Source organism: Propionicimonas sp. (assembly GCF_034927565.1).
Lineage (GTDB): Bacteria > Actinomycetota > Actinomycetes > Propionibacteriales > Propionibacteriaceae > Propionicimonas.
The window spans coordinates 1-97,191 of the sequence record NZ_JAYFPT010000015.1 but is presented as its reverse complement, the minus strand read 5'-3'; the positions used below and the strand labels follow the sequence as shown (position 1 = coordinate 97,191).

General features: G+C 69.5%; 85 protein-coding genes. 64 read left to right on the top strand and 21 right to left on the bottom strand.

Annotated features, from left to right (window positions below; all coding sequences use genetic code 11):
- The first annotated feature begins 96 nt into the window (after positions 1-96).
- The 8 genes from VB080_RS04700 (at position 97) to hemH (ending at position 10,336) form a co-directional block, all read left to right on the top strand.
- Entirely contained in the window at positions 97-1,296 is a 1,200-nt protein-coding gene (locus VB080_RS04700) for an ROK family protein (RefSeq protein WP_323417272.1), read from the top strand.
- 116 nt (positions 1,297-1,412) lie between these two features.
- Positions 1,413-2,747: an extracellular solute-binding protein gene (locus VB080_RS04695; RefSeq protein ID WP_323417271.1), complete on the top strand. Its 1,335-nt coding sequence runs from the start codon at positions 1,413-1,415 to the stop codon at positions 2,745-2,747.
- Positions 2,744-3,718: a sugar ABC transporter permease gene (locus tag VB080_RS04690; protein WP_323417270.1), complete on the top strand. Its 975-nt coding sequence runs from the start codon at positions 2,744-2,746 to the stop codon at positions 3,716-3,718. Before VB080_RS04695 ends, VB080_RS04690 begins: the two co-directional genes overlap by 4 nt.
- On the top strand, positions 3,715-4,551 hold the full coding sequence (locus VB080_RS04685) for a carbohydrate ABC transporter permease (RefSeq protein WP_323417269.1): 837 nt from the start codon (positions 3,715-3,717) through the stop codon (positions 4,549-4,551). The genes VB080_RS04690 and VB080_RS04685 overlap by 4 nt, the downstream gene beginning before the upstream one ends.
- 34 nt (positions 4,552-4,585) lie before the next feature.
- Positions 4,586-5,989, top strand: coding sequence for a glycoside hydrolase family 1 protein (locus VB080_RS04680; protein WP_323417268.1), 1,404 nt, complete (start codon positions 4,586-4,588; stop codon positions 5,987-5,989).
- 228 nt (positions 5,990-6,217) lie between these two features.
- Positions 6,218-6,877, top strand: coding sequence for an META domain-containing protein (locus VB080_RS04675; protein ID WP_323417267.1), 660 nt, complete (start codon positions 6,218-6,220; stop codon positions 6,875-6,877).
- 40 nt (positions 6,878-6,917) lie between these two features.
- Positions 6,918-9,212 carry an accessory Sec system translocase SecA2 gene (secA2, locus tag VB080_RS04670; RefSeq protein WP_323417266.1) on the top strand — a complete coding sequence of 765 codons (2,295 nt, stop codon included), beginning with the start codon at positions 6,918-6,920 and terminating at the stop codon, positions 9,210-9,212.
- A gap of 86 nt (positions 9,213-9,298) precedes the next feature.
- Positions 9,299-10,336 (top strand): ferrochelatase, encoded by a 1,038-nt coding sequence (gene hemH / locus VB080_RS04665; RefSeq protein WP_323417265.1) that lies wholly within the window; start codon positions 9,299-9,301, stop codon positions 10,334-10,336.
- Between the two features lie 14 nt (positions 10,337-10,350).
- Here the strand turns inward: hemH and VB080_RS04660 are convergent, their stop codons facing one another.
- A complete protein-coding gene (locus VB080_RS04660; RefSeq protein WP_323417264.1) occupies positions 10,351-11,076 on the bottom strand; it encodes an IclR family transcriptional regulator in 726 nt (241 codons plus the stop codon).
- A 98-nt stretch (positions 11,077-11,174) separates the two neighbouring features.
- Between VB080_RS04660 and leuC the strand changes: the two genes are divergently transcribed.
- From leuC to miaB, 15 genes are all read left to right on the top strand, one after another.
- Complete coding sequence (gene leuC, locus VB080_RS04655; RefSeq protein WP_323417263.1) at positions 11,175-12,572, top strand: 3-isopropylmalate dehydratase large subunit; 1,398 nt, start codon at positions 11,175-11,177, stop codon at positions 12,570-12,572.
- A gap of 10 nt (positions 12,573-12,582) precedes the next feature.
- The gene (leuD, locus tag VB080_RS04650; RefSeq protein ID WP_323417262.1) at positions 12,583-13,188 is read left to right on the top strand and encodes a 3-isopropylmalate dehydratase small subunit; all 606 of its coding nucleotides are present in this window, start codon (positions 12,583-12,585) and stop codon (positions 13,186-13,188) included.
- A 66-nt stretch (positions 13,189-13,254) separates the two neighbouring features.
- Positions 13,255-14,034, top strand: coding sequence for a lysophospholipid acyltransferase family protein (locus tag VB080_RS04645; protein ID WP_323417261.1), 780 nt, complete (start codon positions 13,255-13,257; stop codon positions 14,032-14,034).
- Between the two features lie 131 nt (positions 14,035-14,165).
- Positions 14,166-15,287, top strand: a complete 1,122-nt coding sequence (locus tag VB080_RS04640) for a D-alanine--D-alanine ligase family protein (protein ID WP_323417260.1) — start codon at positions 14,166-14,168, stop codon at positions 15,285-15,287.
- The gene (locus VB080_RS04635; protein WP_323417259.1) at positions 15,287-16,234 is read left to right on the top strand and encodes a thiamine-phosphate kinase; all 948 of its coding nucleotides are present in this window, start codon (positions 15,287-15,289) and stop codon (positions 16,232-16,234) included. The genes VB080_RS04640 and VB080_RS04635 overlap by 1 nt, the downstream gene beginning before the upstream one ends.
- Before the next feature lie 96 nt (positions 16,235-16,330).
- The gene (locus VB080_RS04630) at positions 16,331-18,766 is read left to right on the top strand and encodes an FtsK/SpoIIIE family DNA translocase (protein ID WP_323417258.1); all 2,436 of its coding nucleotides are present in this window, start codon (positions 16,331-16,333) and stop codon (positions 18,764-18,766) included.
- A gap of 162 nt (positions 18,767-18,928) precedes the next feature.
- Positions 18,929-20,368, top strand: coding sequence for a 30S ribosomal protein S12 methylthiotransferase RimO (rimO, locus tag VB080_RS04625; protein WP_416339602.1), 1,440 nt, complete (start codon positions 18,929-18,931; stop codon positions 20,366-20,368).
- A complete protein-coding gene (pgsA, locus tag VB080_RS04620; RefSeq protein ID WP_323417256.1) occupies positions 20,368-20,991 on the top strand; it encodes a CDP-diacylglycerol--glycerol-3-phosphate 3-phosphatidyltransferase in 624 nt (207 codons plus the stop codon). The genes rimO and pgsA overlap by 1 nt, the downstream gene beginning before the upstream one ends.
- Positions 20,975-21,469 carry a CinA family protein gene (locus VB080_RS04615; protein WP_323417255.1) on the top strand — a complete coding sequence of 165 codons (495 nt, stop codon included), beginning with the start codon at positions 20,975-20,977 and terminating at the stop codon, positions 21,467-21,469. The genes pgsA and VB080_RS04615 overlap by 17 nt, the downstream gene beginning before the upstream one ends.
- An 81-nt stretch (positions 21,470-21,550) precedes the next feature.
- The gene (locus VB080_RS04610; RefSeq protein WP_323417254.1) at positions 21,551-21,850 is read left to right on the top strand and encodes a helix-turn-helix transcriptional regulator; all 300 of its coding nucleotides are present in this window, start codon (positions 21,551-21,553) and stop codon (positions 21,848-21,850) included.
- On the top strand, positions 21,850-22,044 hold the full coding sequence (locus VB080_RS04605; protein ID WP_323417253.1) for a DUF3046 domain-containing protein: 195 nt from the start codon (positions 21,850-21,852) through the stop codon (positions 22,042-22,044). The genes VB080_RS04610 and VB080_RS04605 overlap by 1 nt, the downstream gene beginning before the upstream one ends.
- Positions 22,045-22,242: 198 nt before the next feature.
- Positions 22,243-23,286 (top strand): recombinase RecA, encoded by a 1,044-nt coding sequence (gene recA, locus VB080_RS04600; RefSeq protein WP_323417252.1) that lies wholly within the window; start codon positions 22,243-22,245, stop codon positions 23,284-23,286.
- A gap of 4 nt (positions 23,287-23,290) precedes the next feature.
- On the top strand, positions 23,291-23,806 hold the full coding sequence (locus VB080_RS04595) for a regulatory protein RecX (RefSeq protein ID WP_323417251.1): 516 nt from the start codon (positions 23,291-23,293) through the stop codon (positions 23,804-23,806).
- Between the two features lie 206 nt (positions 23,807-24,012).
- A complete protein-coding gene (rny, locus tag VB080_RS04590) occupies positions 24,013-25,590 on the top strand; it encodes a ribonuclease Y (RefSeq protein ID WP_323417250.1) in 1,578 nt (525 codons plus the stop codon).
- A gap of 11 nt (positions 25,591-25,601) precedes the next feature.
- Positions 25,602-27,077 (top strand): tRNA (N6-isopentenyl adenosine(37)-C2)-methylthiotransferase MiaB, encoded by a 1,476-nt coding sequence (miaB, locus tag VB080_RS04585; RefSeq protein WP_323417249.1) that lies wholly within the window; start codon positions 25,602-25,604, stop codon positions 27,075-27,077.
- Positions 27,078-27,217: 140 nt separating this feature from the next.
- On the opposite strand, the gene VB080_RS04580 is transcribed toward miaB, so the two are convergent.
- Entirely contained in the window at positions 27,218-27,400 is a 183-nt protein-coding gene (locus tag VB080_RS04580) for an antitoxin (RefSeq protein ID WP_323417248.1), read from the bottom strand.
- A 192-nt stretch (positions 27,401-27,592) separates the two neighbouring features.
- On the opposite strand from VB080_RS04580, the gene miaA reads away from it, so the two are divergent.
- The 9 genes from miaA (at position 27,593) to aldA (ending at position 38,567) form a co-directional block, all read left to right on the top strand.
- Positions 27,593-28,516 (top strand): tRNA (adenosine(37)-N6)-dimethylallyltransferase MiaA, encoded by a 924-nt coding sequence (miaA, locus tag VB080_RS04575; protein WP_323417247.1) that lies wholly within the window; start codon positions 27,593-27,595, stop codon positions 28,514-28,516.
- 198 nt (positions 28,517-28,714) lie between these two features.
- Positions 28,715-29,521 (top strand): diaminopimelate epimerase, encoded by an 807-nt coding sequence (gene dapF / locus VB080_RS04570; protein WP_323417246.1) that lies wholly within the window; start codon positions 28,715-28,717, stop codon positions 29,519-29,521.
- Positions 29,521-30,930, top strand: a complete 1,410-nt coding sequence (gene hflX / locus VB080_RS04565) for a GTPase HflX (protein ID WP_323417245.1) — start codon at positions 29,521-29,523, stop codon at positions 30,928-30,930. Before dapF ends, hflX begins: the two co-directional genes overlap by 1 nt.
- A gap of 20 nt (positions 30,931-30,950) precedes the next feature.
- Positions 30,951-32,927 (top strand): ATP-dependent DNA helicase, encoded by a 1,977-nt coding sequence (locus VB080_RS04560; RefSeq protein WP_416339601.1) that lies wholly within the window; start codon positions 30,951-30,953, stop codon positions 32,925-32,927.
- A gap of 134 nt (positions 32,928-33,061) precedes the next feature.
- Positions 33,062-34,102 (top strand): iron chelate uptake ABC transporter family permease subunit, encoded by a 1,041-nt coding sequence (locus VB080_RS04555; protein WP_323417244.1) that lies wholly within the window; start codon positions 33,062-33,064, stop codon positions 34,100-34,102.
- On the top strand, positions 34,099-35,169 hold the full coding sequence (locus VB080_RS04550) for a FecCD family ABC transporter permease (protein ID WP_323417243.1): 1,071 nt from the start codon (positions 34,099-34,101) through the stop codon (positions 35,167-35,169). The genes VB080_RS04555 and VB080_RS04550 overlap by 4 nt, the downstream gene beginning before the upstream one ends.
- On the top strand, positions 35,166-36,002 hold the full coding sequence (locus tag VB080_RS04545; RefSeq protein ID WP_323417242.1) for an ABC transporter ATP-binding protein: 837 nt from the start codon (positions 35,166-35,168) through the stop codon (positions 36,000-36,002). The genes VB080_RS04550 and VB080_RS04545 overlap by 4 nt, the downstream gene beginning before the upstream one ends.
- Positions 35,999-37,033, top strand: coding sequence for an ABC transporter substrate-binding protein (locus VB080_RS04540; RefSeq protein WP_323417241.1), 1,035 nt, complete (start codon positions 35,999-36,001; stop codon positions 37,031-37,033). The genes VB080_RS04545 and VB080_RS04540 overlap by 4 nt, the downstream gene beginning before the upstream one ends.
- Positions 37,034-37,133: 100 nt before the next feature.
- Positions 37,134-38,567 carry an aldehyde dehydrogenase gene (aldA, locus tag VB080_RS04535; RefSeq protein ID WP_323417240.1) on the top strand — a complete coding sequence of 478 codons (1,434 nt, stop codon included), beginning with the start codon at positions 37,134-37,136 and terminating at the stop codon, positions 38,565-38,567.
- A 7-nt stretch (positions 38,568-38,574) separates the two neighbouring features.
- Here aldA and lexA read toward each other — a convergent pair whose 3' ends face one another.
- On the bottom strand, positions 38,575-39,354 hold the full coding sequence (gene lexA / locus VB080_RS04530; protein ID WP_323417239.1) for a transcriptional repressor LexA: 780 nt from the start codon (positions 39,352-39,354) through the stop codon (positions 38,575-38,577).
- Between the two features lie 165 nt (positions 39,355-39,519).
- Between lexA and VB080_RS04525 the strand changes: the two genes are divergently transcribed.
- The 4 genes from VB080_RS04525 to VB080_RS04510 all read left to right on the top strand — a co-directional run bounded on the left by VB080_RS04525 (position 39,520) and on the right by VB080_RS04510 (position 46,307).
- The gene (locus tag VB080_RS04525; RefSeq protein ID WP_323417238.1) at positions 39,520-42,225 is read left to right on the top strand and encodes a hypothetical protein; all 2,706 of its coding nucleotides are present in this window, start codon (positions 39,520-39,522) and stop codon (positions 42,223-42,225) included.
- Between the two features lie 156 nt (positions 42,226-42,381).
- Entirely contained in the window at positions 42,382-42,765 is a 384-nt protein-coding gene (locus VB080_RS04520) for a hypothetical protein (protein ID WP_323417237.1), read from the top strand.
- Between the two features lie 203 nt (positions 42,766-42,968).
- The gene (gene nrdR / locus VB080_RS04515; RefSeq protein ID WP_323417236.1) at positions 42,969-43,427 is read left to right on the top strand and encodes a transcriptional regulator NrdR; all 459 of its coding nucleotides are present in this window, start codon (positions 42,969-42,971) and stop codon (positions 43,425-43,427) included.
- A gap of 39 nt (positions 43,428-43,466) precedes the next feature.
- A complete protein-coding gene (locus tag VB080_RS04510; RefSeq protein ID WP_323417235.1) occupies positions 43,467-46,307 on the top strand; it encodes a vitamin B12-dependent ribonucleotide reductase in 2,841 nt (946 codons plus the stop codon).
- Positions 46,308-46,560: 253 nt separating this feature from the next.
- On the opposite strand, the gene VB080_RS04505 is transcribed toward VB080_RS04510, so the two are convergent.
- A complete protein-coding gene (locus VB080_RS04505; RefSeq protein ID WP_323417234.1) occupies positions 46,561-46,986 on the bottom strand; it encodes a DedA family protein in 426 nt (141 codons plus the stop codon).
- 245 nt (positions 46,987-47,231) lie between these two features.
- Here VB080_RS04505 and VB080_RS04500 point away from each other — a divergent pair, with 245 nt between their 5' ends.
- The 6 genes from VB080_RS04500 to VB080_RS04475 all read left to right on the top strand — a co-directional run bounded on the left by VB080_RS04500 (position 47,232) and on the right by VB080_RS04475 (position 55,257).
- A complete protein-coding gene (locus VB080_RS04500) occupies positions 47,232-48,158 on the top strand; it encodes a T3SS (YopN, CesT) and YbjN peptide-binding chaperone 1 (RefSeq protein ID WP_323417233.1) in 927 nt (308 codons plus the stop codon).
- A gap of 53 nt (positions 48,159-48,211) precedes the next feature.
- A complete protein-coding gene (locus tag VB080_RS04495; RefSeq protein ID WP_323417232.1) occupies positions 48,212-48,598 on the top strand; it encodes a pyridoxamine 5'-phosphate oxidase family protein in 387 nt (128 codons plus the stop codon).
- A 12-nt stretch (positions 48,599-48,610) separates the two neighbouring features.
- On the top strand, positions 48,611-49,510 hold the full coding sequence (locus tag VB080_RS04490) for a universal stress protein (RefSeq protein WP_323417231.1): 900 nt from the start codon (positions 48,611-48,613) through the stop codon (positions 49,508-49,510).
- Positions 49,511-49,583: 73 nt separating this feature from the next.
- Positions 49,584-53,393, top strand: coding sequence for an ATP-dependent RNA helicase HrpA (gene hrpA / locus VB080_RS04485; RefSeq protein ID WP_323417230.1), 3,810 nt, complete (start codon positions 49,584-49,586; stop codon positions 53,391-53,393).
- A gap of 54 nt (positions 53,394-53,447) precedes the next feature.
- A complete protein-coding gene (locus VB080_RS04480) occupies positions 53,448-54,344 on the top strand; it encodes a PAC2 family protein (RefSeq protein ID WP_323417229.1) in 897 nt (298 codons plus the stop codon).
- Between the two features lie 31 nt (positions 54,345-54,375).
- On the top strand, positions 54,376-55,257 hold the full coding sequence (locus tag VB080_RS04475) for an acyl-CoA thioesterase II (RefSeq protein ID WP_323417228.1): 882 nt from the start codon (positions 54,376-54,378) through the stop codon (positions 55,255-55,257).
- 87 nt (positions 55,258-55,344) lie between these two features.
- Here VB080_RS04475 and VB080_RS04470 read toward each other — a convergent pair whose 3' ends face one another.
- Both VB080_RS04470 and VB080_RS04465 read right to left on the bottom strand, forming a co-directional pair.
- On the bottom strand, positions 55,345-56,292 hold the full coding sequence (locus tag VB080_RS04470; RefSeq protein ID WP_323417276.1) for a sigma-70 family RNA polymerase sigma factor: 948 nt from the start codon (positions 56,290-56,292) through the stop codon (positions 55,345-55,347).
- A gap of 160 nt (positions 56,293-56,452) precedes the next feature.
- Positions 56,453-58,612: a S9 family peptidase gene (locus VB080_RS04465; RefSeq protein ID WP_323417227.1), complete on the bottom strand. Its 2,160-nt coding sequence runs from the start codon at positions 58,610-58,612 to the stop codon at positions 56,453-56,455.
- Between the two features lie 130 nt (positions 58,613-58,742).
- On the opposite strand from VB080_RS04465, the gene VB080_RS04460 reads away from it, so the two are divergent.
- From VB080_RS04460 to VB080_RS04440, 5 genes are all read left to right on the top strand, one after another.
- Positions 58,743-60,146 (top strand): RNA polymerase sigma factor, encoded by a 1,404-nt coding sequence (locus VB080_RS04460; protein WP_416339600.1) that lies wholly within the window; start codon positions 58,743-58,745, stop codon positions 60,144-60,146.
- 240 nt (positions 60,147-60,386) lie between these two features.
- On the top strand, positions 60,387-61,160 hold the full coding sequence (locus tag VB080_RS04455) for an amino acid ABC transporter ATP-binding protein (protein WP_416339599.1): 774 nt from the start codon (positions 60,387-60,389) through the stop codon (positions 61,158-61,160).
- A gap of 33 nt (positions 61,161-61,193) precedes the next feature.
- Complete coding sequence (locus VB080_RS04450; protein WP_323417225.1) at positions 61,194-62,030, top strand: glutamate ABC transporter substrate-binding protein; 837 nt, start codon at positions 61,194-61,196, stop codon at positions 62,028-62,030.
- A 60-nt stretch (positions 62,031-62,090) separates the two neighbouring features.
- Positions 62,091-62,768 carry an amino acid ABC transporter permease gene (locus VB080_RS04445; protein WP_323417224.1) on the top strand — a complete coding sequence of 226 codons (678 nt, stop codon included), beginning with the start codon at positions 62,091-62,093 and terminating at the stop codon, positions 62,766-62,768.
- A complete protein-coding gene (locus VB080_RS04440; RefSeq protein ID WP_323417223.1) occupies positions 62,765-63,775 on the top strand; it encodes an amino acid ABC transporter permease in 1,011 nt (336 codons plus the stop codon). The genes VB080_RS04445 and VB080_RS04440 overlap by 4 nt, the downstream gene beginning before the upstream one ends.
- Positions 63,776-63,790: 15 nt before the next feature.
- On the opposite strand, the gene VB080_RS04435 is transcribed toward VB080_RS04440, so the two are convergent.
- A complete protein-coding gene (locus VB080_RS04435) occupies positions 63,791-65,698 on the bottom strand; it encodes a prolyl oligopeptidase family serine peptidase (protein WP_323417222.1) in 1,908 nt (635 codons plus the stop codon).
- A gap of 96 nt (positions 65,699-65,794) precedes the next feature.
- Positions 65,795-65,986 (bottom strand): hypothetical protein, encoded by a 192-nt coding sequence (locus tag VB080_RS04430; RefSeq protein ID WP_323417221.1) that lies wholly within the window; start codon positions 65,984-65,986, stop codon positions 65,795-65,797.
- 78 nt (positions 65,987-66,064) lie between these two features.
- Between VB080_RS04430 and VB080_RS04425 the strand changes: the two genes are divergently transcribed.
- Positions 66,065-68,257, top strand: a complete 2,193-nt coding sequence (locus tag VB080_RS04425; protein WP_416339598.1) for a DNA gyrase/topoisomerase IV subunit B — start codon at positions 66,065-66,067, stop codon at positions 68,255-68,257.
- 7 nt (positions 68,258-68,264) lie between these two features.
- On the opposite strand, the gene VB080_RS04420 is transcribed toward VB080_RS04425, so the two are convergent.
- The 3 genes from VB080_RS04420 to VB080_RS04410 all read right to left on the bottom strand — a co-directional run bounded on the left by VB080_RS04420 (position 68,265) and on the right by VB080_RS04410 (position 72,346).
- On the bottom strand, positions 68,265-68,756 hold the full coding sequence (locus tag VB080_RS04420; RefSeq protein WP_323417219.1) for a carbonic anhydrase: 492 nt from the start codon (positions 68,754-68,756) through the stop codon (positions 68,265-68,267).
- Between the two features lie 9 nt (positions 68,757-68,765).
- Positions 68,766-71,213, bottom strand: a complete 2,448-nt coding sequence (locus tag VB080_RS04415; RefSeq protein WP_323417218.1) for a DNA topoisomerase IV subunit A — start codon at positions 71,211-71,213, stop codon at positions 68,766-68,768.
- Between the two features lie 95 nt (positions 71,214-71,308).
- On the bottom strand, positions 71,309-72,346 hold the full coding sequence (locus VB080_RS04410; protein ID WP_323417217.1) for an App1 family protein: 1,038 nt from the start codon (positions 72,344-72,346) through the stop codon (positions 71,309-71,311).
- A gap of 56 nt (positions 72,347-72,402) precedes the next feature.
- On the opposite strand from VB080_RS04410, the gene VB080_RS04405 reads away from it, so the two are divergent.
- Genes VB080_RS04405 through VB080_RS04395 form a run of 3 tightly spaced genes read left to right on the top strand, consistent with a single transcriptional unit; the run spans position 72,403 to position 74,772 of the window.
- The gene (locus VB080_RS04405; RefSeq protein WP_323417216.1) at positions 72,403-72,990 is read left to right on the top strand and encodes a DUF5998 family protein; all 588 of its coding nucleotides are present in this window, start codon (positions 72,403-72,405) and stop codon (positions 72,988-72,990) included.
- A complete protein-coding gene (locus VB080_RS04400) occupies positions 72,987-74,108 on the top strand; it encodes a nucleotide pyrophosphatase/phosphodiesterase family protein (RefSeq protein ID WP_323417215.1) in 1,122 nt (373 codons plus the stop codon). The genes VB080_RS04405 and VB080_RS04400 overlap by 4 nt, the downstream gene beginning before the upstream one ends.
- A 22-nt stretch (positions 74,109-74,130) precedes the next feature.
- Positions 74,131-74,772, top strand: a complete 642-nt coding sequence (locus tag VB080_RS04395) for a thymidine kinase (RefSeq protein WP_323417214.1) — start codon at positions 74,131-74,133, stop codon at positions 74,770-74,772.
- 34 nt (positions 74,773-74,806) lie between these two features.
- Here VB080_RS04395 and sepH read toward each other — a convergent pair whose 3' ends face one another.
- The gene (gene sepH, locus VB080_RS04390; RefSeq protein WP_323417274.1) at positions 74,807-75,823 is read right to left on the bottom strand and encodes a septation protein SepH; all 1,017 of its coding nucleotides are present in this window, start codon (positions 75,821-75,823) and stop codon (positions 74,807-74,809) included.
- Between the two features lie 167 nt (positions 75,824-75,990).
- Between sepH and VB080_RS04385 the strand changes: the two genes are divergently transcribed.
- Positions 75,991-76,287 (top strand): DUF4193 domain-containing protein, encoded by a 297-nt coding sequence (locus tag VB080_RS04385; protein WP_323417213.1) that lies wholly within the window; start codon positions 75,991-75,993, stop codon positions 76,285-76,287.
- Here the strand turns inward: VB080_RS04385 and VB080_RS04380 are convergent.
- On the bottom strand, positions 76,247-76,546 hold the full coding sequence (locus VB080_RS04380) for a DUF4235 domain-containing protein (RefSeq protein ID WP_323417212.1): 300 nt from the start codon (positions 76,544-76,546) through the stop codon (positions 76,247-76,249). The two genes, VB080_RS04385 and VB080_RS04380, sit on opposite strands and share 41 nt — an antisense overlap.
- Before the next feature lie 78 nt (positions 76,547-76,624).
- Here VB080_RS04380 and VB080_RS04375 point away from each other — a divergent pair, with 78 nt between their 5' ends.
- Genes VB080_RS04375 through VB080_RS04360 form a run of 4 tightly spaced genes read left to right on the top strand, consistent with a single transcriptional unit; the run spans position 76,625 to position 78,709 of the window.
- On the top strand, positions 76,625-77,071 hold the full coding sequence (locus tag VB080_RS04375) for a DUF3093 domain-containing protein (protein ID WP_323417211.1): 447 nt from the start codon (positions 76,625-76,627) through the stop codon (positions 77,069-77,071).
- On the top strand, positions 77,068-77,553 hold the full coding sequence (gene dut, locus VB080_RS04370) for a dUTP diphosphatase (RefSeq protein ID WP_323417210.1): 486 nt from the start codon (positions 77,068-77,070) through the stop codon (positions 77,551-77,553). The genes VB080_RS04375 and dut overlap by 4 nt, the downstream gene beginning before the upstream one ends.
- 16 nt (positions 77,554-77,569) lie before the next feature.
- Positions 77,570-78,340, top strand: coding sequence for a DUF3710 domain-containing protein (locus tag VB080_RS04365; RefSeq protein ID WP_323417209.1), 771 nt, complete (start codon positions 77,570-77,572; stop codon positions 78,338-78,340).
- Positions 78,341-78,709 carry an OB-fold nucleic acid binding domain-containing protein gene (locus tag VB080_RS04360; protein ID WP_323417208.1) on the top strand — a complete coding sequence of 123 codons (369 nt, stop codon included), beginning with the start codon at positions 78,341-78,343 and terminating at the stop codon, positions 78,707-78,709.
- A gap of 44 nt (positions 78,710-78,753) precedes the next feature.
- On the opposite strand, the gene VB080_RS04355 is transcribed toward VB080_RS04360, so the two are convergent.
- Together VB080_RS04355 and VB080_RS04350 are read right to left on the bottom strand one after the other, a co-directional pair.
- Complete coding sequence (locus tag VB080_RS04355; protein WP_323417207.1) at positions 78,754-79,434, bottom strand: TrkA family potassium uptake protein; 681 nt, start codon at positions 79,432-79,434, stop codon at positions 78,754-78,756.
- A 12-nt stretch (positions 79,435-79,446) separates the two neighbouring features.
- Positions 79,447-80,094 carry a TrkA family potassium uptake protein gene (locus tag VB080_RS04350; RefSeq protein ID WP_323417273.1) on the bottom strand — a complete coding sequence of 216 codons (648 nt, stop codon included), beginning with the start codon at positions 80,092-80,094 and terminating at the stop codon, positions 79,447-79,449.
- A gap of 116 nt (positions 80,095-80,210) precedes the next feature.
- On the opposite strand from VB080_RS04350, the gene VB080_RS04345 reads away from it, so the two are divergent.
- The 6 genes from VB080_RS04345 to dxs all read left to right on the top strand — a co-directional run bounded on the left by VB080_RS04345 (position 80,211) and on the right by dxs (position 89,071).
- Positions 80,211-82,253 carry an APC family permease gene (locus VB080_RS04345; RefSeq protein ID WP_323417206.1) on the top strand — a complete coding sequence of 681 codons (2,043 nt, stop codon included), beginning with the start codon at positions 80,211-80,213 and terminating at the stop codon, positions 82,251-82,253.
- Positions 82,246-83,400, top strand: coding sequence for a class I SAM-dependent RNA methyltransferase (locus VB080_RS04340; RefSeq protein ID WP_323417205.1), 1,155 nt, complete (start codon positions 82,246-82,248; stop codon positions 83,398-83,400). The genes VB080_RS04345 and VB080_RS04340 overlap by 8 nt, the downstream gene beginning before the upstream one ends.
- Positions 83,401-83,461: 61 nt before the next feature.
- Positions 83,462-83,659 carry a DUF6767 domain-containing protein gene (locus tag VB080_RS04335; protein WP_323417204.1) on the top strand — a complete coding sequence of 66 codons (198 nt, stop codon included), beginning with the start codon at positions 83,462-83,464 and terminating at the stop codon, positions 83,657-83,659.
- A gap of 141 nt (positions 83,660-83,800) precedes the next feature.
- The gene (acnA, locus tag VB080_RS04330) at positions 83,801-86,473 is read left to right on the top strand and encodes an aconitate hydratase AcnA (RefSeq protein WP_323417203.1); all 2,673 of its coding nucleotides are present in this window, start codon (positions 83,801-83,803) and stop codon (positions 86,471-86,473) included.
- Positions 86,474-86,590: 117 nt separating this feature from the next.
- Positions 86,591-87,112: a hypothetical protein gene (locus VB080_RS04325; RefSeq protein ID WP_323417202.1), complete on the top strand. Its 522-nt coding sequence runs from the start codon at positions 86,591-86,593 to the stop codon at positions 87,110-87,112.
- A gap of 36 nt (positions 87,113-87,148) precedes the next feature.
- Positions 87,149-89,071, top strand: a complete 1,923-nt coding sequence (dxs, locus tag VB080_RS04320; protein WP_323417201.1) for a 1-deoxy-D-xylulose-5-phosphate synthase — start codon at positions 87,149-87,151, stop codon at positions 89,069-89,071.
- Positions 89,072-89,089: 18 nt separating this feature from the next.
- On the opposite strand, the gene VB080_RS04315 is transcribed toward dxs, so the two are convergent.
- The 3 genes from VB080_RS04315 to msrB form a co-directional block, all read right to left on the bottom strand.
- Positions 89,090-90,319 (bottom strand): HRDC domain-containing protein, encoded by a 1,230-nt coding sequence (locus tag VB080_RS04315; RefSeq protein ID WP_323417200.1) that lies wholly within the window; start codon positions 90,317-90,319, stop codon positions 89,090-89,092.
- Positions 90,316-90,912 carry a DUF3000 domain-containing protein gene (locus tag VB080_RS04310; RefSeq protein ID WP_323417199.1) on the bottom strand — a complete coding sequence of 199 codons (597 nt, stop codon included), beginning with the start codon at positions 90,910-90,912 and terminating at the stop codon, positions 90,316-90,318. The genes VB080_RS04315 and VB080_RS04310 overlap by 4 nt, the downstream gene beginning before the upstream one ends.
- A 64-nt stretch (positions 90,913-90,976) precedes the next feature.
- Complete coding sequence (msrB, locus tag VB080_RS04305; protein ID WP_323417198.1) at positions 90,977-91,387, bottom strand: peptide-methionine (R)-S-oxide reductase MsrB; 411 nt, start codon at positions 91,385-91,387, stop codon at positions 90,977-90,979.
- Between the two features lie 100 nt (positions 91,388-91,487).
- Between msrB and VB080_RS04300 the strand changes: the two genes are divergently transcribed.
- Entirely contained in the window at positions 91,488-92,543 is a 1,056-nt protein-coding gene (locus VB080_RS04300) for an ATP-dependent DNA ligase (protein WP_323417197.1), read from the top strand.
- 26 nt (positions 92,544-92,569) lie between these two features.
- On the opposite strand, the gene VB080_RS04295 is transcribed toward VB080_RS04300, so the two are convergent.
- Both VB080_RS04295 and VB080_RS04290 read right to left on the bottom strand, forming a co-directional pair.
- Entirely contained in the window at positions 92,570-94,051 is a 1,482-nt protein-coding gene (locus VB080_RS04295; protein WP_323417196.1) for a sulfatase-like hydrolase/transferase, read from the bottom strand.
- A 65-nt stretch (positions 94,052-94,116) separates the two neighbouring features.
- Positions 94,117-95,175 (bottom strand): ATP-dependent DNA ligase, encoded by a 1,059-nt coding sequence (locus VB080_RS04290; RefSeq protein ID WP_323417195.1) that lies wholly within the window; start codon positions 95,173-95,175, stop codon positions 94,117-94,119.
- A gap of 77 nt (positions 95,176-95,252) precedes the next feature.
- On the opposite strand from VB080_RS04290, the gene VB080_RS04285 reads away from it, so the two are divergent.
- Positions 95,253-96,149, top strand: coding sequence for a polyphosphate kinase 2 family protein (locus tag VB080_RS04285; RefSeq protein WP_323417194.1), 897 nt, complete (start codon positions 95,253-95,255; stop codon positions 96,147-96,149).
- A 73-nt stretch (positions 96,150-96,222) separates the two neighbouring features.
- Here the strand turns inward: VB080_RS04285 and VB080_RS04280 are convergent, their stop codons facing one another.
- A complete protein-coding gene (locus VB080_RS04280) occupies positions 96,223-97,026 on the bottom strand; it encodes a sirohydrochlorin chelatase (protein WP_323417193.1) in 804 nt (267 codons plus the stop codon).
- Positions 97,027-97,191: the final 165 nt, after the last annotated feature.

Genomic DNA, 97,191 nt, shown 5'->3' with positions numbered 1-97,191 from the left:
CGAGGCCGACCTGCAGGTGATGCCCGGCAAGGGTGGGCGACATCCTTGACATTGATATTTTGGACTATAAACTAATATCCGAACGAAGGAGCACCAGTGGCGAAGAAGGCATCCGTGCGCGATGTCAGGCGCAGCAACCGCGCGTTGCTGCTGCGGCGGCTGGTGCTGGCAGGTGAGACCTCCCGGAGCGACCTCGGCGCCGACACCGGATTGTCGCCGGCAACGGTGACGAGCGTGGTCAGCGAGCTGATCGACGAGGGGACCGTCCAGGAGACGGGCTTCTTGGATTCCGCCGGTGGCCGTCGCCGCGTGCTCCTGCATGTCGATCCTCGTGCCGGCTTCGTGTTCGGTGCGGATGTCAGCGAGGCCCAGGTGTCCACGGCGGTGTACGGCCTCACCCTCGACCGGCTGGCCGCCCGCTCGACCTCCTTTCCGGGTCGCCGGATCGACCCGGCGCGAGTCGGCGAGATCGTCGCCAGCCATGTCACCGACCTGCTCTCCGAGACCGGGCTGGAGCAGCAGAAGGTCATCGGCCTGGGCCTCGGAGTGCCGGGCGTGGTCGAACATCCGGCGACCCCGGCCGCGGTCGTCCACGCCGACGTCATCGGCTGGAGCAGCGCCGCCTTCGGCTGGCTGGAATCGGCGCTGAGCATCCCCGTCCTGGTGGACAACGGCGCGAAGACCACCACCCAGGCAGAGCACTGGTACGGCTCTGCGCGGGGTGCCGAGCATGCCATCGTCGCGCTGGTCGGCGACGGCGTCGGCGCGGGCATCATCACCAACGGTCGGCTCTACCGCGGCGCCAGCAGCGGTGCGGGAGAGTGGGGCCACACCAAGATCAGCCTGGATGGGCCGCCCTGCCGCTGCGGATCCCGCGGCTGTGTCGAGTCGATCGTCGGCGCCTCGGCGGTGCTGCGCGACTGGCGTGGCTCCGACGACTTCACCGGACGCGAACCCGAGGGCATCCGGGAGCTGCTTGCCGCGCACGCTCGCGGGGAGACCGAAGCGGTCCGCGCTGTTGCTGCGGTCATCGACCACCTCGGTCTCGCCCTGGCGAACCTCGTCAACCTCTACAACCCGGAGAAGATCATCGTCGGCGGCTGGTTCGGCGACCTGATCGCCCGGGACCATCCCGAGGAGCTGGGCGCCGCCGTGCGCCGCTTCTCCCTCAAGCAACCCGGAGAACAGGCCGTGGTGGAGAGATCGCAGCTCGGCACGGAGGCCGTCACGCTCGGCGCGGCGACCCTGCCGGTTGATCTCTTCATCGAGACCGGGTTGGTCCCATCCGCCGCTTGACCACAAGCCCGCCCACGAGAGGAACACCACACCGCGACGCGCGTCATTGGACGCACTCGCAGCGGGGCCCCGGCAGTCGCCCGGTTCCCGACCACCAACTCAATGAGGAGAAACTCATGACACGACACCCGGTCGTTCGGCCTGCCATCACCGGGGTAGCAGCCGTCGCACTGTCGGCCGGCCTGTTCGCCGGCTGCACCGCCGGCGCCCCCGTATCTACTACGCAACCGACCACCAGCACCACGACCAGCACCACTCCCGGCACCACTGCGCCGTCGGGGGAGATCCGGGTGCTGGCCGTCGAAGGTCCCGAGACCGACGCGCTCGCCGCCGAGGCGGCGGGCTTCACGTCCAGTTCCGGGATCACCGTCAAGGTCGACAAGGTCGCCCGCGACGTCTGGGGACAGCGCAAGGTCGCCGAACTGTCCCAGGACGCCGGCACCTACGACATTGTCTTCCTGGGCGGCGGTGATGACGCCGTCTGGATGCTCAAACACGCCCACGCCAAAGATCTCACTCCCTACCTGGGCGCTGACGTGGTCAAGGACGTGGTCAACCACGACCTGTTCACCACCGAGGCGGGCGCCTTCGTCGGCGCGCCCCAGTACTACAACTTCCCGGTCACCTACTACCGCGCCGACCTGTTCAGCAATCCCGACGAGCAGGCTGCCTTCAAGGCCACGTACGGACGAGAGCTCGCGCCACCGACGACCTTCGATGAACTGGTTGACATCGCCACCTTCTTCAACCGCCCCGACAAAGGGCTGTACGGAACCTGCCTGGGCGGAGTCGACTGGTCGGTGTTCCTGGACGACACCTACTTCACCTACGGTCAGGACTCCAACTTCGGTGACCTCACCACCGGCGGCCTCACCCTCAACACCCCCGAACAGGTGAAGTCGCTGGAGTACATCAAGCAGCTCACTGCGCTCAGCGCGCCGGGCTGGGAGTCGTTGAGCTTCTTCGACTGCGACAACCAGATGAAGGCCGGGACGATCGCGATCTACCAGAACTGGCTGTATGCCTGGCGCACCCTCGGCGCCGACATGGGCGACACCCTGGCGATGGCGCCGCCGGCGGGAGTGAAGACCCACCTCGGCGCGATGCTGGCGACCATCCCCGAGAAGGCACCCAACCCGGACGCCGCCGGCGCCTTCATCGCCTGGATGCTGGGCGACGCCTACCAGCTGGCTCAGACCACACAGACCGGCAACCTGCCGGTGCTGGAGTCGCAGCAGGCCTCGGCCGACTTCGCCGCCGCGCTGCCCGAACTGGAGATGCTGAAGACGGTTGCCGCGCGGCTCACCTACCTGCACACCACCTGGTCGGGCGAACTCTCGTCCGGGGTCTCCGAGGCGATCGCCAAGGTCACCTCCGGCAAGGCGAGCGCCCAGGAAGCCGCACGCTGGCTGCAGGAGGAGAAGTTCGCCGGACGGAAGGCGATCGAGTGACGGACTCGGTCACCGCCGGCCGCGGGGAGGCGGCTGACGCCACCCCGCGACCCGGCGGCCCCGCCTCTCGTTCGCCGCGGACCCCGGCGACCTCCCGGCGACGTCACCGGACCGGGCTGGCTTTCACCCTGCCGGCGATGGTCTTCGTCGGTGTCGTGATGGCCTATCCGCTGGGCTACCTCGGCTACCTGTCCTTCCACAACTACCGTCCGCTGACCTCGCCGGAGGCAACCTGGGCCGGGCTGGCGAACTACGCCAGACTCCTCACCGACTCCACGGTCGCGAACTCACTGTCGGTCACCCTCCGGTTCACCGTCGCCTCGGTGGCCCTCGAGGTGGTCCTCGGCACCGCGTGCGCCATCCTGCTCGCGCATGTGATGCTCGGCGCCCGCGGACGGGGCTCGCGGTTGGCTGCGAAGCTGCTCGGTTCGGCCTACATCATCCCGTTCGCCGTGCCCGCGATCGCCGGCGCGTACGCCTGGCGGATGCTGCTCGACGCCCAGTTCGGACCCGTCAACGCACTGCTGGGCAGTCGGACACCGTGGCTGGTCGACTACCCGATGGCCTCGATCGTGGCGATCGACGCCTGGAAGATGATGCCCTTCGTCCTGTTCGTGATGCTCGCTGCGGTGATGTCGATCGAGCCCTCGCAGTACGAGGCGGCCGCGCTCGACGGAGCCGGCGCGCTGCGGCAGCTGTTCTCGATCACCCTTCCCTCCATCCTGCCGGTGATGGTGATCACGGCCGCCTTCCGGGCCGTGGACGCCTTCACCAAGGTGTTCGACACGGTCTTCGCCACCACCGGCGGTGGGCCCGGCGACGACACCCGGGTGTTCCCGCTGTTGATCTGGCGGACTGCCTTCACCCACCTCGATTTCGGAGCCGCCGCCACCCAGGCGGTCGCCGCGCTCGCCATCTCGCTGGTGTTCGGCACCGCGCTGCTGCTCTCCCAGCGGAGGAACGACCGATGACGCTGACCTATCACGATCGCAAGCGTCTGGGCGTGGCCGCCTCCGGGATCGTCCTGACGGTGATCGCCGGGCTGATGCTGCTCCCGATGCTGTGGATGGCGTTCACCTCGGTCAAGCCCGACTCTGCGATCTTCAGCCGGACCCCGCTGCGCTGGCCGGACGCGTTCACCGGCGAGCACTACGCAAACCTGTTCACGCAGTTCCACTTCGGCCCGTCCTCCCTCAACTCCACGCTTATCGCCGTGGTGACGGTGGTGACCAGCGTGATCCTCGGCGGTCTGGGCGCCTACGGGTTCGCCCGGTATCCGTGGCGGGGCAGCGGGGTCGCGCTCGGCTTCCTGATGGTGGCGCGGATGGTCACCCCATCCGCCCTCGTGGTGCCGTTGTACGTGATCATGCAGGCCCTCGGACTGCTCAACTCGGTCACCGGGGTGATCGTTGGCGTCACCGTGCTGAACCTGCCGTTCGTGATCTGGATCCTGAGGCCCTTCTTCGCCACCGTCCCGCGGGAGGTCGAGGAGGCTGCTGAACTCGACGGGCTGTCGCCCTTCGCGGTGTTCTTCCGGATCGTGATCCCGCTGGCCAGGCCAGGCATCATGACGGCGGTGCTGTACAGCTTCCTCGCTGGCTGGACGGACCTGTTGTTCCCGATGACCTTCATCACCGACGCGGAGGTCATGCCCCTGACCTCCGGCCTGCTGCAGATGCAGACCGGCTACAAGATCTACTGGGGTGAACTGATGGCCGGCGGTATCGCCCTGACCCTGCCGCCGGTCGTCCTCTGTTTCGCGCTGCAGCGCAATCTGCTGAGTGGGCTCCGTGCGGGCTACTGACTGCGGCGGGGTCCGCGTACCAAGGAGAGAACCCATGAGTGCATTGGCAGGAGTCCGCTGGGGGAGTGCGACCGCCGCCTACCAGGTCGAAGGCGCAGTCGACGAGGGCGGACGCACCCCCAGCATCTGGGACACCTTCACCGCCCGCCCAGGTGCCATCCCGCGAGGCGACAGCGGGGAGATCGCCGCCCGGATCTACCACCACCCGGCGGTCCTGCTGGACGCTGTCGCGTGGTTGGGACTGGACACCTACCGGTTGTCGGTGGCGTGGACCCGGATGGTCACCGGCCCGGACGGCAGGCCCAACCCCGAGGGGATCGCCTACTACCGCCGGGTGCTCCAGGGGCTGCGCGACCGTGGCGTGACGCCGGTCGTCACGCTCTACCACTGGGACCTGCCGCAGTGGTTGCAGGACGCCGGTGGCTGGGCCAACCTGGCGACCGCGGATGCCTTCGCCGAGTTCGCAGCCCTGGCTGTCGGCGAACTCGGCGATCTCGTCTCGGAATGGATCACCGTCAACGAGCCGTTCTGCGCTGCCTTCCACGGCCACCTCAGCGGCCTGCATGCTCCCGGTCTCCATGACGAGGCCACGGCCCTGCGGGCAGCCCTGGTCCAGTTGCATGCCCACGGCGAGGCAGTGCGGGCCGTCCGCCGGCTCGCACCAACCGCCCGGGTGGGCGTGTCACTCAACCTGTCCGACCTGGAAGCGGCCACCGACAACCCCGCCGACCTGGCAGCCACCCGGGTTGCCGACCTGGTGGAGAACCGGCTCTTCCTCGATCCGGCGCTGCGCGGCCGGCTGCCCGACGACACCGTCGGCTACTTCGGCGCCGACGTGGTCGAGGCAGCGCTGCGCGGGGTCGACGTGACGCGGATTGCCGAGCCGCTGGACTTCCTGGGCGTCAACTACTACGAGCACAACCTGGTGCGGGCGTCCCGGGTTGGCAATGACCTGGTCGTCCGGGGGATCGAGAAGCTCCCGGTGCCCGAACCGCGCAGTGGGAACGGCGTCGCCGTGAATCCGGCGGGCTTCACCCGAGTGCTGCTCCGGGTCGCCGCGCTGGAGCCCGAGTTACCGATCTGGGTGACCGAGAACGGTATCGGGTTGTGGGACTACCTCGGGCCCGACGCACGCTGCAATGATGTCGAGCGGATTGCCTATCTCGACCAGTACCTGGCAGCCCTGGCGACCGCGAGGGACCAGGGTGCCCGGGTCGAGGCCTACTTCCACTGGTCGCTGATGGATACCTTCGAGTGGTCCTACGGCTACCAGTTGCGGTACGGGCTGTTCTATGTCGACTTCCCGACCGGTCGGCTGCTGCCCAAGCAGAGCGCGCATCACTATCGCAGGCTGATCGCGGGACAGCGGGCGGGCGGCCCTCCGGCTGACGGTTCCACGATGGACATCTCCTCCGCGGGGCTGTCCGCCGGCGCCTGACGGGCACGGTCACCCGGGTCGGCCTGATCGACCAGCCTGCACCCAGATCGCAGGGGGCGCGTCGTACGGCCTCGGCGCGTCCCCTGTCTGGCTGCCTTGCCGGGCCGCTGTCCGGCGGCAGCCGGCAGCTGACCGCTCGGTGACTGACCGAGCCCGGGGCATCGCGGAAATCTCCTGCGGAAAGCACTGCAACGAACCGCCCCGCCGGCCACTCTTTATGGTGTGTCGGTGGCGAGACAGGGCTCTGAGGTGGCGGTGGACGGTGCCGGGCGACCCCCGTTCGCCGACTACGTGACGGCCCAGGGGATGCGGCTGACCCGGCTGGCCTTTCTGGTCGCGGTGTCGATTGTCCTGGTGGTCGCCGTGGGCGTGGTGGGGTGGTGGCTGAGGCCGCTGGACAGCCTGCCGGCGGCTCCGGCGCCGATTCCGGTCAGTCCGGCTGCATCGGCGTCGACCAACCCGCCCGTGCCCGTGTCGACGGCACCGACGACCGGACCGGCGACCTCCGCGCCCACCAGAACTACGGCCGACCTCGGGAGTGCTCTGGTCGGGCCAACCTGGGAGGTGCAGACGGTTCGCGGCGCTGACTACGTTCCCGGTCGCTATGAGCGGCCCGGTCTGGTGTTCGAACCGGACGGCTACGTTCGGCAGGCAGTCGGTGGCTGCAACAGCACTGACGGGCTGTACACGGTGGACGGCTCCTCGCTGACCTTCTCAAGGCTGGGGACCAGCCTCGTCGGGTGCCCGGCGGAGACCAGCAACCAGGAGGGCGCCCTGACCCAGGCCCTCGAACAGACCCGAACCGCGAAAATCGACGGCTCGACGCTGACCTTGTTCGACGGTGGCGGCACTGCCCTGGCCACCTTCACGGCCACATCCCCACGCTGACCGCAGACCGCCCGCTTGAACGGTGTGGTGAGGTGGGGCCATGACTTCGGCGTGGCAGCGGGCCCGGAACTGGGTGCTGGACAAGCCAGGCGCGGTCGACCTGGCCGGGCTGGCCACAGTGGTTGCGCGGGCGTCGGTGCTGGCCGCGCAGCTGGGCGAGCTGCCGGACGAGGACCTCGGCTCCCGGCTGGCGGGGTTGCCGACCGGCTTCGTGGACGACGACGACACGCTGGCCGAGTTCCTCGCTGTGGCCCGCGAACTGGCCGAGCGGCAGCTGGGGCTGCGTCCGTTCGACGTGCAACTGCAGGCGGCTACCGCCATGCTGCGCGGCATCTCGGTCGAGCTGGCCACCGGTGAAGGCAAGACCCTGGTCGGGGCGATCGTGGCTGCCGGGCTGGTGCGGGCCGGACGGCGGGTACACGTCCTGTCGGCCAACGACTACCTGGCCGAGCGCGACGCGGGCTGGATGGGACCGCTGCTCAGGGCGGCCGGTGCCAGCGTCGGGTTCGTCACCTCCCACACCGTCCACGAGCAGCGTCAGCAGGCCTACCGGGCCGAGGTGGTCTACGTCCCGGTGACCGAGGCCGGGTTCGACGTGCTGCGCGACCGGGTACGGCTGGACGTCGCCGAGCGGGTCGGAATCGGCCGGGACGCCGCCGTCCTCGACGAGGCCGATGCGGTGCTGCTGGACGAGGCCAGGGTGCCACTGGTACTGGCCGGCGAGGCCGCCGCGGCCGGGAACGGGGACCGGGAGATCGCCGCCTTCGTCCGCACCCTCGTCGAGAGCGCGGACTACCTGGTGGACGCTGACCGGCGCACCCTGCACCTCACCGAGCAGGGGCTGCAGGCGGTCGAGCGGCACTACCCGGGGGTGGACCTGTTCGGCGCTGACCAGGAGCTCCTGACCCGGGTGAACATAGCGCTGCACGCCGAGGTGTTGCTGGTCCGTGACGTCGAGTACGTGGTCGAGAACGGCCGGGTGCGGCTGGTCAGCCAGTCCCGCGGTCGGGTGGAGGCACTGCAGCGCTGGCCCGAGGGCCTGCAGGAGGCGGTGGAGGCCAAGGAGGGCCTGGCCGCCAGCGCCGGCGTCGAGGTGCTCGACCAGCTGCTGGTGCGCGACCTGGTCGGCCGCTACCGCTCGGTGGTCGGGATGAGCGCCACCCTGGCCAGTGCCGCCGACGAACTGCAGGAGCTCTACGGTCTGCGCTGCGGGCCGCTGCCGCCCAACAGTCCTTGCATCCGGGTGGACGAACCTGACCGGCTCTACGAGACCATCGACGAGCGGGATGCCGCCGCCGTCGCCTTCGTTCAGGAGTCGCACGCCACCGGCCAGCCCGTGCTGGTCGCCACCGGCTCGGTGGCCGACTCCGAACGGTTCGCGGGTCTGCTGGCCGCCCACGGACTGGTCTCGGTGGTGCTCAACGCCCGCAACGACGCCGAGGAAGCCGGCATCATCGCCCTGGCCGGCAGCGTCGGACGGCTCACCGTCTCCACCCAGATGGCCGGCCGCGGGGTGGACATCCGGCTGGCCGAAGGTGCTGCGGGTCTGGGCGGGCTGTGCATCGTCGGGATCGCGCGATTCGCCAGTGCCCGGCTGGACGCCCAGCTCCGCGGCCGGGCCGGACGCCAGGGCGACCCCGGACGCTCGATCTTCTTCACCAGCCTGGCCGACCCGCTGGTCACCGAGAACGACCCCGACCACAGTCCGGCCCGTCACGTCCTGCTCGACGGCACGGTGCTGGACAAGAAGCTGCGCACCAACCTGGTCGACCACGCCCAGCGGATCTCCGACGGCCAGCAGCGCGCCCTGCGCGACCTCGCCCGGCGCTACGGCAGCCTGATCGCGCTGCAGCGCGACGAACTGCTCACGCTGCGCGAGGAGCTGCTGACCACCGACCGGCCGGTCACCGAGCTCACCGCCCGGCTGCCGAAACGGATGGCCGCGTTGGCCGGGCAGCTGCCAGCCGAGGCCCTGCTGCGGGACATCCGGACCGCCTGCCTGAGCAGCCTCGACCGGCGCTGGAGCGAACACCTGGCCTACGCCCTCGAACTCCGCGAGGGCATCCACCTGCGCGCCCTGGCCCGACTGGAGCCGCTGGCGGAGTACAACCGGCTGCTGGTCGACTCCTGGCACCAGCTCATCGAACGGGCCTTCGCCGACGCCGCCGGCCTGGTCAGGCGGGCGCCCGTGGCCGACGATCACCTCGACCTCGACCAGGCGGGGGTGTACCGGCCGGGCGCCACCTGGACCTACCTGGTCACCGACGATCAGTTCGGCTCGGAGTGGGCGCGGATCGGGCGCTTCATCGCCCGGGAGTTCCTTGGCCGGCGCTGATCGGAGGCAGTCAGAGACGGCCGCCGTCCCGCGAGGTGGCAACGATGCCCAGCTCCCGACGCGGCGGACGCTAGACTCACCACCAATTGAGTGAGCTGAATGTGGGGTATTTCATGGCGCACGTCGGAGTGGTGCTGGTCAACCTGGGGACACCCGAGGCTCCCACCCTTCCCGCTGTGCAGCGCTACCTGCGCGAGTTCCTCACCGATCGCCGGATCATTCCACTGCACCCGCTGCTGTGGCGGCCGATCCTGGAACTGCGGGTGCTGCAGACCCACGCCCGGGCCTCCACCGAGAAGTACGCCTCGGTGTGGACCCCGGACGGTTCGCCGCTGCTGGTGCACGCCAAGGCCCAGGCCGGCGCCCTGGCAGACAAACTCGGCGACACCGCCCGGGTGGCCGTGGCGATGCGCTACGGCGAGCCCAGCCTGGCCGGCGTGCTGGACGAGCTGAAGGCCGAGGGGATCGACAAGGTGCTCGTCGTGCCGATGTATCCGCAGTTCTCCACCACCACCGTGGCCACCGTCCTCGACGTGCTGGGGAAGTACTTCCAGACCCGGGCCGACCAGTTCGAGTACCGCACCGTGCGCGACTTCCACGTCGACACCGGCTACATCGAAGCCTCCGCGGCCCGGATCGAGGAGACCTGGGCGCGCGAGGGACGGCCGGACTTCGCGGCCGGTGACAAGCTGCTGCTCAGCTACCACGGCATCCCGGTCTCGATGGTGGCCGGCGGCGACCCCTACCCGCGGGAGTGCGAGGCGACCACCGCCCGGCTACGGGAGCGGCTCGGGCTGGGCGAGGACGAGTGCCTGATGGCCTACCAGTCGAAGTTCGGACGTGGGGAGTGGCTCACACCCGCGACCATCGAGAAGGTGGCCGAACTGGGGCAGACCGGGGTGAAACGACTGGACGTGTTCTGCCCGGGCTTCGCCGCCGACTGCCTGGAAACCGAGGAGGAGATCGGCATCCTCAACCGTGAGGAGTTCCACGCCCACGGCGGGGAGCGTTTCGTCCGGGTGCCGTGCCTGAACGACGCCGAGCCCTGGATCGACGCCCTGGCCGGTATCGTCACCCGGCAGCTCGCCGGTTGGGTGAGCGAGCAGTCCGTCCGCTCGGCCTGAGGGAGGTCGCCCCCTTAGCCCTCGCCGCCATTGCGGCGCAGCACCTCGGACAGCCGCTCGGCGGCGGCGATCACCGCCGGGGCGTGCAGCCGTCCGGGCTGGCGGGAGAGACGTTCGATCGGGCCGGAGACGCTCACCGCGGCGATCACCTTGCCGCTGGGGGAGCGCACCGGGGCAGACACCGAGGCCACGCCCGCCTCGCGCTCGGCGACCGACTGCGCCCAGCCGCGGCGCCGGACGGTGGCCAGCGCCACCGCAGAGAAGGAGGCGTTCTGCAGCCCGCGCTGGATCCGCTCGGGATCCTCCCAGGCCAGCAGCACCTGGGCTGCGGAGCCGGCGGCCATGGTCAGCTGGGAGCCGACCGGGATGGTGTCGCGCAACCCGGACGGACGCTCGGCGGCTGCCGCGCAGACCCGGAAGTCGCCCTGGCGGCGGAAGAGCTGGGCGGACTCGCCGGTGATGTCACGCAGTCGCGACAGCACCGGGCCGGCGGTGGCCAGCAGCCGGTCCTCACCGGCAGCAGAGGCGAGCTCGGTGAGCCGTGGGCCAAGCACGAAACGGCCCTGCAGATCGCGGCTGACCAGACGATGATGTTCGAGGGCAACCGCCAGCCGATGGGCGGTCGGCCGGGCGAGCCCGGTCGCGGTCACCAGACCGGCGAGGGTGGTCGGGCCCTGTTCGAGTGCGGTGAGCACCAGAGCCGCTTTGTCGAGAACGCCGACTCCACTTGAGTTGTCCATGTGATGATACTGCCGTCTCGCATCATGATATGCAAGCTGGTAGCATCCCCGTGTGTTACGAGTGCCGTGAGATCCACGGCCGAACCACAGGAGTGCTGATGGGCAAGACGTTGAGTGACAAGGTGTGGGAGAACCACGTGGTGCGTTCGGCACCGGGGGAGCCTGACCTGCTCTACATCGATCTTCACCTGGTTCACGAGGTCACCAGCCCACAGGCCTTCGACGGCTTGCGGCTGGCCGGACGGAAGGTCCGCCGCACCGACCTGACGATCGCCACCGAGGACCACAACACCCCCACCCTCAACATCCTGGCCCCGATCGCCGACCCGGTCAGCAAGCTGCAGGTCGACACCCTGCGCCGCAATGCCGACGAGTTCGGCGTCCGCCGGCACTCCCTGGGCGACAAGGACCAGGGCGTCGTCCACATCATCGGCCCACAGCTGGGCCTGACCCAGCCCGGCCTGACCGTGGTCTGCGGCGACTCGCACACCTCCACCCACGGCGCCTTCGGCGCGCTGGCCTTCGGCATCGGCACCTCCGAGGTCGAACACGTGCTGGCCACCCAGACCCTGCCGCAGGCCCGTCCCAGGACGATGGCGGTCAACGTCAACGGCGACCTGCCCGAAGGCGTCACCGCCAAGGACATCGTCCTCACCCTGATCGCCAAGGTGGGCACCGGCGGCGGCCAGGGCTATGTCGTCGAGTACCGCGGCACGACCATCGAGAGCCTCTCGATGGAAGGCCGGATGACGATCTGCAATATGAGCATCGAGTGGGGCGCCAAGGCCGGCATGATGGCCCCGGACGAGACCACCTTCGCCTACTTAAAGGGACGTCCGCACGCCCCGCAGGGCGCCGACTGGGACGCCGCGGTGACGTCCTGGAAGACGCTCTACTCCGATCCGGACGCCGTCTTCGATCGCGAGGTGAACATCGACGCGGCCACGCTGACCCCGTTCGTCACCTGGGGCACCAACCCCGGCCAGGGAGTCCCGCTGGGCGGTGCCGTCCCCGCCCCGGAGGACTTCTCCGACCCGGTCGACCGTTCGGCCGCCGAACGCGCGCTGACCTACATGGATCTGCGCGCCGGCACCCCGATGCGCGACATCAAGGTCGACACCGTCTTCCTGGGTTCCTGCACCAACGGCCGGATCGAGGATCTGCGGCTGGCGGCGTCGGTGCTGCAGGGCAAGCGGATCGCCGACGGGGTGCGGATGCTGGTCGTCCCCGGCTCGGCCCGGGTCCGGCTGCAGGCCGAATCCGAGGGCCTGGACCAGGTCTTCCTCGACTTCGGCGCCGAATGGCGGGCTGCCGGCTGCTCGATGTGCCTGGGCATGAACCCCGACCAGTTGGCACCGGGGGAGCGCGCCGCGTCCACCTCCAACCGCAACTTCGAGGGCCGCCAGGGCAAGGGCGGCCGCACCCACCTGGTGTCGCCCCCGGTCGCCGCGGCGACCGCCATCCGCGGCACCCTCAGTTCCCCGGCCGACCTGTAAGGAAGCAGCAATGGACAAGTTCAGCACCCACACCGGGATCGCGGTCCCGCTGCGCAACAGCAATGTCGACACCGACCAGATCATTCCGGCGGTCTACCTCAAGCGGGTGACCCGCACCGGCTTCGAGGACGGCCTGTTCGCCGCCTGGCGGGGCGATCCGGCGTTCGTGCTCAACCAGGACGCCTACGCGGCCGGGTCGATCCTGGTCGCCGGCCCCGACTTCGGCACCGGCTCGTCGCGCGAGCACGCGGTCTGGGCACTGCAGAACTACGGTTTCAAGGTCGTCATCGGTTCCCGGTTCGGCGACATCTTCCGCTCCAACTCCGGCAAGGCCGGGCTGGTGATCGCCACCGTCGGGCAGGACGTGGTGGAGAAGCTCTGGGAGATCGCCGAGAGCGAGCCGGGCATCGAGTTCACCGTCGACCTGCACCACCGCACCGTGGAGGCAGCCGACAACGTCTTCGAGTTCATGATCGACGACTACACCCGCCACCGCCTGCTGGAGGGGCTGGACGACATCGGCCTCACCCTGAAGCATGTCGACGACATCGAGGCCTACGAGGCCCGCCGTCCGGCCTGGCTGCCGAGGACGCTGCCGGCCCGCACTGCCGGCTGAACTGCGGATCGGGCGTTCCTGCCGGGACGCCAGCGCGGCGACCCGCAGCAGGCCAGAATGGCGGTCGTGCCCGAGCTGACCGGAACCCCGCGTGCCGGCCTTCCCTTGCGGGTGGCCAACCCGCACCCGGTTGAGCCGGGCTACCGCAGGCTCGCCCGGGTCGCTGGCGTGCTGGTCCGGTTGGTCGCCCGGCTGGACTGGGGGCCGGCCGGCACCCTGCCGGCGTCCGGTGGCGTGATCCTGGTCGCCAACCACATCAGCCAGGCTGATCCGGTGGTGGTCGCCCACTACCTGATCTGGAACGGGCGCTGGCCGCGCTTTCTGGCCAAGCAGGAACTGTGGCGGATGCCGCTGGTCGGCCGGGTGATGGCAGGCACCGGTCAGCTTCCCGTCCAGCGTGGCGGCGAGCGTGCCGCAGACTCCCTCGATGCCGCCGAGGCGGCTCTGCGTCGCGGTGAGTGCGTGGTGGTGTACCCGGAGGGGACGATCACCGCCGACCCGGACGGCTGGCCGATGACCGCCCATCCGGGCGCCGCCCGGCTCGCCCTGGCCACCGGCTGTCCGGTGGTGCCGCTGGGGCAGTGGGGCGCCCAGCGACTGCTGGGTGGCCGTCGGATCTCCTGGCCACGGCTGGTGCCCCGGCCGGTGTTGTCGCTGCGGCTGGGCGTGCCCGTTGTGGTCTCCGACCTCGACTCCGGCGACCCAGGGACGGTCGCCGAACTGGGGGAGCGGATCATGGCAGCCCTCACCGGGCTGGTCGCCGGAATCCGGGGCGAGCCGCCGCCGGCAGGCCGGTTCGACCTGCGGCTGGGACGGCGGGTACCCGGGGCGCGCCCGGGAGCGTGATGCGCCAGCGGTTCGACAGCGCGGTTGCGTCGAAGCTGCGTCGCCGTCCTGGCCCACGTCGCCCGAGGAGAAGGCCCGCCGCGTCGGTCCGGACCGGTAGTCTGGCGACCGATCGCCCGAGAAGAGGACAGATGAGCCAGACATCCCACCGTCCCAGAGTTGCGCTGGTCTTCGGCGGTGCGAGCTCCGAGCACGAGATCTCCTGCCTGACCGCCGGTGGCGTGGCCCGCGTCCTGGATTCCGCCCGGTTCGAGGTGGTGGGCATCGGGATCACCCGGACGGGGGAGTGGGTCCGGGTGCCGCTGGAGGTGGTGGCCGGCTACCGGATCGAGGACGGCCGGTTGCCGCAGGTCGGTGAGGACTTGCCTCCCGCGGTACTGCTGCGGGGCGGGCACGGCGGCCAGGTCGCCGTCCGCGACGGCGACCGGTTGCGCGAGATCATCGACATCGACATCGCCTTCGCCCTGCTGCACGGCCCGTTCGGCGAGGACGGCACGATCCAGGGCCTGTTCGAGATGCTGGGCGTGACCTACGTCGGGGCAGGGGTCGCGGCCAGTGCCATCGGCATGGACAAGGACCTGATGAAGCGGGCGATGTGGGCGGCCGGCCTGCCGGTCGGCCGGTGGATCGCGTTCGGTTCGCGCGACTGGGAGCGGGATCCCGACCGCTGGACCGCAGCGGTCGCCGGCCTGGGCTACCCGGCCTTCGTCAAGCCCGCCCGCGGCGGCTCGAGCATCGGCATCTCCCGGGTCGAGCGCCCCGAAGACCTGGCCGCGGCCATCGACCTGGCACGCAGCCACGACCCGAAGGTGGTGGTCGAGGCGGGCTTCGTCGGGTGCCGCGAGATCGAGGTGGCGGTGCTGCAGGGCCACGGTGGCGGTGCCCCGCGGGTGTCCCTGCCGGGCGAGATCGTGCTGCACGCCGAGGGCAGGTTCTACGACTTCGAGTCCAAATACCTCGACACCGACGAGATCAGCCTCGACGCCCCGGCCCGGCTCACCCCTGCCGAACTCGCCGACGCCCGCGACCTCGCCGGGCGCACCTTCGAGGCGATGGGTGTCGAGGGCCTGGCCAGGATCGACCTGTTCCTCAACCCGGCCGGAAAGTTCTTCGTCAACGAGCTCAACACCATGCCGGGTTTCACCGCCACCTCGATGTTCCCGCTGTTGTGGCAGGCCAGCGGGCTGGAGTACCCCGATCTGGTCGCCGACCTGATCGACCTCGGCCTGGCCAAGGGCCTAGGGCTGCGGTGATGCCCGGCACGGTCGGCGACCTGGGCGAGTTCGGCCTGATCGCCGAGATCACGGCCGGGTTGCCCAGCTCGCAGCAGGTGGTGGTCGGTCCCGGTGACGACTGTGCGGTGTTCACCCCGTCCGGTGCGGTGGCGGTCTCCACCGACACGATGGTGCAGGGCCGGCACTGGCGCGACAGCTGGTCGTCCGGCCACGATGTCGGACGCAAGGCGGTGGCTTCCTCGGTGGCCGATCTGGAGGCCGAGGGCGCCCGTCCGCTGGCGCTGGTGATGAGCCTGGCGCTGCCGGCCGAGACCGAGATGGCCTGGGTGCGCGAGTTCAGTGCCGGGGTGCGCGAGGAGTGCGTCCATGCCGGGGTGCTGCTGGTGGGCGGCGACACCACGTCCGCACCGGCGATCGTGGTGACCTCGACGGTGTTCGGCGAACTGGCAGGACGAGCCCCGGTCACCCGGGCCGGTGCCCGTCCCGGTGACGTGGTGGCGGTCCGGGGCAGGCTGGGCTGGGCCGAGGCCGGCCTGGCGGTGCTGAACCGCGGCTTCCGCTCACCGGCCGCCGTGGTGCTGGCTCACCGGGTGCCGTCCCCGCCCTACGGTCAGGGCATCGTCGCAGCCGAGGCCGGTGCCACCGCGATGGTGGACGTCTCGGACGGCCTGCTGGCCGACCTGGGCCATATCGCCGCAGCGTCGGGGGTGGCGATCGACCTGGACAAGGGCGCCTTCGCCATCGCCGAGCCGCAGACCGCCGTCGCGGCCGCGCTGGGCGGGAGGGATCCGCTGGCGTTCGTCCTGACCGGCGGCGATGACCACGCGCTGGCGGCCTGCTTCCCGCGCGGCCCGGTGCCCGACGGCTGGCAGGTGATCGGTGCGGTCCGGGCGGGCGAGCCGACGGTCCTGGTGGACGGCGAGACCTGGGACGGCGATCCCGGCTGGCAGCACTTCGTGAGTTGAACCGGCCTGAGCACCAGACAGCGTCCCCACAGGCAACTTGCGGTGTTGCGGCGTGGCCGGTTCCGCTACGGGCCGGGGATCGCTTAACCTTCGTCCATGGCGACCCGCGCGTCTTCCCCCTCGCGGAGCCGCAGCAGCGCGTCCTCGCGTCCCGCGGCCTCCCGAGCGTCCGGAAGTAAGAAGAGCACGACCCGTAGCACCAGTTCGGCGCGCGGGCGCACCCCGCAACCCTCCGGGCTGAGCCGGTTCCTGTCCGGGATCGGACGCGGCCTGGCCGCGGCCTGGCGCGGGCTGGCGTCGGTGGCGGGTGGCTCGGCGCGGGCGATCGGCAGCGGCGCGAAGGACCTCGACCCGCAGTTGCGGCGCGACGGTGCTGGGCTGGTGCTGCTGATCCTCGGCTTGGTCACCGCCGGCGAGTTCTGGTTCGGCCTGCCGGGCTCCCTGGGCCACTGGGTGCGGATCGGGGTCACGACCCTGGTCGGCTCGTTCTGCTACGCCGTGCCGGTGCTGGCCTTCTTCATGGCCTGGCGCACGCTGCGCCACCCGGACCGCAACGGCCCCGGTGGACGGCAGGCGATCGGCTGGACGCTGAGCCTGCTCGGCGTTCTCGGCCTGATCCACATCGCTGACGGGCTGCCGCGCGGACACGAGACGGAGGCGGTCCGCGCCGCCGGCGGCTTCCTGGGGTTCTTCTCCTCCTCCTTCCTGGTGGACCTGGTCAGCGTGTGGATCGCCGTGCCGATCCTGGTGCTGGTGGCGGCCTTCGGTGTGCTGGTGATCGTCGGCATCCCGGTGCACGAGATCCCGACCCGGCTCGCCGAGCTGAAGAAGAAGTTCACGCCGCCGCCGAAGGAACTCACCGACTTCACCCGTGACGAGGCCTATACCACGCCGCTGGTGCGTGAGCCGGAAACCCGGGTCGACATCGACCCGGCCGACCTCGAGCTCACCCAGCCCATGGAACGTCCCGCCAAGGTGACCGCCGGGCTGCCGAAGAAGGCCGAACTCGAGGTGCCGACGATCTCCCCCGAGCCGCTGCGGGCCGAGCAGTTCCAACTCTCCGGTGACGTGGTCTACACCCTGCCTGACCAGACCCTGCTGAAGCCCGGTAGCGTGCCCAAGGCGCGCAGCCAGGCCAGTGACGCGGTGGTGGCCAGCCTCACCGGTGTGCTGCGGCAATTCGAGATCGATGCCGAGGTCACCGGCTACACCCGCGGGCCGACGGTGACCCGCTACGAGGTCGAGCTGGGCAATGCGGTCAAGGTCGAGAAGGTGACGGCGCTCGGCAAGAACATCGCCTACGCTGTGGCCTCGGCCGACGTCCGGATCCTGTCGCCGATCCCCGGCAAGTCGGCGATCGGCATCGAGATCCCGAACGCCGACAAGGAGATCGTCTCGCTGGGCGACGTGCTGCGCTCCAACCGGGCGCGGGGCGACCATCACCCGATGACGGTCGCGCTGGGCAAGGATGTCGAGGGCGGGTACGTGGTTGCGAACATGACCAAGATGCCGCACCTGCTGGTGGCCGGCGCCACCGGTTCGGGCAAGTCCAGCTTCGTGAACTCGATGATCACCTCGATCCTGATGCGCGCCACACCCGACGAGGTGCGGATGATGCTGGTCGATCCCAAGCGGGTCGAGCTCACCCACTACGAGGGCATCCCGCACCTGGTCACGCCGATCATCACCAGCCCGAAGAAGGCCGCCGAGGCGCTGCAGTGGGTGGTGCGGGAGATGGACACCCGGTACGACGATCTGGCTGCCTTCGGCTTCCGGCACGTCGACGACTTCAACAAGGCGGTTCGCTCGGGCCAACTGCAGCCGCTGCCGGGGTCGGAGCGGGTGCTGGCCCCCTACCCCTATCTGCTGGTGATCGTGGATGAGCTGGCCGACCTGATGATGGTCGCGCCCCGCGACGTGGAGGACTCCATCGTCCGGATCACCCAGCTGGCCCGGGCCGCCGGCATTCACCTGGTGCTGGCCACCCAGCGTCCGTCCACCGACGTGGTGACCGGCCTGATCAAGGCCAACGTGCCCAGCCGGCTGGCCTTCGCCACCAGTTCCATGACCGACTCTCGGGTGATCCTCGACACTCCGGGCGCGGAGAAGCTGGTCGGCCAGGGCGACGCGCTCTTCCTGCCGATGGGCCAGTCCAAGCCGCTGCGCGTCCAGGGCTCCTGGGTGACCGAGGCCGAGATCCGCTCGGTGGTCAGCTACGTCAGCGAACAGCTGGCGCCGCAGTACCGCGACGATGTCGCGGCGCCGGCGGACTCCGGCAAGACCGTCGCCGAGGACATCGGGGACGACCTGGAACTCGTCCTGGAGGCCGCTCAGCTGGTGGTGAACCTGCAGCTGGGGTCGACCTCGATGCTGCAGCGCAAGCTGCGGGTCGGGTTCGCCAAGGCCGGCCGGCTGATGGACATCCTGGAGACCCGGGGGATCGTGGGCCCCTCGGAGGGCTCCAAGCCGCGTGAGGTGCTGGTCAAGCCCGACGACCTCGATGAGGTGCTGGCCAACCTGCGGGAGGGCTGAGACCTCGACCGGCACCGGCAGCTGCAGAAACCGGGCAGAAGAGGCGAGCCGCGTGGATAGTGCACGCGAGTGGGCTGGAACACCCGGTTTCTGCGCGCGACGCGCGGTGACGGTCCGGGCGCGCCGCCGCGCAGCGGCTCACAGCCTGTTTCGGTAGGCTCCATGCCCATGACTTCGCAGCTCCCGGCCGTGCACATCGTGTCGCTGGGCTGCGCCCGCAATGAGGTCGACTCCGAGGAGCTGGCCGGCCGACTCGCCGTCGGCGGATTCTCGTTGGTGGACGACCCGTCCGATGCCGAGGTGGTGGTGGTCAACACCTGCGGGTTCATCGACGCGGCGAAGAAGGACTCCATCGACACCCTGCTGGCCGCAGCAGACCTGAAGGACGAGGGGACAGTGCGGTCGGTGGTGGCGGTGGGCTGCCTTGCCGAGCGTTACGGCGCCGAACTGGCCCGTGAACTACCCGAGGCCGACGCCGTCCTCGGTTTCGACGACTACGCCGACATCTCCGTGCGGCTGCGTGGCATCCTGGCCGGCGAGACCCGGCCTGCGCACGCCCCGCGCGACCGGCGGACCCTGCTGCCGCTGACCCCGGTTGCCCGGCCCGCGGCCGCCCGCGGACTGTCGGTGCCCGGCCACGCCGACCTGCCCGCCGGGCTCGCGCCGGCCAGCGGCCCGCCGGTGCTGCGCCGCCGATTGGACGGCAGCCCCACCGCGCCGCTGAAGATCGCCTCGGGCTGCGACCGGCGGTGCGCCTTCTGCGCCATCCCGAGCTTCCGGGGCTCCTATCTCTCCCGTCCGGTCGACGAGGTCGTCGCCGAGGCCGGCTGGCTGGTCGGCCAGGGCGTCCGCGAGGTCATGCTGGTCTCGGAGAACTCCTCCTCCTACGGCAAGGATCTGGTCGGTGCTGGCGGGCTGGAGTCCCTGCTCGAAGCGCTCAACGCCGTCGACGGGCTGGACTGGGTGCGGGTCAGCTACCTGCAGCCGGCCGAGCTGCGGCCGTCGCTGATCGAGGCGATCTGCGGCCTGGACAAGGTAGTGCCCTACTTCGACCTGCCCTTCCAGCACGCCTCTGCCACAGTGCTGCGCCGGATGCGCCGGTTCGGCGATGCGGCATCCTTCCTCGGACTACTGGGCAGCATCCGGACGCGGGAGCCGCTGGCCGGTGTCCGCTCGAATGTCATCGTCGGCTTCCCCGGCGAGACCGAGGAGGACATCGAGATCCTCACCGATTTCCTGGTGCAGGCCCGGCTGGACGCCGTCGGGGTCTTCGGCTACTCCGACGAGGAGGGCACCGAGGGCGCCAGGTTGGACGGCAAGCTGCCAGCTGCCGAGATCGCCGATCGGGTCGAGCACCTCGCCGCGCTGGTCGACGAGATCACCCGGCAGCGGGCGGAGGATCGGCTGGGTGAACGGGTCAGGGTGTTGCTGGAGGAGCCGGGCGAACGCCGGGAGTGGACCGGGCGGGCTGCCCACCAGGGCCCGGAAGCCGACACCACCACCACGGTCTCGGGGCTGGTCGATGGCCGACCCGGGCAGCTGGTCTGGGGTAGGGTCGTCGCTGTGGACGGGATGGACCTCATCGCGGAGGCGGAGTTGTGATGGCCGCCACTTCGCCGACCCCGACTGCCGGAATCCCGGCCTGGCTGCCCAACTCCTTGACCATCCTGCGACTGATTCTGGTCCCAGTCTTCGTCGTGGTGCTGTTCGTCGCGCCAACCAGCCTGCCCTGGCGGCTGGCCGCCTCGGCGACCTTCCTGGTGGCGATCCTGACCGATTTGTTCGACGGCCGGCTGGCCCGCAAGTACAACCTGGTCAGTGATTTCGGCAAGATCTGGGACCCGATCGCCGATAAGGCGCTGACCGGTGCGGCCTTCATCGGCCTGAGCGTCCTTGGCGAGCTGCCCTGGTGGATCACGATCCTGATCCTGGCCCGGGAGTGGGGGATCACCTGGATGCGGGTGCGGATGCTGAAGTACGAGGTGATGGCGGCAGCCCCCGGCGGCAAACTGAAGACCGTGCTGCAGTCGATCGCGCTGGTGATGTTCCTGGCCTACCCGATCCAGCTCACCCAACAGCCGGCCCCGTGGTGGTTCTGGCCGGCCTGGGTGGTGATGGCTGCGGCATTCGTGATGACCCTGGTGACCGGTGTGCAGTACGTGGTGGATGCGTGGCGGCTGCGGGCCAAGGCCCTGGCGGCGACGGGCGATGACTCGCAGTCTTGAACCCGATCCGCTGGCGGTGCGGGTGGTGGCCGCCTTCAGTGCCCGCGGGCTGACGCTGGCGACCTCCGAATCGCTCACCGGCGGTCTGATCGGGGCGTCCCTGACCGGCGTGCCGGGCGCGTCGGACGTCTATCTGGGCGGTGTGATCGGCTACGCGACCGGGATGAAGGCGGTGCTGTCCGACGTCCCGGAGCCGGTGCTGGCAGCCCACGGCGCGGTGGCGGAGGAGACCGCCCGGGCGATGGCGGACGGCGTCCGGCGTCGCACCGGGGCCGACTGGGCGGTGGCGGTGACCGGGGTGGCAGGACCTGCCCGCCAGGAGGGCAACCCGCCCGGCACGGTCTGGCTGGCGGTGAGCGGACCGGGACGGACCAGTACCCGGCGGGGTGGCTTCCAGGGCGACCGTGCCGCCGTCCGGGAGGCGACGGTGGACGCGGCGCTCAGCCTGTTGCTCGGCGAACTCGGCGCCGAGGGCTGACCCGGGAACAGGATCCTCCGGCGTGGTGTTGTGTCACTCAGCGGAGTCTCCCCGAGCGACAGGTAGAGTTCATCCATGGTCATGTCGATCCCAGGGCGCCCGGCGCTGATGCGCGAGGCGCTTGGTGAAGTCCTGCGCGAACTGCGGACCTCGGAGAAACTGACCCTCCGCGAGGTGTCCTCCCAGGCGCGGGTGAGCCTCGGCTACCTCTCCGAGATCGAACGTGGCCAGAAAGAGGCCTCCAGCGAGTTGCTGAACTCGATCTGCGGTGCCCTTGACGTGCCGCTGTCCGTGCTGCTGCGGCGGGTGAGCGACCGGATCGACGCCCAGGCCGTGGTCACCCAACTGCCGGTGCGCACCGAGCGGGTCGCTGCGGCCTGATGCGTGAGACCGAACTCTGGTCCAGGTTGCGGCAGTTGCTCGGACCGGCCTACACCCCGGTCTGGGCCGATTCCGTGGTACACGCCTCGCTGGGTGGACGGACGGTGACCGAGGCGCTGGCGGCAGCCCTGCCGGTGAAGCAGATCTGGCTGGCCGCCTGCCTGAGCCTTGAGGTGCCCGAGCACGAACGCTGAGGAGCGCGCTTCCGTATCCTCGTCCCCGCGTGTCGCGTGATTTCGAACAGGTGTTCGCCTAGGCTGTGGACATCGTCGGCAGGACACGTGGTTTTCCACAGTCCTGCGCGTCGCCTGAACCACTGTCAGTGGTGGTGCCTAGGGTGGCAGACGTCGAAAAGCAGAGGTCGGCGCGGCCGACGAGGAAAGGACAGTGCGATGGCGGTTGCAGATCGCGAGAAAGCCCTTGAGGCAGCGCTTGCCCAGATCGAGAAACAACATGGCCGCGGCTCGGTGATGCGCCTGGGCGAGGACAGCAGGCAGCCGATCGAGGTGATTCCCACCGGGTCGATCGCGCTCGATGTCGCGCTCGGCATCGGTGGCCTGCCGCGCGGCCGGGTGGTGGAGGTCTACGGCCCGGAGTCCAGCGGCAAGACCACCGTCGCCCTGCACGTGATCGCCAACGCCCAGGCGGCCGGCGGCATCTGCGCGTTCATTGACGCCGAGCATGCGCTCGACCCGGAGTATGCCGGCAAGCTCGGCGTCGACACCGATCAACTGCTGGTGAGCCAGCCCGACAACGGCGAGCAGGCGCTGGAGATCGCCGACACTCTGGTCCGCTCAGGGGCGCTCGCGCTGATCGTGATCGACTCGGTGGCCGCGCTCACCCCGCGCGCCGAGATCGAGGGTGAGATGGGCGACAATCATGTCGGTCTGCAGGCCCGCCTGATGAGCCAGGCACTGCGGAAGATGACCGGTGCGCTGTCGGGTGCCAACACCACCGCGATCTTCATCAACCAGCTCCGCGAGAAGATCGGTGTGATGTTCGGTTCCCCGGAGACCACCACCGGCGGCCGGGCGCTGAAGTTCTATTCCTCGGTGCGGCTCGACGTCCGCCGGATCGAGACTCTGAAAGACGGCTCGGAGATGGTCGGCAACCGCACCCGGGTCAAGGTGGTGAAGAACAAGGTCGCGCCACCCTTCAAGCAGGCCGAGTTCGACATCCTGTACGGCCAGGGGATCAGCCGGGAGGGCGGCCTGATCGATCTCGGCGTCGACTGCGGCATCATCCGCAAGGCGGGAGCCTGGTTCACCTACGAGGGCGAACAGCTCGGCCAGGGCAAGGAGAATGCTCGCACCTACCTGAAGAACAACCCCGAGATCGCCGACGAGTTGCAGCATCGCATCCTGACCCAGCTCGGAATCGGCACCGAAAAGGTGCCCGAGGGAATCGACCCGGTGACCGGTGAGGTCTCCTTCTGAGCCGATGACCGACGAGCAGGTGCAGCCTGACGAGCCCGCTGCCGACCCGGTTGAGGTCGCCCGCGAGATCGCGTTACGCCTGCTCACGGTCCGGCCGCGCAGTCATGCCGAACTCCAGGCCGCCATGGCCCGCAAGGGAGTGCCGGACGAGGCTGCAACCGAGGTACTGGAGCGGTTCACCGACGTCGGGCTGATCGATGATGCGGCGTTCGCCAGAGCCTGGGTCGACTCCGGCACCCGGCGGGTCCGTGGTCGGCGTGTGCTGGCGCGCGAACTGGCAACCAAGGGAATCGACCGGGAGTTGATCACCGAGGTGCTGGCCGAACGCAGTGGTGACGAGGAATGGGAGGCTGCGCTCGGCTTCGCCCGCCGGAAGGCGCAGACGATGACCGGCCTGGATCGCCAGACCCGGTTCCGGCGGCTGTCCGGAGCCCTGGCGCGCCGGGGATTCGGTACCGATGTGGTCTTGGCGGTGGTCAAGGAGGTTCTGCAGGAGGAGCCCGACGAATTCACCGACTGAGGGTTGTCTTGCAGAAGCCGCTGCGGCGGCCTAGCCTGCCGCTAGGTGCATCTTCGGAGCGCCACTGAGCGATTGACGTGTTTTCCGGGGCCTGAACCCCACTGTCATCCCGTCCGCCAGGCGGGATGTTGAGGCGTCTCATGACACCGGTGCGTCCCTCGCCGCGTGGTGCCCCGGCTGCGCTCACCCCGGCGCAAGGAGAACCCATGGACACGATGCAGGTGTTGGTCATTGTGATCGCGGTCCTGGGAGCGGCGAGCCTGGTGATGGCAGTCGTCTTCCTGGTGAATCTCCGTGCCCAGCAGCGCACTGTTCAACAGGCCGCGCGACGAGCGGTGGAGGAGGAGCGCAGCCGAAGCCCGCTGGCCCTGCCCGAGTTGCGGCCCGGCAGGACGAAGGAACCACGTGAACCGCGGCCGGAGCGTCCGGCCAAACAGCGGCACCCGAAGAAACCGGTCGCACCAGCGGACGACAGCGAACCGGACGTGTCGCTGCAGGAACGTGACCGGCTGCTCCGGGACCGGGAGACAGGGCTGGCCAGCCAGGAAGCCGAGTTGGCCTCGGCCCGCGTGGACCTGCAGCGCCAACAACTCCTGGTGGACGAGCGCGCGGCAGCGCTCGCTGCGGCCGAGGCGGCCCATCAGGAGCGGCTGGAGACGCTCGCCGGAATCACCGCCGACCAGGCACGCACCGAACTGCTGGCCAGGGTGGAGAGGGACAGTCGCCTGCAGGCAGCCCAGTTGGCCCGCGAACTGGAGACGGAGGCCAAGCGCACCGGTGAGGCCCGGGCGCGCCAGATCATCGTCGGCGCGATCCAGCGCCTGGCAGCCGAGCAGACCACCGAGTCGGTGGTGGCGTCCGTGCCGCTGCCCAGCGATGAGATGAAGGGCCGGATCATCGGCCGTGAGGGCCGCAACATTCGCGCCTTCGAGCAGGTGACCGGGGTGAACGTGATGATCGACGACACCCCGGAGAGCGTGCTGCTGTCCTGTTTCGATCCGGTTCGCCGCGAGATCGCACGCCTGACCCTCACCGAGTTGGTCGAGGACGGACGAATCCACCCCGCCCGCATCGAGGAGGTGTACGAGCGCAGTCAGCGCAACATTGAGGAACTCTGCCTGCGAGCCGCCGAGGACGCGGTGCTGGAGATGGGGATCACCGATCTCGACCCGGGCCTGTTGCAGTACATCGGAGCGCTGAAGTATCGCACCTCGTACGGGCAGAACGTCCTGGCGCACCTGATCGAGTGCGGGCACATCGCCGCGCTGATGGCCGCAGAACTCGGGATGGATGTTGCGGTCTGCCGCCGGGCGGCCTTCCTGCACGACATCGGCAAGGCCCTCACCCACGAGGTGGAGGGCTCCCACGCTGCCGTCGGGGCCGACCTGGCCCGCCGGCACGGCGAACACCCGGACATCGTCCACGCGATTGCCGCCCACCACAACGAGATCGAGCCACGCACCGCGGAGGCGGTGCTTACCCAAGCCGCCGACGCGATCAGCGGAAGCCGTCCAGGCGCCCGGCGGGAGAGCCTGGAGATCTACGTCAAGCGGCTGCAGCGGCTGGAGGAGATCGCGCGTGCCCATGCCGGGGTGGACAAGGTGTTCGCCATGCAGGCCGGCCGCGAGGTGCGGGTGATGGTGGCGCCCGACCGGGTCAGCGACGCCGAGTCCCACGCGATTGCCCGGGAGATCGCCCGCGAGGTGCAGGGCGAGTTGACCTACCCGGGCAGCATCAAGGTGACGGTGGTGCGCGAGTCCCGGGCGGTGGCGCTGGCACGGTAAGATTTGACCCCGTGGCTAGCGCAGTAACCCAGACCGCCTCCCGCACCTACCAGGTGGTGACCTACGGGTGCCAGATGAACGTGCATGACTCCGAACGGATCGCGGGCGTCCTGGAGGATGCCGGTTACCTACCGGCCGCGCAGGACGAACAGGCCGATGTGGTGGTGTTCAACACCTGCGCGGTGCGGGAGAACGCCGACAACCGGCTCTACGGCAACCTCGGACACCTCGCTCCGGTAAAGGCGTCGCGTCCCGGGATGCAGATCGCGGTCGGTGGCTGCATGGCGCAGAAGGACCGCACCATCGTGGTGCAGCGAGCACCCTGGGTCGACGTCGTCTTCGGAACCCACAACCTCGGCTCGCTGCCGGTGTTGCTGGAGCGGTCGCGGGTGCTGGAGCAGTCGCAGGTCGAGATCGTGGAAGCGCTGGAGCGCTTCCCGTCCACGCTGCCGACCCGGCGTGACTCGGCCTACGCAGCCTGGGTGTCGATCAGTGTGGGCTGCAACAACACCTGCACCTTCTGCATCGTGCCAGCGCTGCGCGGCAAGGAGACCGACCGGCGGCCGGGTGACATCCTGGCGGAGATCCGGGCGCTGGTGGCCGAAGGCGTCCAGGAGATCACCCTGCTGGGGCAGAACGTGAACAGCTACGGCGTCGAGTTCGGCGACCGGGGTGCGTTCGCCAAGCTGCTGCGGGCCTGCGGCGATGTCGAGGGCCTGGAGCGGGTCCGGTTCACCTCGCCGCACCCGGCGGCATTCACCGATGACGTGATCGCCGCCATGGCCGAGACCCCGAACGTCATGCCGTCGCTGCACATGCCACTGCAGTCGGGTTCGGACGCGGTGCTGAAGGCGATGCGGCGCTCCTACCGCAGCCAGAAATTCCTCGGCATTCTCGACCGGGTGCGCTCCGCGATGCCGCACGCGGCGATCACCACCGACATCATCGTCGGTTTTCCCGGCGAGACCGAGGACGACTTTCAGGCCACCCTCGACGTGGTGGCTGCCTCCCGGTTCTCCGCGGCTTTCACCTTCCAGTACTCGATCCGGCCCGGCACGCCGGCGGCCACCATGCCCGACCAGGTGCCCCACGAGGTGGTGCAGGAGCGCTACGAGCGGCTGGTCGACCTGGTCGGTGAGGTCGCTTGGCAGGAGAACCGCCACCAGGTCGGCCAGCGGGTCGAGGTGATGTTCGCCGACGGCGAGGGACGCAAGGACGCCGCCACCGCACGGATGTCCGGAAGGGCGCGCGACAACCGGCTGGTGCACGTGGCCGTTCCGGATGAACCGGCGGCGCGGCCGCGCCCGGGCGACTTCGCCGAGGTGGAGGTCAGCTATGCCGCCCCACACCACCTGAACGCCGACGGTGGGCTGCTGAGCCTGCGCCGCAGTCGCGGCGGGGACGCGTGGCAGGCCAGGCAGGAAAAGCCGAGCGACGCTGCCGGACGTCCGCTGGTCGGGCTGGGCATGCCCACGCGCTCGGCCTGAGCGGCCGGACGGTGAGCCGGCCTTGCGCTGAGCTGGCCCTGCGCTGAACTGGCCCTGCGCTGAACTGGCCCGGACATGAGCCAGGGGGCCGGCCTGGCGGCCGACCCCCTGGGTTCGTCGTAGTCAGACCGTCGACCGGCCTACTTGTCTCCTCCGGCCAGGTTCTCCACCTGGTCCTTCAGGAAATCCTGCGCCTGGTCGACCTGGGCCGCAAACTGGCTGTTGGTCGCTTGATCCACCGCGTCACCGACAGCGTCGATGCCCTTGGCGATCTCGTCCTCGTGGCCAGCAACGGCTCCCTTGATCTGCTCAACGAAATCCATGCGACCTCCTTTCGTCCAAGCGCCGTAGACCTTCCGCGGCTGCTCCACCTTTGTACCCCATGTCGGGGGTGCTGCCAAGACCCCGGGCGGTGAGTTCACAGGAGTCGTCGAGACTTCAGGGCCGAAGTGGGACACGATGGCCGCCGGGCCTCCGGTTGGGCGGCGCTACGGCACGAGCGGCACAATGGCGGAGTGCTCCCCGTCCTGGTCGTCAACGGTGTGACCGCCAGCGGCAAGACCGCGGCGGCGGTCGAGGTCGCGCAGCACTTGGGAGCAGATGGCGTACCGGCGGAGGTCGTGAACGCTGACTCGATGCTGGTCTACCGCGGGATGGACATCGGCACCGCCAAACCGACCCTCGCCGAGCGCGGTGGCGTACCCCACCACCTGATCGACATTCTGGAGGTCACCCAGACGGCCAGCGTTGCGGCCTTCCAGCGGTTGGCCCGGGCCGCGATCGCCGATTGTCGCAACCGCGGCGTCGTCCCGATCGTGGCCGGTGGTTCGGCGCTCTACATGCGGGCGATCCTGGACGAGTTCGAGTTCCCCGGCACCGACCCGGCGGTGCGTGGACGGCTGGAGGCCGACCTGGCCGAGCTCGGGCCGGCGGTGCTGCACGCCCGGCTGGCCGAGCTGGCGCCGCAGGCGGCGGCCGGTATCCTGCCCGGCAACGGCCGCCGGATCGTACGGGCGCTGGAGGTGATCGAGCTGACCGGTTCGTTCTCCCCGGTTCTGCCACAGGCGGTCTACGCCATCGAGGACGTGCTGCAGTTCGGGCTGGAACTCGATCGGACGACGATGGACGCCCGGATTGAGCAGCGGGTGGACCGGATGTGGCAGCAGGGTTTCGTCGACGAGGTGCGAGGGCTCATTCCGTGCGGGCTGAGGCGGGGGAAGACGGCGTCGCGGGCGTTGGGCTACCGGCAGATCCTCGAGTACCTCGACGGTAGCTGCACCGAGGACGAGGCACGGCAGGCCACCGTCTCCGGTACCCGGCGGTTCGCCCGCAAGCAACGGGGCTGGTTCCGGCGCGACCCGCGGATCACCTGGCTGCCGGCCGGTGAGGCAGCGGAGCGGATCCGGGACGCCTTCCGGCTGGCGCTGGATCCGTCGTAACCGCGCGCCACCGGGCGCAGATCCCACCGGCCAACACCCGCAAGCGCACCATGTCGCAATCCTGCGTCTCGACGGTCGCGTTCCGCCGGAATCGGCACGTCTGCGAACTCGACCAGCAGAATCACGACAGGCAAAGGGGCCGGCAACGTGCGTGGCAGAGCTGAAGGGTAGGCTCGAGCAGACAACCGGGGAGATGTGATGCGTGAACTGCCGTTCGTGAAGGGCCATGGCGCCCGCAACGACTTCGTGCTGTTCACCGACCCCGAAAACAGGGTTGAACTGAGCGATGCGGAGGTCGCCGCGATCTGTGACCGCCGGGCCGGGATCGGCGCCGACGGCGTGCTGCGCGCCGTCCGGGACGCCGACGGGCAGTGGTTCATGGACTACCGCAATGCCGACGGTTCGCTGGCGGAGATGTGCGGCAATGGGCTGCGGGTCTTCCTGCGCTACCTGGCGTCCGAGGGCCTGGTGCACGACGAGCGGGTGACGGTGGGGACGCGCGCCGGCGAGCGTACCGGAACCTTCCTGCCGGACGGCCGGATCGCGGTCACCATGGGCGCGGTCCGGATCGATCCCGACCGTCCCGAGGTGACCATCGGCGACCGGTGCTGGCCGGGGATCCCTGCCGACGTCGGCAATCCCCACGTGGTGTCGGTGGTGGCCGATCAGGCCGAGCTGGATGCGCTGGATCTCTGTGCCGCGCCAGGAGTGCCTGACGGCCGTTTTCCCCACGGCGTCAACGTCGAGTTCGTCGCACTGCTCGAACCCGGCCATGTCCGGATGCGGGTGCACGAACGCGGCTCGGGAGAGACCTGGGCCTGCGGAACCGGCGTCGTAGCGGTGGCGGTGAGTGTCGGCGGCGCCGTCCCCGGCGGCGACCCGGTACGGGTCACCACCCCGGGCGGCGATCTGGCGGTGCACGTCCAGCCGGACGGTGAGGCGGTGCTGACCGGCCCGGCCGTGCTGGTCGCCCGCGGCGTGATCGACCTGGAGGTGATCGGCTGATGACCCGGCCAACAGACATCGAACTCGACGTCGACGGCGAGCAGCTCGACCTGGAGGAGCGGCACTCGCTGCGCCGGGTGGCCGGCATGTCCACCCAGCTCACCGACATCACCGAGGTCGAGTACCGCGAACTACAGCTGGAGCGGGTGGTGCTGGTCAGCGTCTGGGCCAACGGTAGCGAGGTGGACGCCGACAACTCTCTCGCCGAGCTCAAACTGCTCGCCGAGACCGCCGGCTCCCAGGTGCTCGAAGGTCTGGTGCAGAAGCGCTCCTCGCCCGACCCGGCCACGTTCATCGGCCGCGGCAAGGTAGAGGAGCTGCGCCAGGTGGTGGTGGCCACCGGCGCCGACACGGTGATCTGTGACGGCGAACTCGAGCCCGCCCAGCTGCGCAACCTGGAAGACCGGGTGGGGGTCAAGGTGGTCGACCGGACCGCGTTGATCCTCGACATCTTCGCGGCTCATGCCAAGAGCGTCGAGGGCAAGACCCAGGTCGAGCTTGCCCAGCTGCAGTACCTTCGGCAGCGGCTGCGAGGCTGGGGCGGCAATCTCTCTCGGCAGGTCGGCGGACGGGCGGCGGGCGGCGCCGGTATCGGTGGCCGCGGCCCCGGCGAGACCAAGATCGAGGTCGACCGCCGCCGGATCCGGACCCGGATCGCCACTTTGCGGCGGCGGCTGCGCGACCTGGATGCCGTCCGGGAGACCAAGCGGTCGGGACGGCGGCGCAACCAGGTGCCGAGCGTGGCGATCGTCGGCTACACCAATGCCGGGAAGTCCTCCCTGCTCAACCGCCTCACCGGTGCCGGGGTGCTGGTCGAGGACGCCCTGTTCGCCACCCTCGACCCGACCACCCGGCGGGCGCAGACCGGCGACGGCCGGCAGTACACGCTCACCGACACCGTCGGGTTCATCCGGCACCTGCCGCACGATCTGGTCGAGGCCTTCCGCTCCACCCTGGAGGAGTCGGTGGAGGCCGACCTGTTGCTGCACGTGGTGGACGGCTCGGACGCCGACCCGTTCGGCCAGATCAAGGCCGTCCATGAGGTGCTGAGCGGCATCGGCGCAGCCGCGGTGGCCGAGCAACTGGTGGTGAACAAGATCGACCAGGCCGAACCTGACGCGCTGCTGGCGCTGCGGGGCGCCTACCCGGATGCGGTCTTCGTCTCCGCCCGCACCGGCGAGGGGCTGGACGAGCTGCGCGCCCGGGTTGAGGCACGGCTGCCCCGTCCCGGGGTCGAGGTGCGGGCGTTGGTGCCCTACGACCGCGGCGACCTGATCAACCGGATCCACCAGTCGGGGGAGTTCCTGACCACCGAGCACACCGGCAACGGCACCCTCGTGGTCGCTCTGGTCAACGCCGACCTCGCCGGCGAGCTGTCACGCTATGCACTGCCGCAGGAGGCGAGCTGAGCGAGCAGGTCGCCGACGCGGTGCTGGCCACGGCGGTGGAGCGGATCGGCGGGAGGGCGCGCGCGGGCCAGCAGCAGATGGTGCGCGAGGTGGCCCAGACCATCGCCACCGGCGAGCACCTGCTCGTCCAGGCCGGTACCGGCACCGGCAAGTCGCTCGGCTATCTCGCGCCGGCGTTGGCGCACCTGGCGGAGGACCCGCAGGCCCGGGTGATGATCGCCACCGCGACCCTGGCACTGCAGGCGCAGTTGGCCACCAAGGACATCCCGGCGGCAGTGGAGGCCTGTCAGCAGGTCACCGGTCGCCAGATCTCCCACGCGGTGCTGAAGGGGCGCAGCAACTACGCCTGCCTGCACCGGGTGCGCCAGGGGGCCGGCCCGGACGCGCAGGGCACCCTGCTGGGCGGTGCCGAACTCGCCGAGGCGGTGGTCGCCGCAGGCGCCGACGCCACCAGCGTGCTCGGTGCCCAGGTGGTGGCGCTGCGGGAGTGGGCCGAACTCCAGGCCGCCGGCGGCGGCCTCGCCGACCGGGACGACGCGCCCAGCCACACGCCCGCGGCCTGGGCGCAGGTCTCCGTCCCGGTGCGCGAGTGCCTGGGGGTGACCGCATGCCCGTTCGGTGCCGAGTGCCTGGTGGAGAAGTCTCGTGCCCGGGCCCGCGCCAGCCAGCTGGTGGTGACCAACCATGCCCTGCTGGCGATCGACGCCATGCACGGCCACACCGTACTGCCCGAGCACGATCTGGTGATCGTCGATGAGGCACATGAGCTGGTGGCCCGGGTGACCGGCGCTGCCTCCCACGAGCTGAGCCCGCAGGGGGTCGAGCGCGTGGCAAGGCGCTGTCTGGTGTGGCTGACCGACGAGGTGGGGGCGGCCTTCCTGGACGCGGCCGACACCCTGCAGGAGGCTCTGGACGGCACCGACCCGGGCCGGATCGAGGACCCGGAGGCTGAGATCGTGGCCGCGTTCCGGGTGGTGCGGGATGCCGCCCGGGCGGCGGTGTCGGGGATGGCCGGGGCCGAGGACCCCGATGCCGTCCAGGCGGCGGCGGCCGCCAAGGAGGTCTTCGACGTCGCCGAGCAGTTGGCCGGGCTGGGCGACCATGACGTGGTCTGGGTGGGGGAGCGGGAACGCTTCGGCAAGCAGGCCTACTCCGCACCGCTGAGCGTCGCCGGGCTGATCCGGGAGCAGATCCTCGGCGAGGTTCCCGGGGTGCTCACCTCCGCAACCCTCAAACTCGGCGGCGACTTCCTGCCGGTTGCACGCAGCCTGGGGCTGGACCAGGAGCAGGGTGAGCCCGGACAGGGCCGGACCGCGCTGGGCTGGCGCGGGGTGGACGTCGGCTCGCCCTTCGACCACCGCGGCCAGGGCATCCTCTACATCGCCCGTCAACTGCCGCCGCCGCAGCGCGACGGGATCGGGCCACAGACCCTGCAGGAGATCGCCGAGCTGGTGTGGGCAGCAGGCGGTCGCACCCTGGGCCTGTTCGCCTCGCAGCGGTCGGCAGAGGCTGCCGCCCGGTACTGCCGCGCCGAGGTACCCGGGGTGACCATCCTGTGCCAGGGCGACCGTCAGCTCAGCGAACTGACCCGGCAGTTCGTGACCGAGCCGGAGGCATCGCTGTTCGGCACCCTGTCGCTGTGGCAGGGGATCGACGTGCCCGGCGACACCTGTGAGCTGGTGGTGATCGACAAGATCCCGTTCCCCCGTCCCGACGACCCGCTGATGCAGGCCAGACAGCGGGCCGTGGCCGAAGCCGGCGGCAACGGCTTCATGGCGGTGGCCGCCACCCAGGCCGCCCTGCTGCTGGCCCAGGGGTCGGGCCGGCTGATTCGTACCCTCACCGACCGAGGCGTGGTGGCGGTCCTCGACCCACGCCTGGTGACTGCCCGCTACGGCAGCTTTCTGCGGGCCTCGATGCCGGACTTCTGGACCACGACCGACCGGGAGACAGCGGTCGCAGCGCTGCGGCGGCTGGGGGAGTCGCGGGCTGGCTGAGGGACCACCGCGCCGCCACGGTTGCGGCCGGAGGATCCGGTGCGCGGACGCCGCCCAGCCGCGGCACAAATAGGTTAGGTTAGCCTTACCAAAATAACCCGTCCGGCGGACCCGGACCCTGGCAGGAGACTCCCGTGACGCTCACGATGCCGCGACCGGTGGCTCCGGCGCCGGTGGACGTGCTGGCGCGCCGACGGGTGGCGGTGGTGGCGGTCGGACTCGGCCTGCTCGCCCTGGTGGTGCTGGCCAGTTTGTTCGTCGGCTCCGGCGACCTCCCGGTGGCGGCGGTCTGGCAGGCACTCGGACAGGACTCCGGAAGCTCCACCGACCTGATCGTGCGGCAGTACCGGGTGCCGCGCACCCTGCTGGCGGTGGTGGTCGGTGCCGCGCTGGGCCTGTCTGGCGCGATCATCCAGGCGATCACCCGCAACCCGCTTGCCGACCCCGGCATCCTGGGGGTCAATGCCGGGGCCTACACCGCCGTGGTCTTCGCGGCTGCGGTGCTCGGGCCCTCATTGTCGGTCACGCATGTGGTGATCGCCCTGGCCGGTGCGCTGCTGGCCGCCTTGGTGGTGTACGGCATCGGGACGGTCGGTCCGGCTGGCGGCACCGCCACGAAGCTCGTGCTCACCGGGACGGCGCTGGGTGCGGTGCTGACCGGGATCAGCTTCGCCGTCACCTTGACCCGTCCGGAGGTCTTCGACCGGATCCGGTACTGGAGCGCGGGGTCGCTGCAGGGCCGCCAGTTCGACACCCTGTGGGCGGTGCTGCCGTTCATCGCCGCCGGGACGGTGATCGCCCTGCTGCTGCCGCGGGCGCTCAACGCCCTCGCCCTCGGCGACGACACCGCGGTGGCGCTGGGCTCACGTCCGGCGCTCACCAAACTCGCGGGGGTGGCGGCCATCACGCTGTTGTGTGGCGCCGCGACAGCCGCGGCGGGTCCGATCGCCTTCATCGGCTTGATGGTGCCGCACGCGCTGCGGGCGCTGGTCGGCCCCGACCAGCGCTGGATCGTCCCGCTGAGCCTGATCGTCGCCCCGATCCTGTTGCTGGTCGCCGACATGATTGGACGGCTGGCAGCGGCCGCCGAGTTGCCAGCGGGTGTGGTGACCGCCTTCGTCGGTGCCCCGGTGTTGATCCTGCTCACCCGGCGGGTGCCGGGAAGGTCACTGTGAGCACCCCGCCCCTGGCCGGAGCGCCCAGCTGGCCGGGTCAGCTGCGCCCGGTCCGGATCGGTTCGCTGAGCGGGCTGCTCGACGTCCGCGCCACGGTCTGGACGCTGGCCGTGGCACTGGTCGCACTGGCGGTCGGCTTCGGCGCCCTGGCGGTCGGCAGTTCCGGCCTCGGGCTCGACCAGGTGATGGCCGCGCTGCGTGGCACCGCGGATCCGGCGACCACCCGGATCGTCGTGGAGTGGCGGCTGTCCCGGGTGGTGTTCGCGCTGCTCGGCGGCGCCGCGCTCGCCGTCGGCGGCGCAGTCTTCCAGGCGATCACCCGCAACCCGCTCGGCAGCCCGGACATCGTCGGGTTCAGCACCGGCGCGTACACCGGCGCCCTGCTGGTGGCGCTGGCCGGGTTGAACTCCGCGCTGGCGACGTCCGTGGGGGCGCTGGCCGGCGGACTGCTCACCGGGGTGGCGGTCTACGGGCTGGCCTACCGGCGTGGGGTGACCGGTTCCCGGGTGATCGTGGTCGGGATCGGTGTCAGTCTCTTCCTGGGCGCGTTCAACACCTGGGTGCTGACCACTATGAAGCTCGAGCAGGCGATCTCTGCCGCCAGTTGGGGTGCGGGCTCGCTCAACGACATCGGCTGGCTGCAGGTCTGGCCACTGGCGATCGGGTTGCTGCTCGTCCTGCCGGTGGTGCTCTGGCTGGGTGCCGACCTGCGTGCCCTCGAACTCGGCGACGACACCGGTCGCGGCCTGGGAGTACCGGCCGAACCGGTCCGGGCCACCCTGCTGCTCGCCGGGATCGCCCTGGTCGCCCTGGTCACCGCGGCGGCCGGTCCGATCGCCTTCGTCGCGCTGGCCGCTCCGCAACTGGCGCTGCGGGCAACCCGCACACCCGGGGTGCGGGTGTTGCCGTCGGCGGCCTTCGGGGCGCTGCTGCTGGTGGTCGGCGACCTGATCGCGCGCACCATCATCGCGCCCGCACAACTCCCGGTGGGGGTCGTGACGCTCTGTCTGGGCGGTGGCTACCTGGTGTGGCTGCTCGCCGGTTTCGGAAGGAAGGCCCTGCAGTGACCGACCCTCGGCAGGCGCGGCTGCAGGCCGCGGCCCTGAACTCCGGCTACGGGGAACGGACGATCATCGAGGATCTCGACCTGGCGATCCCGGACGGCTCGTTCACCGTCATCATCGGCCCCAACGGCTGCGGCAAGTCCACCCTGCTGCGCTCCCTGGCCCGGCTGATCAGGCCGACCTCCGGTGCGGTGCTGCTGGACGGTGCGGACATCGCCACCAGCCGGACCAAGCAACTGGCCCGCACCATCGGGCTGCTTCCGCAGAGTTCGATCGCGCCCGAGGGGATCACCGTGGTCGACCTGGTCTCCCGCGGCCGGCATCCCCACCAGTCGGTGCTGAGACGCTGGGGCGAACAGGACGAGGCGGCCGTCCGGGAGGCGCTGGAGCGCACCCGGCTGACTGAACTGTCCACCCGGGTGGTCGACGAGCTGTCCGGCGGCCAGCGCCAGCGGGTGTGGATCGCCATGGCGCTGGCCCAGCAGACGCCGCTGTTGCTGCTGGACGAGCCGACCACCTACCTCGACATCTCCCACCAGATCGACGTCCTCGACCTGTGCACCGAACTCCACCGCGAGGGGCGGACTCTGGTGGCCGTCCTGCACGACCTCAACCAGGCCGCGCGTTACGCCACCCACCTGGTTGCTCTGAAGCAGGGACGGATCATCGCCCAGGGAACACCCTCGGCAGTGGTGACCGCCGAACTGCTGCACGAGGTCTTCGGCGTCCAGGCTCGGATCGTCCCCGACCCCGAGACCGGCGGTCCCCTGATCGTCCCGCGGGCACCTGCCCAACCCCAGACCCCCATCCCCACAACCATCGGAGGAACTCCATGAAACGGATCGTCGCGGCCCTGGCCGCAACCACTCTCGGCTCGCTGCTGCTCGCCGGCTGCGCGGCTACGCCCACCGCTGAACCGTCGGGCTCGCCCTCGGCGGCGCCGGCCAGCTCGGCCACCGCCGGCCCCGGCGGCACCTTGGCCAGCGTCGAGACCCTGTTCGGCACCGTCGAGGTGCCGCAGCCTGCCGACGGCGACCTGACGGTGATCGCCCTGGGCTGGTCGGACGCCGAGGTGGCGCTCGCCCTCGGCGCGAAGCCAGTGGCGGTCTATGACTGGCAGGGTTTCGGCGCGGACAACAAGGGTGTCGGGCCCTGGGCGACCTCGCTGTTCGGTGACGCCACGCCCACCGTGATCCAGAACGTGGGCGACGACCTCGACTACGAGACGATCGCCTCGCTCGACCCCGACCTGATCCTGAACACCCGGTCGGCGGGCGACGAGGCGCAGTACCAGCGCCTGTCCACGATCGCTCCGACCATCTCCGCCCCGCCCGGGACCGGCGCCTTCGCCACCACGTGGGATGCCCAGACCCGGCAGGTCGCCCAGGCGCTCGGCAAGACGACCGAGGGCGACGCCCTGGTCGCCGCGATCGGGCAGCAGCTGGCAGCAGCCAAACAGGCCAATCCCGGCTTCGCCGGGAAGACCGCCGTCACCGGCACCAAGTTCGGTGACGCCTATGGCGCCTACATCGCCGGCGATGCCCGCTGGGACCTGATCGAAGCGCTCGGCTTCGTCCAGAACCCGCCGGTGCTCGCCCTGGAAACCTCGGGCTTCTTCGCCCCGGTGCCGGCCGAGAAGATCAGCGTGTTCGACGCCGACGTGGCGATCCTGTTCCCGATCGGCTACTCCCTCGACGAGCTGAAGGCGGATCCGCTGATCGCCTCGCTGACGGTGGTGAAGGAGAACCGCGCCATCTACCTGGACGCCGAGCAGGAGTTGAGCCAGGCCTTCAGCGCCGCCAGCCCGCTGAGCATCCCGATCGCGGTCGCCGGGATCGTCCCCCAATTGGCGGCGATCATCAGCTGAACCAGGGAGTTTTCCGGTTCACCCGCGACCGGCCGGCGGCTGTGCTAGGACGAGAACTGGCACACCGCCGTGCCGTCGCTCAGGAAGGGGTGACCTGGAAGTGGAGACCTACCAGCAGTTCATCAACGGCGCCTTGGTCGATTCGCACTCCAGCGAGTGGATCGAGATCGAGAATCCCTACACGACGCAGGTGATCGCCCGCGCCCCCAGAGGCGATGAGACCGACGCCGACCGCGCAGTCGAGGCCGCCAAGGCGTCCCAGGCGGCCTGGGCGAAGCAGGCTCCGGCGAGCCGGGCGGCCTACCTGAAGAAGTTCGCCGCGTTGATCCGGGAGAACCGGGAACGACTGGCCCGGGTCCTGGCCAGCGAGCAGGCGAAGATCCTGCCGCTGGCCCAGGTCGAGATCGACGTCACCGCCGAATACTTCGACTACTACGCCGGCTGGGCCAGGATCTACGAGGGCGAGATCATCAACTCCGACGATCCGCGGGAGAACATCCTCCTGTTCCAGAAGCCGATCGGCGTGGTGGCGGGCATCTGCCCGTGGAACTTCCCGTTCTTCGTGATGGCCCGCAAGGTCGCTCCGGCGCTGCTGACCGGCTGTTCGATCGTGCTCAAGCCGTCCAGCAACACCCCGGCGACCACCTTCGAGTTCGCCCGCCTGGTGGCCGGCCTCGACCTGCCGCCGGGCGTGCTGAACTTCGTCTCCGGCGGTGGAGCCACCCTGGGCACCGCACTGGTCCGCCACCCGGACGTCGACATGGTGTCGCTGACCGGCTCGGTGGAGGCCGGGCAGGAGATCATGCGCAATGCCGTCGACAAGGTGATGAAGACCTCCCTGGAACTGGGCGGCAAGGCGCCGGCGATCATCTTCCCGGACGCCGACATCGACCTGGCCGTCAAGGGGGTCACCGATTCCCGGCTGATCTACTCCGGCCAGGTCTGCAATTGCTGCGAGCGGGTGTACGTCCACGACGCGATCTACGACGAGTTCGTCGGCAAGCTGAAGGCCTCCTTCGAGGCGTCGGCCTACGGCGACCCGTTCGCCGACCCGGCACCGGTCTACAGCTCGCAGATCGATGCCGCCCAGTTGGAGAAGATCAGCCAGATGGTGACCCGCGCAGTGGACGCCGGCGCCGAGGTGCTCACCGGCGGAAAGCAGGCGGATGTCGGAACCGGCTACTTCTACCAGCCGACCCTGATCACCGGTGCCGCGCAGGACTCCGAGATCGTCCAGCAAGAGGTGTTCGGGCCGGTGCTGCCAGTGCTGCGCTGGAGCGACTACGACCAGGTGATCGCCGACGCCAACGGCGTCGAGTACGGCCTGACCTCCTCGGTGTTCACCACCACTATCAACACCGTGATGCAGGCGGTCAAAGACCTGAACTTCGGCGAGACCTACGTCAACCGCGAGCACTTCGAGGGGATCCAGGGCTTCCACGCCGGCTGGCGGAAGTCGGGGGTCGGCGGTGCCGACGGCAAACATGGACTGTACGAGTACCTGCAGTCGCAGGTCGTCTACATCCGCTACTGAAAGCCCATTACACCCGCCGCAGGACGGCGACCACCTTGCCGAGAATGCTGGCCTGGTTGCCGTCGATCGGCTGGTAGGCGGGGTTGTGCGGGAGCAGCCAGATCTGCCCCGGAGTGCGCTTGAAGGTCTTCACCGTGGCCTCGTCACCCAGCAGCGCGGCCACGATGTCGCCGTTGTCGGCGGTCGGCTGTTGCCGGACCACGACGTAGTCCCCGTCGCAGATCGCGGCATCGACCATCGAGTCGCCCCTGACCTCCAGCAGGAAGAGGGTGCCCTCGCCGACCAACTGCTTTGGCAGGGCGAAGACATCGGAGACCGCCTCCTCGGCCAGGATCGGCCCGCCGGCGGCGATCTGACCCAGGATCGGCACGTGGACAGTGGGGGCTGCGAAGTCGTCGACACCGGTCTGGTCGGTACCGGCGTCCACCGCGGGACGTACCGGCGACAGTGAGCCGGGCAGCCGCACCTCCATGGCCCGCGGCCGGTGCGGGTCGCGGCGCAGGTAGCCCTTGGTCTCCAGCACCTTCAGCTGGTGGGCGACCGAGGAGGACGAGGCCAGTCCGGCGGCGTCGGCGATCTCGCGGATGCTTGGCGGGTAGCCGCGTTCGGCGATGGCATCGCGGATCGCCTCCAGCATCCGGCGCTGCCTGGGGGTGAGGCCGTCGGCGTCGGTCGGACCGTCCGGCAGCTCGCTCACCGTGGTGCCCAACTGGGCAGCGACGTCCTCCTTGCGGGGACGGCCGCGACGGCGCGGCGCCGGATCGGAAGCGGGAGTCTTGGTGGCCATGAGGCAACGCTAGGGTGAATCGGGCGGAGAATCAAACACCTGTTCGATGTGTCGCGATGTTCGTCGTCCTGTCGTTGGGTGATGGTCTGGTTCTCCTATGCTTCCGGCCAGGGACGTCGTCAGGTTTCGGCGCGCGAGCCGGGAGGCCGGAAGGGAGCAGCTGCGATGACGGAGCGAACAGGGGCCAGGCGTCGGCGGGGACGGCTGGTGGCGATGACGCTGGCATTGAGCGTTGGTCTGGCAGTGACACCGGCCGGGGTGGGTGTGGCAGCTCCGGTGCCGCAAGCCCCGGTGAAGAAGCTGGGGGAGTGGAAGGTCGAGTCGCTTGCCGGCGGACTGTGGCGGGTGTCATGGCGCTCGCCGAACCGGCTGCCGGTGACCTCCGACCGTCCCACCATCGTCGACGCCGGTATCCCGCTGGGCACCACCACCGTGGCCGACGACGGCCGGACGGTGTCGACGGTCACCAGCGTGACGAACGTCCCGAACCTCGCCCGGTTGAATGTCGTGCTGTCCGGCGACCGGTTGGATGTCCCCGGCCGTGACCGGCCCGGCACCCAGGCGGACCCGGGGAAGACCGAACCCGGGCAGCTGCTCAGCTTCGATCCGGGCAAGCCGGGGACGTTCCCGGTCACGGTCTCGGACTACCAGGGTGCGCCGCTGCGGATGCAGGGCATGGCAGCACCGATCGAGTTCGTCGAACATGTGGTGGAGCCCAGGCTGGACGCTGCTGCCGGCTCGCGCCCGCTGGTGGTCTTCCTGCACGGACGGCACGAGTACTGCTACGCGACGGACGGGAACTCCGGCGACGGCGCCTGGCCGTGCGCCGGGGGTGAGAAGGAGGTGCCCAGTCAGCTCGGCTACGACTACGTCCAGCGAGTGCTGGCCTCGCAGGGCTACACCACCGTCTCGATCCGCGCGAACGGGATCAACGCCCAGGACGATGGCCTGGCCGACGCCGGTGCCGACGCGCGGGCGAAGCTGGTCAGGGCCCACCTCGACTCCTGGGTGTCACTGGCCGGCAAGCACCACGTCGACCTCTCACGGGTGATCCTGGTTGGCCACAGCCGCGGCGGTGAGGGAGTGGCCAGGGCCGCCCTGCAGATTCCGCTGGACGCGCCCTACCGGGTGGTGGGAGCCGTGCTGCTGGCGCCAACCGATTTCGGCGGCCAGGCGGTTCCCTACGTCCCCACCGTCACCGTCCTGCCGTACTGCGACGGGGACGTCTCCGACCTGGAGGGGCAGTTCTTCACCGACGCCGCCCGTGACCTGGTGTCCGACGACACCGCATTGCACAGCTCGGTACTGGTGATGGGGGCGAACCACAACTACTTCAACACCGAATGGACGCCGGGCAGCTCGAAGGCCCCGGCAGGCGACGACTGGTGGGGTGACAGCAAGCAGCCGTGCGGCAGCGCCGACCCGAACCGGCTGACCGCCGCCCAGCAACGCTCGGTCGGCACCGGCTACATTGCCGGCGCCGTGCAACTGTTCGCCGGCCAGCGCAGCGAGGCGGTGGCGCTGTTCAACGGCTCCCGGGTGAGGCTGGCCTCGACCGGACGGGCGGTGGTGCTCAGCCACGCCATCGGCGGTGGCCGCGAACTACGCCGGCCCAGCCTGGACGCCGGGCTCACCGACGGCACCGCGCAGACCCAGTTCTGCCAGGGCCGGGACAAGTTCGGTGGTGGGCACTCGATTTGTGGCCGCGATGTCGGCGGCTGGTCGGAGACCCCGCACTGGGCGTTCGCCGGCGAACTCCAGCCGGAACGCCGGGCTCTGGAGCTGCAGTGGGACAAGACCGGCCAGGTTGGTGGCCTGTTGCTCGACCGACCCCTCGACCTGACTGGCAGGCAGCTGCAGCTGCGAACCATCGTCGACCCCGCGACACCCACGGTGAAGCTGGCCGTGCGCCTGACCGACACCGCCGGGTCGATTGCCGACCTGGAGCCGGTCGGCGGCAGTCAGCTGACTGCGTTGCCGACCGGGACGGACCTGTCCCGCCGGTGGGCGCAGGCGGTGATCGTCGACCCGTCCCGGGCGGCGGTGGACACCTCGCGGATCCGCTCGGTCGAACTGGTCGCCCGCTCGGGCTCCGGCCGGGTCTGGGTGCTGGACGCCACGGCGGTCCCCACCCGGCTCCCGGCGCCCCCGGAGAAGCGGGTGGCACTGGTCTCGCTGGGCGAGCTTGAGCTCGCCGAGGGGAACGGTCCCGGCACCACCACGGCCCGGGTGCCGTTCACCGTCTCGGGCAGGATCACCGCGCGCAGCAAGCTGCAGGTGCGGGTGGCGCGTGAGGGGAAAGGGGTGGAGACCGTCACCGTCGAGCTCGCCCCCGGGCAGTCACGCGGCAGCGTCCCGGTGGATTTCGTGGGGGACACCATTCCCGAGCCGGACGGCGAGGAGTTCTCGGTCACCGGCTGGGGCTACCGCGGCGTGATGACCGACGACTACCTCGGCAGCCTGCGGGTGATCGATGACGACCCGCTCCCGAGGTTCACTGTCAAAGCCGTGCACCGCACTGTCAAAGAGGGGAAGAAGGCGGTCTGGAAGGTCACTTTGGCAGCCTCGGTCCCGGTGTCGGTCCCGATCGAGATCAGCGTGGTCCGCGGGCCGAAGAAGGTCCGCCCGCTGAACGGTGACGACGTCTCGCGGCGCTGGCTGTCCGAGCACGTCTGGCCGGCCAGCCGGAAGCGGGCGTTGTACGCCCAGGACGTCTATCTCGACGCCGCGGTCAGGGCCGGCAAGCGGAGCACCACGATCAGCATCCCGATCAGGTCGGACCACCGCCGGGAGGGCCGCGAGCAGATCACCCTCGCCTTCACGATCGGCACCCGCACGGTGACCCGGACGGTGTACGTGGCGAAGAGCTGAGGCGGTTCTCCCGCCTCGGAGAAGTTTTGTCAGACCGAGGTGATGGACTCTGGTGGAGACACACCGAGAACATTTGTTCGAATACTCTTGCCAAGGTGAGCAACGGCCGGTAAGAATGTATCGAACAGGTGTTCGATCCACGAAGAGGAGTCCGACATGGCCGCCGTTCTGGTTGATTTCCCGCTGGCACAGGCCCCCGCGCCCGGCGCCCCGCGGCGCTGGGTCCACCTCGACGCTCCCCGGCAGGCTCGCACCCGGCTGGCTGCACCGGCGGTCCGTCCCACCGCGCCGGCTCGCCCGGGCGGGCGTCCGCAGGGGGTCGGTGCGCCGTCGGCGAACCCTGGTGGGGTGGCGTCGGTCTCGGGCGGAACCGCGCCGGGTCGGGTGCCCGCGACGGCCCCGCTGCAGCTGACCCGCCGCGGGCTGGCAGTGGTGATGGGCGGTTTCGCCGTGCTGATGCTGACCGCGCTGGTGGTGATGGTGACCACCTTCCTGGCGGTCCCGAATGAACCCGTCCTGGCGCAATTGCCACTGGGTTGATCGTCGCTGGGTTGATCGTCGCTGGCTGGTTGGCGCAGCTGTTCACCGATAGCTGAGCGGTTCGCGCCCGCTTCCTGTTGCGATGACGGCAGTTTCGTCCTAACCTCTATATCTAGTAGTTACACCAATGTCGTTCATCCACAGTTTGTGGTAGTTGTGCACACTGGTATCCACAGGATTCTCCACAGGCCCAGGGAGGCGCGATGTACTGCCCCTACTGCCGTCATACCGACAGCCGGGTGCTCGATTCCCGCGTGGCCGAGGACGGCAGCAGTATCCGTCGCCGTCGGCAGTGCCCGCAGTGCGAGCGCCGGTTCACCACCCTGGAGCAGATGCAATTGGTGGTGGTGAAGCGGTCTGGCGTGGTCGAGCCGTTCTCCCGGGAGAAGGTCGTCCACGGGGTGGCCAAGGCCTGCAAGGGCCGCCCGGTCACCGAGGACGATCTCGCCCGGCTCGGCCAGCAGGTGGAAGAAGCGTTGCGGGCCAGCGGCCAGGCCGAGATCCCGGCCAACGAGGTGGGCCTGGCGGTGCTCGGCCCGCTCCAGCAACTGGATCCGGTCGCGTACCTGAGGTTCGCATCGGTCTACAAACACTACGACTCGGTCGAGGATTTCGAGGCCGAGATCGAGCAACTCCGCGCGGCGGCGCTCGCCACCCGCTGACAACCCCATCCGATCCTGCTAGTTCGAGGACACCCAACCATGACCGACACCGTGAAGGCGACCCGCCGCGACCACCGTGAGGCAACCGGGATCACCATCCCGCGGGTCTTCAGTACCGCTGGCGTCCACCCCTATGACGAGGTCGTGTGGGAGCACCGCGATGTCGTCCAGACGAACTGGAAGACCGGTGAGACGGTGTTCGAGCAGCACGGGGTGGAGTTCCCCGGGTTCTGGAGTGTGAACGCCTCGACCATCGTCACCACCAAGTACTTCCGCGGCGCCCTCGGCACCCCGGCCAGGGAGACCAGCCTGCGGACGCTGATCGACCGGGTGGTCCGCACGTACCGTTCCGCCGGTGAGGAGAACGGCTACTTCGCTGCCAGGGCGGACGCCGAGGTCTTCTCCGATGAGCTCACCTGGCTGCTGCTGCACCAGTACTTCAGCTTCAACTCCCCGGTCTGGTTCAACGTCGGCACGGCCAGCCCGCAGCAGGTCAGCGCCTGTTTCATCCTCAGCGTCGATGACTCGATGGAGTCGATCCTGAACTGGTACAAGGAAGAGGGCTTCATCTTCAAGGGCGGCTCCGGTGCTGGCCTGAACCTCTCCCGGATCCGCTCGTCGAAGGAATTGCTCTCCTCCGGCGGTACCGCCTCCGGCCCGGTCTCCTTCATGCGGGGGGCGGATGCCAGTGCGGGAACGATCAAGTCCGGCGGCGCCACCCGGCGCGCGGCGAAGATGGTGGTGCTGGATGTCGACCACCCCGACATCGAGGAGTTCGTCGAGACCAAGGCTCGCGAGGAGGAGAAGATCCGCGCGCTGCGCGATGCGGGCTTCGACATGGACCTCGGCGGGCGCGACATCGTCAGCGTCCAGTACCAGAACGCCAACAACTCCGTCCGGGTGAACGACGAGTTCATGCAGGCGGTCGTCGACGGCACCGGCTTCGGGCTGCGCGCCCGGATGACCGGTGAGGTGATCGAGGAGATCGACGCGCGCACCCTGTTCAACAAGATCGCGAAGGCCGCCTGGGAGTGCGCCGATCCGGGCATCCAGTACGACGACACGATCAACGCCTGGCACACCAACCCCGAGACCGGACGGATCACCGCCTCCAATCCGTGCTCGGAGTACATGAGCCTGGACAACTCCTCCTGCAACCTGGCCAGCCTGAACCTGATGAAGTTCCTGCGCCCGGACGACAGCTTCGACAGCGAGCGGTTCGCCAGGGCGGTGGAACTGGTGATCACGGCGATGGACATCTCGATCTGCTTCGCCGACTTCCCGACCGAGGCGATCACCCAGACCACGCGCGACTACCGTCAGCTGGGCATCGGCTACGCCAACCTTGGCGCCCTGCTGATGGCAGTCGGCCGCGGCTACGACACCGAATCCGGCCGCGCGCTGGCGGCGGCCATCACCTCGCTGATGACCGCCGTCGCCTATCGTCGGTCGGCCGAATTGGCCGGTGTGGTGGGCACCTACGCCGGGTACTCGCGCAACGCGACCGCCCACCAGCGGGTGATGCGCAAGCATCAGGCCGCCAACGACGACCTGCGTGACGTCGACAGCCTCGACAGCACGATCCGCGACGCGGCCACCGCACAGTGGGAGCAGGTGGTGACACTGGGGGCGAAGAACGGCTTCCGCAACGCCCAGGCCTCGCTGCTGGCGCCGACCGGCACGATCGGCTTCATGATGGACTGCGACACCACCGGTATCGAGCCGGACTTCTCCCTGGTGAAGTTCAAGAAGCTGGTCGGCGGCGGCAGCATGCAGATCGTCAACCAGACCATCCCGCGGGCGCTGGCTGGGCTCGGCTACACCGAGGAGACCACCGAGGCGATCGTGGAGTACATCGCCGAACACGGCCATGTGGTGAACGCGCCGGGTCTGAAGCCCGAGCACTACGAGATCTTCGACACCGCCATGGGGCAGCGCGCCATTCGGCCGATGGGGCACGTGCGGATGATGGCAGCTGTGCAGCCGTTCCTGTCCGGGGCGATCTCGAAGACTGTGAACCTGCCGGAGTCGGCCACGGTGGAGGACATCGCCGACGTCTACCTGGAGGGTTGGCGGCTCGGACTCAAGGCCCTGGCCGTCTACCGGGACAACTGCAAGGTCGGCCAGCCGCTGAGCGACGCCAAGAAGTCCGATGAAAAGGCTGCCACGGCCGAGCCCGAGGTGCGGATCGAGTACAAGCCACGCCGTAAGCGGCTGCCGAAGTCGCGGGTCAGCCGCACCACCTCGTTCTCGGTGGCCGGCGCCGAGGGTTACATGACCTCCGGCCAGTACGAGGACGGCTCGCTGGGCGAGGTCTTCCTGAAGCTCGGCAAGCAGGGCTCGACGCTGGCAGGTGTGATGGATGCCTTCTCGATCGCGGTCTCGATCGGCCTGCAGTACGGGGTGCCGCTGGGTACATTCGCGCAGAAGTTCACCAACCTGAAGTTCGAGCCCGCCGGCATGACCGACGACCCGGACGTCCGGATGGCGCAGTCGATCATGGACTACATCTTCCGTCGGCTGGCACTCGACTACCTGTCCTTCGACGAGCGTGCCGAACTCGGCATTCACACTGCTGCCGAGCGGGCCCGTTATGTCGAGACCGGCTCCTACCTCTCCGATGAGGACGAGGCCGGGATGATCGAGTCGGAGGCGTTGAAGAACGACGCCGCCGACGACCTTCACCTCGAGGGTGCCGGGCCGGTGCAGCCGGCCCTGGTGGAGGCCACCAGTGACGTCACCAGCACGGCCGATGTCCTGGCCAAGCTGACCGGGCTGAAGGTGGACGCACCGTTGTGCCTCACCTGCGGCACCAAGATGCGGCCCAGTGGCTCCTGCTACGTCTGCGAGGGCTGCGGCTCGACCAGCGGCTGCAGCTGACAGGCAGCGGCCAGCCGCCCACTCGGTGAGCCTCCTGCCACACAGCGGGCAGGAGGAATACCGTGAAGACGTACGCCGCAGCATCGCGCCGGACTCTTTGTCCATCGGGACTCTTGGTCCCACGGGGAAGGCGATGCTGCGGCGTACCCCTGTTCTGGGGCGCTGTGTGTTCCAGGACACTGTGTGTTCCAGGACACTGTGTGTTCGAAGGTTCGATGTGTTCGAAGGCGCGGTGTCCGGCGCGGTTGGGAGTTCAGTCGGCGCTGGGGCGCTGGTGGCGCCACAGCGCGAAGCCGACCAGTCCCGCGACGATGGCCGCCCCGACGCCGATCGCGAGCCCGGGGGAGACGTCCCAGAGCCGGCCGAGGAGATTCACCCCCACGGTGCCCAGCGTCGAGTACAGCAGCGCCCAGGCGAGTCCGCCCACTGCCAACGCCGGAAGGTACCGGGTCAGCGGCATCAAGGTGGCCCCTGCGGTGAAGTTGGCGACGGTCTGGAAGCCAATGGTCAGGAAGGACAGCGCCACCACAGGCGCGCCGTAGGCGTTGATCCGGCGCGCGGCGGTCTGGTAGGCGGCGCCGTCCAGCAGCCGGGCGATCCGGGTGTGCCGGACGCCGGCGGCCGCCAGCCGTCCGAGCCAATAGGTGCCGCCGGCACGGCAGAAGACGATCACGAACATGGCTGCGACGATGATCGGGAATGCGACATCCCACTGTCTCGGATCCACAACGCCCTTTCCGGTGGTCGGCGTGAGCCAGCAGTGTACGTGTCCTTGCGCAGCAGGAGAACCGCCGACCGGTTCTTCGGCAACCGTCGCTGCGGTGCCGCCGGCCGGTGCACCGGCCGGTCTCATCGGTTTGTGCCCGGGTTGATCCCGGTGGCGACCCGGTGGTTAAGGTGGAGGTAACAGCTGGGAGGAGTGCAGTGTCCGCACCGATGAACGACTTCGACCTCGACCGGAGCATCGATGAAGCCTGGGAGGACTTCTCCGGTCGGCTTGCCGAGGTGGTCTCCGTGATGGATCCTGGCGGCACCCTCACCCTGGGTTCCCTCGGTGCACCGGGCCGCGGCCCGGCTCCCTACGTCCGGTTCCGTTGTCTGCCGGACCGACGGATCCTCACCACCGCCGCCGGCAATGCCGAACTCGGCGAGACCTACCAGCTCGGCCCGCACCGGTTGCAGCAGCTGGCCGACCTGGGCTGGGAACCGCCCTCGGTGGACGGCGAGCACGCCGGTCCTGACCACTGGTTCGTGGCCGATCAGGAGGATTCCGAGTCGATCGCCGCCCGGGCGATCGAGGCCCTGCGCACGGTGTTCGCCGTGCAGCATCCCGCCTTTCTGGCACCCGACCACCTCGCCGAGGTCCTGGCCCCGCCGACACCCACCGAACTGCCGGGCGCGGAGTACCCGGCCGACGAACTGATCGCGGTCACGCCCACCTCGGTCGACCACCTGCGCACCCTGGTCGCCAGCGAGCTCAGCCGGACGCTGGGCTACCAGCCGCTGTGCGACACCGACGGTGACTACGCGATCCGGGTGGGCAGCGCGATGGTCTTCGTGCGCTGTACCGGGGACGCCCGTGAGGTGATCGTGTTCTCCCCGCTGGTACACGAGATCGAGGGCCGCAGCCGCGCGATGGAGATCCTCAGTGACCTGAACACCCAGGCCCGCTACGTCCGCTTCCTGCTGATCCGCGACCGGGTCTATGCCAGCCTGTCGGTGCTGGCCTATCCGTTCGTCGCCGCACACCTGCACCAGGCGCTGCGAACCATGACAGTGGTCGCCGACGAGATCGACGAGGAACTCGCCCGCCGGCTGCGTGGCAGAACCTCGTTCAGCGCCGATTCCTGAGGTTGCGCCGTGCCGGCCCGCCACAGACCCGGCCGATTCGCTACGGTGGATGAGTGGAAACCACAGGTCACAACACGCCGCTCTCGCCGGACGAATGCCGACAGCTGCTGCGCAGCCAGACAGTCGGACGGATCGGCTGGTCCTCACGGGTAGGACAGGTGATCCTGCCGGTCTCCTACGTGCTGCGGGACGACCAGATCGTCTTCCGCACCGCTGTCGGCTCGGTGCTCTCCGACCTCGTCACGCCACAGCAGGTGTGCTTCGAGATCGACGACCTCGACGCCGAGACGCTGACCGGGTGGAGCGTCACGGTCCAGGCCGAGACGGCCCCCGCCCGCGAGCCGGAGCACAGTCCACTGCCCTGGGCCCCGGGCGAGCGTCCGGTGTTCGTCCAGCTGACGCCGTCCGCCTTCTCCGGTCGTGTGATAGCCGCCAGCTGAGAGGCACAGACCATGCTGCGTTCCTATGACGGCCCGACCCGGGTGCTGGCCGGCTACGACGACTCTCCCGACGCGCAACGGGCACTGGCCTACGCGGTCGCGGTCGCGAAGGCCAGGGACGCCGAGCTGGTGTTGCTCAACGCGGTGGACGACACCGTGCTGAACAGCGCCTGGGGCGTGGTCTTCGACGCCGAGACGATCAAGACGGCGGCGACCGAGCTGCTGCTCACCGGCGTGGACGAGGCGGTCGCCCGCGGGCTGCCGCGCGACCGGATCCGTACCGCCGTCGAGCTCGGCAACCCGGCAGCCGCCCTGGCCCGGCACAGCGAGGAAGCCTCGCTGATCGTGGTCGGGCGCCGCTCGGAGTCCGAGGGGGAGCGGGCCTACGTCGGCTCCACGGCGGTCGGTGTGGTCGGCACCTCGGCCTGTCCGGTCGTGGTGGTGAGCGCCACCGAGCGACTGCACACCCGTCCGACCGGACTGATGGGGGTCGGTGTCAACACCGCCGCCCGCGGCCGGGTGGCCCTGGAATGGACCCTGCGCCAGGGCGAACGACTTGGTGGCGAAGTAGCGGTGATCAGCGTGGCCAAGGCAGCGGTGAGCCGACTGTTCCGCGGCAGCGCCGATTCGCCTCAGACCCGGGCGGAGATCGTCGAGGTCACCCGGGAGCGGATCACCGACATGATCCAGCCGATCGCCGCCGAACACCCCGACGTCCCGGTCGAACTGGAAGTGCACTACGGCGTGCCGCTGGACATCCTGGTGGCCCGTAGCGCGCAACTCGACCTGTTGGTGCTCGAGGTGCAGGCGGCTTTCCCGACCTACGCCGTCGGTGGCCTGACCAGGGGATTGCTGACCCACGCCCACTGCCCGGTGGTCACCTTGCGGGGGCGCGACAGCCACGACTCCTGACCGGTACAGCGCTGCTCGCGGGCACCGTGCTGCGGGATGCGTAGGGCTGCGGGACGCGTAGGCTGGTCGCGCCATGGCTGACCAGCGACCCCGGACCACCCCTGACGGTGGCCAGACCTCCCCGGCCCGGCGCTACACCTACGACCCCGCGCTGCCGATCTCGGCAGCGGTGCCTCAGATCGCGCGGCTGCTGGCCGAACACCAGGTGATCGTCGTTGCCGGAGCGACCGGGTCGGGCAAGACCACCCAGTTGCCGAAGATCTGCCTGCAGGCGGGCCGCCGGCGGATCGGCCACACCCAGCCCCGTCGGATCGCGGCGCGCAGCGTCGCGGAGCGGATCGCCTCCGAACTGGGCGAACCGCTGGGCGAGACCGTCGGCTACCAGGTCAGGTTCTCCTCGAAGACCTCCCGGCAGACCCAGCTCAAGGTGATGACCGACGGCATCATGCTGGCCGAGATCAGCCACGACCGCGAGTTGCGCCGCTACGACACGATCATCATCGACGAGGCCCACGAGCGCAGCCTCACCATCGACTTCCTGCTCGGCTACCTCAAGCAGTTGCTGCCCCGGCGTCCCGATCTGCGGGTGATCGTCACCTCCGCGACGATCGACACCGCCCGGTTCGCCGCCCACTTCGGCAACGCGCCCGTGGTGGAGGTGGAGGGCAGAACCTATCCGGTCGAGCTGCGCTACCGTCCGGTGCTCGACGGCGCCGAACGCGACACCGACCTGATCGACGCGATCTGCGGTGCGGTCCGCGAACTCGACGCCGAACGCCAGCAGGGCGACATCCTGGTCTTCTGCTCCGGCGAGCGCGAGATCCGCGACGCCGCCGACGCCATCGAGGCGCTGAATCTGCGGTTCACCGAGGTGATGCCGCTCTACGCCCGGCTGTCGGCGGCCGAACAGCACCGGGTGTTCACCCCGCACACCGGGCGCCGGATCGTGCTGGCGACCAATGTCGCCGAGACCAGCCTCACCGTGCCGGGCATCAGGTATGTGATCGACCCCGGCAATGCCCGGATCTCGCGCTATTCGGCCAGGACGAAGGTGCAGCGGCTGCCGATCGAGCCGATCTCCCAGGCCTCGGCCAACCAGCGGGCGGGACGCTGCGGCCGGCTCGGCCCGGGGATCTGCATCCGGTTGTACTCCGAGGAGGACTACGCCGGGCGTCCGGAGTTCACCGAGCCGGAGATCCTGCGAACCAACCTGGCTTCGGTGATCCTGCAGATGGCCGACGCCCGACTGGGTGAGATCACCTCCTTCCCGTTCCTGGAGCCACCGGACGCCAGCCAGGTGCGCGACGGCATCCGGCTGCTGCGCGAACTCGGGGCGCTGGCCGAGCGACAGGGTCACCCTGGCGAGGATCGGGTGCGGCTGACCGCGGTGGGACGCAAGCTGGCCCGGCTGCCGGTCGATCCCCGGTTGGGCCGGATGCTGGTGGAGGCCGAGCGCCAGGGATGCCTGCGGGAAATGCTGGCGATCGCCGCAGGGCTGGCGATCCAGGACGTCCGGGAGCGCCCCGCCGACGCCCAGCAACAGGCCGACGCGGCTCATCGGCGATTCTTCGCGCCACTGCCGTCCGGCGACGGCGACACCATCCAGGCAACCCCGGACGGCTCGGACATCGCCGCCCTGCTGCGGCTGTGGCAGTACCTGCGCGATCAGCGCCGCACACTGTCGGGCAACGCCTTCCGCAGACTGTGCCGTCAGGAGTACCTGAACTTCCTCCGGGTCCGGGAATGGCAGGACCTGCACACCCAGCTGAGGCAGGCCTGCGATGAGCTCGGTCTGCACCGCAACAACGAGCCCGCCGGGCTCGACCGGGTCCACGTTGCGGTGCTGGCCGGTCTGCTGTCCCACGTCGGCCTGCTCGACGTGACCGCGCAGCCGCCCACCCAGCAGCGGACCAGGCGCCGCACCGGCCCGCCGGAGTATCTCGGGGCGCGCGGCTCACGGTTCGCCATCAACCCCGGCTCCAGCGCCGCCCGGACGAAGGCGCCACTGGTGATGGCTGTGGAACTGGTCGAGACCACCCGGCTGTGGGCGCGCACGGTGGCCCCGATCGAGGCCGGCTGGGTCGAGGAAGTCGGCGCCCACCTGCTGAAGCACTCCTACTCCGAGCCCCGCTGGTCGGCGCGCGGCGGACAGTGCGTGGCCACCGAGAAGGTCACCCTGCTCGGCATCCCGATCATCGCCGGACGCACAGTCTCCTATGGTTCGATCGATCCGGTGGTGGCCCGCGAGGTGTTCATCGCGTCCGCGCTGGTCGAGGGGGACTGGCGTACCCGGCACCACTTCTGGGCGCGCAACCAGGCCGTCCGCGCCGAGGCGGCCGGGGTGGCCGAGCGCACCCGCCGGCTCGACCTGCTGGCCGACGACCAGGCGATCGCCGCCTTCTACGACGCCCGGATCCCGGCAGGGATCGTGTCGGTGGCGCACTTCGACCGCTGGTGGCGCGACGCCCGTCGCAGCGACGAGCACCTGCTGGACCTGAGCCTGGACGACCTGCTCACCGAGCCGGCCGACACCACCGGCTTCCCCAGCCAGTGGCAGGTGGAGGGCCACGCCCTCGACGTCGACTACACCTTCGACCCGGGCTCCGGCCGGGACGGGGTCACCGTGACGGTGCCCCTTGCGCTGCTGAACCAGCTCGGCCCCGAGCCGTTCACCTGGCAGGTGCCCGGCCTGCGCGGGGAGGTCGCCACCGCCTTGCTCCGAGGTCTGCCCAAGCAGTGGCGCACACAGCTCGTCCCCGCCCCCGACACCGCTCGTCGGGCGCTGGACTGGCTGGGTCCCTGTCCGGACACCGCTGAGCCGTTCTGGCTGGCCCTCGGCCGGGCGATCCGGGCGCTGACGGGCGTTGCGGTGCCGGCCGACGCCTGGCAGCCCGAGGCGTTGGACGACCATCTCAGGGTGCGCTTCGAGGTCGCCCGGCAGGGCCAGCAGCCGGTGAGCGGACGCGACCTGCCGTCCCTGGCCACCCAGCTGGGCGGCCAGGTGAGCGCCACCCTCAACCGTGTGGCCGGACACCTGGTCCACCCGGGCGCGACCAGCTGGGAGTTCGGCGCTCTGCCAGCCAGGCTCGACGCGCCCGTGGTCGGTTTCCCGGCACTGGTCGACAAGGTGGACCGGGTGGGCGTCCAGGTCTTCTCCGACCAGGCCTCGGCCGTCCGTTCGCACCGGGCGGGCCTGCGGCGGCTGATCGCGCTGACCACCGTCGATCCGACGAACTGGGTGGTCGCCCGGTTGTCGAACCGGGTCAAGCTGGCCCTGGCGACCTCGCCCTATCCGTCGGTGCCTGCCCTGCTGGTCGATGCCCGGTTGAAGGCGATCGGTGACGGGATGGACGCCGCCGGCTGGGCAGGCGTCCGCGACCACGAAGCGTTCAGCCGGCTGAGTGACACCGTCCGGGTATCCGTGGCGGCCGCGATGCAGCGAACCGTCGACCAGGCCGGCGAGATCCTGATCTGGTACGGCGACCTGATCCAGCGCCTGGCCGGGCTGCCCGAGCCACTGCGAACCGATGTCACCGAGCAGGTGGCGGGGCTGGTCTATCCCGGGTTCATCGCCGCGACGCCGGCACGGCACTGGCCGCGGCTGGCGGTCTACCTGCAGGCAGCGCTGCGCCGGATCGAGACCCGGGGGAGCAATCCGGCTCGTGAGGCCGAAGCGACAGCCACCATGACCGCTCTGGAGGACGACTACGGCCGATTGTGCAGCAGCTTCCCGCCGGGCCCGCTGCCGGAGCCGGTGGACGAGATCGGGTGGTTGCTCGAGGAACTGCGGGTGAGCCTGTTCGCCCAGTCACTGGGCACCACCGCGCCGGTCTCGGCCAAGCGGGTGCGGGCGGCGATGGCCGCGCTACCGGCAGGCTCCTGATCCGCTGGGCGCGCAATTCCCGGTTGCGCAAGCCCCACCGGGTAGTGTGGCAATGTGCTCGATCCGCGGTTGTTGTACACCCTTGACCAGGAGGTCGCCGACTCCCTGGCCGGTGAGGAACCTGTCCTGGTACATCTGCTCGACGGTTACATCGATGCTGGTTCGGTGGTTCACGGCCTGAGCCGCTACCTGCTTGAGCAGTGCGAGCACGATGTGCTGGCCGAGTTCGACCACGACCAATTGCACGACTACCGGTCGCGGCGGCCGCAGATGGTCTTCGACACCAACCACTGGGCCTCGCTCACCGACTACTCGCTGGTGGTCTACCGGCTGCTGGACGCCAACGACAAACCCTTCCTGCTGTTCACCGGGCCCGAGCCGGACACCCAGTGGAACCGAACCAGCGCGGCGGTGCTGCAATTGGCTGAGGACTTCGGCGTCACCAACCTGCTGACCGCCTCGGGCGTGCCGATGGCGGTGCCGCACACCCGTCCCACGCTGGTCACCTCCCATGCCACCGATCCGAACCTGGCCACGGGCAATCCGATGTGGATCGACCGGGTGCAACTGCCCGGCAGTTTCTCGCACATGCTCGAGTTCCGTGCGGGCGAGGCCGGGCTGGTCGGACGGGGTTTCGTCGCCCACGTGCCGCACTACCTGGCGCAGACCAGTTTCCCGCAGGCGATCGTCGCAGTCCTGGAGCGGATCACCGAGGCCGCCGGGCTTGCCATCTCGAACGACGACCTGGATGAGCGCGCGGCAGCCAACCTGGCCACCATCGCCAGCGAGACCGCCGACGACGCCGACTTTCCCGCGGTCGTGGCGGCGCTGGAGGAGCAGTACGACCAGGTGCAGGCGACCGACGCCGCCCACGTTCCCACCGCGGACGAGATCGGCGCAGCGGTGGAGAAGTTCCTCGCCGAACAGGATCCGCCGGACTACCGGCGCTGACCCCGGCAACGAGCCGTGACAGGAGTGGCCTGTGCCGTCCAGCGTCGACCAGCTGATCGGTCTGCTCGACCTTGAGCAGACCGGCGAACGGGAGTACATCGGAGCAGCCGACGCAAGTTCGCAACGCCAACGGGTGTTCGGCGGCCAGGTGCTCGCCCAGGCTCTGATGGCCGCCTACCACACCGTCCCGCCCGAACGGATCGCCCACTCCCTGTCGGCCTACTACCTGCGCGGCGGCCTGGCCGGGGTGCCGATCAGCTACCGGGTGGAGGGCACCCGGGACGGCCGTAACTTCTCCACCCGGCGGGTGGTGGCCGGCCAATCGGGTCGCACGATCTTCTCGATGGAGTGCTCCTTCCACCTGCTCGAGGCAGGCCTCAACCATGCCGACGCCGCCCCCGCCGGGGTACCGCTGCCGCAGGACTGTCCGCCGCTGTCAGAGGTATTGGGCGCGCGGTCCCGGCGCAGCGTCGAGGCGTGGCAGCGGGAGTGGGGAGTGCTGGAGACCCGGTTCGCTTCCGACACCAGCGGCTTGCCCGGGATCAACGGCGAGGGACATGACGCTGCGATGAAGGTGTGGGTGCGGGCGGAGAGCGCGCTGCCCGGCGACCCGCGGGTCCACCAGGCGGTGCTGGCCTACCTCAGCGACCTGACCCTGCTGGCGGTGAGCACGGTGCCGCACCCGGTGGAGTTCGCCGGCCCTGGCATGGTGGCCGCGTCGATCAACCACGCGATGTGGTTCCATCGCCCGGCCCGGGCCGACGAGTGGCTGCTCTACGACCAGGTCTCGCCCTCGGCCTCAGCCGGCCTGGGATTCTCCTTCGGCAGGTTGTTCTCCGGCGGCCGGCTGGTCGCCTCCTGCGCGCAGGAAGGCCTGATCCGGATCACCGACCTCGACGCGCTCGCGAACTGAGCCCTCGGCGGGCAGAGAAAACACGAGGCGCCCCGCAGCAGTCCTGCGGGGCGCCTCGCGCCGCATGCCTCGCGTCTGTGGGATCGATCAGGCGGCAACCTCACTGAGGCGCAGCTTGTTGATCGCGTGCCGTTCGATCTGGCGCACCCGTTCGGCGGTGATGCCCCAGACCGCGGCGATGTCGGCGAGCTTGGCCTGGCGTCCGTCCAGCAGGCCGTAGCGGCGCCGGACGACGTCGGCGGAGCGCTCGTCGAGAGTGGAGAGCATGGCGTCCAGCCGCTTGCGGTCCTCGGCGTCCAGCACCATCTCGTCCGGGCCGGGGGACATCTCGCGGGCGAGCAGGTCGCCCAGAGCGGTGTCGCCGTCCTCCTCCAGTGGAGCGTCCAGGCTGACGTGGTCGCGAGCCAGCCGCAGCAGGTCGATGATCTGCTCCTCGGCGATCTCCAACTCGGCGGCGATCTCGCTCAGCTCCGGTTCGCGGCCGAGCCGGCGCTCCAGGGTGCGGCGCACCGCCGAGACCTGGTTGACCTGTTCGGCGACGTGCACCGGCAGCCGGACGATCCGGCCTTGCTGGGCGATCCCGCGGGAGATCGACTGGCGCACCCACCAGGTGGCGTAGGTGGAGAACTTGAAGCCCTTGGTGAAGTCGAACTTCTCGACGGCACGGATCAGCCCGGTGTTACCCTCCTGCACCAGGTCGAGCAGCGGCATCTGGGCGCGGCCGTACTTGCGGGCCACCGAAACCACCAGCCGAAGGTTCGCGGTGATGAAGCGCTGCATCGCCTCGTCGCCGATCCGGGCGAGCTCTTCGAGTTCGTCGCGGGTGGCGTCGACGTGACGCAGTGCCTGCTCCTCGTGGCTGAGACGGTCGTCCAGGATCGCGCGGGCGTACTGCCCGGCCTCGATCCGGCGGGCAAGTTCGACCTCTTCGGCCGCGGTCAGCAGCGGGGTCTTGGCGATCCCGTCCAGGTAGAGACCGACAGCATCCTTACCGTCGATGCCGTCGTTGAGTCGGACACGATGTGCTGTGGAGATCAAGGCTTTTCCTTTCGCTCGACACCAGTACAACGAGTTGTCACGGCATTTTGTGCCCGTGAGGCCCCCTCGGTGACCCTGAGACCACCCCGACCGGGCAATCCAAGACCGTGGTCTGATGCCTGCCCCTCCTCAAGGGCGATGCCTGCTCAGCTGGCACTCAGGTTCGGCTGGGCGCCGTCTCAGCAACGTCGCCGGACGGGGGTGTATTCCAGATCAGCCAGGCCAGTTCGAAGGCCGTGTCGCGCCAGCCGGCGTAGCGTCCGGAGGCGCCGCCGTGCCCGGCGACCAACTCTGTCCGCAGCGCCAGGTTGGCCGTTGCCCCGGTGTCGTACCGCAGCCTCGCCACCCATTTGGCTGGCTCGGTGACCTCGACCCGGGTGTCGTTCAGGCTGGTGGTGACCAGGATTGCCGGGTAGCGCACCGGACGGAGGTTCTCGTATGGGGTGTAGCCCTTCATCCGGTGGTAGGCGGCCGCGTCGTGGACAGGGTCGCCCCACTCCTCCCACTCCACCACGGTGAGTGGCAACTCGGGATCGAGGATGGTGTTCAGCGCGTCGACGAAGGGGACCGCCGCGTGGGCGGCAGCGAAGACCTCCGGGGCGAGGTTGAGCGCGGCGCCGAGCAGCAGGCCGCCGGCGCTGCCGCCTTCGGCGGCCAGCCGGTCGGGGCAGGTGTAGCCGGCCGACACTAGGTGGCGAGCGCAGGCGACGAAGTCGGTGAAGCTGTGTTCCTTGGCCTCCAGCCGGCCGTCGTAGTACCAGGCCCGGCCCAGCTCACCACCGCCGCGGACGTGGGCGATCGCGTACACGTAGCCCCGGTCGAGCAGGCTCAGCCGGGCAATCGAGAAGGTGGGGGCGATGCTGATCTCGTAGGCGCCGTAGCCGTAGAGGACACAGCCGGCCGAACCGTCCAGCGGGGTGTCGGCTCGGTGGATCAGGGAGATCGGGATCCGGGTGCCGTCCGCGGCGGTCGCCCACTCCCGGCGCTGCACGTAGTCCTCGGGACGGTACGGGCCGAGCACCGGATGGTCGAGGACGGGACGCTGCTTGAGCACCCGCCGCTCACCGGTGTCCAGCCGGTACTCCAGAACCTGCTCGGGGGTCACCATCGACTGGTAGGAGAGCCGGATCCGGTCGGTGTCGGCGTCCTCGGAACCGTCGGCGTCGACATGGAACAGCGGCTCGCCGAAGTCGATCTCGTGGCCGGGACCCGGATCTCCGGAATCAGTGAGTGGGTGCACCACTACGCGGGCCAGGCCGTCGCGGCGCAGGCTCACCACCAGGGCCTGGTCATAGGCCGATACCCCCAGCAACCGGATACCGGGCTTGCCGGGCCACAGCGGCTGCCAGTCGGCAGCGGAACTGGCGTCCAGCGGCGCCTGGGCGAGGGCGAAGTCGTCGGCCTGGTCGTTGTGGACGATGTACAGCCGGTCGCTGGCCACCTCCACGTCGTACTCGATTCCGGGACGGCGGCGGGTCACCACCCGCGGCCCTCCGGTACGGTCGCCGGCGGCCAGCAGCAGGGTCTCGCTGGAGGTCTTGCTGCCGGCTGAGATCAGGACCCAGCGGCGGTCACGGGATTCCCCCACGCCGAGCCAGAACCGTTCGTCGGGCTCGTGGAACACCACCGTGTCGCCGTCCTCGCCGAGCAGGTGGCGGTGGACGGTGTCAGGACGCCAGGCGGCGTCCATGGTGAGATAGCAGAAGGTGTCGTCGCCCGCCCAGCAGCCGCCGGCGGCGATCTCGGGCAGGACGTCGGGCAGCGGTTGCGAGGTGCGCAGGTCGAGGAAGTGGCAGCTGTAGCGCTCGTCGCCGGTGGTGTCGACCGCGTAGGCCAGCAGATTGCCGTCGGGGGAGACCTCGAAGGCGCCGAGGGCGAAGAAGTCCTGGCCGGCGGCGAGCAGGTTGGCGTCCAGCAGGAGTTCCTCGCCCGCAATGCTGCCGGGCTGGGCGTTCGGGTCGGGCAACTGGTCGCGGTCGGTGGCCGGGACGCGGTGAAAGCTGGCGTAGTCCAGGCCTTTCTCGGTACGCGCGTAGTACCAGTAACAGCGGCCGTCGCTGTGTCGGACGAAGTCGGGCACCGACAGGTCGGTCTGCTGGGTCCGGGCGTCGATGTCGTCGTAGATTGCCCGTGCCAGGTCTGCCTGGTCGGCGGTGACCGCGTCGGTGTAGGCGTTCTCCGCCTCCAGGTAGGCGATCAGTTCGGGGTCGGACTTGTCGCGCATCCAGGCGTAGGGGTCGTCCACCACATCGCCGTGCACCTCACGGCGTGACGGACGGCGTGGTGCCGCGGGAGGCTGGACTGACCCGGTGTGCATGACATGAAAGAGTATCGCGGCGATTTGCGGCCCGGACTTGGGGACTGCGCGGCTGCGTGGCAGACTGGACGCAGGCATTGACAACTCCCGGTTGTTGTGCGCCCTGAATCAGTATTTGGAGAGGTTGCCCGTGTCCGCACGTTCCAGCGCCGCCGCAAGATCAACCACCGAAGAGGACATCACCACACCGGTCCCGCGGCAGCGGAACGGGAAGGCGGCGCCCGCCGCAAAGGGTGCGGCCAGGCCAGGCCGCGCGACCAGGACCGCCACGCCCGGTGGCAAGGCGGCCCTGAAGGGGAGAGCCCCGGCTGAGGACGATGCCACCGACGACGAACTCTCCGGTGAGCCCGAACTCGACCGCGACGACGAACTGGACGCGGCCGAGGACATCACCGTGGAGGAGGTGCTCAACCCGGGCAATGTCGCGGTGAAGTTCGAACGTGAGGGGGATGACGTGGTCCTGACAGTCGGGGGCAAGAAGCGCAGCCTTGATGACGTGGACGACGCCGAGTTCGAGCCGGCGACCGAGGCCAAGACCGAACAGGAACTGGCCGAGGACGAGGGCTTCAGCCTCTCCGACGCCGATGACGCCGACGAGCCCGAGCAGCAGGTGCTGGCCGCCGGTGCCACCGCGGACCCGGTCAAGGACTACCTCAAGCAGATCGGCAAGGTCGCCCTGCTGAACGCCGAGCAGGAAGTGACCCTGGCCAAGCGGATCGAGGCCGGCCTGTTTGCCGAGGAGACCCTCAACGAGAACCCGGGCATCGACTCCGACCAGGTGGTCGACCTGGAGTGGATCACCGAGGACGGCCGCCGTGCCAAGAACCACCTGCTGGAGGCCAACCTCCGCCTGGTGGTGTCGCTGGCCAAGCGCTACACCGGCCGCGGCATGCTCTTCCTCGACCTGATCCAGGAGGGCAACCTCGGCCTGATCCGCGCGGTGGAGAAGTTTGACTACACCAAGGGTTACAAGTTCTCCACCTACGCCACCTGGTGGATCAAACAGGCGATCACCCGCGCCATGGCCGACCAGGCCCGTACCATCCGGATCCCGGTGCACATGGTCGAGGTGATCAACAAGCTCGCCCGCGTGCAGCGCCAGATGCTGCAGGATCTGGGCCGCGAACCCACCCCGGAGGAACTGGCCAAGGAACTCGACATGACCCCGGAGAAGGTCGTCGAGGTGCAGAAGTACGGCCGCGAGCCGATCTCCCTGCACACCCCGCTGGGGGAGGACGGCGATTCGGAGTTCGGCGACCTGATCGAGGATTCCGAGGCTGTCGTCCCGGCCGAGGCGGTCAACTTCACTTTGCTGCAGGAGCAATTGCACGACGTCCTGGACACCCTCTCGGAGCGCGAGGCCGGGGTGGTGTCGATGCGGTTCGGCTTGACCGACGGCCAGCCCAAGACCCTGGACGAGATCGGCAAGGTCTACGGGGTCACCCGGGAGCGGATCCGCCAGATCGAGTCCAAGACGATGAGCAAACTGCGCCACCCGTCCCGCTCGCAGGTGCTGCGCGACTATCTGGACTGAACCTGACAACGAAGCCCGCCGTGCGTCCGCAAGGAACATCGGCGGGCTTCGGCGCCCCTGAACAACCGGGCGACACGCCGGAAAAACCGGCCGGGTCGTCCCGGTCTGCGCGGCAGGGCCATCGTCCGTTGTCATGCCGGGAAACGACGGGGCTACCCCGCGGCAATTCCCCACTTGCTGTGATGTGGTCGTAACCTCGCGGTCATAGTGCGGGGCAGCCGATCCGGCTATCGTCACTCCATGGCAGTCGAAGAAGCCGTACCCGCGCAACCACTGGGTGGCCCGCTGGTCGTCCTGGAAGGTGTCAACAAGCACTTCGGTGACCTGCATGTCCTGCGCGACATCAACCTGACCGTCCGCAAGGGCGAGGTGGTTGTGGTGCTCGGACCGTCCGGCTCGGGCAAGTCGACGCTGTGCCGGGCGATCAACCGGCTGGAGACCATCGGGTCGGGCACGATCACCATCGACGGGGTGCCACTGCCCGAGGAGGGCAAGGCGCTGGCCGAACTGCGGGCCGATGTCGGCATGGTCTTCCAGTCGTTCAACCTGTTCGCCCACAAGACGATTCTGGAGAACGTCACGCTCGGACCGGTCAAGGTGCGTCGCAAGAGTGCGGCTGACGCCCGCGCCGAGGCGATGGAACTGCTGACCCGGGTCGGGGTGGACAACCAGGCCGACAAGTACCCGGCCCAGCTCTCCGGCGGCCAGCAGCAACGGGTGGCGATCGCCCGGGCGCTGGCGATGCAGCCGAAGGTGATCCTGTTCGACGAGCCGACCTCGGCGCTCGACCCCGAGATGGTCAACGAGGTGCTGGACGTGATGATCAGCCTGGCCCGCCAAGGGATGACCATGATCGTGGTCACCCACGAGATGGGCTTCGCCCGCAAGGCCGCCGACCGGGTGGTGTTCATGTCCGACGGGCAGATCGTCGAGGAGAACACCCCCGACGAATTCTTCACCAACCCGCGCAGCGCCCGTGCCCAGGACTTCCTCAGCAAGATTCTCAGCCACTGACAGCCGACCAGACCGCACAACGAGGAGAAAACCATGAAGTACGCCAAGGCAGCCCTGGCTGCCGCAGCCGCACTGACGATGGCCGCATCGCTGACCGCGTGTGCCGGGAGCAGTTCCGCCGGAGGCCCGCCCGGGCAGGGTGGCAAGGTCGTCATCGGGATCAAGTTCGACCAGCCCGGCCTGGGCCTGAAGGAGGGCGACTCCTACACCGGGTTCGACGTCGAGGTTGCCAAGTACGTGGCCAAGGCGCTGGGCTACACCGAGGTGGAGTTCAAGGAGTCGCCCTCGGCCCAGCGCGAGACCCTGCTGGAGTCCGACCAGGTCAAGATGATCTTCGCCACCTACTCGATCACTGACGCCCGCAAGGAGCGGGTCTCCTTCGCCGGCCCCTACTTCGTCGCCGGCCAGGACCTGCTGGTGTCCTCGTCGAACACCGACATCACCGGTCCGGAGACGATGGGCGGCAAGAAGCTCTGCTCGGTGGTGGGCTCGACCTCGGCCAAGAAGGTGCAGGACGACTACATCCAGACCGTCCAGCTGCAGGAGCTCGACACCTACTCCAAGTGTGTGGAGGCCCTGGCCGCCGGCACGATCGACGCGGTGACCACCGACAACGTGATCCTGGCCGGCTTCGCCGCCCAGCCGCAGTACGCCGGCAAGCTCAAGGTGGTGGGCGCGCCGTTCACCACCGAGCGCTACGGCGTCGGCATCAAGAAGGGCGATACCCAGCTCTGTGAGGCGATCAACACCGCGCTGGCCTCGATGGTCGCCGACGGCTCCTGGCAGAAGGCGCTCGACGCCACGGTCGGCCCGTCCGGGTTCGTCCCTGACGCGACGACCAACCCGCCGACCACCGATCCCTGCAGCTGAGTTCGACCGACCGGTTCGCCGACCTCCACAGGGGCCGGCGAACCGGGCCGAAGGAGTGCCATGGAAGGCCTGGGGGCGCTGCTGACCCAGTACGACGTACTGGGCGCGTTCTTCATGACGATCAAACTGACCCTCGGCGGTGCGCTGGGCGCACTGCTGATCGGGACGGTGGTGGCGATCTGCCGGGTGTCCCCGGTGGCCGTGCTGCAGAAGGTGGGCGCCTGGTATGTCACCATCTTCCGCAACACTCCGCTGACCCTGATCATCGCGCTGTGCCTGCTGGGCCTGAACAATGTGCTGGCCATCCAGCTGGCGCCGGACAGCATCGTCGAGAACGGCTTCCGCTGGGCGGTGGTCGGGTTGTCGATCTACCACGCCTCCTTCGTCGCCGAGGCGATCCGGTCCGGGGTCAACACCATCCCCGCCGGACAGGCGGAGGCCGCCCGCTCGATCGGGCTGTCCTTCGGCCCGGCATTGCGTCATGTGATCCTGCCGCAGGCCTTCCGCGGCGCGATCGCGCCGCTGGGGAACACCCTGATCGCGCTCACCAAGAACACCACGGTGGCGGCCACCATCGGCGTCGGTGAGGCCGCCTACATGATGCGCAACATGATCGAGTTCTCGCCCAACCACCTCTACGCGGTGTTCTTCCTGATGGCCGTCGGGTTCGTCATCCTCACCCTGCCGATGGGCGTGCTGTTCACCTGGCTCTCCAACCGGTTGGGGGTGGCCCGATGAGCGCCGAGACCTCCGTCCTGTTCGACGTCCCCGGCCCGAAGGCACGGGCGCGCTATCGCGTTGTCGCGGTTGTCGGGGGCGTGGTGCTGCTGGCGATCCTGGCCTTCATCGTCTACCGGATGCTCGATCTGCCGGAGCCGACCACCCGGCCGCGCAACAACCAGTTCACCGCCGAGAAGTGGATGCCCTTCCTCACCTCGTCGGCCTGGGTCAACTACCTGCTGCCGGGTCTGCTGGGAACACTGCTGGCGGCCGTGGTGTCAGTGGTGTTGTCGCTGCTGTTTGGGGTGCTGCTCGGGATCGGACGGCTGGTGCGGCTGCGCTGGGTGCGGTGGGTGTGTGGCGTCTTCGTCGAGTTCTTCCGCTCCGTCCCGGTGCTGATGATGATGATCTTCGCCTACTACGCCGGGGTGTACGCGCTGCGGATCACCGGCTCGATCTCGCCCTTCTTCGGGGTCGTGGTCGGCCTGACGCTGTACAACTCCTGCGTGATTGCCGAGCTGGTGCGCTCCGGGGTGAACGCCCTGCCGAAGGGCCAGAAGGAGGCCGGGCTGGCAATCGGGCTGACCCCGATGGTGACGCTGACCACGATCCTGCTGCCGCAGGCGCTCACAGCGATGGCACCGTCCATGCTCAGCCAGCTGGTGGTGATCCTGAAGGACTCCGCGCTGGGCTACATGATCAACTACCTCGAGCTGATGCGCGCTGGCACGAACCTGGCGTCGGTCTTCGGCAACCTGATCCCGACCATGATCGTGCTGGCCGTGATGTACATCATCATCAACTCGCTGCTCACCAGAGCCGCCACCGCGGTCCGCGGCCGGCTCCGCCGCGCGCCGCAGGTGCAGACCGTCACGGTCACCGCTGGCATGGTGCCCGAGATCGCCTCCGAGCCACGGGTGCCCCGCACCCTGATGCCGTTGCCCGAGCCGGACGAGCCGCCGACCCTGCTGCACCACCACGAACCGCACCACGACAAGGAGCGGCCCGAACCCCGGGAGCCGTGATCGCCAGGCTTGCCGTCAGCGCAGGTCGAGGGCGGGCAGGTCGTCGGCCGGAGTGAAGCCGTGCACCCGTCCCAGGAAGGCCAGAGCGGCCTGGGCGGTGGCGCTGATGTTCTCCGCGGCGCGGAATCCGTGGCCTTCGCCCTCGAACAGCAGGTAGGCGACCGGCAGCCCCTTGCCGCGGACGGCGGACACCATCTGCTCGGCCTGGTCGGGCGGCACCACCTTGTCCTCGGTGCCCTGCAGGATCAGCATCGGGCAGTTCAGCCCGTCGAGGTGGTAGAGCGGGGAGCGTTCCAGATAGACCTCGCGTCCGGCAGGGTAGGGCGCCACCAGACTGTCGAGGTAGCGGCTCTCGAACTTGTGGGTATCGGTGGCCAGCGCTTCCAGGTCGCCGATCCCGTAGAGGCTGATTCCGGCGGCGAAGACATCGGTGAAGGTGAGGGCCGCCAAGGTGGTGTAGCCGCCCGCCGAGCCGCCCCGGATCGACAACCGGTCGCCGTCGGCCAGACCGCGCTCCACCAGGGCGAGTGCGCCGTCGGAGCAGTCGCGGACGTCGGTGATGCCCCAGCTGCCCTTCAGTCGCTCCCGGTAGGCCCGCCCGAAGCCGGCCGAGCCGCTGTAGTTCACGTCCAGGATGCCGATCCCGCGGGAGGTCCAGAACTGGGTGGCGATGCGGAACTCGGGGCTGGAGAAGCCGGTCGGCCCACCGTGGCTCCAGACCTGGACGGGCGGCAACTCGCCATCCGGCGCGGTGAAGGCAGGATTGGTGGGCGGGTAGTACCAGGCGTGCACCTCGCCGTCCGGGCTCGCCCAACTGACCGGTTGCGCGCGGGAGATCAGGGCGGGGTCGAGGACGCGGTCGGAGCTGGTCCGCACCGGCGTCAGGGCTCGGGTCGTCCAGTCGACCTCCACAAGTGCCGCTGGCCGGTCGGCATAGCCGAGCAGGGCCAGGGTGCGCTGCCCGTGGCCGCTGACCAGCACCGACACCGCGTCGGACTCGATCAGCTCCAGTCGTGCCGGTGCGTCCGGGCCGTGGTGGAGAACGGCCAGTGAGCCGAACCCGTGCACCAGCGGACTGCAGCCGATCCGGCCGGCGTCGATGATGCTGTAGGGCGCCGGGGCGAGCGTCCAGGCCGGTCCGCAGAACTCGCAGGGTGCTTCGTAGAGCAGGCCGGTGGCCTCGCCGTCCCAGCGGTAGAAGTTCCAGAAGCCGGTCTGGTCGGCGAGGAAGACCAGCGAACCGTCCGGTGACCAGGCCGGGTAGAGCGCCGCGACGCCATCGCCACCGCCGACGCTGACGGCCGAGGCCAGGTCGGCCAACGGAGCCACCTTGAGCCGGGTCGCGTCCCAGGGCATGGCGGGGTGGTCCCACTCCACCCAGGCCAGTCGCCCGTCGGGGCTGAGCACCGGGTGGGCGTAGAAGTCGGCTCCGCTGACCAGCACCCGGCCGCCCTCGGGGTTGGCGGAGTCGAGGTCGAGTGCCACGATCGTGGTGATCGGCTCGGCAGCAGCCACGGTGTGGTCCTCGCGGACCGCCAGGACCAGCCGCCGGGCCGGGTCGAGGAAGAGAGCCGCGTATCGCCACGGACCGCCCGGGGCGAAGCGGCGGGTGGTGCCGTCGGTCTCGATCACGTGCAGTGAGCCCTCTGGCCAGGCGGAGTACACCACGACACCGGCGGCAACCGTCCAGTCGCCGCCGCCGTACTCGTTCACCCCGGTGCGGACATACCCTTGGGGAGTGAGTTCGACGCGTCCGCGTGCGTCCTCACGCCACAGTCCGACCCGTCCGGCCTGTTCGGGATGGGCCTGCGTCCAGTACCGAACGCCGTCGTCCACGATCCCGCCGGCCAGGCTGACAGTGGCGGCGGTCAGGTCGTCGGCGGTGATGGGGGAGGCCCAGGCTCCATACGGTGCTTCGCTCACCCGATCACCCTAACCGCTCATCATGGGTCGAAGCCCCGGCACAAACAACGTGGCCCCGGCTGTTCGAACCGGGGCCACGTGCGTGAAGTCGGGGACTCAGGAGAGCTTGCTCGTCTCGTCGTGAATCTTCAGCGCGACCTGGCTCAGCTTGGCCGAGTGGGCGCGGCCGTGGTGGCCACAGAAGAGCAGTTCGCCGCCGGAGGAGAGGGTTACCCGGACATACGCCTGGGCGCCACAACGATCGCAGCGATCGGCTGCCGTCAGACCTTCCAGAACTGGTGCACTCATCGTTGCTCCTCACTCTCTCGCTGGTTCTCACCATCTCGTCGCCGGTACAACGTCGAGGGCGATGGATTCGTTCCCGCCATGCCCCTCCCGGCACCATCCATTCTAGGCGCTTGCGGGGACAGTGTCCGGGAAGCCCGACACCGTAACCCAACCTCCACCGAACTGTCACCGTGCCGAGATAATCTCCTCGGCGTGACGACGAAGAATCCCCTGGCCGCAGAAGGCCGAGACTACGAGGCCCGGCACCTGCTCGTACTCGAAGGTCTGGAGGCCGTCCGCAAGCGGCCCGCGATGTACATCGGCTCCACCGACACCCGGGGCCTGATGCACTGCCTGTGGGAGATCATCGACAACGCGGTGGACGAGGCGCTGGCCGGGTTCGGCAAGAAGATCGACATCCGGCTCGCCGCCGACGGCAGCGTGGTCGTCCATGACCGCGCCCGCGGTATCCCGGTCGACAACGAACCCAAGACCGGCCTCAGCGGGGTCGAGGTGGTCTTCACCAAGCTGCACGCCGGCGGCAAGTTCGGTGCCGGCTCGTACAACGCCACCGGCGGCCTGCACGGTGTCGGCGCGTCCGTGGTGAACGCGCTGTCGTCCCGGCTCGACGTCGAGGTCGACCGCGGCGGCACAACCCACGCGATGAGCTTCCGCCGCGGCGTGCCCGGTGTCTTCGACGGCGACGGACCGACAGTGCCGTTCACCCCGGGTGGCGGTCTGCGCAAGGTCGGCCGGACGGCGAAGGGCGCCACCGGTACCCGGGTGCGCTACTGGCCTGATCGGCAGATCTTCCTGCCGGACGCCCAGCTCTCGCTGAAGCATCTGCTCGACCGCGCCCGGCAGACCAGTTTCCTGGTGCCCGGGCTCGAGCTGGTGGTCACCGACAGCCGGGACGGCACCGACACCACCGAGACCTTCAAGCACGACGGCGGCATCTCGGAGTTCTGCGACTACCTGGCCACCGATCCGCCGGTCACCGAGGTGATCCGGTTGCGCGGTTCGGACAGCTTCAGTGAAACCGTCCCGATGCTGGACGACAGCGGCTCGATGACCCCCACCGACGTTGAGCGGAACCTCGATGTCGACATCGCGGTGCGCTGGGGAACCGGCTACGAGTCGAAGCTGACCTCCTTTGTCAACATCATCGCCACACCCAAGGGCGGCACGCACGTCGCGGGCTTCGAACGCGGCCTGGTGCGCGCCTTCGGCCGCTCGCTGGACGGCACCCGGCTGCTGAAGAACGGCGAGGAGGTGCTCAAGGACGACATCCTGGAGGGCCTCACCGCCGTGGTGACAGTCAGCCTGGCCGAGCCTCAGTTCGAGGGCCAGACCAAGGAGGTGCTCGGTACCCCGCCGGTCTCCCGGCTGGTCACCCGGATCGTGGAGAGCGAACTGACCGACTTCCTGACCTCGACCAGGGCCGCCCAGCGTCCCCAGGCCCGGGCGGTGATGGAGAAGGTGGTCGGGGCCTCGCGCACCCGGGTCGCCGCCCGCGCCCACAAGGAGGCGCAGCGGCGCAAGAACGCCCTGGAGTCGAGTTCGCTGCCGACCAAGCTGGCCGACTGCCGCAGCACCGATCTCGACCGCACCGAACTGTTCATCGTCGAGGGCAACTCGGCGCTCGGCACTGCGAAACTGGCCCGTGATTCGGAGTTCCAGGCGCTCCTGCCGATCCGTGGCAAGATCCTCAATGTTCAGAAGGCCTCGGTCGGCGACATGCTGAAGAACCTTGAATGTGCCTCCATCATCCAGGTGGTGGGGGCGGGCTCGGGCCGGACCTTCGACATCGACCAGGCCCGGTACTCCAAGGTCATCTTCATGGCCGACGCCGACGCCGACGGCGCCCACATCCGCACCCTGCTGGCGACCCTGTTCTTCAAGTACATGCGGCCGATGATCGAGCACGGCCGGGTCTACACCGCCGTGCCGCCGCTGCACCGGTTCGAGCTGACCAATCCCCGCAAGGGCCAGGAGAAGTACCTCTACACCTACAACGAGGCCGAGTACCGCCGCACGCTGGCCGAGCTGACCAAGCGAGGAGTCGGGTTCAAGCAGCCGCAGCGCTACAAGGGGCTGGGGGAGATGGACGCCGACCAGCTCGCCGACACCACGATGAACCCCCGGCACCGCACGCTGCGCCGGATCACCATCGACGACGCCGAACTGGCGGCGACTACCTTCGACAAGCTGATGGGCAATGACGTGGCGCCGCGCAAGCAGTTCCTGATCGAAGGGGCCTACGCCCTGGATGCCGAGCGCATCGACGCCTGAGCGCTGCTCAGCACAGCTGTTCCAGCAGTCCGCTCTCGACGTCATAGCGGAAGCCGCCGACATCGGCCCGTCCCTGGATCAGCGGGTGGCTGGCCAGCAGATCGACATCGCTGCGCAGCCGTCCCAGCTGGTCGGGATCACCGCCGAACTCCAGGCCGGCGGTGTCGAGGCCACTGGCCTCGGCGATCTGGCGCCGCAGCGTGTCGTCGTCGTTGGCCATCGCGCAGCGGGTGTGGGCGACCACCAGGATGCGGTTGACCCGCAGCAGCTGGACGGCCAGCACGCAGCCGGCCAGGGCGTCGGCGGTGACATGGCCGCCCGGGGTGCGCAGGATCTTCGCCTCACCGAGGTGCAGGCCGATCATCTCCAGCGGCTGCAGTCGCGAGTCCATGCAGGTGACCACGGCGACCCCGGCATGGGCGTAGCCGTCGAAGCTGCGGGGCGCGGAGACCGCGTAGCGGCGGTTGGCGGCCAGCAGATCGTCAAAGCTCGAGACCATGGGCACACCCTAGCCGTGGTAGCGGGAGCCGATCGCGGCGATCGGCTGGCCGGCGGGGGTACCGGAGGCGTCCCGCCGGGGGTCGGGCTGGGGGAGGTCGATGGGGGACCCGGAAGCCGCCGCGGCAATCGCCGGTTCGGGGCCGACCCAGGCGGCGAGCAGGGTGTCCTCGCCCTTCAGGAAGGCGTGGCAGCGCACCCCGCCGGTCGCCCGGCCCTTGCCCGGGTACTGCGCGAACGGGGTGACCTTCGCCCGCCCGGCCTCGGTCCCCGGCAGCGCGGCCGAGGAGCCGGACACCGAGACCACCACCGCGTCGGCGCTGGGCGAGGCACCGAAGAAGATCGCCCGTGCTCCGGCCGACAGCCGGACGCCCGCCATCCCGCCGCCGGAGCGTCCCTGCGGCCGCACGCCGGCGGCAGGGAAGTGGAGCAACTGGGCGTCGGAGGTGATGAAGACCAGCTCGTCCAGATCATGCAGCAGTTCGACCGCACCGACCACCTGGTCGCCGTCCTCAAGCCGGATGATCTCCCAGGCGTCCTTGCTGAGCAGCTCGGGGTTCACTCGTTTGACCACGCCGTTCGCCGTGCCCAGCGCCCAGCCGGCGGTGTCGGCGGTCAGGCTGGTCAGACCCAGGATGCGCTCGCCGGGGGCGAGTTCCAGCAGCTCTGAGGCGAGCGAGCCGCCCTGCAGGCTCGGAGCCGAGGCGGTGAGCGGGACGCTGGGCAGGTCGATCGCCTGGCCGCGGACCAGCCGGCCGTGGCTGGTCAGCACGCCGAACTCGCCGCGGGCCGTGGTCCTCGCGGTGGCCAGGATCAGGTCGTGCACCCCGCGCGGGCCGGAACTGGGCAGCGGCGCATCGGAGTCGGTGCGTGCCAGCAGCCCGGCGGAGGAGAGCATCACCCAGCAGGGGTCGTCGGCGATCTCCAGCGGTGCCGCCTTGGCGGCGGTGACCACCGTCCCGGCCGAGGCCAGCAGGACGGTGCGCCGCGGGGTGCCGTGGCTGCGGGCCACCTCGTCCAACTCGTCGGCGACCACCTCGCGCTGCCGCTGCTCGGAGTCCAGGATGGCCTGCAGCTCGGCGATGGTCTCCCACAGCTTGTCCCGTTCGGCCTCCAGCTCGATCCGGCTGAACTTCGTCAACCGGCGCAACTGCATGTCGAGGATGTAGTTGGTCTGGGTCTCGGTGAGTTCGAAGACCTCCATCAGCCGGGCCCGGGCGGCCGACGCGTCGTCGGAGGAGCGGATGATCGCGATCACGTCGTCGATGTCGACGATCGCGATCAGCAGGCCCTCGACCAGATGCAGGCGGTCGCTGGCCTTGCCCAGCAGGAACGCCGAGCGGCGCCGGATGACCTCCACCCGGTGCCGCAGGTAGACCTCCAGGGCGTCCTTCAGCGACAGCGTGGACGGCTGCCCGTCCACCAGGGCGACCATGTTGATCCCGAAGGAGTCCTCCAGCTTGGTCAGCCGGTACAACTCCTCCAGGAGGGCCTCGGGGTTGAAGCCGTTCTTGACCTCGATCACCAGCCGGGTGCCGTTGGCCAGGTCGGTGAGGTCCTTGATGTCGCTGATGCCCTGCAGCTTCTTGGACTGCACCAGGGTCTTCACCTGCTCGATGATCCGCTCCGGGCCGATCATGTAGGGAAGCTCGGTGACCACGATCCCGCGGCGGCGGGCATGCACCTGCTCGACCCGCGCGGTGGCCCGCACCCTGAACACCCCGCGTCCGGTCTGATAGGCCTCGCGGATACCGTCCAGGCCGACGATCTTGCCGCCGGCCGGCAGGTCGGGCCCCGGGACGTACTTCATCAGGTCGTCGACCGAGGCCTCGGGGTGCTTCAGCAGATGTTTGCAGGCCTGGACGGTCTCGACCAGGTTGTGCGGCGGGATGTTGGTGGCCATGCCCACCGCGATCCCGGTGGAACCGTTGACCAGCAGGTTCGGGAAGGCGGCCGGCAGCACGGACGGCTCGGTCTCCTTGCCGTCGTAGTTGGGCCGGAAGTCGACAGTGTCCTGGTCGAGGCCGGCGGTCATCGCCAGCGCCGCCGGCGCCATCCGGCACTCGGTGTAGCGCATCGCGGCGGGGCCGGAGTCGAGCGAGCCGAAGTTGCCGTGGCCGTCCACCACCGGCAGCCGCATCGCCCACGGCTGGCCGAGGCGAACCAGCGCGTCGTAGATCGCGGCGTCGCCGTGCGGATGCAACTGGCCCATCACCTGGCCGACCACCCGGGCGCACTTCACATGGGCGACGTGGGGACGGATGCCCATGTCGTCCATGGTGTAGAGGATGCGCCGCTGCACCGGCTTGAGCCCGTCGCGGGCATCGGGCAGCGCGCGGGCATAGATCACCGAGTAGGCGTACTCGAGGAAGCTGGTCTCCATCTCCGTCGAGACGTCCACATCGATGATGCGTTCAGCTACCTCGTCCTCGGTCGATGGTGGCGGTTTTGCAGCCATGGTTCCTCACATCTGTCCTGCCCCCGGGGCGCGGAGGCCACTTGATTCTGCCAAGGATCGGCGCCCGCCCGGCGCAACCGGGCCGTGTCAGCGGGTCAGGTGAGTTCCGGCAGGTCCCGCAACTGGGCGAGCAGGCCGCGGCCGTCCGGAGCGGTGTAGACCCCGATGCCGCAGGGCAGCCCGCGTCCCTCCTCCTCCAGCGCGGTGGCAGAGCCGTGGGCCAGCAGTTGTTCGGCAGGGGAGAGTTGCCGGATCGCGATTGCTCGCACCCGGTCGGGCGCCAACTGGGCGAACTCGCTGTAGAGCGCGAGGTCGTGCTGGCCGTCGTCGCCGACCAGCAGCCAGCGGATCTCGGGGAAGTCCCGGGTCAGTTGCAGCATGGTCTCGCGCTTGTGTGCCGGGCCGGAGCGGAACCAGCCGGTGTTGGTCGGCCCCCAGTCGGTCATCAACCGTGGCCCGTGCGGATAGGCGTGACGAGTCAGGAAACGGGAGAGGAAGTCGTGGGTGTTCCACGCTCCGGTGGAGATGTACACCACCGGGGCCCCGGGGTGCTGCCTGAGCAGTTCGGTGTACAGCCGGGCCATTCCCGGCACCGCCTGGCGGGCGGACTCGTCGCGGATGAAGGTGTTCCAGGCGGCGATCATCGGCCGCGGCAGCAAGGTGGTGATGATCGTGTCGTCGATGTCGGAGATGATCCCGAACCGCTGGTCGTCGGCGACGATGTGCACGTCGGCCAGCGCCTGCGCGGACTCGGCGCTGCGCACCGGCACCTGCCGCCAGCCGGGTTCGAGGCCGTGGTTGCGCACCCGCTCGTCGAAGTACCCACCCCGGTCGGTGGTGGTACTGATCACCTGGCCGCCGACCTCGATGGTGATCGCGGCCCGGACGACGGCCGCGGTGAAGAAGTTGCGGAAGCCGCGCCGCCGGACGAACTCCTCGGTGGCCCGGCCGATCCCGGTGTGGGCGCGTCCGGGGACCAGGACCACCCGTCCGAGCAACCGCAGACTGGCAGCGGTGCCGTAGCCGGTGTAGCAGATCACCTGCTCCCGCCAGCCGAACGAGCGCATCACCCGCTCGACCCAGCGGTCGAGAACCTCCTCGATCCGTGCCGCGATGAAGGGACGGGTGCTCACGGCCCACCACCTTAGCCAATTGCCCGCTCACGCTGGCGGCGTGGAAAGATGGGCCGGTGCCCAACAGACATGGTCCGGCGCTTCCGGCAGCGCTGACGGACGAGATTCGCGACTGCGGCTACTTCCCGGAACTGATCGCGGACGCGATCGCGCGGGCGCGCGGCCCCGAGCAGGTCGAGGGCTACCTGGTACACCACGAGGCGACCTTCAACCGCGACGAGATCCAGCGGCACCTGTCCGTGCTGCTGCTCACCCCGACCCGGCTGCTGGTTGGCCACACCGACGAGAACGAGGCGCCGGGCGAGCCCGTGCAGGCGCTGACCACCACCGAGTCGGTGCCGCTGGGCAGGGTCGGGTCGGTGGCGCTCAGCCAGGTGGTGTCCAACCCGGAGTCCTACGGCACCCGCCGTGCCAAGGTGGTCGAGGCCTGGCTGACCATCGGCTGGGGCACCATGCGCAGGATCGACCTGCTCCCCGCCCAGTGCGACGATCCCACCTGCGAGGCCGACCACGGCTACACCGGTGACCTGGCCAACGACGACCTCACGGTGCGGATCAGCGCAGCCGCCGACGGCGAGGCCAAGGTCAACCAGCTGATCGAGTTCAGCACCCAACTGCAGCTGGCCACCGGCATCACCCGATGACCGCTCCCGTCATCCCCGCCTACGGCAGCCGCACGCTGGCCGAGTTGCTGCCGAGTCTGGGTGCGCACCTCGGCGTGGCCGGGGCAGTGGACCGGCTCGGTATCGCCGAGGCCCAGCGCTACGTGGTGCTGCTGGTGGACGGCCTGGGCTGGGAACAGCGGGACTGGTGGCAGGGGACAGCCCCGTTCCTGAGCGACCTCGCCGACAACGCGGTGCCGATCACCTCGGGTGTCCCCAGCACCACCTCGACCAGCATCACCAGCCTGGGTACCGGGCTGGCGCCGGGAGAGCACGGCATTGCCGGCTACGCCTTCTACTACCGTCCGATCGGCGGCGTGCTCAACGCCCTGCAGTGGGCGCCCGGGGTGCACGGCCTGGACGTCCAGCCGCAGCTCACCTACTTCGAACGGCTGGGTTCGGCTGGTGTCCGCACCCAGGCGGTGTGCCCGGCTCGGTTCGAGGGCAGCGGCCTGACCACCGTGGCGCTGCGCGGGCCGGGATTCATCGGGGTGCAGGACGAGGAGGACCACCCGCGCCGGGTGGAACTCGCCCGGGACGCGGCCCTGAGTGCCGAACCCTCCCTCACCTATGTCTACGAACGCTCGCTGGACCATACCGGGCACGGCTTCGGGGTGGGGTCACCGCAATGGCTGGCGACGCTGGCCCGCTGCGATGCCCTGGCGTCCGCGCTGCGTGAGGCGCTGCCCGCCGACGTCCGGCTGGTGATCACCGGCGACCACGGGATGGTGAACGTCCCGGTCGACGAGCGCCTGCTGGCCGAAGACGAGCCCGGCCTGCTGCGCGATGTCACCAACTTCGCCGGCGAGGGCCGGTTGCGGCAGCTCTACACCGTCCCCGGACAGGTGGCGGCGGTCGCCCGGCGCTGGCAGGACCGGCTGGGTGACCGCGCCTGGGTGTTGACCAGGGACGAGGCCTTCGATGCCGGCTGGTTCGGCCCCCGCAACCCGCGGGTGGCCGACCGCTTCGGCGACGTCCTGGTAGCGATGCAGGGCAGCGCAGCGGTGATGACCAGAAGCCTGCCGAAGGAACTGACGCTGGTGGGCATGCACGGCTCGCTGACGGCCGCCGAGGTGGCAGTCCCGCTGCTGGTGGCCTGACGCCGGGGGAAGGAACGTCGCGATGGCTGAACTCGTCTACTTCACCGGTCCGATGGACTGCGGGAAGTCGACCCTTGCCCTGCAGATCGCCTATACCGAGACCGAGGCGGGCAGGTCCGGCCGATTGTTCACCGAGGGGGACCGTACCGGGCTGGCGATGATCACCTCACGGATTGGGCTGGCCCGGGCCGCCGTGCTGGTGGAGGAGAGTCTGGACTTCTGGGAGTACGTCGTCGCGGAGCTGTCGGCCGGTCAGCGGCTGGACTTCCTGGTCTGCGACGAGGCCCAGTTCTACACCCCGGGGCAGATCGACCAGTTGGCCAGGATCGCCGACGAACTCGGCATCGAGGTCTTCTGCTTCGGGATCCTCACCGACTTCCGCACCGCGATGTTCCCGGCCTCCCGCCGGTTGGTCGAACTCTGCGACCGGATGGAGGTCCTGCAGGTGCGCCCGCGATGCTGGTGTGGTGCGCCGGCCACCCACAACGCACGCACCGTCGACGGCGTGATGGTGGTCGAGGGCGACCAGGTGGTGGTGGGCGATACCGGGGCGTCGAATGGGGTCGTCTCCTACCAGGTGCTGTGCCGGCGGCATCACCGGCTGCGGATGACCGCCCAGGTGGCCAAGGCCGATCCGACGCCCGACCCGTTGCCGTTCGAGTAGGCCCGCCGGGCTCGACCAGCGGTGCGAACCGAGGCTAGGGCTGCTTGGGCGAGCCGAACATGATCTCGTCCCAACTGGGGACGTGCGCCCGCCGGCGCTTCGACTTCCCCTTCGGCTCGGGCTCCGGGGCGGGTTCGGCCTCCGGCTCGAGCGCCTCGGTCAGCGTGGGCTGCTCAGCATCGGCCGACGCCTGCTCCTCCTCGGACGCCGCAGGGGCGCGTTCGTCCAGCACCGGGGTGGCGGCGGCATCGGCGTCGGTGCGCAGCAGGCCGGAGTAGATCTGGACGGAGTCCTCGTCGAAGGCGGACAGCATGTCGTAGAGCACGTCGATCCCGCCGGTGGCGTCGGTGACGATGTCGTACACCCCGTCCACCTCGGTCAGCTCACCCTCGGCGTAGGCGTCCTCGGTGTCGGCATCACCGTCGTCTGGGCCGTCGATCGGCGCGGTGTCCTCCGGCTCCGCACCGGGCTGCACGACCCGCACCAGGGCCAGGTCGTCGTTCAGCCCGACCGTCGGCTCTGCCTCTCCTGCCACTGCCACGCTGGGCAGCGCATCCTGCTGGGCCGGCGGGTGCAGGCCCAGCAACCACCGGGCGTCGTCATTGTCGGGCACCGAGAACCTGCCGGCCTGGTCGTAGGTGAACAGGGCGGTGTGGTCGGTCCTGCCCGCGGTCCAGGTGACCTGCACGGTCCAGCGTCGTCCCTCGGACTTCCAGGAATCCCAGTCGACGGAGTCCACATCGACCTGGCGAGGAAGCAGCCGGTCGGTCACGATCGCGCCCAGGGTGCGGTGCGGGATGGTCTCCCCGCCCCGCCGGACGGGGTGCTGCTGGGCCTGGCCGGCGATGTGTTCGCGCTCGGCGATCACCGGCACGGCGAAGGCCTCGACGCGTTCCGGATCCATGCCGGAATCGCGTGCCACGTCGTCGACGGACTCACCAGCCCTGATCCGGGTCTGGATCTCCCTCGGCGTGAGACTTGCCATCTGCGACTCTCCAGCGTGCGTGTGCGGGTGCTGATCTGTGGGTAACCTACCAAGCCCGGCGGTGATCCGTTCCCAACCGGGCCGAACGAGCTGCCAGTTGGGCGTTACCGGAGGCGATCGACCCGGTCACCGCGACCGGGCTTGGTCCGATGTGATATGCATGCCTCGCACATCGAGCAATACCAGGCCGGAAACTTCCCCAGTCCTCCGGCGGAACGGACGGAATCACAGGTATGGCAACGGACTACGACGCCCCTCGCAAAACTGACGAAGAGAGCGAAGACAGCATTGAGGAGCTGAAGACCCGGCGCAACGACAAGAACTCGGGGAAGGTCGACGAGGACGAGGTCGAGGCTGCCGAAACCTTCGAGTTGCCCGGCGCCGATCTGTCCCACGAGGAGTTGACCGTCCGGGTGCTGCCCAGGCAGGCCGACGAGTTCACCTGTGCCTCCTGCTTCCTGGTGAAGCATCGCAGCCAGATCGCGATGGTCAAGGACGGGAAGTACTACTGCGTGGACTGCGCCGGCTGACCGGCCCACTCACCAGGCGCTGCCAGCTGCGCGAGGCGAACCGGTTGGCCAGGACGGACGCCACTGCCGCTCCGGCGGCGCTGGCCGCCGCCCAGATCGCCGCTCGGCGGGCTGACACCTCCGGGTCGTCGGCCCGGGGCGGTTCGTCTCCGGACAGCCGGCGCCACAGGACTTCGAGCAGCTTCGTCGCCACCAGTCCCGCGGCAGCACCCAGCAGTCCCGCGTAGGTCCGCTGCATCAGAGGGTTCGACTGCGCCATCTCGACCGGCCTCCTTCGGTGGGAGTTCGTGGCTCCCGTCGGCTCCATCCTAGGGTCGGCGTCCACTAGGTTGGGGGCGTGGTCTTTCGCGAGCGGCTCGGCGTCCCGGTTTCCTGGTGGGGGATCGGACTGTTCTTCGGGCTGAGTTTCGTGGTCGCGGTCGGGGTGGTGCTCGGTCCCTGGTTCGGTGTGGTGGGCACGGCGGTGGTGGTACTGGGGCTCGGCGTGGCGCTGTGGTGGTACGGCTCGGTCGTGGTGATCATCGACGATCAGGGGGTGCACGCCGGGAACGCGGTGCTGGAGTGGCCCTGGGTGGGCCAGGCCGTGGCGCTGGACGAGGCGGCAACCCGCCAGCGGCTGAGAGCCGGAGCCGATCCGCGGGCCTACCTGGTGACACGCGGCTACGTCCGCACGAGCGTGGAGATCACGGTTGCCGATCCGGATGATCCCCATCCGTTCTGGCTGGTCTCCAGCCGCCGTCCGGCCGAACTCGCCGAGGCGATCAGCGTTAGGATGCCTCGATGACCGGATGGCAGGACGAGGTGACGATCGGGCTGCAGCGCCTCGATCCCGAGGTTCCGCTGCCGCGCTACGCCCATCCCGGCGACGCTGGTGCCGACCTGGCCATCGCCGAGGACTGCACCCTCGCGCCGGGCGAACGACGGCTGGTGCGCACCGGGATCGCCGTCGCGATCCCGACCGGCTGGGTGGGGCTGGTCCACCCGCGTTCCGGACTGGCGGCGCGTCACGGCCTCACCATCGTGAACGCCCCCGGTACCATCGACGCCGGCTACCGGGGCGAGATCCTGGTCTGCCTGCTCAACACCGACGCCTCCCAGCCGATCAGGCTGGGCAAGGGCGATCTGATCGCACAGCTGGTGGTACAGCGGGTGGCGCGAGCCGCTTTCGTGCTCGCCGACGAACTGCCGCCGAGTGTGCGCGGGGACGGCGGGCACGGGTCCACCGGGGGAGTCCGGGGCTGGGACGGCCCCGCCAGGAACGACTGACACAGGAGATGACACAGTGAACTTTGGGCGCAGGCGCGGAAAGGCCGAGCCGGAACGGCCGGCGGACGAGAAGCTTCCGCCGGAGGCGGACCAGGAGACCGCACCGGAGGCGGAGGACCCCGACCTCATCGAGGTCGACCAGGAGGTCGACGAGCAGGAGGCCGACGAGCAGGACGATGCGGGTGAGTTCGACGACCTCGAGCCGGAGGCGGACGACGCGGACGAGGACCTGCGGGCTGACGGCCCGTTCGACTTCGACGAGGTCGACCTGGGCGTGGACGACGTCACCCGCGTTGACCTGGGCACCCTGATCGTCACGCCGTGGCCGGGGCTCAACCTGCAGTTGCAGGTGAACGAGGGCACCCGGCAGGTGCAGGCGCTGACCGGGGTGTGGCAGAAGTCCGGCCTGGAAGTGGCGTTGTTCGCCGCGCCCGCCAGCGGAGGCCTGGCCCGCGAACTCCGCGACGACATCATCGAGGAGGCGCAGCAGGCCGGTGGTACCGCCGAGGTCGCCCAGGGGCCGTTCGGTGCGGAGATCCGGCGGGTGCTGCCGCAGCAGGGGCCGAAGCACGAGCAGCTCTACCACGTCTCCCGGATCTGGTTTGCCGAGGGGCCGCGCTGGCTGCTCCGTGGCACCCTGCTCGGCGAGGCCGCGCTGGGACAGGATGAGACCAAGGCTGCGCCGTTCCTGGAGTTCTTCCGTAATCTGGTGGTACGCCGGGGCGACAAACCGATGGTGCCCGGCGAGCAGATGACGATGGAGCTTCCCAGGACGAAGGAGGCCTAGATGGCCAGGAGCAATCCGCTGCTCGACAGGCTGCGCCGCTGGGGGGCGTCGAACGCCGAACTGCAGGCCGAGGAGCGGCAGCGGGTTGCCGAGGCCGCCGGGGCGACCAGGATCGCCGACGCCGCCGACCGGCAACGGGTTCGGCTGCGTGGCTTCGTCACCGATCTCACCATGAAACCGCGCAACGGCACGCCCTGGCTGGAGGCCACCTTCAGTGACGGCTCCGAGGCGATCACTTTGATCTGGATGGGCCGCCGCGAGATCCCCGGGATCGACGCCGGGCGCGAGATGGCCGTCGAGGGACGGGTGTCGTACGTGGACGGCCAGCGCCGGATCTACAACCCGCTGTACCAGCTGATCGCCGGCTGAGGGCCGGCGAGGACGTTCCCGCGATCAGCGGTGGCCGGCAGACCTCAAGCCTCCACGGGACGGGCGATCCGGGGCACCAGATACTGAGCCAGTTCCTTCTCGCAGTTCGGGTCAGCCAGGAACAGCAGTTCGTCGTTGGCCTCCAGGGCGGCATCGCGTTCGGGGGCGCGGGCAGCACCGTCCCGCACGATCGCGACCAGCACCGACTCGCCGGGCAGGTTGAGGTCCGCCACCTGGGTGCCGACCCGGGGCGAGCCCTCCGGCAGGGTCATCTCGACCAGGTTCGCGTTGCCGCTGTGGAAGCTGAACAGTCGCACCAGGTCGCCGACGGTGACCGCCTCCTCGACCAGCGCACACATCAGCCGTGGGGTCGACACCGAGACGTCCACCCCCCAGGTGTCGTCGAACATCCACTCGTTGGACGGGTGGTTGACCCGCGCGACCGTGCGCGGCACCCCGAACTCGGTCTTGGCCAGTAGGGAGTGCACCAGGTTGGCCTTGTCGTCGCCGGTGGCCGCGATCGCCACGTCACAGCTGTCGAGCTTCGCCTCCTCCAGCGAGGAGAGCTCGCAGGCGTCTGCCAGCAACCAGTCGGCTTCCGGCACGCTCTCGGTCTTGATCGCTGCCGGATCCCGGTCGATCAGCAGGATCCGATGACCGTTGCCGATCAACTCCCGGGCGATGGACCGTCCGACGTTTCCGGCCCCGGCGATGACGACGCGCATTCAGCTCACCTCTCAGTGCTCGAGCGGGGCCTGGCCGAAGACATCCTCGACGTCGGCGATGGCGGTGTTGGCGACGGCGGCGTAGACCAGGTCGCCGTCCTGGAAGACAGTCGTCGACGAGGGGACCACAGCGGTGCCGAAACGGGTGAGGAAGGGGATCTTGCAGTTGCCCTTCGCCTCCATGGCCGCGATCGTCCTGCCCACCCACCCGGAGTGGACGTAGACCTCGATCAGCGCGGTATGGCCGGAAGGATCGCGCCACTGCGGCTCCGACCCGGACGGCAGCAGCCGGCGCAGGATCTGGTCGGCCGCCCACCGCACGGTCGCCACCGAGGGAATGCCCAGTCGCTCGTACACCTCCGCGCGTCCCTGGTCGTAGATCCGGGCAACCACATTGTGGACACCGAAGGTCTCGCGCACCACGCGCGCGGCCAGAACGTTGGAGTTGTCTCCGGAGGAGACCGCGGCGAAACCATCCGCCTTCTCGATGCCGGCGCGCTCCAGGACCACCCGGTCGAAGCCGACGCCCTTGATCGTCTTGCCCTGGAAGTCGGGGCCGAGCCGCCGGAACGCGTCCTGCACGATGTCGATCACGGCGACCGAGTGGTCTCTCCGCTCCAGAGCGCGCGCCAGGGTGGCGCCAACGCGCCCGCAACCCATGATGACGATGTGCACCGCCGCTGCCTCCGCTTCGTGTAACCGGTGGTGGTGTCGGAGTCGACGCTACACCGGATCGTGACCTCCGTGCCGCGCCGCTGGGCATAGAGTGACCCGACGTGAACGTGTCCGACCTGGTCAAGCGCGTGCTTGTCGGCCGCAAGCTGGCCAGTGCCCAGCTGGGTGAGACGCTGCTGCCGAAGCGGATCGCACTGCCGGTGTTCGCCTCGGATGCGCTGAGCTCGGTGGCCTATGCCCCCGACGAGATCCTGCTCACTCTCTCGCTGGCGGGCATGGCGGCGCTGTCGCTGTCCTGGGAGATCGCGTTGGCGGTCGGCCTGGTGATGCTGATCGTGGTGCTGTCCTACCGGCAGACCGTGCACGCCTACCCGTCCGGCGGCGGTGACTACGAGGTGGCCACGGCGAACCTGGGCCCGAACGCCGGGCTCACGGTGGCCAGCGCGCTGCTGGTCGACTACGTGCTGACGGTGGCGGTGTCGGTCTCGTCCGGTATCCAGAACGCGAAGGCGATCCTTCCCTTCCTGGCCGGCCACGAGGGGCTGTGGGCGGCGGCGGTGATCGTGCTGCTGATGTCACTGAACCTGCGTGGGGTGCGGGAGTCCGGGGCACTGTTCGCGATCCCCACCTACGGCTTCATGATCGCCGTGCTCGGGATGACCGGCTGGGGGCTGTTCCGGATCCTGGTGCTGCGTGAACCGCTGCAGGCACCGACGGCCGGGCTGGAGATCGCCCCGGCTCCCGGCTACGAGTCGTTCAGCGGGGTGCTGGTGCTGGTGCTGGTGGCGCGGGCGTTCTCCTCCGGCTGTGCGGCGCTGACCGGCGTGGAGGCGATCTCCAACGGCGTCCCGGCGTTCCGGGAGCCGAAGAGCCGCAATGCCGCCACCACACTGGGTCTGCTGGGCACGGTGGCGATCTCGATGATGGCCGGGATCGTGGCGCTGGCGAACCTCACCGGGCTGAAGCTGATCGACGACGCCGGCGGGTCCTCGTTCATTGCGAACGGGGTCGTCGTGGAGGTGCCGCACGAGACCGCCATGGGCCAGCTCGCCCGGACGGTGTTCAGCGATTTCCAGCCGGGCCTGTACGTGGTGATCGGGGCGACCATGATCATCCTGTTCCTGGCCGCGAACACCGCGTTCAACGGGTTTCCGGTGCTGGGTGCGATCCTGTCCCGGGACGGCTATCTGCCCAAGGCGCTCTACACCCGCGGCGACCGGCTGGCCTACTCCAACGGCATCCTGGCGCTGGCCGGGGCAGCGGTCGCGCTGGTGCTGGCCTTCAACGCCAGTGTGACAGCGCTCATCCAGCTCTACGTGGTGGGTGTGTTCGTGTCCTTCACGGTGAGCCAGCTCGGCATGATGCGGCACTGGACGCGCCGGCTGAGGACCGAACAGGATCCGAAGCGCCGGGCTCGCATGCTGCGCTCCCGGGTGATCAACGCGGTCGGCCTGAGCTGCACCGGCGTGGTGCTGGTGATCGTGCTGGCGTCCAAGTTCATCTACGGGGCCTACCTGGCGGTGATCGCCATGGTGCTGGTCTTCCTGCTGATGCGCAGCATCCGCGCCCACTACGACCGGGTGGCCCGCGAGACGGCCGTCGGCCCGGCGGACGCCCGGTTGCTGCCCAGCCGGGTGCGCGCGGTGGTCCTGGTCACCGAGTTGAACAAGCCGACAGTGCGGGCGGTGAACTTCGCCCGCGCCACCCGAGCCAGCACGATCGAGGCGATCACGGTTGCCGTGGACGCCCAGGAGGTACGCAAGCTGGTGGCCGAGTGGGACGCCCTGCAGATCGGGGTGCCGCTGAAGGCGATCGCCTCGCCCTACCGGGAAGTGCTCGGCCCCTTCCTGAACTATGTGAAGGGCCTGCACTCCGACAACCCGCGCGATGTGGTCTGCGTGTACATCCCGGAGTACGTGGTGGGGCATTGGTGGGAGCGGCTGCTGCACAACCAGACCGGTTTCCTGCTGAAGGCTCGGCTGAGCTTCCTGCAGGGTGTGATGGTCACCTCGGTGCCCTACCAGTTGGAGTCCTCCCGGTACGCGCTCGCGCGGGCCTCGCGCGACAGCGTGGCGGCCCGGCGGCGCTCCGGCCGTGGCGAGGCGCGGATGGGGAAGGCACTGGAGGGCCGTCGGCGTGGCTGAACGAGTCCTCCCGCTGCAGGTGGGACAGCGGATCGGGCCGGTCGAGGTCGGGCCGATCGCCCACGGCGGGCACTGCGTCAGCCGCTGGGACGGCATGGTGGTCTTCGTCAGGCATGCGATCCCCGGGGAACAGGTGAGGGTGGAGATCACCGGGGTGCAGGCGAGGTTCGCCCGCGGGGATGCCGTGGAGGTGGTGGACGCCAGCCCGCTGCGCCGCCCGGCACCCTGCCCGGTGGCGGCGGCCTGCGGCGGCTGCGATTTCCAGCACCTGCCGGTGGCGGCGTCGCGGGAACTCAAGCGCGAGGTGGTGGCCGGGCTGCTGCAGCACCAGGCCGGGATCGCCTTCACCGGCGCCGTCGAGTCAGCGGACCGCGACGGTTTCGGCTGGCGCACCCGGATGCGCTACCACCGCGACGACCAGGGCAGGCTCGGACTCCGGGCACACCGTTCGAACGAGGTGGTGCCGCTGCCGCCCCAGGGCTGCCTGATCGCCGACCAGAGGATCGCCCGGCCAGGTGTGCTGCCGGGGGAGGAACCGGTGATCGCGGTGGCGGCGGCCTCGGGTGCGGTGATGGCCGAGCGGGCGGCGCTGCCGGCCACTCTCACCGAGCGACTGGGGCAGCGGCGCTTCGAGGTGGCCGCCGACGGCTTCTGGCAGAGCCATGCGGCGGCGCCGCGGCTGCTGACTGACGCGGTGCTGGCCGCGCTGCAGCCGGTGGCGGGGGAGTGGGCCTTCGACCTGTTCTGCGGGGTGGGGCTGTTCGCCGCCGCGCTGGTGGATGCCGGCTGCCAGGTGTGGGGGATCGAAGGAAGTGCCCAGGCGGTCCGCTACGCTCGCCGGAACGTGCCCGAGGCCAGGTTCTGGGCCGGCGATGTCGCAGCAACCCTGCGGCGGATGCCGGCACGCGCCGACCTGGTGGTGCTCGATCCACCCCGCAGCGGTGCCGGGAAGGCGGTACTGGCCGGCCTCGCGTCCCGTCGTCCGCGGGCCCTGGCCTACGTCTCCTGCGACCCGGCGTCCCTGGCCCGCGATCTGGCTACCGCCGCCGGCCTCGGCTACCGGACGGTCCAGCTGCGGGCCTTCGACCTGTACGGCACGACGCACCACGTCGAATGCCTCGCGCTGCTTGTCCCGGCCGGGGTGTAAGGATTACTACTGCGTGTCGTACGATGCCGTGTAGTGGCGGTTTCGGGCGTACCGTGAACTCGTGACCACGACAGCGACACCGGCCCGCCGCCGCACACCGCAGCCGAAGTGCCCGTTGCGTCCCGGAGAACCCTGCACGCTGTGCCAACTCGACGTCACCGGCCCGCAGGACTGCCCGGTGGTCTTCCTGGTGATGGGCGACGAGGAGCTCCAGGCGGAGTGGGCGGCCCGCCAGCGTGCCGCGCGCGGCCTCAGCTGACTGGTGCTGCGTCCCACACGTCCTGGCGGCGAACGGTTCAGCCTTGCGACAGTTCAGCAGCGAGGCGATTCGCGCTAACGTCGCAACTGCCGGATGAGCTATTATCTCGATATCGAGATAGTTTTGCGTCGAGGAGGATCGATGGGCATCGACAGCTACCAGTCGCGGGCGGACCTGAAGGTTGGCGACACCACGTACGAGATCTACCGGATCGATGCCGTTGAGGGCTCCGACACCCTGCCGTTCAGCCTGAAGGTGCTGCTGGAGAACCTGCGGCGCACCGAGGACGGCGCGAACGTCACCGCCGAACACATCGCGGCCCTCGGGCAGTGGAACCCTGCCGACCAGCCGAACCGCGAGATCCAGTTCACCCCCGCGCGGGTGATCATGCAGGACTTCACCGGTGTGCCGTGCATCGTCGACCTGGCCACGATGCGCGAGGCGATGGCCGACCTGGGCGGCGACCCGGCCAGGGTGAACCCGCTGGCGCCCGCCGAGATGGTGATCGACCACTCGGTGGTCGCCGACCTGTTCGGTACCCCGGACGCCTTCGTCCGCAATGTCGAACTGGAGTACCAGCGCAACCGCGAGCGCTACCAGTTCCTGCGCTGGGGACAGACCGCCTTCGACGACTTCGTGGTCGTACCGCCGGGCACTGGCATCGTCCACCAGGTCAACATCGAGCACCTGGCCCGGGTGGTCTTCCCGCGCGAGGTCAACGGCACACTGCAGGCCTACCCCGACACCTGCGTCGGCACCGACTCCCACACCACCATGGTCAACGGTCTGGGCGTGGTCGGCTGGGGGGTCGGCGGCATCGAGGCCGAGGCAGCCCTGCTCGGCCAGCCGGTGAGCATGCTGATCCCACGGGTGGTCGGTTTCAAACTGTCCGGCAAGCTGCCCGAGGGCACCACCGCCACCGACCTGGTGCTGACCATCACCGACATGCTCCGCCAGCACAAGGTGGTCGGCAAGTTCGTCGAGTTCTACGGCAGCGGTGTCTCCGAGGTGCCGCTGGCCAACCGGGCCACGATCGGCAATATGAGCCCCGAGTACGGCTCCACCATCGCGATCTTCCCGATCGACGACAAGACCGTCGACTACCTGCGGCTCACCGGCCGCTCCGAGCCGCAGTTGGCGCTGGTGGAGGCCTATGCGAGGGCGCAGGGGCTGTGGCACGACCCGGCGCACGAGCCGCGGTTCTCGGAGTACCTGGAACTTGACCTGTCCACCGTGGTGCCGTCCATCGCCGGCCCGAAGCGCCCGCAGGACCGGATTCTGCTCAGCCAGGCCAAGGCGTCCTTCGAGGATGTGGTCGGCAATTACGTCAGCGAGCGGACGAAGCCGGCCCACGTCACGTTGAGCAGCGGCGAGGAGTTCGACCTGCCCAACGGCGCGGTCACGATCGCGGCGATCACCTCCTGCACCAACACCTCCAACCCGAGCGTCATGATCGGCGCGGCGCTGGTGGCCAAGAAGGCGGTCGAGAAGGGGTTGACCCGCAAGCCGTGGGTGAAGACCTCGCTGGCCCCTGGCTCGAAGGTGGTCACCGACTACTACGCCAGGTCCGGGCTCGACCAGTACCTCAACGCGCTGGACTTCGACCTGGTCGGCTACGGCTGCACCACCTGCATCGGCAACTCCGGGCCGCTGATCCCGGAGATCTCCCGGGCGGTCAACGAGAACGACCTGGCGGTGACCTCGGTGCTGTCGGGCAACCGCAACTTCGAGGGCCGGATCAACCCCGATGTGAAGATGAACTACCTGGCAAGCCCGCCGCTGGTGGTGGCCTACGCGCTGGCCGGACGGATGGACATCGACCTCACCAGTGAGCCCCTCGGCCGGGCCAGCGACGGCACCGACGTCTACCTGCGTGACATCTGGCCGACCCAGGCCGAGGTCGACGAGGTGATCAACTCCTCGATCTCCGCCGACATGTTCACCTCGCGGTACGCCGACGTGTTCGCCGGTGACGACACCTGGCGTTCGCTGCCGACCCCCCAGGGCGAGGTCTTCGAGTGGGAGGACAGCTCCACCTACGTCCGCAAGCCGCCGTACTTCGAGGACCTGCCGCGCCATCCCCAGCCGGTGGCCGATATCCTCGGCGCCCGGGTGCTGTTGAAGCTTGGCGACTCGGTGACCACCGATCACATCTCGCCCGCCGGCGCCATCAAGCTGGACAGCCCGGCCGGGAAGTACCTCACCGAGCACGGTGTGCAGCGGCCCGACTTCAACTCCTACGGTTCGCGCCGGGGCAACCACGAGGTGATGATCCGCGGCACCTTCGCCAATATCCGGCTGCGCAACCAGCTCGCCGCCGGCACCGAGGGCGGCTACACCCGCGACTTCACTCGGCCGGATGCCCCGGTGACCACCGTCTACGAGGCCTCGCAGCAGTACCTCGCCCACGGCATCCCGCTGGTGGTGCTGACCGGTAAGGAATACGGATCGGGTTCCTCACGGGACTGGGCGGCCAAGGGCACCGCGTTGCTGGGGGTGAAGGTGGTGATCGCCGAGAGCTACGAACGGATCCACCGGTCCAACCTGATCGGCATGGGCGTCCTGCCGCTGCAGTTCCCCGACGGCGAGAACGCGGAGTCCCTCGGCCTGACCGGCACCGAGACCTTCTCGGTGACCGGGGTGACGGCGCTCAACGACGGTGCCATCCCGCAGACCGTGACGGTGACGGCGCAGGGCGACGGCGAGCCGGTGGTCTTCGAGGCGGTCGTCCGGATCGACACCCCCGGGGAGGCGGACTACTACCGGCATGGCGGGATCATGCAGTACGTGCTGCGATCTCTGCTGGAGCGCTGAGGCCGCACCGGTCTGGCTCGCACAGGTCCGGCACAGTGGTTCGGCCTACACTGCGGTCTCCGGTCGGCGGTCGCGGATCGCGGTGACAGGCACACCAAGGGTGAACAGGGGGCAGTCGTGAGCCGGAAAGCCCGGGTGACGCCGGTGGTCGTGGAGAGTCCCGACCTCGCCGGACGGATCGCCTGGAGCTATCTGGCGGCCGTCCTGGGGGTCGTCGCGGGTGGACTGGTGGCACTGATCGCGTACCAGGTGGTTCGCCCGCTGGCCTGCAGCGTCCCGGTCGGCGGATCCGACGAGTTGGCCGACCTGGCGGTCGACTGCGCACTGCTCTGGGCGGCGATCCTGACGATGCTCGGTTTCGCAGCCGCCTACGCCGGCGCGCTGGTGTTGCTGAAGGTGGAGACCTGGTGGGGAGTCTGGCTGGGCGTCGGCACCGGTCTGCTCGCCCTGTTGCTGGGCCTTCAGCACGCCCTGGACTGGTGGTGGTGGGTGGTGTTGCTGGTGTTGCCCGCCGCAGCGGTGCTGGCCAGCACCGGTTGGTCCGGCCGGACGGTGTTGCGGCGGGTGCAATTGGCCACCCTCGGCCTGGCCTTCGTAATTCTGGGGATCCTCGTGATCGTCCGACTGGCCCAGGGCTGAGGCGTGGTGGTGGCCAACAGACGTACACTCGGGGACGTGTCACTCCTGGAGCAGATCGAGCAGCCTTCCGATCTTCGCGGGCTCAGCCTCGAACAGCTCACCACCCTCGCCGAGGAGATCAGGGCCTTCCTGATCAGCAATGTCAGTCGCACCGGCGGCCATCTTGGCCCGAACCTCGGGGTCGTCGAACTGACCCTGGCGATCCACCGGATCTTCGACTCACCGCACGACCCGATCGTCTTCGACACCGGCCACCAGAGCTACGTCCACAAGATCCTCACCGGCCGGCAGGCGGGGTTCCCGACGCTGCGCCAGACAGCTGGACTGTCCGGCTACCCGAGCCGGACCGAGTCCGAGCACGACTGGGTCGAGAATTCCCACGCCTCGGCCTCGTTGTCGTGGGCGGAGGGCATGGCCAAGGCCTTCAAGCTACGCGGTGAGGACCGCTGCGTGGTGGCTGTGATCGGCGACGGTGCGCTCACCGGTGGCATGGTGTGGGAGGCGTTGAACAACATCGCCGTCCAGCGTGACCTGAAGCTGATCGTGGTGGTCAATGACAATGGCCGTTCCTACACCCCGACGGTGGGGGGGATCGCCACCCAGCTGCAGGGCCTGGGCCAGCAGCTGACCGCGATCCGTACCGATCGGCGCTATGAACGCCTCCTGACCTGGATCAAGGACTCGGTGAAGAGGATGCCGAAGATCGGCCCGATGGTCTACGGCATCCTGCACGGCATCAAGATGGGCGTGCGGGACGTGCTGGTGCCGCAGGGCATGTTCACCGAACTCGGCCTGAAGTATGTTGGGCCGATCAACGGCCACGACGTCCACGCCATGGAACTGGCGTTGCAGCAGGCCAGGAACTTCGGTGGACCGGTGCTGGTGCACTGCATCACCGAGAAGGGCCGCGGCTTCTGGGCCGCCGAGGAGAACGAGGAGGACCGGTTCCACACCGTCGGGAAGTTCGACGAGCTGACCGGTGAGTCGCTGGGCGAGGCCGGCGTCCGCACCTGGACGGACGCCTTCGGCGACGAACTCGCCCGGATCGGCGCCACCAACGACCGGGTGGTCGCGGTCACCGCTGCCATGCTGCACCCGACCGGCCTGGCCACCTTTGCCCGGCACTTCCCCGACCGGGTGTTCGACGTGGGCATTGCCGAGCAGCACGCGGTCGCCTCGGCGGCCGGCTTGTCGGCCGGTGGCCTGCATCCCGTGTTCGCGGTCTACGCCACCTTCCTCAACCGCGCGTTCGATCAGGTGCTGATGGATGTCGCCCTGCATCGGCAGGGGGTCACCTTCGTCCTGGATCGCGCCGGGGTGACCGGGCCCGACGGCCCCAGCCACAACGGGATGTGGGATCTCGGTCTGCTCGGCCTGGTTCCGGGCCTGCGGCTGGCCGCGCCACGCGACGAGCAGCGGCTCTGCGAGGCCCTGCAGCAGGCAGTCTCGATCGATGACGGCCCGAGCGTCCTGCGGTACTCCAAGGAGCCGCTGCCGGAGCCACTGGCAGCGGTGGCGCGGCGCGGCGATGTCGACATCCTGCTCGCGCAGCCGCATGCCCGGGTGCTGGTGGTCGGCTACGGCCAGTTCTGTGGCACCGCTGTCGACGTCGGCCAGCGGCTCGCCCAGCAAGGGATCGCCGCCACGGTGGTCGACCCGGTGTGGGCGTTGCCAGTCTCGGCAAACCTGCTCGAACTGGTTCGGGAGCACGACCTGGTCGCCACCATCGAGGACGGCGGCGTGGCCGGGGGACTGGGCTCCCGGCTCTCCCAGGAGGCGCGGGCCGCCGGGATCACCACGCTGGTACGGGAGTTCGGCATTCCGCAGGATTTCCTTCCGCAGGGCTCACGCGGGGAGTTGCTCGACTCGATCGGCCTGACTGCCCAGCAGCTCGCGCGGGAGATCACCGAGGCGTTCGCCCGTCAGATCATGACCGTCCCGGTCGAAAGGCTCTCCTGACCGCTGGCCGAGCCTGGCTCAGTTCCAGGCCTCCAGCAGCACCGGGATCACCAGGTCGCGTTGCCACGGGCGGGCACCGAACTCCTCAAGCCGCTCGGTGAGGTACCGGGCATCGGTGTGGTCGGCCGAGTCCCACAGCAGCCGCTTGACGACATCGGGGGAGATCAGGTTCTCCACCGGCAGTTGCAGTTCCTCGGCCCGCTCGACCAACGCCGGACGCACCCGCGACCAGCGGGCGAAGGATTCTGGCCAGCGGGACTCCCAGGACCGTGGTGGCGGCGGCCCGGAGGCGGCCAACTGGCGCGGCGGGAGTTCGCCGCGGGGCAACTGGAGGGCCTGGTCGATGGCGTCCAGCCAGACTGCCTCGTGCCGGGTGGCCGAGCGCATCGTGAAGCCGCGCACCTTGCGCAGCTCGAGCCGGGTGGGCGCCTTCTTCGTCTGTTCGACCATGGCTGCGACTTCGGTGATCGCACGATCGTTGAGGATGCGTCCCGGGCCGCGGTCGAGCTCACGGGCCAGCCCGTCCCTGGCCTGCCACAGCGCCCTGACCACCGCGAGCCCGAGCCCGGAGCGGACGGCGTGCAGACCGGAGGTGCGGCGCCAGGGATCGGCCGGTGCGGCCGGGACGTCCTTTGCGTGGGCGACCAGATGGGCGAACTCCTGGTAGGCCCAGTCCAGCTTTCCGGCCGCCTCGAGCTGGTCGATCAGCCACAGCCGCAGATCATCCAGGCGTTCCACGTCGAGGGCAGCGTAGGCCAGCCACTCCGGGGGCAACGGACGGCGCGACCAGTCCGCGGCCGAGTGCTCCTTGAGCAGGGTGATCTCCAGCGCCTCCTCCATCAGGGCGCCGAGGTTGACCCGGGGAATGCCGAGCAGCCGGGCCGCCAACTCGGTGTCGAACAGCGTCTGGGGCCACAGCTTCACCTCGGCGAGGCAGGGCAGATCCTGCGAGGCGGCGTGGAGGATCCATTCGGCCTGCTCGACGGCGACGCACAGGGCTGAGAGATCGGCGCGTTCTGATCCGTCCTCGAAGGCGATCGGGTCCACCAGGTGGGTCCCGGCCCCGGCCCGCCGCAGCTGGATCAGGTAGGCCTTGCCGGTGTAGCGGAACCCTTGGGCGCGCTCGGTGTCGACGGCGAGCGGGCCACTCCCCGCGGCGAGCGCGGCGATCGTGTCGGCGAGGGCTTCGGGAGTGTCGGTGATGGCGGGAATGCCGTCAGCGGGTTCGGTGAGGAGGGTAGCTGTCACCGTGGGCGCACTCCGGGACGACGGGGCAGGATCGGCACCACGCCCTCGGGGAGCGGCGGCAGTCCGGCGGTCATGCACAGCAACTCCGACCAGGCGGTCAGGTGGCCGGTGAGCTGGTCGGCGCTGGTCAGCAGGGGCGTCCAGGACGCCCGCAGCTCGATCTCGGCTCGGGGCGGCTCGGTGCTGATCGCGCCGAACGCCTTGCTCGACACGGCGGTGACCGTGCCACTGGGGGCGACATAGTCGGCGTGGTTGCGCTCCAGAGCGTCGAGCAGCCACGACCAGCCGACGTCGGTGAGCAGCGGATCGGCGACCATCTCGGCGTCCACATCGGCGCGGGCATAGGTGACGCAGCGGAAGTCGCCGTCCCAGGAGACATTGCCACCCGGGTCGTGCAGCAGAACCAGCCGGCCACTGGCGAGTTCCTCGTTCGCCACGACGACATCGGCGCTGACAGCGACGGCGAAGGGGGCGATCTTCTGGGGTGCCGGGATCTCCTCGATCACGATCTCCGGACGCCAGCGCATCCCCATGATGGCCGCGACCGCACCCTCGAACAGGGGCGGTGCCGAACGCTGGTTGCTGGCTCCCACGCCCTGAGGTTAACCGCTGGCCCCGGCAGGAGCGGGTTGGACGCGCCGACCGGGAACCGAGGAGCTAGCCCTGGGTGGGTTCGAAGGTCAGGCAGACGGAGTTGATGCAGAAGCGGAGGTCGGTGGGGGTGTCGTAGCCCTCACCGGCGAAGACATGGCCGAGGTGGGAGTCGCAGGCCGCGCAGCGCACCTCCGTCCGGGGACGGCCGGGCAGGCTGTCGTCGGTCAGGTAGCGCACCCGATCCTCGGCGGCGCTGGTGAAGAAGGACGGCCAGCCACAGTGCGAGGCGAACTTGTGTTCGCTGCGGAACAGCTCCGCCCCGCAGGCCTTGCAACGGTAGATGCCAGGGGAGTCCAGGTCGGTGTACTCGCCGGTGAATGGACGTTCGGTGCCGCCCTCGCGCAGCACGTGGTACTCCAAGCTACTGAGCTGCTCGCGCCATTCCTGCGGAGTTTTGATGATCGACAGTGCCATCGTGCCTCCCTGCTCCTCACTCCAGCCAGCGGCTCGGTGCGGCCGCTGCTGCGCAGTCCAGCCTATTCAGCATTCCCAAGCAGCTGCGTAGGGTGGCGGAATGGCGGACGATGCGATCGAGCTCGAGGTGGACGGACGGCCGGTTCGGCTGTCCAGCCCGGACAAGCCCTATTTCGCCGAACTCGGGGTGACCAAGCGGGGCGTCGCGGAGTACTTCCTTGCGGTTGGCCCCGGGATTCTCAACGCACTGCGCGACCGTCCGACGACCATGGAACGCTGGCCGGGTGGAGTCCGGGAGGACGTGGTGGTGGCCACCCGCGCCGATGGCCGTGGCGAGGCGTTCTACCAGAAACGTGCGCCGTCCTCCCGACCCGACTGGGTGCAGACCACAACGGTTGCCTTCCCGTCGGGCCGCACCGCTGTCGAGGTCGCCCCGGCCGATCTGGCGACCATCTTGTGGATGGTCAACCTGGGCACGGTGAGATTCCACCCGTGGCCGGTGCGGGCGCCCGACACCGACCTGGTTGACCAGTTGCGGATCGACCTGGATCCGCAGCCCGGCTCCGACTTCGCGATGGCGGTGGCCGCCGCGCTGGAGTTGCGTCAGGTGCTGGCCGACGCCGGTCTGACCGGCTTCCCCAAGACCAGCGGCGGACGGGGGGTGCACGTCTTCGCTCCCGTCCGCGGTGCCGACTTCATCGCCGCCCGGCATGCGGCGATCGCGGTCGGACGCGAACTCGCCCGCCGGATGTCCGAACAGGTGACGGTCAACTGGTGGAAGGAGGAGCGCGGCGAGCGGATCTTCGTCGACTTCAACCAGATGGCCCGCGACCGGCTGATGACCTCGGCCTATTCACTGCGCCCGACCCCGCGTGGCCTGGTGTCCGCACCGCTGCACTGGGACGAACTTCCCCAGGTGCAGCCGTCCGACTTCAGCATCCTCACGATGCCGGCCAGGTTCGCCGAACAGGGCGATCTGTGGCAGGACCTGGAGGATGCCGGGCCGGGATCGCTGGACACCGCTCTGGAGTGGTACGAGCGGGACGCGGCAGCGGGGGAGGGCGACCTGCCGTATCCGCCGGAGTACCCGAAGATGCCCGGCGAGCCGCCCCGGGTGCAGCCCAGCAAGAAGAACCCGGCCAACTGGCAGGAGTAGGCCTCGCGGGAGCAGGGACTTTCGGGTCAGTGCTGGGGGGTCGCCCAGAGTTCCTTGTAGAGGTCGGAGGAGGGGGAGGTGACTGTCTCCTGGTACTGGTCCTCGGGTAGTTCCAGGGCGGTGTCGGTGAGCGGGTAGTCGTGCAGCAGGGAAACCCCCAGCCCGGCACGGCCGTCGGACGGCAGCAGGCCCAGCAGGTCGAGGCTGGTGGCCAGCATGCTGAACTGGTCGGCACGTGGCCGGGCGAACTGCACCGGCTCGGGGCTCCAGACCCGCAGCACGATGGTGCGGTCGGCGGTCCCGTCCAGTTCGGCCTTGAAGGAGCCACCCTCGGCGGTCGCCTTGAGGTGATCGCCCATCACGACCACCACCGTGTCCGCCAGGGCGCCGCTGTCCTTCAGGTAGTCCAGGAATCCGGCCACAGCCCGCATCGAACAGGTGATGGCGGTGGCCATCGGGTCGGTGTCGGCGGTGCTGCAGGAGGAGTAGAGCCCCGGGGGTTCGTGGGTGTCGAGGGTCAACATGGTCAAGCTGAACGGCTCTCCGGCGGCCCGCAGTTCGTCGACGGTATCGCGGGCATGGCTGAACAGCCGAGCATCCGACAGCCCCCAGATCGAGATATTGGCCGGATCCTCGCCGGACCGCTCCCAGACCTCGCGGCCCTGAACGGCGTCGTAGCCGTGGTTCTTCAGGAAGGTGTCCTTGCCAGCGAACCTGGTGTTCGCGCCGCCGAGGTAGATGCTGGTGTAGCCGGCATTGGCCAGCAGGTCGCCCAGGCAGGTCGCTGACGGCAGGTACTCCTCGGCCTGCTCACCGAAGATATTGGGGTCCACCCCTCCGACCAGTAGCCGGCTCTTCAGAGGGAGGCCGCATTCGGTGCTGACCACCCCGGCCATGGTCCAGCCGCCGCCGGGATACTGTTGCAGGCCGTCGTAGCGGGCCCAGTCGGCGGTCGCCTCGTCCAGCGGGGCGAGCAGGTTGTGACCGAACAGTTCGGTGTCGGAGAAGGTGTTCTCCATCGACTCCAGGTAGATCGTGATCAGGTTCTTCGGGTGGGCCGGGAGGGTTCCGGTCCGTGGCGTGACGTAGTAGGGCGCGAAGGTACGGCCGTCGAGTTGCGCCGCCGCGAACTGGGGAACGCCCACGACCGTCAGCAGGACGCCCAGGCTGATCGCGGTGCCGGCAGTGGCGGCCGCCACCAGTCGTCGGCGGGGCAGTGGCCGCGTCCGGCCTGTCAGGCGTCGCTGAACCAGCGCGGCGACCAGCGCGACCAGCCCGAGCGGTGCCAGGATGCAGACTCCCACTGCCTCGACCATGAGGTTGTCGCTACCCGTGCCCTCGCCGTGCAGTGGGAGGTGCAGGATGACCTGCTCCAGCACCACGGAGCCGAATCGGTACCTGATCCAGCCGGCGGTCGCAATCAGGATCAGGGCGAGGGTCGCGAGCACCCACAAACCCCACGGCGTCTTCTGCCGGGGTTGCTGATCACCTGTCGTCACACTCTTCATGGCCTGGAGGAGTTTACCTGAGGAAATGCTGAACACCGCCGAGCCGGCGGGACGTGAACGCCGCGTCAGCTCCTGCCGAGGATCCCGTCCAAGTCGAAGGAAACCACTTCCTCGAGTTGTTCGAAGGTACAGCTGGCGGGTTCGCGGTCGGGGCGCCAGCGCAGGAAGCGTGCGGTGTGCCGGAACCTGGTTCCCTCCATGTGCTCGTAGCCGACGGTGCAGACCAGTCGTGGTTCGAGCAGCTCCACGGCCTTCAACTCCGCGCTCCACCGGCTGATCGCGCCCGGACGGCGTCCGGCCACGTCGGCGCCCGACCACGGGTGGGGAGCGCCGTCCGGGAGGGCGAAGGCGGCGAGTTTGTCGACCAGTGCCGCACGCGTCGCCTCCGGGAAGGCCGCCGCTACGCCGACGAACTGCAGCAGGCCGGTCTCGTCGTAGAGGCCCAGTTGCAGCGAGCCGAGCAGCGGGCGTTGTGGCGTTGACTTCTTGTGGAAGCGGTAGCCGGCCACCACGACGTCGGCTTCACGCTTGTGCTTGACCTTGACCATCGCCCGCTGGCCGGGGAGATACGGCCCGTCCAGGGGTTTGGCGATCACGCCGTCGAGGCCTGCACCCTCGAACTGGCTGAACCAGCGGCGGGCGAGTTCGCTGTCGGTGGTCAGCGGGGTGAGGTAGATCGGCGGATCGGCATGGGCCAGGCTGCGTTCGAGGATGCCGCGCCGGTGCCGGAACGGCTCATCGAGCAGCGCGGTGTCGTCCAGCGCGAGCAGATCCCAGGCGACGAAGGAGGCCGGCCAGGTGCGCGAGAGCAGGTCGATCCGGCTGGCAGCGGGATGGATCCGTTCGGTGAGCCGGACGAAGTCCAGCCGCGGGCCGTCGATCACGACGAGCTCGCCGTCCAGGACGCACCGCGGCGGGGTGTTGGCCAGCACCGCAGCCACCATCTCGGGGAAGTAACCGGTCAGCGGTTTGCCGTTGCGCGAGATCAGCTCGACCTCGTCGTTGTCCCGGAAGACCAGGCAGCGGAAGCCGTCCCATTTCGGCTCGTAGGCCATGCCGTCGGGGATGGCCGCGGCCGGGCGCGCGAGCATGGGTTCGAGCGGGGGTCGGACGGGCAGGGTCATCGCGGTCTCCGACACGCCGGGGCTTCCACCATTGGGCCATCCTGCCGTGCAGGCGGCGAAGGGTCCAGACTACGACCATGGCAGCCAGGAGGAAGTCCCCGAAATCCGACGCGACGAAGCGGGCGCGGGAGCCGCTGAGTTCGCTGCTGCGGGTGCCGTCCGGTCCGGTGCGGATGGACCAGTTCGACCCTCGCGCGACTCCCGGCTACCCCGGGAAGGGCAAGCAGGATGCGCAGCGGCATGTCGACGCGCTGGCGCCGGAGCTCTCCGACCTGCAGGAGCGGCTCTATGCCGACGGCAGGTCCAACCCGGACTCGGTGGCGAAGGTGCTGGTGGTTCTGCAGGGCATGGACACCTCCGGCAAGGGTGGGGTGATCCGGCACGCGATCGGGCTGGTGGACCCGCAGGGTGTCCAGTTGAAGGCGTTCAAGGCGCCGACGGCCGAGGAACTGCAGCACCACTACCTGTGGCGGATTGAGCAGGCGCTCCCGGGCCGGGGGATGATCGGCATCTTCGACCGTTCCCACTACGAGGATGTTCTGGTGGTGCGGGTCGACAGCCTGGTTCCCGAGTCGGTGTGGAGCCAGCGGTACGACGAGCTCAACGAGTTCGAGGCAAAGCTGGCTGCGAACGGGACGACGATCGTCAAGTGCATGCTCAATGTCTCCTTCGACGAGCAGAAGAGACGGCTGGCCGAGCGGCTGGCCGATCCGACGAAATACTGGAAGTACAACCCGGGCGATCTGGACTCGCGGTCGAAGTGGCCCGCCTACATGGAGGCCTACGAGGTGCTGCTCGAGCGGTGCAATACCGAGGTTGCGCCCTGGTACGTGATTCCGGCTGACCGGAAGTGGTACCGCAACTGGGCGGTCGCCGAACTGCTGCGCGAGAAGCTGGCCGGGCTGGACATCTCCTGGCCAGCGGCCGAGTTCGACGTGTCGGCCGAGGTCGGCCGGCTGACGGCGATGCCCTGAGGGCGGACCGGCAGTTGACGGCCGGGCCGGGCGCGGCTGCCGGTGGGCCGGGCCGGCAGCCAGCAGCGAGGCCTCAGGCGCCGACGACGGTCAGGTGCGGGGCGGACGGTTCGGCGTCGAGTTCGTCGGCTGCGCCGAAGTCGAGCAGGTCCATGGCGGCGAAGGCGTAGCGGGCGAGCACCAGGTCGACCACTTCGCTGGCGGCGCCGATCGGCTCGCTGACCGAGACCGCACCGAACCGGTAGGCGAGGTCGGCCTGGGCATGGTAGGCCTCGTCCGCGCTCAGGAAGAAGGAGCCAACGGCGATGTGCCGCCGTCCCTGGGCGCGCAGCCCCATGATCGCCTGGGCGACCGACGGCCCGGACTCGTCGGCGACCGCGGTGAGGCAGGGGAGCCGGTGGTGGGTGGACCACTGCCGGGCCCGCCGAGCCAGCAGGGCGCTGCCGCGGACATCGCCGGCGGACTCGGCGGAGAGCACCAGGCCGTCCAGTTCGAGGCAGCGGGCGTGGCTCAGGGCCGCCCGCATCCGGTGGTCGAGGACGGTGAGCAGGCTGATCTCCGGGCCGATCGGACGCGAGGTGGCAAAGCGCAACTCGGGGTGGGCGGCGCGGCTGCGGCAGACCAGTTGATCGATCGTCGGATCGACGTCGATCGCATTGGAGAGCTGGAGCGGGACGAAGACGACTTCTGGGACACCCTGCCGGGCCAACTGGGCCACCACCTGGCTGCCGCTGGGTGAACAGTGGTCGAGGAACGCACCGTGGACGGTGAGTTCAGGACGTGCGGACTGCAGTCCCTTGCGCAACTCGTGAGTGACCTGGGCGACCCGGGGATCCTGGCTCCCGTGAGCCACCACAACCAGTGCCGGAGCGGTCATGCGCGTACCTTCCTGTTGTTGAAGGGGCGGCGCCGTTGCCGGTCTTGCACTCCTAGACTTCTCCGATAGCCGGGCTACCGCAACCCGCCGCGCCGGAATCTGAGACGATCAGCCGCATCGTGAGACATTTTCAGGGTTGAATCGATGCAGATCGACGTCTCAGAT

Bases quoted from the DNA above. Each gene is read 5' to 3' on its own strand.
- VB080_RS04695 (WP_323417271.1), top strand. From the start codon at position 1,413: ATGACACGACACCCGGTCGTTCGGCCTGCCATCACCGGGGTAGCAGCC.
- VB080_RS04685 (WP_323417269.1), top strand. From the start codon at position 3,715: ATGACGCTGACCTATCACGATCGCAAGCGTCTGGGCGTGGCCGCCTCC.
- VB080_RS04680 (WP_323417268.1), top strand. From the start codon at position 4,586: ATGAGTGCATTGGCAGGAGTCCGCTGGGGGAGTGCGACCGCCGCCTAC.
- secA2 (WP_323417266.1), top strand. From the start codon at position 6,918: ATGACTTCGGCGTGGCAGCGGGCCCGGAACTGGGTGCTGGACAAGCCA.
- VB080_RS04660 (WP_323417264.1), bottom strand. From the start codon at position 11,076: ATGGACAACTCAAGTGGAGTCGGCGTTCTCGACAAAGCGGCTCTGGTG.
- leuC (WP_323417263.1), top strand. From the start codon at position 11,175: ATGGGCAAGACGTTGAGTGACAAGGTGTGGGAGAACCACGTGGTGCGT.
- leuD (WP_323417262.1), top strand. From the start codon at position 12,583: ATGGACAAGTTCAGCACCCACACCGGGATCGCGGTCCCGCTGCGCAAC.
- VB080_RS04640 (WP_323417260.1), top strand. From the start codon at position 14,166: ATGAGCCAGACATCCCACCGTCCCAGAGTTGCGCTGGTCTTCGGCGGT.
- VB080_RS04635 (WP_323417259.1), top strand. From the start codon at position 15,287: ATGCCCGGCACGGTCGGCGACCTGGGCGAGTTCGGCCTGATCGCCGAG.
- VB080_RS04630 (WP_323417258.1), top strand. From the start codon at position 16,331: ATGGCGACCCGCGCGTCTTCCCCCTCGCGGAGCCGCAGCAGCGCGTCC.
- rimO (WP_416339602.1), top strand. From the start codon at position 18,929: ATGCCCATGACTTCGCAGCTCCCGGCCGTGCACATCGTGTCGCTGGGC.
- pgsA (WP_323417256.1), top strand. From the start codon at position 20,368: ATGGCCGCCACTTCGCCGACCCCGACTGCCGGAATCCCGGCCTGGCTG.
- VB080_RS04615 (WP_323417255.1), top strand. From the start codon at position 20,975: ATGACTCGCAGTCTTGAACCCGATCCGCTGGCGGTGCGGGTGGTGGCC.
- VB080_RS04610 (WP_323417254.1), top strand. From the start codon at position 21,551: ATGTCGATCCCAGGGCGCCCGGCGCTGATGCGCGAGGCGCTTGGTGAA.
- VB080_RS04605 (WP_323417253.1), top strand. From the start codon at position 21,850: ATGCGTGAGACCGAACTCTGGTCCAGGTTGCGGCAGTTGCTCGGACCG.
- recA (WP_323417252.1), top strand. From the start codon at position 22,243: ATGGCGGTTGCAGATCGCGAGAAAGCCCTTGAGGCAGCGCTTGCCCAG.
- VB080_RS04595 (WP_323417251.1), top strand. From the start codon at position 23,291: ATGACCGACGAGCAGGTGCAGCCTGACGAGCCCGCTGCCGACCCGGTT.
- rny (WP_323417250.1), top strand. From the start codon at position 24,013: ATGGACACGATGCAGGTGTTGGTCATTGTGATCGCGGTCCTGGGAGCG.
- VB080_RS04580 (WP_323417248.1), bottom strand. From the start codon at position 27,400: ATGGATTTCGTTGAGCAGATCAAGGGAGCCGTTGCTGGCCACGAGGAC.
- dapF (WP_323417246.1), top strand. From the start codon at position 28,715: ATGCGTGAACTGCCGTTCGTGAAGGGCCATGGCGCCCGCAACGACTTC.
- hflX (WP_323417245.1), top strand. From the start codon at position 29,521: ATGACCCGGCCAACAGACATCGAACTCGACGTCGACGGCGAGCAGCTC.
- VB080_RS04540 (WP_323417241.1), top strand. From the start codon at position 35,999: ATGAAACGGATCGTCGCGGCCCTGGCCGCAACCACTCTCGGCTCGCTG.
- lexA (WP_323417239.1), bottom strand. From the start codon at position 39,354: ATGGCCACCAAGACTCCCGCTTCCGATCCGGCGCCGCGCCGTCGCGGC.
- VB080_RS04525 (WP_323417238.1), top strand. From the start codon at position 39,520: ATGACGGAGCGAACAGGGGCCAGGCGTCGGCGGGGACGGCTGGTGGCG.
- VB080_RS04520 (WP_323417237.1), top strand. From the start codon at position 42,382: ATGGCCGCCGTTCTGGTTGATTTCCCGCTGGCACAGGCCCCCGCGCCC.
- nrdR (WP_323417236.1), top strand. From the start codon at position 42,969: ATGTACTGCCCCTACTGCCGTCATACCGACAGCCGGGTGCTCGATTCC.
- VB080_RS04510 (WP_323417235.1), top strand. From the start codon at position 43,467: ATGACCGACACCGTGAAGGCGACCCGCCGCGACCACCGTGAGGCAACC.
- VB080_RS04505 (WP_323417234.1), bottom strand. From the start codon at position 46,986: ATGTTCGTGATCGTCTTCTGCCGTGCCGGCGGCACCTATTGGCTCGGA.
- VB080_RS04490 (WP_323417231.1), top strand. From the start codon at position 48,611: ATGCTGCGTTCCTATGACGGCCCGACCCGGGTGCTGGCCGGCTACGAC.
- hrpA (WP_323417230.1), top strand. From the start codon at position 49,584: ATGGCTGACCAGCGACCCCGGACCACCCCTGACGGTGGCCAGACCTCC.
- VB080_RS04465 (WP_323417227.1), bottom strand. From the start codon at position 58,612: ATGCACACCGGGTCAGTCCAGCCTCCCGCGGCACCACGCCGTCCGTCA.
- VB080_RS04455 (WP_416339599.1), top strand. From the start codon at position 60,387: ATGGCAGTCGAAGAAGCCGTACCCGCGCAACCACTGGGTGGCCCGCTG.
- VB080_RS04450 (WP_323417225.1), top strand. From the start codon at position 61,194: ATGAAGTACGCCAAGGCAGCCCTGGCTGCCGCAGCCGCACTGACGATG.
- VB080_RS04445 (WP_323417224.1), top strand. From the start codon at position 62,091: ATGGAAGGCCTGGGGGCGCTGCTGACCCAGTACGACGTACTGGGCGCG.
- VB080_RS04440 (WP_323417223.1), top strand. From the start codon at position 62,765: ATGAGCGCCGAGACCTCCGTCCTGTTCGACGTCCCCGGCCCGAAGGCA.
- VB080_RS04430 (WP_323417221.1), bottom strand. From the start codon at position 65,986: ATGAGTGCACCAGTTCTGGAAGGTCTGACGGCAGCCGATCGCTGCGAT.
- VB080_RS04425 (WP_416339598.1), top strand. From the start codon at position 66,065: ATGCCCCTCCCGGCACCATCCATTCTAGGCGCTTGCGGGGACAGTGTC.
- VB080_RS04420 (WP_323417219.1), bottom strand. From the start codon at position 68,756: ATGGTCTCGAGCTTTGACGATCTGCTGGCCGCCAACCGCCGCTACGCG.
- VB080_RS04415 (WP_323417218.1), bottom strand. From the start codon at position 71,213: ATGGCTGCAAAACCGCCACCATCGACCGAGGACGAGGTAGCTGAACGC.
- VB080_RS04400 (WP_323417215.1), top strand. From the start codon at position 72,987: ATGACCGCTCCCGTCATCCCCGCCTACGGCAGCCGCACGCTGGCCGAG.
- VB080_RS04395 (WP_323417214.1), top strand. From the start codon at position 74,131: ATGGCTGAACTCGTCTACTTCACCGGTCCGATGGACTGCGGGAAGTCG.
- VB080_RS04385 (WP_323417213.1), top strand. From the start codon at position 75,991: ATGGCAACGGACTACGACGCCCCTCGCAAAACTGACGAAGAGAGCGAA.
- VB080_RS04380 (WP_323417212.1), bottom strand. From the start codon at position 76,546: ATGGCGCAGTCGAACCCTCTGATGCAGCGGACCTACGCGGGACTGCTG.
- dut (WP_323417210.1), top strand. From the start codon at position 77,068: ATGACCGGATGGCAGGACGAGGTGACGATCGGGCTGCAGCGCCTCGAT.
- VB080_RS04360 (WP_323417208.1), top strand. From the start codon at position 78,341: ATGGCCAGGAGCAATCCGCTGCTCGACAGGCTGCGCCGCTGGGGGGCG.
- VB080_RS04355 (WP_323417207.1), bottom strand. From the start codon at position 79,434: ATGCGCGTCGTCATCGCCGGGGCCGGAAACGTCGGACGGTCCATCGCC.
- VB080_RS04350 (WP_323417273.1), bottom strand. From the start codon at position 80,094: ATGGGTTGCGGGCGCGTTGGCGCCACCCTGGCGCGCGCTCTGGAGCGG.
- acnA (WP_323417203.1), top strand. From the start codon at position 83,801: ATGGGCATCGACAGCTACCAGTCGCGGGCGGACCTGAAGGTTGGCGAC.
- msrB (WP_323417198.1), bottom strand. From the start codon at position 91,387: ATGGCACTGTCGATCATCAAAACTCCGCAGGAATGGCGCGAGCAGCTC.
- VB080_RS04300 (WP_323417197.1), top strand. From the start codon at position 91,488: ATGGCGGACGATGCGATCGAGCTCGAGGTGGACGGACGGCCGGTTCGG.
- VB080_RS04295 (WP_323417196.1), bottom strand. From the start codon at position 94,051: ATGAAGAGTGTGACGACAGGTGATCAGCAACCCCGGCAGAAGACGCCG.
- VB080_RS04290 (WP_323417195.1), bottom strand. From the start codon at position 95,175: ATGACCCTGCCCGTCCGACCCCCGCTCGAACCCATGCTCGCGCGCCCG.
- VB080_RS04285 (WP_323417194.1), top strand. From the start codon at position 95,253: ATGGCAGCCAGGAGGAAGTCCCCGAAATCCGACGCGACGAAGCGGGCG.
- VB080_RS04280 (WP_323417193.1), bottom strand. From the start codon at position 97,026: ATGACCGCTCCGGCACTGGTTGTGGTGGCTCACGGGAGCCAGGATCCC.